The 103,057-nt window shown below is 43.4% G+C and carries 107 protein-coding genes and 1 pseudogene; 48 read left to right on the forward strand and 60 right to left on the reverse strand.

What is annotated here, in order from left to right; genetic code table 11:
- Positions 1 to 54 precede the first annotated feature (54 nt).
- Together WC743_RS09685 and WC743_RS09690 are read left to right on the forward strand one after the other, a co-directional pair.
- The gene (locus WC743_RS09685) at positions 55 to 1,041 is read left to right on the forward strand and encodes a glycoside hydrolase family 43 protein (RefSeq protein WP_373011750.1); all 987 of its coding nucleotides are present in this window, start codon (positions 55 to 57) and stop codon (positions 1,039 to 1,041) included.
- Between the two features lie 59 nt (positions 1,042 to 1,100).
- The gene (locus WC743_RS09690) at positions 1,101 to 3,176 is read left to right on the forward strand and encodes a beta-galactosidase (RefSeq protein ID WP_373011751.1); all 2,076 of its coding nucleotides are present in this window, start codon (positions 1,101 to 1,103) and stop codon (positions 3,174 to 3,176) included.
- A gap of 12 nt (positions 3,177 to 3,188) precedes the next feature.
- On the opposite strand, the gene WC743_RS09695 is transcribed toward WC743_RS09690, so the two are convergent.
- The 8 genes from WC743_RS09695 to WC743_RS09730 all read right to left on the reverse strand — a co-directional run bounded on the left by WC743_RS09695 (position 3,189) and on the right by WC743_RS09730 (position 11,301).
- Positions 3,189 to 3,779 carry a CDP-alcohol phosphatidyltransferase family protein gene (locus WC743_RS09695; protein WP_373011753.1) on the reverse strand — a complete coding sequence of 197 codons (591 nt, stop codon included), beginning with the start codon at positions 3,777 to 3,779 and terminating at the stop codon, positions 3,189 to 3,191.
- On the reverse strand, positions 3,776 to 4,795 hold the full coding sequence (locus WC743_RS09700; protein ID WP_373011754.1) for a metal-dependent hydrolase: 1,020 nt from the start codon (positions 4,793 to 4,795) through the stop codon (positions 3,776 to 3,778). Before WC743_RS09700 ends, WC743_RS09695 begins: the two co-directional genes overlap by 4 nt.
- A gap of 188 nt (positions 4,796 to 4,983) precedes the next feature.
- Positions 4,984 to 5,670, reverse strand: coding sequence for a DUF2182 domain-containing protein (locus WC743_RS09705; protein WP_373011755.1), 687 nt, complete (start codon positions 5,668 to 5,670; stop codon positions 4,984 to 4,986).
- A gap of 149 nt (positions 5,671 to 5,819) precedes the next feature.
- Positions 5,820 to 6,617 (reverse strand): DUF899 domain-containing protein, encoded by a 798-nt coding sequence (locus WC743_RS09710; RefSeq protein ID WP_373011756.1) that lies wholly within the window; start codon positions 6,615 to 6,617, stop codon positions 5,820 to 5,822.
- A gap of 279 nt (positions 6,618 to 6,896) precedes the next feature.
- Positions 6,897 to 7,373 (reverse strand): DUF6644 family protein, encoded by a 477-nt coding sequence (locus WC743_RS09715; RefSeq protein ID WP_373011757.1) that lies wholly within the window; start codon positions 7,371 to 7,373, stop codon positions 6,897 to 6,899.
- An 11-nt stretch (positions 7,374 to 7,384) separates the two neighbouring features.
- Complete coding sequence (locus tag WC743_RS09720) at positions 7,385 to 7,738, reverse strand: DUF6152 family protein (protein WP_373011758.1); 354 nt, start codon at positions 7,736 to 7,738, stop codon at positions 7,385 to 7,387.
- Positions 7,739 to 7,874: 136 nt separating this feature from the next.
- Positions 7,875 to 10,529: a phosphoenolpyruvate synthase gene (ppsA, locus tag WC743_RS09725; RefSeq protein WP_373011759.1), complete on the reverse strand. Its 2,655-nt coding sequence runs from the start codon at positions 10,527 to 10,529 to the stop codon at positions 7,875 to 7,877.
- A gap of 355 nt (positions 10,530 to 10,884) precedes the next feature.
- Positions 10,885 to 11,301, reverse strand: coding sequence for a bleomycin resistance protein (locus tag WC743_RS09730; protein WP_373011760.1), 417 nt, complete (start codon positions 11,299 to 11,301; stop codon positions 10,885 to 10,887).
- A 347-nt stretch (positions 11,302 to 11,648) separates the two neighbouring features.
- Between WC743_RS09730 and WC743_RS09735 the strand changes: the two genes are divergently transcribed.
- From WC743_RS09735 to WC743_RS09770, 8 genes and pseudogenes are all read left to right on the forward strand, one after another.
- Positions 11,649 to 11,960: an ArsR/SmtB family transcription factor gene (locus WC743_RS09735; protein ID WP_373011761.1), complete on the forward strand. Its 312-nt coding sequence runs from the start codon at positions 11,649 to 11,651 to the stop codon at positions 11,958 to 11,960.
- Complete coding sequence (locus WC743_RS09740; RefSeq protein WP_373011762.1) at positions 11,960 to 12,418, forward strand: SRPBCC family protein; 459 nt, start codon at positions 11,960 to 11,962, stop codon at positions 12,416 to 12,418. Before WC743_RS09735 ends, WC743_RS09740 begins: the two co-directional genes overlap by 1 nt.
- On the forward strand, positions 12,415 to 12,810 hold the full coding sequence (locus tag WC743_RS09745; protein WP_373011763.1) for a hypothetical protein: 396 nt from the start codon (positions 12,415 to 12,417) through the stop codon (positions 12,808 to 12,810). Before WC743_RS09740 ends, WC743_RS09745 begins: the two co-directional genes overlap by 4 nt.
- Entirely contained in the window at positions 12,798 to 13,262 is a 465-nt protein-coding gene (locus WC743_RS09750) for a VOC family protein (RefSeq protein ID WP_373011764.1), read from the forward strand. Before WC743_RS09745 ends, WC743_RS09750 begins: the two co-directional genes overlap by 13 nt.
- Positions 13,259 to 14,110 (forward strand): SRPBCC family protein, encoded by an 852-nt coding sequence (locus WC743_RS09755; RefSeq protein WP_373011765.1) that lies wholly within the window; start codon positions 13,259 to 13,261, stop codon positions 14,108 to 14,110. The genes WC743_RS09750 and WC743_RS09755 overlap by 4 nt, the downstream gene beginning before the upstream one ends.
- A gap of 15 nt (positions 14,111 to 14,125) precedes the next feature.
- Positions 14,126 to 14,494 (forward strand): VOC family protein, encoded by a 369-nt coding sequence (locus tag WC743_RS09760; RefSeq protein ID WP_373011766.1) that lies wholly within the window; start codon positions 14,126 to 14,128, stop codon positions 14,492 to 14,494.
- Positions 14,495 to 14,678: 184 nt separating this feature from the next.
- A pseudogene (locus WC743_RS09765) lies at positions 14,679 to 14,807 on the forward strand (helix-turn-helix domain-containing protein); the annotation flags it as partial.
- A gap of 159 nt (positions 14,808 to 14,966) precedes the next feature.
- On the forward strand, positions 14,967 to 15,884 hold the full coding sequence (locus WC743_RS09770; protein WP_373011767.1) for an NADP-dependent oxidoreductase: 918 nt from the start codon (positions 14,967 to 14,969) through the stop codon (positions 15,882 to 15,884).
- Between the two features lie 578 nt (positions 15,885 to 16,462).
- Here the strand turns inward: WC743_RS09770 and WC743_RS09775 are convergent.
- Entirely contained in the window at positions 16,463 to 17,674 is a 1,212-nt protein-coding gene (locus tag WC743_RS09775) for a hypothetical protein (protein WP_373011768.1), read from the reverse strand.
- 157 nt (positions 17,675 to 17,831) lie between these two features.
- Positions 17,832 to 18,263, reverse strand: coding sequence for a hypothetical protein (locus tag WC743_RS09780; RefSeq protein ID WP_373011769.1), 432 nt, complete (start codon positions 18,261 to 18,263; stop codon positions 17,832 to 17,834).
- Positions 18,264 to 18,328: 65 nt separating this feature from the next.
- Here WC743_RS09780 and WC743_RS09785 point away from each other — a divergent pair, with 65 nt between their 5' ends.
- Complete coding sequence (locus tag WC743_RS09785; protein WP_373011770.1) at positions 18,329 to 18,823, forward strand: hypothetical protein; 495 nt, start codon at positions 18,329 to 18,331, stop codon at positions 18,821 to 18,823.
- Between the two features lie 90 nt (positions 18,824 to 18,913).
- On the opposite strand, the gene WC743_RS09790 is transcribed toward WC743_RS09785, so the two are convergent.
- From WC743_RS09790 to WC743_RS09805, 4 genes are all read right to left on the reverse strand, one after another.
- A complete protein-coding gene (locus tag WC743_RS09790) occupies positions 18,914 to 19,066 on the reverse strand; it encodes a hypothetical protein (RefSeq protein WP_373011771.1) in 153 nt (50 codons plus the stop codon).
- Between the two features lie 7 nt (positions 19,067 to 19,073).
- Complete coding sequence (locus tag WC743_RS09795; protein WP_373011772.1) at positions 19,074 to 20,078, reverse strand: DUF932 domain-containing protein; 1,005 nt, start codon at positions 20,076 to 20,078, stop codon at positions 19,074 to 19,076.
- Between the two features lie 4 nt (positions 20,079 to 20,082).
- Positions 20,083 to 20,250: a hypothetical protein gene (locus tag WC743_RS09800; protein ID WP_373011773.1), complete on the reverse strand. Its 168-nt coding sequence runs from the start codon at positions 20,248 to 20,250 to the stop codon at positions 20,083 to 20,085.
- Positions 20,251 to 20,313: 63 nt separating this feature from the next.
- On the reverse strand, positions 20,314 to 20,874 hold the full coding sequence (locus WC743_RS09805) for a hypothetical protein (protein WP_373011774.1): 561 nt from the start codon (positions 20,872 to 20,874) through the stop codon (positions 20,314 to 20,316).
- Positions 20,875 to 21,538: 664 nt separating this feature from the next.
- Between WC743_RS09805 and WC743_RS09810 the strand changes: the two genes are divergently transcribed.
- The 4 genes from WC743_RS09810 to WC743_RS09825 are packed head-to-tail and all read left to right on the forward strand — an operon-like array spanning position 21,539 to position 27,298.
- The gene (locus WC743_RS09810) at positions 21,539 to 24,193 is read left to right on the forward strand and encodes an ATP-binding protein (RefSeq protein WP_373011775.1); all 2,655 of its coding nucleotides are present in this window, start codon (positions 21,539 to 21,541) and stop codon (positions 24,191 to 24,193) included.
- On the forward strand, positions 24,186 to 24,863 hold the full coding sequence (locus WC743_RS09815; RefSeq protein WP_373011777.1) for a hypothetical protein: 678 nt from the start codon (positions 24,186 to 24,188) through the stop codon (positions 24,861 to 24,863). Before WC743_RS09810 ends, WC743_RS09815 begins: the two co-directional genes overlap by 8 nt.
- Positions 24,853 to 25,428: a hypothetical protein gene (locus WC743_RS09820; protein ID WP_373011778.1), complete on the forward strand. Its 576-nt coding sequence runs from the start codon at positions 24,853 to 24,855 to the stop codon at positions 25,426 to 25,428. The genes WC743_RS09815 and WC743_RS09820 overlap by 11 nt, the downstream gene beginning before the upstream one ends.
- A gap of 10 nt (positions 25,429 to 25,438) precedes the next feature.
- Positions 25,439 to 27,298, forward strand: a complete 1,860-nt coding sequence (locus WC743_RS09825) for a class I SAM-dependent DNA methyltransferase (RefSeq protein ID WP_373011779.1) — start codon at positions 25,439 to 25,441, stop codon at positions 27,296 to 27,298.
- Positions 27,299 to 27,302: 4 nt separating this feature from the next.
- On the opposite strand, the gene WC743_RS09830 is transcribed toward WC743_RS09825, so the two are convergent.
- Positions 27,303 to 28,034, reverse strand: a complete 732-nt coding sequence (locus WC743_RS09830) for a phage integrase SAM-like domain and Arm DNA-binding domain-containing protein (RefSeq protein WP_373011780.1) — start codon at positions 28,032 to 28,034, stop codon at positions 27,303 to 27,305.
- A 691-nt stretch (positions 28,035 to 28,725) separates the two neighbouring features.
- On the opposite strand from WC743_RS09830, the gene WC743_RS09835 reads away from it, so the two are divergent.
- Positions 28,726 to 30,105: a toll/interleukin-1 receptor domain-containing protein gene (locus WC743_RS09835; RefSeq protein ID WP_373011782.1), complete on the forward strand. Its 1,380-nt coding sequence runs from the start codon at positions 28,726 to 28,728 to the stop codon at positions 30,103 to 30,105.
- Positions 30,098 to 31,627, forward strand: coding sequence for a hypothetical protein (locus tag WC743_RS09840; RefSeq protein ID WP_373011783.1), 1,530 nt, complete (start codon positions 30,098 to 30,100; stop codon positions 31,625 to 31,627). The genes WC743_RS09835 and WC743_RS09840 overlap by 8 nt, the downstream gene beginning before the upstream one ends.
- 58 nt (positions 31,628 to 31,685) lie before the next feature.
- Here the strand turns inward: WC743_RS09840 and WC743_RS09845 are convergent, their stop codons facing one another.
- Complete coding sequence (locus tag WC743_RS09845) at positions 31,686 to 32,786, reverse strand: DUF4238 domain-containing protein (protein ID WP_373011784.1); 1,101 nt, start codon at positions 32,784 to 32,786, stop codon at positions 31,686 to 31,688.
- 126 nt (positions 32,787 to 32,912) lie between these two features.
- Between WC743_RS09845 and WC743_RS09850 the strand changes: the two genes are divergently transcribed.
- The 5 genes from WC743_RS09850 (at position 32,913) to mobC (ending at position 37,293) form a co-directional block, all read left to right on the forward strand.
- Positions 32,913 to 33,251: a helix-turn-helix domain-containing protein gene (locus tag WC743_RS09850; protein ID WP_373011785.1), complete on the forward strand. Its 339-nt coding sequence runs from the start codon at positions 32,913 to 32,915 to the stop codon at positions 33,249 to 33,251.
- Positions 33,248 to 33,487, forward strand: a complete 240-nt coding sequence (locus tag WC743_RS09855; protein ID WP_373011786.1) for a hypothetical protein — start codon at positions 33,248 to 33,250, stop codon at positions 33,485 to 33,487. Before WC743_RS09850 ends, WC743_RS09855 begins: the two co-directional genes overlap by 4 nt.
- 208 nt (positions 33,488 to 33,695) lie before the next feature.
- A complete protein-coding gene (locus WC743_RS09860; RefSeq protein WP_373011787.1) occupies positions 33,696 to 34,103 on the forward strand; it encodes a mobilization protein in 408 nt (135 codons plus the stop codon).
- Positions 34,088 to 35,350 carry a relaxase/mobilization nuclease domain-containing protein gene (locus WC743_RS09865; RefSeq protein WP_373011788.1) on the forward strand — a complete coding sequence of 421 codons (1,263 nt, stop codon included), beginning with the start codon at positions 34,088 to 34,090 and terminating at the stop codon, positions 35,348 to 35,350. The genes WC743_RS09860 and WC743_RS09865 overlap by 16 nt, the downstream gene beginning before the upstream one ends.
- Positions 35,351 to 35,352: 2 nt before the next feature.
- On the forward strand, positions 35,353 to 37,293 hold the full coding sequence (gene mobC / locus WC743_RS09870; RefSeq protein WP_373011790.1) for a conjugal transfer protein MobC: 1,941 nt from the start codon (positions 35,353 to 35,355) through the stop codon (positions 37,291 to 37,293).
- Between the two features lie 138 nt (positions 37,294 to 37,431).
- Here the strand turns inward: mobC and WC743_RS09875 are convergent, their stop codons facing one another.
- Entirely contained in the window at positions 37,432 to 38,748 is a 1,317-nt protein-coding gene (locus WC743_RS09875; protein WP_373011791.1) for a glycosyltransferase, read from the reverse strand.
- Between the two features lie 100 nt (positions 38,749 to 38,848).
- Between WC743_RS09875 and WC743_RS09880 the strand changes: the two genes are divergently transcribed.
- The 10 genes from WC743_RS09880 (at position 38,849) to WC743_RS09925 (ending at position 51,662) form a co-directional block, all read left to right on the forward strand.
- On the forward strand, positions 38,849 to 39,817 hold the full coding sequence (locus tag WC743_RS09880) for a polyprenyl synthetase family protein (protein ID WP_373011792.1): 969 nt from the start codon (positions 38,849 to 38,851) through the stop codon (positions 39,815 to 39,817).
- Positions 39,814 to 40,374 carry a Crp/Fnr family transcriptional regulator gene (locus WC743_RS09885; protein WP_373011793.1) on the forward strand — a complete coding sequence of 187 codons (561 nt, stop codon included), beginning with the start codon at positions 39,814 to 39,816 and terminating at the stop codon, positions 40,372 to 40,374. Before WC743_RS09880 ends, WC743_RS09885 begins: the two co-directional genes overlap by 4 nt.
- 53 nt (positions 40,375 to 40,427) lie before the next feature.
- Positions 40,428 to 41,141: a sterol desaturase family protein gene (locus tag WC743_RS09890; protein WP_373011794.1), complete on the forward strand. Its 714-nt coding sequence runs from the start codon at positions 40,428 to 40,430 to the stop codon at positions 41,139 to 41,141.
- Positions 41,142 to 41,323: 182 nt separating this feature from the next.
- Entirely contained in the window at positions 41,324 to 41,752 is a 429-nt protein-coding gene (locus tag WC743_RS09895) for a MarR family winged helix-turn-helix transcriptional regulator (RefSeq protein ID WP_373011795.1), read from the forward strand.
- Between the two features lie 12 nt (positions 41,753 to 41,764).
- Positions 41,765 to 43,972 (forward strand): DPP IV N-terminal domain-containing protein, encoded by a 2,208-nt coding sequence (locus WC743_RS09900; protein ID WP_373011797.1) that lies wholly within the window; start codon positions 41,765 to 41,767, stop codon positions 43,970 to 43,972.
- 403 nt (positions 43,973 to 44,375) lie between these two features.
- On the forward strand, positions 44,376 to 46,904 hold the full coding sequence (locus tag WC743_RS09905) for a TonB-dependent receptor domain-containing protein (protein WP_373011798.1): 2,529 nt from the start codon (positions 44,376 to 44,378) through the stop codon (positions 46,902 to 46,904).
- Positions 46,905 to 47,435: an RNA polymerase sigma factor gene (locus WC743_RS09910; protein WP_373011799.1), complete on the forward strand. Its 531-nt coding sequence runs from the start codon at positions 46,905 to 46,907 to the stop codon at positions 47,433 to 47,435.
- 8 nt (positions 47,436 to 47,443) lie between these two features.
- Complete coding sequence (locus tag WC743_RS09915) at positions 47,444 to 48,223, forward strand: HEAT repeat domain-containing protein (protein WP_373011800.1); 780 nt, start codon at positions 47,444 to 47,446, stop codon at positions 48,221 to 48,223.
- A gap of 12 nt (positions 48,224 to 48,235) precedes the next feature.
- The gene (locus WC743_RS09920) at positions 48,236 to 49,003 is read left to right on the forward strand and encodes a DUF4097 family beta strand repeat-containing protein (protein ID WP_373011801.1); all 768 of its coding nucleotides are present in this window, start codon (positions 48,236 to 48,238) and stop codon (positions 49,001 to 49,003) included.
- A 208-nt stretch (positions 49,004 to 49,211) separates the two neighbouring features.
- Complete coding sequence (locus WC743_RS09925; protein ID WP_373011802.1) at positions 49,212 to 51,662, forward strand: outer membrane beta-barrel protein; 2,451 nt, start codon at positions 49,212 to 49,214, stop codon at positions 51,660 to 51,662.
- Positions 51,663 to 51,863: 201 nt separating this feature from the next.
- Here the strand turns inward: WC743_RS09925 and WC743_RS09930 are convergent, their stop codons facing one another.
- The 15 genes from WC743_RS09930 to WC743_RS10000 all read right to left on the reverse strand — a co-directional run bounded on the left by WC743_RS09930 (position 51,864) and on the right by WC743_RS10000 (position 63,216).
- Positions 51,864 to 52,649 (reverse strand): hypothetical protein, encoded by a 786-nt coding sequence (locus WC743_RS09930; RefSeq protein WP_373011803.1) that lies wholly within the window; start codon positions 52,647 to 52,649, stop codon positions 51,864 to 51,866.
- Between the two features lie 18 nt (positions 52,650 to 52,667).
- Positions 52,668 to 53,789: a conjugative transposon protein TraM gene (locus WC743_RS09935; protein WP_373011804.1), complete on the reverse strand. Its 1,122-nt coding sequence runs from the start codon at positions 53,787 to 53,789 to the stop codon at positions 52,668 to 52,670.
- Positions 53,790 to 53,791: 2 nt separating this feature from the next.
- Positions 53,792 to 54,022, reverse strand: a complete 231-nt coding sequence (locus tag WC743_RS09940; RefSeq protein WP_373011805.1) for a hypothetical protein — start codon at positions 54,020 to 54,022, stop codon at positions 53,792 to 53,794.
- The gene (gene traK / locus WC743_RS09945) at positions 54,019 to 54,642 is read right to left on the reverse strand and encodes a conjugative transposon protein TraK (RefSeq protein WP_373011806.1); all 624 of its coding nucleotides are present in this window, start codon (positions 54,640 to 54,642) and stop codon (positions 54,019 to 54,021) included. Before traK ends, WC743_RS09940 begins: the two co-directional genes overlap by 4 nt.
- Before the next feature lie 2 nt (positions 54,643 to 54,644).
- Positions 54,645 to 55,769, reverse strand: a complete 1,125-nt coding sequence (gene traJ / locus WC743_RS09950; protein ID WP_373011807.1) for a conjugative transposon protein TraJ — start codon at positions 55,767 to 55,769, stop codon at positions 54,645 to 54,647.
- A 1-nt stretch (position 55,770) separates the two neighbouring features.
- Positions 55,771 to 56,385 carry a TerB family tellurite resistance protein gene (locus tag WC743_RS09955; RefSeq protein ID WP_373011810.1) on the reverse strand — a complete coding sequence of 205 codons (615 nt, stop codon included), beginning with the start codon at positions 56,383 to 56,385 and terminating at the stop codon, positions 55,771 to 55,773.
- Positions 56,372 to 57,001 carry a hypothetical protein gene (locus WC743_RS09960; protein ID WP_373011811.1) on the reverse strand — a complete coding sequence of 210 codons (630 nt, stop codon included), beginning with the start codon at positions 56,999 to 57,001 and terminating at the stop codon, positions 56,372 to 56,374. The genes WC743_RS09955 and WC743_RS09960 overlap by 14 nt, the downstream gene beginning before the upstream one ends.
- Positions 56,988 to 57,671 carry a conjugal transfer protein TraI gene (locus WC743_RS09965; protein ID WP_373011812.1) on the reverse strand — a complete coding sequence of 228 codons (684 nt, stop codon included), beginning with the start codon at positions 57,669 to 57,671 and terminating at the stop codon, positions 56,988 to 56,990. Before WC743_RS09965 ends, WC743_RS09960 begins: the two co-directional genes overlap by 14 nt.
- Before the next feature lie 10 nt (positions 57,672 to 57,681).
- Entirely contained in the window at positions 57,682 to 58,059 is a 378-nt protein-coding gene (locus tag WC743_RS09970; protein ID WP_373011813.1) for a hypothetical protein, read from the reverse strand.
- Positions 58,056 to 60,497 (reverse strand): TraG family conjugative transposon ATPase, encoded by a 2,442-nt coding sequence (locus WC743_RS09975; RefSeq protein WP_373011814.1) that lies wholly within the window; start codon positions 60,495 to 60,497, stop codon positions 58,056 to 58,058. The genes WC743_RS09970 and WC743_RS09975 overlap by 4 nt, the downstream gene beginning before the upstream one ends.
- Complete coding sequence (locus WC743_RS09980; protein ID WP_373011815.1) at positions 60,494 to 60,817, reverse strand: DUF4133 domain-containing protein; 324 nt, start codon at positions 60,815 to 60,817, stop codon at positions 60,494 to 60,496. Before WC743_RS09980 ends, WC743_RS09975 begins: the two co-directional genes overlap by 4 nt.
- A 48-nt stretch (positions 60,818 to 60,865) precedes the next feature.
- Complete coding sequence (locus WC743_RS09985) at positions 60,866 to 61,360, reverse strand: hypothetical protein (protein WP_373011816.1); 495 nt, start codon at positions 61,358 to 61,360, stop codon at positions 60,866 to 60,868.
- 1 nt (position 61,361) lies between these two features.
- A complete protein-coding gene (locus WC743_RS09990; protein ID WP_373011817.1) occupies positions 61,362 to 61,709 on the reverse strand; it encodes a DUF4134 domain-containing protein in 348 nt (115 codons plus the stop codon).
- A gap of 12 nt (positions 61,710 to 61,721) precedes the next feature.
- Positions 61,722 to 62,270: a hypothetical protein gene (locus tag WC743_RS09995; RefSeq protein ID WP_373011818.1), complete on the reverse strand. Its 549-nt coding sequence runs from the start codon at positions 62,268 to 62,270 to the stop codon at positions 61,722 to 61,724.
- Positions 62,271 to 62,373: 103 nt separating this feature from the next.
- Complete coding sequence (locus WC743_RS10000; RefSeq protein WP_373011819.1) at positions 62,374 to 63,216, reverse strand: RteC domain-containing protein; 843 nt, start codon at positions 63,214 to 63,216, stop codon at positions 62,374 to 62,376.
- 437 nt (positions 63,217 to 63,653) lie between these two features.
- Between WC743_RS10000 and WC743_RS10005 the strand changes: the two genes are divergently transcribed.
- Complete coding sequence (locus WC743_RS10005; RefSeq protein ID WP_373011820.1) at positions 63,654 to 63,881, forward strand: hypothetical protein; 228 nt, start codon at positions 63,654 to 63,656, stop codon at positions 63,879 to 63,881.
- Here WC743_RS10005 and WC743_RS10010 read toward each other — a convergent pair.
- The 9 genes from WC743_RS10010 to WC743_RS10050 all read right to left on the reverse strand — a co-directional run bounded on the left by WC743_RS10010 (position 63,871) and on the right by WC743_RS10050 (position 75,972).
- Entirely contained in the window at positions 63,871 to 65,043 is a 1,173-nt protein-coding gene (locus WC743_RS10010; protein WP_373011821.1) for a hypothetical protein, read from the reverse strand. The two genes, WC743_RS10005 and WC743_RS10010, sit on opposite strands and share 11 nt — an antisense overlap.
- Before the next feature lie 287 nt (positions 65,044 to 65,330).
- Positions 65,331 to 65,765, reverse strand: coding sequence for a GNAT family N-acetyltransferase (locus WC743_RS10015; RefSeq protein WP_373011822.1), 435 nt, complete (start codon positions 65,763 to 65,765; stop codon positions 65,331 to 65,333).
- Between the two features lie 16 nt (positions 65,766 to 65,781).
- On the reverse strand, positions 65,782 to 67,140 hold the full coding sequence (locus WC743_RS10020; RefSeq protein ID WP_373011824.1) for an alkaline phosphatase family protein: 1,359 nt from the start codon (positions 67,138 to 67,140) through the stop codon (positions 65,782 to 65,784).
- 180 nt (positions 67,141 to 67,320) lie between these two features.
- Positions 67,321 to 67,776 (reverse strand): protein-disulfide reductase DsbD domain-containing protein, encoded by a 456-nt coding sequence (locus WC743_RS10025; protein ID WP_373011827.1) that lies wholly within the window; start codon positions 67,774 to 67,776, stop codon positions 67,321 to 67,323.
- A 5-nt stretch (positions 67,777 to 67,781) separates the two neighbouring features.
- Complete coding sequence (locus tag WC743_RS10030) at positions 67,782 to 69,116, reverse strand: TlpA family protein disulfide reductase (RefSeq protein WP_373011828.1); 1,335 nt, start codon at positions 69,114 to 69,116, stop codon at positions 67,782 to 67,784.
- 31 nt (positions 69,117 to 69,147) lie between these two features.
- The gene (locus tag WC743_RS10035; RefSeq protein ID WP_373011829.1) at positions 69,148 to 70,554 is read right to left on the reverse strand and encodes a RagB/SusD family nutrient uptake outer membrane protein; all 1,407 of its coding nucleotides are present in this window, start codon (positions 70,552 to 70,554) and stop codon (positions 69,148 to 69,150) included.
- A 10-nt stretch (positions 70,555 to 70,564) separates the two neighbouring features.
- Positions 70,565 to 73,960 carry a SusC/RagA family TonB-linked outer membrane protein gene (locus tag WC743_RS10040; protein ID WP_373011831.1) on the reverse strand — a complete coding sequence of 1,132 codons (3,396 nt, stop codon included), beginning with the start codon at positions 73,958 to 73,960 and terminating at the stop codon, positions 70,565 to 70,567.
- 210 nt (positions 73,961 to 74,170) lie between these two features.
- Positions 74,171 to 75,322, reverse strand: a complete 1,152-nt coding sequence (locus WC743_RS10045; protein ID WP_373011833.1) for a FecR family protein — start codon at positions 75,320 to 75,322, stop codon at positions 74,171 to 74,173.
- A gap of 68 nt (positions 75,323 to 75,390) precedes the next feature.
- Positions 75,391 to 75,972 (reverse strand): RNA polymerase sigma factor, encoded by a 582-nt coding sequence (locus WC743_RS10050; protein ID WP_373011835.1) that lies wholly within the window; start codon positions 75,970 to 75,972, stop codon positions 75,391 to 75,393.
- 648 nt (positions 75,973 to 76,620) lie between these two features.
- Between WC743_RS10050 and WC743_RS10055 the strand changes: the two genes are divergently transcribed.
- The 7 genes from WC743_RS10055 to WC743_RS10085 all read left to right on the forward strand — a co-directional run bounded on the left by WC743_RS10055 (position 76,621) and on the right by WC743_RS10085 (position 80,434).
- Positions 76,621 to 77,232 (forward strand): hypothetical protein, encoded by a 612-nt coding sequence (locus WC743_RS10055; protein WP_373011836.1) that lies wholly within the window; start codon positions 76,621 to 76,623, stop codon positions 77,230 to 77,232.
- Between the two features lie 8 nt (positions 77,233 to 77,240).
- Positions 77,241 to 77,435 (forward strand): hypothetical protein, encoded by a 195-nt coding sequence (locus WC743_RS10060; protein WP_373011837.1) that lies wholly within the window; start codon positions 77,241 to 77,243, stop codon positions 77,433 to 77,435.
- Positions 77,422 to 77,904, forward strand: a complete 483-nt coding sequence (locus WC743_RS10065) for a J domain-containing protein (protein WP_373011838.1) — start codon at positions 77,422 to 77,424, stop codon at positions 77,902 to 77,904. The genes WC743_RS10060 and WC743_RS10065 overlap by 14 nt, the downstream gene beginning before the upstream one ends.
- Positions 77,905 to 77,944: 40 nt before the next feature.
- Positions 77,945 to 78,391, forward strand: a complete 447-nt coding sequence (locus WC743_RS10070; RefSeq protein WP_373011839.1) for a hypothetical protein — start codon at positions 77,945 to 77,947, stop codon at positions 78,389 to 78,391.
- A 10-nt stretch (positions 78,392 to 78,401) separates the two neighbouring features.
- Entirely contained in the window at positions 78,402 to 78,569 is a 168-nt protein-coding gene (locus WC743_RS10075; RefSeq protein WP_373011840.1) for a hypothetical protein, read from the forward strand.
- A gap of 219 nt (positions 78,570 to 78,788) precedes the next feature.
- A complete protein-coding gene (locus tag WC743_RS10080; protein ID WP_373011841.1) occupies positions 78,789 to 79,841 on the forward strand; it encodes a hypothetical protein in 1,053 nt (350 codons plus the stop codon).
- The gene (locus tag WC743_RS10085) at positions 79,838 to 80,434 is read left to right on the forward strand and encodes a hypothetical protein (protein WP_373011842.1); all 597 of its coding nucleotides are present in this window, start codon (positions 79,838 to 79,840) and stop codon (positions 80,432 to 80,434) included. The genes WC743_RS10080 and WC743_RS10085 overlap by 4 nt, the downstream gene beginning before the upstream one ends.
- 96 nt (positions 80,435 to 80,530) lie before the next feature.
- Here the strand turns inward: WC743_RS10085 and WC743_RS10090 are convergent, their stop codons facing one another.
- The 19 genes from WC743_RS10090 to WC743_RS10180 all read right to left on the reverse strand — a co-directional run bounded on the left by WC743_RS10090 (position 80,531) and on the right by WC743_RS10180 (position 95,154).
- A complete protein-coding gene (locus tag WC743_RS10090; RefSeq protein WP_373011843.1) occupies positions 80,531 to 81,538 on the reverse strand; it encodes a YhcG family protein in 1,008 nt (335 codons plus the stop codon).
- Complete coding sequence (locus tag WC743_RS10095; protein WP_373011844.1) at positions 81,528 to 82,796, reverse strand: site-specific integrase; 1,269 nt, start codon at positions 82,794 to 82,796, stop codon at positions 81,528 to 81,530. Before WC743_RS10095 ends, WC743_RS10090 begins: the two co-directional genes overlap by 11 nt.
- Before the next feature lie 708 nt (positions 82,797 to 83,504).
- Positions 83,505 to 83,738: an MmcQ/YjbR family DNA-binding protein gene (locus tag WC743_RS10100; RefSeq protein WP_373011845.1), complete on the reverse strand. Its 234-nt coding sequence runs from the start codon at positions 83,736 to 83,738 to the stop codon at positions 83,505 to 83,507.
- Between the two features lie 108 nt (positions 83,739 to 83,846).
- Positions 83,847 to 84,842, reverse strand: a complete 996-nt coding sequence (locus tag WC743_RS10105; RefSeq protein ID WP_373011846.1) for an alpha/beta fold hydrolase — start codon at positions 84,840 to 84,842, stop codon at positions 83,847 to 83,849.
- Between the two features lie 87 nt (positions 84,843 to 84,929).
- Positions 84,930 to 85,307, reverse strand: a complete 378-nt coding sequence (locus tag WC743_RS10110) for a thioredoxin family protein (protein WP_373011847.1) — start codon at positions 85,305 to 85,307, stop codon at positions 84,930 to 84,932.
- Positions 85,308 to 85,404: 97 nt separating this feature from the next.
- Entirely contained in the window at positions 85,405 to 86,067 is a 663-nt protein-coding gene (locus WC743_RS10115) for a LysE family translocator (RefSeq protein WP_373011848.1), read from the reverse strand.
- Positions 86,064 to 87,851 carry an NRDE family protein gene (locus WC743_RS10120; RefSeq protein WP_373011849.1) on the reverse strand — a complete coding sequence of 596 codons (1,788 nt, stop codon included), beginning with the start codon at positions 87,849 to 87,851 and terminating at the stop codon, positions 86,064 to 86,066. The genes WC743_RS10115 and WC743_RS10120 overlap by 4 nt, the downstream gene beginning before the upstream one ends.
- On the reverse strand, positions 87,839 to 88,339 hold the full coding sequence (locus tag WC743_RS10125; RefSeq protein WP_373011850.1) for a hypothetical protein: 501 nt from the start codon (positions 88,337 to 88,339) through the stop codon (positions 87,839 to 87,841). Before WC743_RS10125 ends, WC743_RS10120 begins: the two co-directional genes overlap by 13 nt.
- 2 nt (positions 88,340 to 88,341) lie before the next feature.
- The gene (locus WC743_RS10130) at positions 88,342 to 88,752 is read right to left on the reverse strand and encodes a DoxX family protein (protein WP_373011851.1); all 411 of its coding nucleotides are present in this window, start codon (positions 88,750 to 88,752) and stop codon (positions 88,342 to 88,344) included.
- A 20-nt stretch (positions 88,753 to 88,772) separates the two neighbouring features.
- Complete coding sequence (locus WC743_RS10135; protein WP_373011852.1) at positions 88,773 to 89,444, reverse strand: phosphopantothenoylcysteine decarboxylase; 672 nt, start codon at positions 89,442 to 89,444, stop codon at positions 88,773 to 88,775.
- Between the two features lie 53 nt (positions 89,445 to 89,497).
- Positions 89,498 to 89,947 carry a YHS domain-containing (seleno)protein gene (locus WC743_RS10140; RefSeq protein ID WP_373011853.1) on the reverse strand — a complete coding sequence of 150 codons (450 nt, stop codon included), beginning with the start codon at positions 89,945 to 89,947 and terminating at the stop codon, positions 89,498 to 89,500.
- A gap of 52 nt (positions 89,948 to 89,999) precedes the next feature.
- The gene (locus WC743_RS10145) at positions 90,000 to 90,458 is read right to left on the reverse strand and encodes a YHS domain-containing (seleno)protein (RefSeq protein ID WP_373011855.1); all 459 of its coding nucleotides are present in this window, start codon (positions 90,456 to 90,458) and stop codon (positions 90,000 to 90,002) included.
- A 262-nt stretch (positions 90,459 to 90,720) separates the two neighbouring features.
- Entirely contained in the window at positions 90,721 to 91,014 is a 294-nt protein-coding gene (locus WC743_RS10150) for a putative quinol monooxygenase (RefSeq protein ID WP_373011856.1), read from the reverse strand.
- A gap of 236 nt (positions 91,015 to 91,250) precedes the next feature.
- Positions 91,251 to 91,622: a hypothetical protein gene (locus tag WC743_RS10155; RefSeq protein ID WP_373011857.1), complete on the reverse strand. Its 372-nt coding sequence runs from the start codon at positions 91,620 to 91,622 to the stop codon at positions 91,251 to 91,253.
- A gap of 77 nt (positions 91,623 to 91,699) precedes the next feature.
- Positions 91,700 to 91,969: a hypothetical protein gene (locus WC743_RS10160; protein WP_373011858.1), complete on the reverse strand. Its 270-nt coding sequence runs from the start codon at positions 91,967 to 91,969 to the stop codon at positions 91,700 to 91,702.
- Between the two features lie 9 nt (positions 91,970 to 91,978).
- Positions 91,979 to 92,575, reverse strand: a complete 597-nt coding sequence (locus WC743_RS10165; protein ID WP_373011859.1) for a sigma-70 family RNA polymerase sigma factor — start codon at positions 92,573 to 92,575, stop codon at positions 91,979 to 91,981.
- Between the two features lie 290 nt (positions 92,576 to 92,865).
- Positions 92,866 to 93,795, reverse strand: coding sequence for a hypothetical protein (locus tag WC743_RS10170; protein WP_373011860.1), 930 nt, complete (start codon positions 93,793 to 93,795; stop codon positions 92,866 to 92,868).
- 10 nt (positions 93,796 to 93,805) lie between these two features.
- The gene (locus tag WC743_RS10175) at positions 93,806 to 94,249 is read right to left on the reverse strand and encodes a DM13 domain-containing protein (protein WP_373011861.1); all 444 of its coding nucleotides are present in this window, start codon (positions 94,247 to 94,249) and stop codon (positions 93,806 to 93,808) included.
- Between the two features lie 323 nt (positions 94,250 to 94,572).
- Complete coding sequence (locus WC743_RS10180) at positions 94,573 to 95,154, reverse strand: spondin domain-containing protein (RefSeq protein WP_373011862.1); 582 nt, start codon at positions 95,152 to 95,154, stop codon at positions 94,573 to 94,575.
- 127 nt (positions 95,155 to 95,281) lie between these two features.
- Here WC743_RS10180 and WC743_RS10185 point away from each other — a divergent pair, with 127 nt between their 5' ends.
- From WC743_RS10185 to WC743_RS10220, 8 genes are all read left to right on the forward strand, one after another.
- Complete coding sequence (locus tag WC743_RS10185; protein WP_373011864.1) at positions 95,282 to 95,824, forward strand: carboxymuconolactone decarboxylase family protein; 543 nt, start codon at positions 95,282 to 95,284, stop codon at positions 95,822 to 95,824.
- A 301-nt stretch (positions 95,825 to 96,125) separates the two neighbouring features.
- Complete coding sequence (locus WC743_RS10190; protein ID WP_373011865.1) at positions 96,126 to 96,818, forward strand: response regulator transcription factor; 693 nt, start codon at positions 96,126 to 96,128, stop codon at positions 96,816 to 96,818.
- The gene (locus WC743_RS10195; RefSeq protein ID WP_373011867.1) at positions 96,815 to 98,281 is read left to right on the forward strand and encodes a histidine kinase dimerization/phospho-acceptor domain-containing protein; all 1,467 of its coding nucleotides are present in this window, start codon (positions 96,815 to 96,817) and stop codon (positions 98,279 to 98,281) included. Before WC743_RS10190 ends, WC743_RS10195 begins: the two co-directional genes overlap by 4 nt.
- A 184-nt stretch (positions 98,282 to 98,465) precedes the next feature.
- A complete protein-coding gene (locus WC743_RS10200; protein WP_373011868.1) occupies positions 98,466 to 100,166 on the forward strand; it encodes a protein-disulfide reductase DsbD family protein in 1,701 nt (566 codons plus the stop codon).
- Positions 100,167 to 100,172: 6 nt separating this feature from the next.
- Positions 100,173 to 101,297 (forward strand): redoxin domain-containing protein, encoded by a 1,125-nt coding sequence (locus WC743_RS10205; RefSeq protein ID WP_373011869.1) that lies wholly within the window; start codon positions 100,173 to 100,175, stop codon positions 101,295 to 101,297.
- A gap of 24 nt (positions 101,298 to 101,321) precedes the next feature.
- On the forward strand, positions 101,322 to 101,960 hold the full coding sequence (gene msrA, locus WC743_RS10210) for a peptide-methionine (S)-S-oxide reductase MsrA (protein WP_373011870.1): 639 nt from the start codon (positions 101,322 to 101,324) through the stop codon (positions 101,958 to 101,960).
- Between the two features lie 4 nt (positions 101,961 to 101,964).
- On the forward strand, positions 101,965 to 102,477 hold the full coding sequence (gene msrB, locus WC743_RS10215) for a peptide-methionine (R)-S-oxide reductase MsrB (RefSeq protein ID WP_373011871.1): 513 nt from the start codon (positions 101,965 to 101,967) through the stop codon (positions 102,475 to 102,477).
- Positions 102,478 to 102,506: 29 nt separating this feature from the next.
- Positions 102,507 to 102,950 carry a protein-disulfide reductase DsbD domain-containing protein gene (locus WC743_RS10220; RefSeq protein ID WP_373011872.1) on the forward strand — a complete coding sequence of 148 codons (444 nt, stop codon included), beginning with the start codon at positions 102,507 to 102,509 and terminating at the stop codon, positions 102,948 to 102,950.
- Positions 102,951 to 103,057: the final 107 nt, after the last annotated feature.

Consider the following 103,057-nt stretch of genomic DNA (forward strand, 5'->3'; position numbering starts at 1 on the left):
GGGTAACTGGCTGGCCGGAAATACATGTGCGCGACTTAAATACAACAAAATAAAATGCAAAAACTAAAGAAATACTTTGCGGTAGTATGGTTTGGAGCCTGCCTGTTTTCAGCAGTAAAAGTTGAAGCGCAGAGTAAGGATACCGTGTTTCGTTCAAATGGCAACCCTATTATCCGCCATAAATTTACTGCCGACCCCGCTGCTATGGTGTATAAAAATACCGTGTATTTGTACACCGGTGTGGACGAAGCGCCAACCGGCAAAAACAACTATGAGATGCATCATTGGGCCAGTTTCACCTCAACCGATATGTTGAATTGGACAGAGCATCCATCGCCGTTAAATGTAAAAGCTTTTGCCTGGGCTAAAGATGATGCATGGGCCTCTCAGGTAATTGAGCGTGACGGCAAATTTTACTGGTATGTAGCAGTAGAGCACGCAAGTATTGGCGGCAAATCAATAGGAGTGGCTGTAGCAGATAATCCGCTGGGGCCTTTTAAAGATGCAAGGGGCTCAGCACTGGTAACCAACGATATGACCAAAGCCATCAAACACCATTGGGATGATATCGACCCATCGGTTATTATAGATAAGGATGGGCAGGCCTACCTGTTTTGGGGCAACAGCATATGCTATTATGCCAAACTCAAGGCCAATATGACGGAGTTGGATGGCCCCATAAAAACCATCACCCTTCCGCATTTTACTGAAGCGCCATGGGTTCACTACCGCAACGGCTGGTATTACTTATCATATGCTTATGAATTCCCTGAGAAGATAGCCTACGCGATGAGCCGCAACATTAACGGGCCATGGCAGTACAAAGGAATAATAAACGAACTGGCAGGGAATTCAAATACCAATCATCAGGCTATTATTGACTTTAAAGGGAAGAGCTACTTTATTTACCATACCGGCGCATTAGCGGCAGATGCAGGGAGTTTTCACCGGTCGGTATGTGTTGATTACCTGTATTATAATAAAGACGGCAGTATAAAGCGCGTCATAATGACCTCAGAAGGAGTAAAGGCAGCCAGGTAAAAGCGATGGGCTGTATGGTAGATAGCGTGTTTAATTATGTTAAGCTGAAAAACTAAGAAATGAAAACTTTTCTCCCCGTATTTTTAACAACTGTTTTTTTATCAATCATTTTAAAGATTGATTCTGGATTTGCCCAAATTAAAAAAGACCAGCTTCTTTTTGGCGTCGCTTATTATGACGAGTATATGCCCTATGAACGCCTTGATAAGGATATCAGGATGATGAAAGAAGCAGGGATCAATGTTGTCCGAATAGCGGAGTCTACCTGGAGTACGATGGAACCACAGGAAGGAGTATTCAATTTTAGCCATATTGATAAGGTGCTTAATGGAATGCATAAGGCGGGCATCAGCGTTATTATAGGGACACCCACATATGCGGTGCCTACCTGGCTGGTGAAAAAATATCCGGATGTGCTTGCTATTACCTCAAGGGGCCCCAATCAATACGGCGCGCGCCAGAATATGGATATCACCAACGTTCAATACCGTGCTCATGCCGAGAATGCAATTCGTAAAATGCTGGAACATATTAAAGACCATCCGGCAATTATAGGATATCAGGTAGATAATGAGACCAAGCCATATGGCACCAGCGGCCCCAATGTACAGGCGCAATTTGTGGCTTATATGAAATCAAAATATCCCTCGCTGGACAGTTTGAATAAGATATTTGGCCTGGACTACTGGAGCAACCGGATCAATAACTGGGATGATTTTCCATCAGTCAACGGAAGCATTAACGCCAGTCTGAATGCGGAGTTTGCTAAATTCCAACGATCGCTGGTTACGGATTTTCTGGCCTGGCAGGCAAAGATCGTTCGCGAATACAAAAAGCCGGGGCAGTTTATCACACAGAACTTTGACCTTGATTGGAGGGGATATTCTTATGGTATACAGACCGAGGTAGACCATTTTGCAGCTGCAAAAGCGCTCGATATTGCCGGAATAGACATTTATCACCCTTCGCAGGATAAACTTACCGGCGCAGAAATTTCTTTTGGTGGTGACATAGCCCGGTCAATGAAAGGTGGAAAGAATTACCTGGTGATAGAAACAGAAGCCCAGGGGTTCCCGCAATGGGTGCCTTATCCTGGCCAACTGCGTTTGCAGGCCTTCAGCCACTTGGCGTCCGGCGCCAATATGGTATCTTACTGGCACTGGCACTCAATACACAATTCAGCAGAAACATATTGGAAAGGTCTGCTCAGCCATGACTTTGCGCCAAACGAAACTTATAATGAGGCTAAAACCATTGGCGCCGACTTTAAAAAGCTTGCGCCACATTTGGCTAATCTTACTATTAAAAATGATGTAGCCATATTGTTCAGTAACGAAGCGTTAACCGCTTATAACTCTTTTGGGCCGGGTAATTATAACAGTGTGCTAAGGCCTATGTACGATGTTCTGTACAATATGAATGTTGGCGTTGATTTTATTGACCCATCGAGCAAGGATATAGAAAAATACAAACTCATTGTGGTGCCGGCGCTATATGCGGCGCCCGACAGCCTGTTACAACGGTTGAACCGTTTTGTTAAAAACGGCGGACATATTGTTTACACCTTTAAAAGCGGCTTTGCTGATGAGCATAACAAGGTACGGACTGTCTCTCAACCCGGAATTATCAGCGAGGCCTGTGGTATCAGCTATACGGAGTTCACCGACCCTGTAAACGTAGGTTTTAAGGATGATCCATTTAACGCAGGCAGCCAAAACCGTGCAGAAAAATGGATGGAACTGATTACGCCTACTACCGCTAAAGTACTGGCCTGGTATGATCATCCGGCCTGGGGCAGGTATGCGGCAGTTACCCAGAATAATTATGGCAAAGGCCTAGCAACCTATATAGGGTGCGGAACCAATAACGCCGTTACCGAAAAAATTCTTGAAGGCGCTTTAAAGAATGCCGGCCTTTGGGGAAAAGATCAGGCGCTTAAATTTCCATTGATCACAAAATCAGGCATCAATCAGCAAGGTAAAACCATTCACTATTATTTCAACTATTCAGCAGATACTAAGACCCTGGTTTATCCATATCCAAAAGGTAAGGCTTTATCTACAGGAGTAAATGTTGGCGTAAATAGTACGATCGCATTGCCCGCCTGGGGATTTCAGATTATTGAAGAGCTGTAAATAAACGCTTATCTATTGCTCTGATCTTTTGCCTTTAATCAGCCAATACAGGCCTTTTACATTGATGCGGTAATCGGAAAGCAGGAGGATCAACAGTATTTCTTCGATCAGATCTATCCCCGTGAGGATAATGGTGAGATAGAACAACCAATAAACAGGCTGTGGAAAAAAGAAAAAAGTGATCAGGAATATTCCCTGGAATACCGCCGCAATTTTAGCGACATAGGTATGAAAGCTGGTCATCTTGCGATATTTGATGAAAGCCAGAATGTTTTGCGAAAGATAAAGTACAAGTAAAATTATGATTGGTATGATCTCCTTTGCAAAGAACGCGGGGTTTTGGACATACATACCAATTATAGCGGCAACAATATTTAAGTCGTCGGCAATTGAATCGATCCTGGCTCCAAATGCACTTATAGTTTTATACCTTCTGGCGAGATACCCGTCTATCGCATCAGTAAGAAAACTGAGCGCAAGCAACCATTTAAATATGCTGAATTGATGTGTAAACGCCAGATAAATAAGAAATGGTACGGCTATCATCCTATAAAGCGTAATACTATTGATGATATAATAGCTATTCTTGATCTTTACTTTCATGGTTTGTTGCCTGCTATGCGCCTGATATAAGCTTTTAAGGAACTTTTGTCCCACCCAGCCAATCGGCCCTTCTGTAATAATGTCGTTTTGCTGCCACCGGCAGTTAGCGGGTAGCTCAATACAAATGGGGCATTGGGCACCCGCCAGCCCTGTACCTGGCCAAATTTTAACACATTTAAATATAAGGAACTTCCGGTTTGTGAGAGGGTGTAATACTGACTGGCAAAGGTGATTAAATGCTGCAATGTTTTTTTATCCGCGATCTTACCACTCAAGGTATCATTTTTAAGATGCTTTTCATAACGGACCGGTTGTTGCAAATCATCCCATACCGAACTGTAACCCGTATAATAACTACCATCCGCCGCCGCAACAATGTACCACAGCATACAATTAAATGGCGCCGGCGTAGTAAAATAGCCGATAGGGTTTATTTGCTGCGATTTAAAAGAATGATTGATCTTATCGTTGATATAGGCTTTATTAATACCTGCGTAACCTATATAGCAGGCCGAAATGATGAGCATGGCCCCGGCCCACTTTTTCCGGCGCTGATATTGGGTATGTTTAAATATTAAAACCATACTTCCAACCAACAACCCAACCGTAAACAGCGGATCGGCTACATATAACAAATTGATTGAAAAACGCTGATGGCTAAAAGGCTCTAAAAGGCCTGTGCCGTAACTGTTGCAAGTGTCAATCAGGTCATGAAGCGTCAACTGGAAACAAAAGAAAAAGAGCAGTGAGATAAACGATAAACCCGCCTTGCTATAGATTTTCTGCATTGTGAATGCCAGAAGTATTCCTGCAATCAATGCGAACAGGAAAGAATGCGTTAGACCACGATGGATCAGCAGGGATTGATCTGCAGGTAAAAATAAGGCCGGAAGCGTATCTATATCAGGCAACGCCTGTGCCAATGCACCCCAGATCAGGCCCTTTTTGCCCAATTTTTTGGTCAGTAAGATTTCGGCCGTACAAACGCCTAAAGCCAGGTGGGTAATCACATCCATGTTTCATCAAGCTAACTGTTATAAAAAGCGTGATCACATTAAAATGTTTGATATAGCCCGGTATAAGCAGAAAAATATTGGAAATTGCTGCTTATTTTTACGGTTGGTTTTATGCCCGTTTAACCTTTCACACGTAAAAATGTTAGGTCAATACAACGTAGTTATCCAAGTTGATAGCCCACTGTAAGTTAAAAAATTCCGACTGCCTGGGCGGTCAGAAAAATCCCGGCTCCAATACCAATAGCTCCGATGGTACCAGTAATCCATTTACTGGCAGGTGCCAGGCGTTCAAAGGTGATCGCTATGGTTACAATAGCCATTACAAAAAGGTTCATCATCCCTACTATAAGTAGGATAGACATCAAGCCCGCGGTACAACGGCTGCAGCGGATTCCGAGGTGCAGCCCATGTTTCCAGGCCGTGGCGGCATCGTCTGGTCTCGTTTGGCCCCCAAAGGGCAATTCCCGGCAGCAGGCAAGCTGATGCAACTTCCAGTTTGTGAGCTGGAGTAAGCCTACTGCCAGTATAACTATTCCAATGGAAACAGGTACAATTAAAGACAGCTCCTTATGTTGCATTAAAATTGCATTAAGTACAACACCCAGTGGGAAGACGACCAATCCAACAATCGTCCATACAAGAAAATAACCAAGTCCTACTAAGACCGTCAGCCAATTTAAACGCCTTGCACTTGTCTTTTGAACAGCCTTGCGATAGCGCAACAGCATGGGTACCAGGCACGGTAGCATCATAGCCAACATCATAACATCCCACATTGCAAGGAAGGATGCTGTGGCGTCGAACAGCGATTGGCCATACATAGGCATCCACGTCATCGACATACTCCAGCCACCGGGCATCGGCATTTCTTCCATAGCCGACATGGATATGCACCATACAATTGTTACGGCCGAACTGGCAGTAAAGAGCAATGCAACAGTTCCCCAAAACGTTCGAAGCGCGTTTCTATCAGAGGTCATATTTCCAATTTTGATTTATTAAGGAAACTAAAGTTTTGCCCATCTTAATACTCGTCATGCCGGCGCCACCAAAAGCCCGTTTCGTTACGTCCAAGGGGCGCACGGTCAAGCCATTGGTACACGTTCCATAGGCCATCCAATCCACGCGAATAGGCAGAATAGGTATGATAAACCTTGCCATCCTCCAGTACAAAAGCACTCAAACCGGGTCGTTCACGGGTAAACGTTGCAAGGTCGGTTCCGGCCATGCTTGCAACCTGTGCAACAGGGCCCTGGTCATTTTCAGTTTTCCATTCCCGCACTGTTTCTCCCGCAAGCGGCTCACCTGTTCCGGTCTCGCGTGTGTAATTGTATTCGATACCTCCGTTGCGCTGCTGCTCCTCAGTGAACCATACATTGAAGTCGGCGTTGAAATCACTACCGAACGAAGACGCCCATGGAAACGACCAGCCCATTCGCTGCTTGTATTCCTGCAGTTTTGCCAACGGTGCACGTGATACCGCGGCAAGCATCACGTCATGATTCGCCAGATGAACTGCTATTCCATTGAAGCCGTCGGCGATTGCTGAGCAGGCCGGGCATCCCGCCTTGTAATCAGGCCCAAACATAAAGTGATATACCAGGAGTTGTGAGCGGCCTTCAAAAAGATCTGCCAGCGAGATACTTCCCTTTTCGGTTTCAAATTGATACGCTTTGTCTACCTCAACCCAGGGCATTTCCGTCCGGTGACGCGCCAACTCGTCACTGCGCCTGGTTAATTCTTTCTCCTCCTTAAGCAGCTTCAGCCGTGCTTCCAGCCACTCTTCTCTTGTTCCAACTTTGTGTGTTTTTTCGTTTTCCATGCCATTTTATTTATTATAGATGATCCGGTACTTCCATTCCTTTATTTTTGACACTGCCTCTCAATAGCGATATACCTGCCCGCTTATTTATCCTGTAAACGTAAAGTCAATTTTGGTTCTCTTTGATTGCCAGATAAATGCACAAACACAGTGCCATTATCAGATGATAGCCGGGCATATTCATCTGAAATTTGGAAACTTGAAACGGCAGGTAATAATTTATGGCGTATGCAATTGCGGGATTTGAAAATGCTATCCAACTGCAAATACGGAATATGTTTAGTAAGCCAATAAACGGCCACAGGCAATGATTGCGATCCAGACAACGATCGAAACAAAAGCGGATATCCTGGCTACAAAAGGAAGTTCCCCCTGAATTTTCCGGTTAACATGTTGTTTGAAAATAAGCTCGTGGAACACCAGCACGTTAAGTGCCGCGATGACCAATAAAATCATTTTGAGCCAAAAGGTTGGATCGGCACCCAGGGCCTTAGCGTTGGTGATGAATAACAACATCCCCGAGGGAATGACAAGTAGCAAACCCCTTGCCGACCACCGTAGTAAATGACGGGATAAACCCGATAACTGCAGGCTTTTAGAAAAGCCTAACAAGCGCAGATCAAACATAAACGCCGCACCAACAACAACGACTATACCTGTTATATGCACAATTTCTAAAGCCGGGTAAAGCCAAATTGATTGGCGAATACCATCCGCCCAGGATGTATTTTCCAGCCAGTCAAGAAATTGCGACATAAAAGGGACAATTATCGCAATTCATATTTCTTGCCCCCTATAAATATCCGTTCGGCGCGCATTTCGGTTTTTACGGTTTTATGGGGATAGGCAACGATCCTTAAAGAAGTCCCCTTTTTAATCATATCCGCAGATACCCCGCGATTTGTCATGCGGCTCGCGGGTGCCAGATAAACCAGCCACGTTACTCCATTGTATTTTACTTTAGCCAGCGCATGGGGGTTTTCATAAACGGATTCTTCAATAGTGGTTTTGAAATCCAGTACTTTATTCTGGTCATAGTTAGCCCACCCATGATGAAAGTAGGTGAACGATACGCAAAGCAAAAATACTATTGCCAGCGAAACAGTTTTTAAGCAAGACATAACTTATTTATTAAATTATAACGGGACCTGTTTTAGAAACAAAGAATAAACCAATATGTTTTTAGGAACGATACATGATGGATTAAGGGCCTTACTGAATTATTCGGGTACCTTAAAGGAGGCTATGCATCTCAATTTATAGTATTTCTATATATCCGTCCGTTCCATTCACCCGGATCCTCTGTCCGTCTTTGATCAGCCTGGTAGCATTTTCCACTCCGACAACTGCCGGTAAGCCATATTCACGTGCGATAACTGCTCCGTGCGTCATCAGTCCACCAACTTCGGTGACCAGGCCTTTTATGGATACAAACAATGGTGTCCAGCTAGGGTCTGTAAAGGTAGTGACTAATATGTCTCCATGTACGAGGCTGGCATCTTCCATATTTAAAATGACACGCGCCCGCCCCTCTATAACGCCGGAAGAGACAGCCAGTCCTGCAATAGCATCAGCCGGAAGATTTTCCCGGTTGTACTTACCTGTAATGATTTCACCATCAGATGTGAAAACGCGCGACGGCTTTAATTTTTGATATAACTTGTACTCATCTTTTCGTTTGCTGATCACTTGATGATCCAGTTTATTTGTGCTTATCACTTCGCGAAGTTCTTCAAAGCTGAGATAGTAAATATCTTCCTTTTGATGAATAACGCTGGTCTTTGCAAGCCGTTCGGCTTCTTTCAATAAAGCCTGCTTATAAACGAAATAGCGGCTAACGATTGCATATTTCGGATATTCGCGATAACCGCTGAGATTCCGGACGAGGTCGATCATTCTTTTTGTTTCTTTCACTTTTTGTTCACCATCCGGTAATTGCTTCAACCGATCCAATAATTCCTGTTCTTTTTTCAAAGATTCCTGTCGTCCTTGCTCAAATTTTCGCTTGGCAGCACCGGGTTCAAAATTTTGGATATTATTAAGAATGATGGGGACAAGTGTAACAGGTCTTTCGCCCCAACGGGTTCTTGTTATATCGATTTCACCGGCACATCGCATGCCATATTTTTCAAGAAAGGCATTGATGGTGTCCCGGATTTTTTCCCCGCCATTAAACTGAACCAGCTCATCCAAAAAGTCATCATTTTCTGCTTGTTGTAAGTATTCAATCACTTCCGGATAAGGACGGATTACATCTGCAACATTCAATAGTGTGAGGCCCATTTGCGAAGTGATATTATTAGGCACAGATTGAGCAATTGTGTCTGCTGCATTTTTCTCACCTAACCATTCGCTCATTTTTTCATTAATCCATGATGCGGCATTCATACCGGTCATAACCACATTAAAACTTTGTGGATCAGCATTTCTATTCTTTAATTGCTGAATATCTTCAAGGATGAAATCTAACACATCGGAGCCTGATTTCTTTTCGATGTTTTGTTTTAACGTCTCTATTGATGCTTGATTGGCGTTAATCAAATCACGAACGATTGTTGCATCATAATCGTTTAGTGCCTGGTAATTTGGAAGCGATATAGTTTTATCGCTCTTACCGGCACCTGGATCTTTTTTATCATCCGGTAACAGCTTAATAAATTCTGCCCGCTTTAAGATGTTTGTAAGTGCGTCTTTGATGATCGGGTCGGATTTTCCAAGGACATTTACCATAGTTTCTCTGCCGACAGGTGAAGCCAGCATAGGTGTAACATCAACAAATAATCTTCCGCCGGCAGTACGCATGAGTGCCGGTGTTGTTAACAGAAAAAAAGACAATCCCAATGGTTTCATGGCATCGGTCATCATTTGTTGATGACCGACAGATATGTAAACGTGATTCTCCTGGTCATTCGCTTCAGGGATGGGGTATAAAGTAGTAATTGGCCGGCTCTGGACAATATAAAATGTATCACTGGCCAAACACCATTCGATGTCTTGCGGGCAGCCGAAATGTTCTTCGATTTTTCTGCCTATGCGCTCAAGCTGCAAGATCTGCTCATCCGTCAGCGCTTGCATGTTCTGCATCTCAGGATCGATCTCCTGTTCTTTCGTACCGCCATCTTTTAAGGCGTAAATAGCCAGTTTTTTGGTGGATATCTTCTTATCGATAATCTGGCCGTTACACACTTTATAAAGATCGGCATTCACCAGGCCGGAGACCATGGCCTCACCAAGCCCGAAGCTGGCATCAATGGATGACATTTTTCTATTAGAAGTGACCGGATCGGCAGTAAACAAAATTCCCGCCGCCTGGGGGAGGACCATCTTCTGAACAATCACAGACAGGTGGACTTTACGATGATCGAAGCCGTTTTGAAGGCGGTAAATTATTGCCCTCCCGGTAAATAGCGATGCCCAGCATTTGCTGATATGCTTTAAGATTGCCGTTTTTCCGATAATGTTCAAATATGTATCCTGCTGTCCCGCAAAGGATGCCGTCGGCAGGTCCTCTGCAGTAGCACTGGACCGCACAGCAAAGGCATCTTTTTCATCAAAGTTTGCGAGATAACCCTTAATCTCTTCTGCTATATCTTTAGGAATGGGTACTCTTTCAATAGCCATACGGATCTTTGCACTGATCTCGCTGATACTTTCTCTTTCGTCGGCCTTAAAACGCGTTAATTCATCCAGCAAGCTGTTAAGTTCCTGATTGTTTTCGATTATCTTTTTATACGCTTCTGTGGTAACGCAAAAACCCTCCGGCACCCGTATCCCCTTGATCCTGGACAATTCGCCAAGATTAGCGCCTTTGCCTCCTACAATACTAACCTTTGATCTGTCGATCTCCTGAAAAGAAATTACAAATGTATTCATAGCTTTTTTTATGGCATTAAGTTTGTTTTCCCGTATCATAATTATGGCTTTTTAGAGATGTACAAAGTCAAAAATATAAGGTATTGCTTATCAAAACACCGTTTCTCAACTATATTTTTTTGCGCACAATAATGATGGAAATAACGACGTTTTCCATTTAGATAGAGGAGATGCGGATAGTTGTATGTGCCAGCTTCTGGTGCCGGTCGGGGATTGATTTTTGTACTTCATTATAAAAACAAAAAGCCTTGACTATTTTATAGTCAAGGCTTTTTGCCTCGTGGAGATGAAGGGGGCACAATCGAACACCTTATACCAACTTTAACGTTTTTTGAAAATTTAAAAATTGCCAATTAATGATTTTTTATATCTAATAGGTAACATCCCGCTGTAGTTAATTCATTACTTCATAAAAGGTGATAAGGTTTCCGTACAAGTCCAATGTGGCAAGATCACGATCTCCCCAATATTGTTCTTCGATCACCGAATGCTCATGATGGAGTACTCCTTGTGCCTTGTATTCCTGGTAAAGTTCATCAATCCCTTCAACCTCGATCCTGCAGCTGGCCGTTCCTGCTAGAAAACTTTCCGCTCCGCAGGATACCGGGCTTAGGAATAGAAAGATGCTCTTCCATTTCCACCCATTGTAGCAGGCCTGCCAAAGGTGAATTTCAACTGAACCCCTCACCAGGACCGCAAAGCTATCTTCCTGATGTCGTGCATGAAATCCCATTTTTGTTTTATAGAAATCCACCGCCTTTTTAATACTCACGACAGGCAATGCCGGAATGCTTTTTTTAAAATTAACCATTACTATTTGTGAAATTTACTCCCATCGTAGAGGTTGTACTTCCTAAAGTAAGAATAATAGTGGATTTTTTTGTTACTCAACTCTATACTCATGCCTGAAGAATTCGATTGAATAATATTTATTGTGGAGGCGGCGGGAGGTCAATAGAACAAATTGAACTCAATGACGAGTTAAAAGCGATGGAAATGGAGGTGTTTTTAATTCGTTTGAAACACCTGTTAGATCCTATTGACTATTCTTCCATGGTCAGCATATCCCAATTTTAAATAAATTTCTAAATGTATTTGCAGATGTTAAAATAGTTAGTAAGTTTGTACTTACGGTAAGTTTACACTTACTATTTAATTATGAATAGCAACGCAGCTTTTAACGCCCTGGGTGATCCGACCCGCCGGGCGATCTTTGAAAAATTACAATACCGGCCAATGGCTGTGGTTGACGTCGCCGATGGTTTGCCCATCAGCCGCCCCGCCGTGTCCCAGCATTTGAAAGTGCTGAAGGAAGCCAAACTCATTACCCTGAAAACCGTTGGCAATAACAATATTTATGAATTGAACCGCGAGGGCATCTTAGCCATGAGAAACTATTTAGATAAATTCTGGGACGACGCTTTAAATAACTTCAAAGCATTGGCCGAACAAACTGAAAAAAATAAATAATGCAAACCATAAATTTAACCTCGATCAAAAAAGAAGTCACGGTCGCCGCCTCACAGCAGACAGCCTTTGAAGTATTTACCCAAAAAATGGACCTCTGGTGGCCGCGGACGCACCATGTTGGCAGTTCGGATATGACCGAAGTGGTCGTCGAACCCTATGTGAACGGGCGCTGGTATACCAAGCACACCGACGGCAGCGAAGCCAATGTTGGTTATGTCCAAACTTACCGGCCTTATGATCTGTTCGTGCTGGCCTGGCAGATCAACGGCGATTTCAAATGTGACCCGGACCTCGTGACCGAAGTGGTCGTCGAGTTCATTCCCGAAGGTCCAAAGACCACCCGTGTCAAATTCGAACATAAGGATCTGCACAAGCTCGGCAATGGCAAAGCCGTGGAAAGTATGGATGGCGGCTGGGGCACCATGCTGGAATTGTATAAAAAAGCAGTGGAACAATGAAAGCAAAAACCTTACTCCGTATCGCCAGCATCCTGATGTTGTTGCATACCACCGGTCATACCATCGGTGCGCTGACCTGGAAGGATGCCCCGAATGCGCGCGTAGCGGCTGTTGTTGCGGGCATGCAAAACGAACATTTCAGGTTCATGGGAAGATCGCTCACGCTGGCCTCCTTTTTTGAGGGTTACGGGTTCGGTATGATCGGCGTACTGTTATTGGTCAGCATCTTATTATGGCTCTTATCAACTGCATTTAACCGCAGGATGATATGGGTTATGGGTATCTTCTTAATAGGCTTCGGTGTTAACGAGCTGATCTTTTTCTTTCCCTTTGCCGCGGCCTTTTCGCTGCTGGCCGGGATATTAACTTTATCTGCATTATGGCGAAAATAGTTTTTGGCAACCATTCCTCGGTGTTAGTTCCCCGCAAGGACCGGGAAAACATTAACCGATTTTATGTCGAGATACTCGGCGGCAAGCTGATGCAGGCCGATCCTGACCGGGATTTTATCCGCCTCGGTGATGATTTTTTTATCGCCTTCCTTTACGGCGAGGTTGACGATGTTAACCAATTGCACCGCAGCGCCCGCGCCATCTGGCTGGAACTCAAATCAGACGATGTGGCGGCGACCCGCCAAAAGATACTGGATTCCGGCCTGGTACAACAATTGGACGTACCCGACCCACATCTGTATTTCCAGGCACCGGGCGGGCAATGCCTGAGACTCGTCGGTATAGATGAGGACCTTTCCTTTTATGAAGGAACCGGTACCGGGCCGGATATGGAAAAAATTAAAGCAGCGCTTGGAAAACAGAGCCTGAAGCTGAATTTTGAACAAAGATGAATTACACGACCGCAAAATATAGCGTAGCAATTGAGCTTACCAGACCGCTGTCTGATGTTTTTGACCATCTGATTGATCTTTCAAAATGGTGGCCTGAGGAATTCGAAGGCGAAAGCCTCCAACCCGGTTCCGAATTTGTATTGAAGACAGGCGACGGGCACTATTCAAAAAATAAAGTGATCAAATTTGTGCCCAATCAGAAATTGACCTGGCAGACCACGGAGAGCCGGCGCAAATCAGATGGTTTTGACTGGACCGGCACCAAAATGATCTTTGAACTTTCAAAGCGGGGCGATCATACCTTCCTGGAATTTACCTATGACGGCGTTGTGCTGGAAGAGGAAGCTGATAGATTGGTTCAGATCTGTGATATTACGCTAAAGGAGCTGTTTTATAACTTTATCAATAAAAGCTTTACCGTAGCGATAACAGTTCCCAATTCTCCCCAGGAGGTTTTTAACCGCATCACCGATGATGTGGCAAAATGGTGGGGCGGCCCCGATCTGACAGGCAGCACACAAAAATTGAATAACGAATTTATCATTCACCATCCCGGCGCCCATTATTCCAAACAGCAATTAGTTGAAGTTACCCCAAACGAAAAATTGGTTTGGCTGGTGACGGAAAGCACCCTCGACTGGCTTAAAAAAGACAAGCAGGAATGGAAAAACACGAAAATGATTTTTGAGCTGACCACTAAGGACGATAAAACAATGCTGCATTTTACACATGAAGGGCTTGTTCCTGAAAAAGAGTGTTATGCGTTATGCCACGACGGTTGGAACACCGTTATTAAGGATTACCTGTTTCACCTGCTCACCGAGAATAAATCATATTTTTTAATTTAAATAGCAATCAAAACTATGGCACATGCAATCAACTGGTTTGAAATTCCAGCCAAAAATTTAGAGCGGGCGAAAGCCTTTTACGAAGCGGTATTAGGTATCGAAATGATCCTGCCTTTTCCCGACATGAAATACGCCATGTTCCCGGCGGATATGCAAAATGGCGAGATCGGTGGCGGCCTTTCTGAAGAAGAAGGTTTTGAGCCGTCACAGCAAGGCGCATTGATCTATCTGAACGGCGGCGATGACCTGGATGTTCCGTTAGCTAAAGTTGAAGCCGCGGGCGGTAAGATCATTTTGCCAAAAACTTCTATTGGTCCGAACGGCTTTATGGCGCGTTTTATCGACACCGAGGGGAACCGGGTGGCCTTTCATTCTATGCGTTAAAGAACGGCTTTAAGGCGGTGGCGACCTTTACCGGGTCGCCACTGTTATCCGCAGCCAGGTGGCCTGTTTTTAAACGTCACGCGTGCGCTAATACAGCAGCCAACTCATCAAGCGGCCGTTTTAAAAACGCCTGGCTTTGCGAACCGTCCGGTAACAATACTTTTGCTTGTAATTTCCTGGCTTCACCACGAACCTGACCATTAGTGAAGTAGCCTACAAGTTAGGGTTTGAGCATCCGCAGTATTTCAGCAGGCTGTTCAAAATGAAAACAAGAACATCTCCTGTGGAATTGCCTGGACGTTTGACATGCTGAAAACAAGATTGCCAGCGTCCTGTTATGTCGGAGAGGATGTTTTTGGATAGTTCAATGATAAGTATTAACTCTAAAAACTAAAAAAATGAAAACAGTAGTGTACGGCAATATCACTTCATTAAGTGGGTGTTTGCTGATGAGCAAAAAAGGAGGTGTGCTATGAAGGCGATAGTTGTAACAGACCAGGCTGCAGGAACAGCCGGGATGAAACTGGTGGAGCGGCCCGAGCCGCAGGCAGCGATAAATGACGTAGTCGTTCAGGTTTACGCGTCGAGTATCACCGGGGATGAGCTATCGTGGCCGTCGACCTGGACCGATCGCGCCGATCGTGACCGGACGCCGTCGATCCCCGGCCACGAACTGGCCGGAGTGGTGACCGCGCTCGACTATGGCACAACGGGGCTGTCGGTGGGGCAGCGGGTGTTCGGCCTTACAGATTGGTATCGTGACGGCTCCCTGGCGGAGTATGTAGCCGTCGAGGCACGCAACCTCGCGCCGCTCCCGGGCGACGTTTACTTCCCTGACGGCGCGGCCCTCGTGATGCCGGGCCTGACTGCGTGGCAGGGGTTGTTCCAGCACGGCCGCCTTCAGGCAGGGCAGACCGTCCTCGTGCATGGTGCGGCCGGCGTAGTCGGTTCGATGGCAGCCCAGCTCGCACGTGAGGCCGGCGCGTACGTCATCGGCACCGGGCGCGCTGCCCACCGTCAGGCCGCGCTCGACTTCGGCGCACATGAGTTCGTCGACCTCGATAGTGACGTCTTAGAGGATGTTGGCGGGGTCGATCTGGTTTTTGATGTCCTCGGCGGCGACATCGCGAAGCGGTCTGCGGGCCTGGTTCGCACCGGAGGAACGTTTGTGACCGTTGCCGGCCCGATCGAAGCGCAGCCAGCCGGAGTTCTGACTATCGACTTTGTCGTCGAAGCCGATCGCGCCCAATTGATTGAGGTCGTCCAGCGGTTCCGGGAGGGACGTCTGCGGACGAACATCGGCAACATCGCTACCCTCGACGACGCCGTTGCCGCCTTCAATCCGACCAATCGGGTCACAGGCAAGACGATCATCCGCGTTCGCCCGTAAGGACTCGGGGAGGTCGAGCGGTCGTGGCCTCCCCGTTGATTGGTATAACGATAAACCAACCCATATTGCAGAAAATGTAAAAATGCTCCAGGATGTAGGCGTTGTAGGTATCATATAGAAGATGAACTACATTTTGAGGTGATACTTCTACGTTGAATTGAATATAAAAACAAAAGTTATTTTCTAAAAACATTAAGGGTTTTACATCAATCAAGGCTAACCGAGTTGTCTGCTGACGGAAAATTAGTAGAAATCTTACCACCTGGGGCAATATACCTTGAAAAATTAGTTGTAAAAATTCCGGAGTTCTAAAGTGCGCTTCCAAATGATTAAAAAATGCACCCTTTTTACACCCCATTAAATATCAATATATAAAAAATGCCCTTATCTGTTAAATAAGAGCATTTTCACTGATTTTTTTGTGGAGGCGGGGGGATAGAGGTTGAACCATTGCAAGAAGAAACGAGCGAATTTGATGTGTTTTATTTCTACTTGAAAGAGTTGTTGGATGTTGTTGATGAAATGAAAAAATTCCAGCGCACTGACTTGTAGGTTGTACTAAAGTTATAGTGATGTTACTAATCGACACCGATATATTTATGCAGAGTAGCCTTGTTGCGCTCCGGTGTGTAATCGGCTGCGATTTCCTTAAGGTTTCGGGCATCGAGCAATGAGCCACATCCTGCCGCATGAAACAGGGAACTTAATTCCTCATCCTCATGGATTTTGTAGGCTGTAAAGGTGGATAATTTGTCGATACCCAAATACTTTTTATCATGTTTTACCAATCCGGTAAGCTGGCGAAGCTTGCGGCCTTCTGGTGTGTCATCGTTGGTCAGAAACAAAAAAGTAAGGATCACGAGTTTATTATCCTGCAAGGTGGTTACCAGGTACCCCACTTTATATTCATACATATTAAACTCGACCAGGGAACGGCCATTATTCATGACGTAATTCACCGGCTGTTCGTACAGGCTGAAAAATAAATGCGCGTGAACGTTTTCAGCTTTCAAACCGAGCCGCTCATCCAAACGCTGGAGGGCATGCCGCTGAATATAAAGCGGCAAGGCTTCGTCCGTAACGGATTGCAGACCAATAGCCGAAGGGCGGAATTTAACCTGTAAGATCACCCCGCGCGGAACAAATCTATTGACAGCGATAATTTCGCGTTTACTGCCCTCAATAACCACTTTGTCTACGATTGGCTTAAACAAATGAACAAAAATCGAATTCGACGTAACCCCAAGTTTTCCTAGGTTGATTTGCGTGCGGTCGGCGTGTAGAAAACCATCTTTATAATTTCCACTGCGCAGATCCATCAAAAATAACAGCGAAGAAAGCTGATTGGGCAAATAGCCATAATAACCATTAGTAGTAATAAAAAATGGTTGAAAGGCTGTACGCAATTCCTCCGAACCTGGAAAGCTATTTTCCCTCATTGTAGAAACGAAATGGATCAACGTTAATCCCTCGCTCAGCATCGTTTTTAACGGAATGCCATGCTCTGGAACATCGAAAGCCGGAGCGTCCAATAAATCCGATAGCGTTTCTCTATAGGTTTGCCAACGTTTGGCATCAATGACCACACTCGAAGCCATTTTAATAGTGAGCGACAGATAGCGGTTTGCGTATATGTTGTCAATAGCCGCTGCCGATATCACCTCAAACCAGCTAGGGCCAACCAGTTTATCGCAAACCATTTTCAGGCGCGACAAATAATCACGCTTGTGTTTAGCCTGCAAAGCGAGCGGGTTCATATCGACTGTTTTTTTCGTTTTCTTTTTGCTCATTGAATTAGGCTGGTTGAAACAAAAATACACTGTATTAGCCAATAACCGTTATCCTCTTACTGCTATGAAGATATACGCCCAGCTCGCATTTATTCATGTATAACGTAACTCGTGCTCCAATGCTTATTATCGCCAGTTTCCATTGTTCTTTCTCAGTTCAACGATTTGATAATAGAAAATACCCGAAAAACAATAAAACCGCGATCGTTGAGTAAATAGAGAGTAGAGAATATAAATTAGTTCCTGTCTGAATGGAACCGTATCGTTCCCGGTCTCTTTCACCAATCTTAGTTATATTGGCCTGAAGCCGCGCTCTTAACAACATACGATAATCAACAAATAGAAGCAGGACAGAATTAAGCGTCGGAATTACCAAACTCCAACTTGGTACATCTTTTCTGAAAGCGATTAATGCAAAATAGGCAGCAATTAACAAATTGTTCAAACTAAACACTTTATCGTGCATTCTGTCAAAATACTTTTGAGTATCAGCAATTCCGGTTTCCTCCATTCTTTCAAATCGTTGATCCATTTCTTTAAGCTCCTGGTCGGTCATAATGCCGAGTTCCCTGCATTCTTCGTCAGTCATTAAGTTTAGTTTTTATTACTATAATCATTAAATTTCTCCATATAAATCTACGTAAATTTACTTTGATGAAAATTAATGAATATGAGGCGGGGATGCTCGATACGATATTGGAAGCGTTTGGCAAAAGCGACAATTTGAGCCGTAAGCAATTACTGGAAATATTTGACGGCGACGAGCCATTAGCCAATGCAATTGTGACCCTGCTGGTTGAATCAGGGATGGTAAATGCATTGAGTACGGAAGAAACTGACCTGCCGATGCTCATTACCCGTGAGCCGAAAGCAGTTCTTTTAATGAAAAGCGGGGGATTCACCGCTCAATACAGGGCCCATGAAAATGTGAACAAGGCCCAATTGGATTTGGATAAGCTTCAAAAGGAAAACCTGCTATTGCAGAATGAGAAGATGACTTATGAAAAGACCTTGCGGGAAAAGGATGAAATGATCCGTAGCCTGGAGTTGAAAAACAAACGTTTTGAGTTATTGAAAAATATTTTGTGGTTATTAGGTGCGGTTGATGTCGGGCTGGTGATCTGGATAGTTAAATTAATCATAAAATAGCACTTATTAGGCACTTAACGCCCGTCAAAAAACGCCTGCCTATCGCTGTGGATAGCGGCGTTTTAGTTGTTTTTAGCTTGTTTGGGCCTCTTAATTAACCTCGATAATCATTGGATATTGGCAGTCGGCGGCTTCCGCCTCGGCCTCTAAACGGTCGTCTAATACAAGGTTGTTGCCGTCTTGGTCGGTTACAATGGCAGCGTATTCGGGGCCGCCGTGCATTTCTAAAATCAGGTATCCCATGGCCGTATCAATTAAAGTTCAACATTTGGCTACCGAACTGTGCAAAATTGGTCGCAAGGTCAAACGCTGATTGGTTACGCTGTAAATCTGTACCACCCATGATGGACTTAAATTTGGTCTCATCATCTTTAAAGCTGCGCACATTTTGGTGATAACCTGTTACCGCATTGTAAAAACCAAATAACGTGCCTTTGGTCGTGATCTCCTGTTGGGTCTCGCTGGTAAGCGCGTAATCCATGACAGAACTAACTGTGTTGTTAAAATGACTGCTCAATTCGGCCTCTTTACCCGCCTGTAACTTACTCAGGGTTTCCCTGTTGGGCGACATGGCCAGTTGTATCAGTTTCTTTAACTGCGGGTCGCTAATACGCAATTTCGCCCACTGGTTAAAAATGCCGTCCAGTTCCTGGGCAAGCTGATTGGTAAGCCCCAACATTTTGTGCGCCGATTTTAGTTTTTCGGCGGCACTGGCGGTATGGCGTATCTTGATACAATTGGTGCAATTCTGCAATGTGGCGTTCAAAGTGTTGCGGCATATAATCCGTACAGGTGTAAAAGCAATGGTAATACTCCCTGTACCGTCATGACTGGAGGTTAAAAATAAATACTGCTCCACCATATCATTGCGCCCGACACGGATATATTCGGGCAATTTGGCAGTTACATAAACAGTTGAGCCGTAACCGATGCTCCCTGCTGTTTCATAGTGTATCCCGCCATACTCTTTAACAATGCTGTCAAAAAAGCCAAAGCTTTCGATGTTTTGCACGACTTCGTAATCGCTCCCGACCTTATCGCCCAAAATGGCTTCGGTATCGGTGCGAAAAGTATAGTAACTGTTATCCGATATAATGTTTATACCACTCGGCAGAGGGTGAATATTCGGGCGCTTTAAAACAGTAAAGTCTAAACCCGCCTCGGCTATCGCTTCGGCGCTGGTATTACATTTGGTAATGGTCTTGCCTAAGACCTGCCAAACTTTTGGTTTGATATTTTGATTTGCAGTTTCCATAATATTAATGTTTGAGTTTATAGTCCATCAATTCCAGCTTTTCTATCCTCACTTTTTTAGTGTCGCTAACAGTTACTTTAGCCTTATGCTGTAAATCGCTGATAGCTTCGTGTACTGTTTTATGCGTAGTACGGATAGTGGCTTTTACTAATAAAAAAATGGTATCGGTCATGATTTCCTGAATTTGGTAAATAGAATAACCCCTATGCCCGAAAGCATAGGGGTTATGGGTCAATTAAGCGGGTATCGTAATACCTGCCTCGATCTCGGCAAGCTTATCCACGCAAAGACGGTTCACCATCTGTGCAACTGTCCAGATAATGGTCGGGTTCTTGGTGGTAAACTTTTGGCGGTTATCGTCCTCAATGGTCAAAACACAGCCCTGGTATACATTACCGCCTGTCTCGTCCATTTCTTCTTTCAGGTCGAATTCAAAGGCATCTAAATTGTTGATGGTTTCCAACAGCTTGTCCCTTTGTATTTTACGGCGGTGCAATTCTTCCACCAGTTTTAAAGTACCCTCTAAGTTCAGGGCAGGTTTAACAGGTTCGGCTTTCGGTTCTGTCTTAACCTCTGCTTTTGGCGGTTCAGGGGCTTTAGCCGGTTCAACTTTTGGTACCTCTGCATTCGGGGCTTCTTCCTTTGGCTTTTGCGCTTCGGCAGGCTTGGCCGAATCTTTATTGACAGGGTTACCCGCCACGAATTGCGGGTTTTGGTTCTCCTTAGTTACCGGGTTTTCTTTTTTTACACTGGTGCTATCACCTGTTTTTTTGCTTTCAATTACTTTGGTTTCCATGCTTTCTAAATTTTAAATGGATGTTTTTAATGTTAATTCTCCTAAATGTGGGTGCGGAAGCCGGGGCGGCCTTGCCGCCCCGCTTGGGCTGTGTGGTGGGTCTCGTCCGTTTGCTGTGTCCATGATGCTATCTTTTTGAAAGTCACCGTCGGCTGAAGCCTCCGGTGGCTTTTGTTGACAGCCCTCACCTAATGAGTTGGGCAGAACGACAAGGCTTTGCGAAAAAAAAATACTACCCCCGCGAAGCGGGGTGTGGAGATTTTTTTTCAGCAAACCCGCAGGGCCCCGGGCTTGGCGTTCTGCCCAACTCTTGGGAAATTTGTTGACAAAAAGCCTGTGGAGAACGAGTAAAAGCGTAATAGAAATTAAACGGAATTAGTAAGTGGCCGTAAAAAATCCGGGTGGCTTGGGCGATGCGAATGCGATGCCCAAACCACCCAGTGTTTTAAAATGCAGTGAAGCGGCTGAGGAATGAAGCGGCTGGAACTGCTGATTTAACAAGAATTAATATATATTGATGGAAAACTGTAAGAAACGATTGTTAGTGCATGATCAATTATCAATATTCATACATTTGCAGGTATAGTTAACTGTTTAGTAGGTTTTGATATAAAGGCATTTGGTGATAGTTAAATGAAAGTTATATCTTTAAACTATAAAGCCCATGAAATACAATTTATGGGCTCTATGTTTATTAATAATATTAATGGAAGTAATACAACCGGTTAGAAATAAAGTACCATTTAAAGTGTCGGCAAGAACTGCCCGGCTAATCGGTCGTGAAAACATTGCTACTTCTAAAGGTGCCATAATTGAACTGGTAAAAAATGGTTATGATGCAGACAGTAAGGTCAGTATCGTTTATTTTGATAATAGATATTCAAGTATCCCTAACGAAATAACCACTGATTACTTTACTGATCTCCAACTATTCGAAATCCCAAATGATTTATTATTAAAGGTTTATGAAAAGGTAGAGGACGGTTATCGGATAAAAGCGGTCATTGACGAAGGAATTAAAGGAGAGTTAAAAAAACAACTCGCTAAACTTGCAACATTATATATTATTGATTTCGGCGAGGGCATGACCCAAAAAATCATTAGGGACCATTGGATGACCATTGGTACAGATAATAAAGCGAATAATATATTTACAAAAACCGGCCGCGTCAAAGCGGGGGCAAAAGGTATAGGCCGGTTTGCCTTGGACAAGCTTGGTAGTAAATGTGAAATGACAACTATTTTCAATCCTGAAAATCATGAAGTCGATGTGGATGAAGATGGACAACCAACGGGCTTTTCGGGTTATCAATGGTTGGTAAATTGGGAAGATTTTGAAGGCGACTATAAGACAATCGATAGTGTTAACGCTGAATTAATAGGCATAACAGAAAGCTCAATTTTAACAGAACTCCAGGAGCATATACCGGAGATCAATTTTTTAGAAATCAAAAATGTTGATTTTCAATTCGGTACGATTTTGAAAATAACCGATTTACGTGACAATTGGGAAGATTTCTTTGTATCGCAGGTTTATTCTGACCTTGAAGTATTAGTGCCACCGAAAGAAAATGGTGGTTTCGAAATTTATGTTTTTAGTTCCTTAACACCGGATAAGTATGGCGAAGTATTTGGATCTATTTGTGATGATTATGATTATAAGATACATGCAGTTGCTGATGAAAAGCAAAATGTTTCTATTACAATTTATCGTCAGGAATACAATCATGAATTAATTGATCCTGAATTGTTTCAACGAGAAGCAATGAAGATATTTCCTTTTACTAAACAAGATTTTATTAACGGCGAGTGGAAAATGGATACTACTTTTTCTAAACTCATTCCGGGGTATGCCGTGCAAGATGATGAGAATGTTTTTGCAGAAATTGGCGTATTTGATTTTTCTTTTTATTTCTTGAAGCGTACTACTTCTTCACCTGACACTAAGCGCTTTTTTTACAGAAATTTTCACTCCAATCATCGAAGAGAATGGCTTGATAAATTTGGTGGCATAAAGCTTTTTCGTGATAATTTCCGCGTGCGCCCTTACGGTGAAACTAACGATGTGGCGTTTGATTGGCTTGGATTGGGTAACAGAAAATCGGCGAGTCCGGCAGGTATAGGGAAAGAAGAGGGTGGTTATAGAGTAGAGCCTGAAAACGTAGCGGGCGCAGTAAAAATATCTCGCCTAACGAACGTAAATTTTGAAGATAAATCAAGCAGAGAGGGTTTGCAGGAGAATAAAACCTTTCAAATATTCAAAAGGTTATTAGCAGCTATTATCAACGTTTTCGAAAACGATCGCGCATATATAGCACGGGAAATGGCCGATTATGATAATATTAAATTTGGGCCGGAACGTGATAGGAAAGCTGCTGAGGCTGTTGCGAAGCGCATATTAGCTAATAGCCGTGCAAGAAAGGAAAAAGCGGCTAATCAGCAAACAAGTTCAGAACAGGGTGATACAACAGCAGACAATGAGCCGGTTGATGAAGAAAAAGAAATGCTTGCCGGTGAGGTGGAACGAAAAGAGGAAGAAATTGAAAAATTAAAAGAAGAGCAAAAAATATTAAGGGGGTTAGCAAGTAGCGGCATTGTATTGGCTTCATTTAGTCATGATTTGAGTAAACTAAATGATGTTCTTAGTTCCCGTGTGGATAAACTAAAAGGTTTATTGCTTGAAAGGATCAGCGAGGATTCGTACGCTGATGTTGAAGAACGAAAAAATCCATTCTTTCAACTGGAAAAGTTTAAAAAACAGGATGCCAAAATGCAAAATTGGTTAAGCTTTTCCTTGGGTGCGGCAAGAAAAGATAAGAGAAAACGTAAACAACTCTTTCTGAAAAATTACTTTAGCGACCTCAAAAATGATTGGTCTACTGTATTTGAGTACCGGGCGATAGACTTGGACATTAGTGCAGTTGAGGACCTGGAAATGCGTGTGTTTGAAATTGATTTTGACAGCATTTTTAACAATCTGTTTATTAATTCTATAGATGCTTTTACCGTCTCAACGGTTGACCGACCAAGAAAAATATGGGTGAAGACATCCATAACTAATAAAGAAATATTAATCGAATACTATGATAGCGGCCCAGGTCTATCAACAGACATAGAGCGGCCTGAAATCATTTTTGAAGCGATGTACACCACCAAACGCAATCCAAATACCGGTGAAGAAATAGGTACCGGTTTGGGAATGTGGTTGATTAAATCTATTGTAGAAGAAAACGACGGTACGGTGAAATTGCTATTTCCTCAAGAGGGTTTTGGTATAAGAATCTCTTTCCCCGTTAAATATAAAAAGCAAAATGTATAAAGTATTATTTATAGATGAGGAAACTGAGGTCTTTGGGGACTTTAAGGATTATGTCGATGCATCACCATTGAAGGCGGAATTTGAAATAATTACCGAGCTTCCTTTGAACAATATAGAGGAGATGATTGAATTGATCATTAAGGTTAATCCTGATGCGATTGTTACTGATTTTATGCTTAATGATGCAAAGGTCGATATCAAATACAATGTGCCATATAACGGCTCTATATTGGTTAAAACTTTTACTGATATCAGGCACGATTTTCCATGCTTTATCTTAACGTCTTTTGACGATCAGGCCATAACGCAAAGTGAAGATGTCAACATCGTTTATATCAAAAATATACTACATGGTGATGTTGAGACAAAGACCAAGGCTCGTGCAACTTTTTTAGAACGGATTAAAGGCCAAATAAATCACTATAAAACCCGCGTTGATGTTGCCGAAAAAAGATTATTGGAGCTTCTTGAAATAAGAGCAGCCGGTAAGGCAACGATTGATCAAGAAAATGAAATTATTGAACTGGATACTTTTTTAGAATCAAGCATAGATAGGAAAAGCGTAATACCAAAAGAGTTTAAAAGCCTCTCTAATACCGATAGATTAGATCAGATACTTTCAAAAGTAGATGATATTTTAAAGAAAATAGATTCAGAGGATGGCAAATAAATTTCGGGAAAACCAGCCCAAGCGAACTTGTGCCAAAACCTACACAACCTACGGGCCTTTTAAACCACACCTCGCGAAAGATTTTGTGAATAGATGCGGCTATACAGACTGTTCGGACTTTTGGTTTGGTGGGCCAAATAATTTCCATATCGATCATTTTGTGCCATGGAAAAATTATCCGGCGAAACCTCATTTAAAAACTGATTATCAAAACCTGGTCTATTGTTGTTCTTATGTGAACATATTGAAATCGAATGATGAAACGGATTATATTGATCCGTGTAATGTTGATTTTAACGATCACTTTACGCGCGATAACGTTGGCAATATACTTCCTGTTGCAAAATCGAGTTCTGCCGTTTATATGCATAAACGGTTGAAGCTGTATCTAAGGCGATATCAAATTATATGGATGCTTGACAATATTGTCGCTCGAATGAAACAATTGAGTGACGCGATAAAAAACCCGAAAAATCAAAATATCAAAACTAATTTGCAGGTCTTACATAGTGATTTAAGTACGGAATTGACTACCTATCTGGATTACCTGCGCGGTAATCAATAAGGCTGCAATAATGAAAAGTGTATTCAAGTATTTAAGCCAAAGTGGTGTTACTAATTCCCGTGAAGTTGACAGATTGATTGTTTCTGCATTTTTTGCAATCAATAAAATCGAGGTTAATCATAATCTTCATTTAAAAGAACTTTTAATTAAAGAATTACAGGCTGAAGAAAATTCACGATTAAAAGATTTTGTATCTGTAATCGCAAATGAAACAAGCACTTTTGGCCTTGAGCAGTTGATCGAGTTATTTGAATTTGTAATTTCGCCATCAGACAAAATAATAAATGGGGCTGTGTATACTCCCGTTCATATTAGAGAATATATAGTCGAAAATGCATTTAATCTGTACACTGGTCAATTAGAAACAATTATAGGAGCAGATATAGCTTGCGGATGTGGCGGGTTTCTTTTGAGTATGGCCGCAAAACTACGCGAGCGCACAAACAGATCTTTTAGTCAAATTTATGGCGAAAACATCTTTGGAATAGATATCACTAGTTATAGTATTGATCGAACTAAAATCCTTCTTACTATATACGCTCTCATGAATGGAGAAGATGAACAAACCTTTCAATTTAATCTGTTTACTGGCAACTCACTTGAATTTGATTGGGTAGCCAATAGCGAGAGGGTTGAACAAAACGGAGGGTTTGATATTTTGGTCGGAAACCCACCCTATGTTTGTTCGAGAAATATGGATGCCGAAACACTTGCGCTGCTGGAACGCTGGGAGGTTTCCAGGACCGGACATCCTGACCTATACATCCCCTTTTTTCAAATTGGTATTGAAAATCTAAATGATACAGGTGTTTTAGGCTATATTACCGTTAATACATTTATTAAAAGCATCAACGGCAGAGGGGTACGAGAGTATTTTGCTGCTAATGATATTAACTTGAAGCTTTTGAATTTCGGAGGCGAACAGATTTTCCAGGATAGAAACACTTACACTTGTATTTGCTTTTTGACACATGGTAATGGTGGTATAGATTACATTCGTTTAGAAAGTAACGAATTGGACGGCGTCAACCTAGAAAATCTTTTGCATTTTAATTACGACGATTTAAATCATCATGACGGTTGGAATTTAGTTAACGAGATTGAGGTTCTTAACTTTATTAATGTTGTAGAAAACATAGGTATTCCATTTAAAGATCTTTATAATACCAAGAATGGTATAGCCACATTGAAAAACGATGTTTATAAATTTAAGCCCGTTTATGAAGACCGGGAATTTTATTACTTAGAAGATGGTGGACAGCGATTTCAAATCGAGGTAGGCATATGTCGGGATATTATCAATGCTAATAAATTAAAACAGGAAAACGACATTGATCGAATACGCGAAAAAATTATTTTTCCTTATGATGAACGAACTGTTATCATACCTGAAAACATCATGCAGGTTAATTTTCCGCAGGCTTACAATTACTTAACTGTTAAACGACAAATTCTTTCTGGAAGGGATAAGGGAAACAGGGATTATGAAACCTGGTATGCCTATGGTCGCAGGCAATCGATGGATATCCACGCTTATAAATTATTTTTTCCACACATTTGTGATCGGCCAACTTTTGTATTGTGTGAAGAAATGGATTTGCTATTTTATAATGGGATGGCCATCGTTTCCAATAGTTTAGAAGATTTACTGGTGATTAAAAAGATTATGGAATCTGATCTTTTTTTCAAATATATTAGTAATACTACAAAGGATTATTCATCAGGATATATCTCTATGAGCCGTAATTATCTAAAGAATTTTGGTGTTTATCAGTTAGATGCAGAGCAAAGGGCTACTCTGCTGGAACTAAATGATGTTAATGCATTTTTAGAAGAATTATATGGAGTAAATAATTTGCAGTTCATTTGATAGCTTAATAAAGAAAAAATTGGCGGAGCACAAACTTAAATTTGGTATCGAGATCATTGAAAGATTGTTTGTACTTGGCCTTGATCTTCGTTTTATAATTAATGAAGGGGCTACGTACAAGCCAATTATTAGCCACACAGATATGGATGATCTTTTTTAAGTTCTTGATATACTTGACTGCCGAGTTGTTATTACAGTGCCTCACAGTTCTGAGGTAAAATTCAAGCGATGTTACAAACTCATGGTCTAAATCCTGAATATTAATATCAGAGACTTTATACTTCCACTTTAAAAAGTTTTTCACATGTTTAATCGTGGTCTGATAGCGAATGGCTGTAGCAGGTGCATACTCTTTTCCAATCAGCGCCTCAACCTGCCTGTTGTGATCTTCAAAGATTGGGATCAACATACGGCAAACAACTTCCTCTTCAATGCCATTCATGCGGTCTTTAAAGGTTTGCGCGGTAATGGGGATTTTCCGTTCGATCATTTCCCGATAAACTTCATAGGCTTTTTGTTCAACCGTTTTTAAATGGTTGTTGACGGATTTGGCTTCGTCGGTGTTTCCCATTACTTTTTGGGCGATAGTATTCCATTTATCCGGAGGGGCATTTCGCTTAGTTGCGATCTCAACTCGCTCACTATCAATAGTTATCCGTAGATAAATAGGGGCGTTTCCATTGGGTAACGCCTTGGTTCGTTTCATCTGAAACAAAAGGGCAAAAGATTTAGTCATTTTTAGTGCTATTAAAGGTTAAAAAATTAGTCCTTTACACTGCTGATTTTAATGAGTTGGTCTTAAATAACACATTGAAATACAGAAGCTTCCAGCATTTCCAGAGACCTAAGGTAAGAAACCTGTCGAGGTCTCCGAATAGGTCTCCAGAACGTTGAGCATTTTTGACTTCTTTTGAGGTATAATTCATAAAAAAAACGCTATAAAACCGGGTTTTATAGCGTTTTGGCCTGTTTTGAGGCTGTAATCGTGGAGCCGGAGGCTCTATGAAAAGTTAATTTCTTCGCGCAAAATGTGCATTTTTAGCGTTTAAATGAGGTTTTTTGAATTGCCTAAAAAAGTGATAGCCTCGATGGTAGCCTTTTAGATTAATTCAATTCACCGGATTTTATAGAACGATTTGTAATGCAATTTACATCGAATTTTTTATTAAATCAAAGCATATTCTGCAACAAATGTTCAAATTAGATAGACGGGTTATAATGTGAAAAACCATCTAAGTAACTTAGGTATCTTGTTAAAAGCCAGCATGTAGCTGGCTTTGGTATTTATGTTATATTTGTAGTACTTTAACCTTATTCAAAATATTAAACCGCTAATAGGGCTTTAACAAGCAATCCCCCTTATTTCAGTAATATTATTGAATAACCTCCAAGTAAATTCTGATTAAATAATTTCTAAGAGAAAAATAGTGGAAACAGATATTAGGGACATAGTATTTATTGGACATGCTACACCTGAAGATAATGAATTTACGCTTTGGCTTCAATCTAAACTTAAAAACGAAGGCTATAATTGCGAATGTGATTTGTCATTTTTATTAGGTGGCGAATCTGATTATTGGAAAAGCTTACAAGACTTATTAGGGCAGAAAACAATCAAATATATCCTGGTAGTTTCCAATGTAACATTTGATAAAAGCGGGGTATTAGATGAATGGGAACAATGTAAAAGTATTGAAAAGCAACACAGTTTAACAGATTTTATTATTCCTGTTAAAGTTGATAATTCCGCATATAATACCAGAATTGGCCTGAATAGGAAAAATATTATATCATTTGAAAATAATTGGGGTGATGGATTAAAGCGGTTATTAAATAAATTGGCGCATGATGCAGTGCCGAAAGCAATAGCGAGCAATAATTCCATTATGGATTGGTATGACAATGTTTATACCACATATTCAGGTGTTGATTACAAGGATACAGATACCTTCTTTTCCAACTGGATAAAAATCCCTCATCTACCTAAGAAGATCCATTTCTATAAGTTTTATAATGAGCAGCAGGCAAAGGCTATTCTAAGCAATCTGGTTTACCCTGGATTCCGGCATGGTAATATGATAGTTACCTTTCAAAAAACATTGAATTATTATTTGTCAGATGAACAATTGGAGATTAATCCCACGGAGCATTTAATCAAAGACACGTTTGAAGCTTTTGAGTGGTACGAGTCAGATACCTTTCCTAGTTATAATGATTTTAGACGCTTATTAGTCAGGCTGCTTAGAGAATGTTTTGAAAATTATTTGAAAGGATTTAACCTGATACCTTATGAACTTTCCAATAGTAGCTGTTATTATTTTGAACATAAGGGAGAAGATAAATCAAAGGGTAAATTTTATGTCAATGGGAAGTTGAAAAATATAGGGGTAACCGGAAAATACTATGATGCGTTTTGGCATTATGCGATAAGTTTTAGGCCACTTCTCTATCCTGAACTATGTCTGAGTATAAAAAACCATATCATTTTCACAGAGGATGGAGTAAAGGCTTGGGATGATAAAAAGAAAATGCATAGTGCCAGAAGAGATAAGGGCAAGAATATGCGAAATAAGGAATGGCGCGACCAACTTTTAGCTTTTCTTTCCTGCCTTTGCAATACAGAAAGTGACGAGATTTCAATTCCAGTTGCGGAGGATGAAAATATTGTATTATCCACTACGCCAATTACTTTCAATGCTAAATTCAGTTATATTGAGCCTAATGATGAGGAACGATTAAAACCGATAGATGATTTCTTAGAAGAAGAGGAATTTTACGAAGAAGGCGAGGGTAATACAGATGTTTGAATTAAAGCACATCAAAGAGCCTGTTTTACTTTTTAACCATGATCAAAAAGTAACTGACCCCCGCGATGGATTAACATTGTTCGGGCCCTTTAATAAAAATAAGATCAATAATTTCTCTATAGGAATTATTGGAACAGACAAAGGGATCATAAGAATGAAAAAATGGATTGCCCGGTTTTTGAAACCGATGCAACCCCTAAAGAAAGACTACGCCAAACCTTTTTATCCCGGTTTTGAAACAATATTTGGAGTTACTATCAATCTTAATTCTACAATTGAAATAAAGGTCGATGAAAATAAACTTAATGAGTATTATCGTTATTCAGATGCTCATGTAAGGGTTGCCAATATGGTCAATTTGTATGTGGATGCACTCGTAGAATACAAAACTGACGATGACAGGCCTCCGGTAAATTTATGGTTTGTAGTAATCCCGGATTTAGTTTATCAACACGGAAGGATAAAATCTAAAGGTTTTGGCGAAGCTATCAAGATCGGTATTAAAAATAAATATGACCGTGTTAACCCTGGTTTGTTTGATGAAATTGACCCCGAATATGCTAAACTTAAAGAGTGCTACCTATATGACAATCACTTTCATAATCAGTTAAAATTAAAATTGTTGAAGCATGAAGTATTAACACAAATCATTCGAGAATCAACGGTAGCTTATAAAGAAGATGAGTTTTTAAAGAAAAACCGGGAGCCAAAAAGAGATTTATCCAAGATGGAAACGGATATTGCCTGGAATATCGCAACTTCTACCTATTATAAAATTGGGGGATTGCCTTGGAAACTCGGCACCATACGAAAGGATGTATGTTATATTGGTTTAGTATTCAAAATAGATGAAAGGCAAAAGTCGAACAAATATGCTTGTTGTGCAGCTCAAATGTTTTTGGATTCCGGCGATGGGATGGTTTTTAAAGGTGCTGTCGGCCCCTGGTATAATGAAGAAACCAAAGAATATCATTTAACTAAGGACGCGGCTTTAGATCTTCTTTCAAAAGCCATACAGTCGTTTAAAAAATCCAATGATCAGAACATTCCCAAAGAGGTATTTATACATGGCCGTACACAATTCGATAATGATGAATGGGATGGCTTTTGTGAAGCAGTAAAGGATTTAGAAATTGCATTAGTCGGTGTAACCATTAAGGATGAAAAAGTATTTAAACTATACAGAGATAAAAATTTCCCGATTTTAAGGGGGAGTCTTTTTGTCAAAGATGATAATAATGCTTTTTTATGGACTAAAGGTTTTATTCCGCGATTACAACAACCATTGGGAATGGAAACTCCTAATCCTTTAACCATACGGATAACGCGGGGTAAGGGAAATGTGAAAATAGAAACAGTTTGCCAGGACATTTTAGCCCTTACCAAGCTAAATTATAACTCCTGCCGCTTTTGTGATGGATTACCAGTAACGCTAAAATTTGCTAATGTAATAGGTGATGTATTAACTGCTGGTACTTTAGAAGGCTTAAAACCAGCACTTCCATTCAGATATTATATTTAATAAAACTATTAGCAGTGTACTGTCGCGCTGAAGCTAACTATTAGATTTTTGAGTGAAGTTAGTAGCCGAGTTTCTTTATTTCTTCATATTCGGCTTTGAGCTGTAAGTTATTATGATGAAGAGGCTTTTGGAGGAGATCTTCCATCTTTTTTATAGTAGCGGGGTTTCCTAAACCATGTGCCTCCATAAATGTAACCAACTCTTTCATATCTGTGGCTTGTTCTGCTAAATTTTGGACCATTAAAATATTCTCGGGAGTGATTTCATTATATTTGATCTGATCTTTTAAATGTGCGTGTACGGTTCCTGGTTTCCCGAGTATCCAATCTTCTGAATTTTTTTCAACCTGCAAGTTAGCAGTCAATACTGCCCTATAATCTTGCGTAGCACGAAACACCCTGTCAACAAGCGCTTCCTCTGTATTGGGATAAATAATGAGATAATGTTTATTATCCAGATGGACCTGGATGATATTGGTCGGATCAAAAACATTGAACCGTTGGTTAGTTATGCTATGCATATACACCGGATTGTCGGAAGTAATTAAATCAATATCGTCTTGAATAGTCATTACCATTAGGCCGGCATCCATTTTGAATTCGACAAACTCATGAAGGTCTTTGAGATGTTGGCTAAGAAAATTCTGCTTGTTTTTAATGTAAAGGTCATTTCGTACCATTTCTACGTCTTCAGCGAAAAATTCAAGTGGTTGGTCATTAAACTGGATTCGGATTTTCTCAGTTTGTTCTTTGTGATTTGAAACGACAGAATTCAAGATCTTGTCGATCCTTTTTTCATTGAAATTTAAAAACTTGGGGGTTCTGAAGAAAAGGCTCATCGTAGTTAATATGATCTGGCGCCTTTCTTCCGATGTGATATTTGTGTGTTTTTCATCGATGAGCAACCTGTAAATATTGGGGTATATGTTGTCAATCTCAGACGCATAATATCGTTCAATTTCATATTTTTCATTTCCTTCTACATCAGGAATCGTGTAAATATTCTTATCGACACAAATACTTCTTATGCTAATTAACTTTTCCTTTGGTGCATCTTCACTTTTGAGTTTCGCTTCCACGAAATACTTATCATCTTCTGCATATGCGAAGTTTTTAAGATAAGATTTAGGAATGAAGTGCTGACGTCGCGGATTACTCATTTCAATTAGAATTAATGGTTCGTTTAAAGATAAGTAATTTTAATATTTCCACCCTCCGACGTAGCATAACGTAGGATAATCCACTGTTTCAGCCGGGCCAATTTTGCCTCATCAAACATAAACAAGATGAGTGCAACAGAAAACAAACAACGCCTCGGCGGCCATACCCAACTATTTGGTGAGCAACTGGTCACCATTAAAGATCTCAACGATTTTAAAAATGAACTTCTTATTGAAGTCAAAAAATCGCTTAAAGAAAACGCCGGGCAGCCCGCCAAAAAATGGCTCAAGACCAACGAGGTAAGAAAAATCCTCGGCATCTCTATCACCACATTATTGACACTTCGCATTAACGGCGTTTTGCCGTATTCAAAAATCGGCGGCTGTCTTTACTTCGATTACGAGGATATCTTGAAAGTGATGGAAGAACAAAAACGGCGTCACAATCAATGGCCAGCCAAATGAGCAGTCCGAAAATAATAACTGGTTTAGGCAGGCAGGTGCCGCCGCCCTTAAACTATGTGTTGATCTTTTTTGACCAGGCAGGCTTCTCCGAAACCGAGGCACAACACTTTTATAATCACTACGAGATTATGGATTGGCGCGGCCTGAAAGGCGGCCTGATCCGCAACTGGAAGACCAAAGCCCAGGAATGGCTTTGGGAAATTAAACTACGGAATCCGCACTTGCGGATGAAGTAAAACCGGCCACCGCAGGTGGACGAAACAGACAAATTAAAAAGGCCGATTAATATACAACAAACCAGGGATTACCGAGGATAAGGAATTAAAACGCTGCGTTAGCGCGTTTAGCCAGATGTATTTTTGATTACATCAAAAAGGTTGTCTGGCAGCTACCGCTGTTTTGACCTTGCTCCGAAGTCGCCCGGTCTATAAATAAAATGATGTTATGGGCAGAAGAAAAGCCACCCATCCCGATGATAATTTAACCGAAGTGGTGATGTTAAGGTTAACAGAAACTACCCGGCAAAAGCTGGACAGCATCAGGCAGAACAGTGACTGCCAGACCGTACCGGAAGTGGTGCGCCGCATTATCGACAACGAACAAATTATTTATTATCATAAAGATGCTTCGTTGGATGGGCCAATGGAAATATTGACCGGCATACAGCAGGAATTAAAAGCCATCGGCATCAATATCAACCAAACCACCCGCTATTTTAACCGCAGTACATCGGAGGGCCAGCGGGCACACCACTTACAGATCACTTTGCAATATTATAAACAGGTGGATGCCAAGGTTAGCCTGCTATTGTCACTTATTTCCCAATTGGCCAAATCATGGTTGCAAAAATAACCATCGGCAAAAGCGTCCGGGGTATTCTCAACTATAATGAGAATAAGTTAAAGGAAGGCCAGGCGCAGTGTATTGCGGCCAGCCGCTACGGTGTGGAAAGGGAAGACCTGAATTTTTACCAGAAGCTCAACCGGCTGGAGCATTTGCAGGAAAAGAACCCCAGGGTAAAAACCAACGCGGTACATATCTCCCTCAACTTTGACCCGTCTGAAAAATTAAGCAAACAACAGCTTATTGAAATAGCCGGGCGTTATATGGAAAAGATAGGCTTTGGTAATCAACCCTATTTGGTTTACCAGCATACAGATGCCGGTCACCCACATATTCACCTCGTCACTACCAATGTGCAGGAGAATGGCAAAGCCATCCAACTGCATAACCTGGGCCGTGAACGTTCCACACAGGCACGTTTAGAAATTGAAAGGGAATACGGATTGATACCCGCGCAAAGCCGCTCCCAAAAACAGTTGCAGGGCTTAAAGCCATTCCCATTGGAAAAACTACAATACGGTAGGACGGAAACCAAAAGGACGATCACCAATATCGTAAACACCATCGTCCGTGAGTATAATTTTACCTCTTTGGCCGAACTTAATGCCGTACTCCGGCAATATAATGTGGTAGCCGACCGGGGTAATGAAGATTCCATTATGTTCCGGAAAAACGGCCTGGTATATAGCGCCACCGATGATAACGGCAAAAAACTCGGTGTAGCGATCAAGGCAAGCGACCTGTATAATAAACCGACCCTAAAAAACCTCGAAAAACAGTTTCAAAAGAACGGTCAGAGCCGCAAACTGTACAGGGAAATACTGAAAGAAAGAATTGATAAAGCATTATGCGATTATCCAAAACTAAGCCGGAATGACATGGCATACCTGCTCAAAAAGGAAAACATTAAAGCCCTGTTCCGCGAAAATGCGGCTGGGCAGGTCTATGGTATTACTTATATCGATCAGTTTAAAAAGTCGGTGTTCAACGGCAGCGATTTGGGCAAGGAATATGCCGCAAACGCCATCAGCCAGCGATTGGTTGCCAACGACCAGGTGCAGCGACAAAAACAGGATAGACAGCACTTCCAGCGCCAAGAGCTTACGCACTATCAACAGGATAGGGACACAGTTAGTCAATCGCCAAATTTATTGGAGGATCTATTGCAAACCCGCCGTTTGGATGATTACATCCCCGGCCAGCTTATCAAAAAACGCAAACGCAAAAAGAAACAAGGACAAACCCTTAAACGATAATTATGCAAACTGGGGAAAACGAGCACGGGCTGCGCCGTATCATTGATTTTACAAGGCTGTTAAGCCTGGTCATACTGGCCATTCATTTTTATATCGCCTGTTACGGCGCTTTTCAGCAATGGCACCTGACCGCGCCTATTGCCACCCGCGTCATCGGCAATTTTGCCCGAATGCCCGTATTTAAAAATAGGCCAACTACTAAGGCCGCATCATTGTTATTATTAGCGGTGTCCCTGATCGGTACTAGGGGCCGGAAGGAAGAAAAGATCAGGTTAAAAAACGCGCTGTCTTATATTGGCATTGGCTTACTGTTGTTCTTTGGCAGCTATCTTTTATTAGCACTGCAAATTACCCTGATTTTTATAGCATCGGTTTATATGGGCGTAACAGGCTTAGGCTATCTGTTAGTTTTGACAGGTGGGACTATGCTTTCACGCTTATTGAAACTGAAATTTCAGCAGGATGTGTTCAACAAAACCAACGAAACTTTTCCACAGGAAGAGCGGCTTTTAGAAAATGAATACTCCATCAACCTGCCTGCGCAATATAATTTGCAAGGTAAAATCCGTAAAAGCTGGATCAATATTATCAATCCATTCCGCGGGTTACTGGTCGCCGGAACTCCGGGAGCAGGTAAATCGTATTTTGTGATGCGGCATATTATCACGCAGCATATCTGCAAGGGATTTAGTATGTTTATTTATGATTTTAAATACCCCGACTTAACAAAAATCGCTTACAATACCCTGGTCAATAACCTGGCTGTCTACCCGGTAAAGCCGCAATTTTACGTCATTAACTTTGATGATCTATCCCGCTCACACCGCTGCAATCCGCTTGATCCGGCAACGATGGATGACATTACCGATGCGATGGAAGCGGCACGTACCATCCTGTTAGGGCTGAACCGCGAGTGGATTCGTAAGCAGGGTGATTTTTTCGTGGAATCACCGATCACTTATGTTACGGCCATGATCTGGTATCTGCGTAAATACAAGGGTGGTAAATACTGCACCTTGCCCCATGTGGTTGAATTAATACAGGTGGAACACGCCAAACTGTTCGCGGTATTGCAAAAGGAAAGAGAAATTGAGGCATTGATCAATCCATTTATCAATGCATTTAAAAATGATGCGATGGATCAGTTGGAAGGGCAAATTTCAGGTGCTGGTATCGCTATGGCGAGATTATCTTCACCACAGCTTTACTACGTGTTGTCCGGTAATGATTTTACAATGGACTTAAATAATCCAAAAGCGCCAAAAATCATTAGCCTGGGCAATAATCCCCAAAAATCACAAACCTATGGGGCAGTGTTATCGCTGTATATTACCAAGATGATGAAACTGGTCAACAAACCGGGCCAGCTAAAATCAAGTTTAAACTTTGATGAATTTCCGACGATCTATGTCAACAATTTGGACAGTTTAGGGTTAGCCACTGCCAGAGGAAATAAAGTGGCTATCACGCTTGCTGTGCAGGATTTTAGCCAATTAAGGAAAGAATATGGCAAGGAACTGGCGGATGTAATACCCAATATTGTGGGGAACATTATTAGCGGGCAGGTTTCGGGGGAAACGGCTAAAGCCTTATCAGATGGCTTTGGGAAGATCATGCAGAACCGGCAAAGCACTTCGGTAAACAGCAGCGATACCTCTGTTAGTTACTCCGGCCAGTTGGATGCGGCGATTCCTTTATCTACTATAACCTCTTTATCATCAGGTGAGTTTGTAGGCATGGTGGCAGACAATCCCGATCAAAAAATCGCCTTAAAAGCTTTTCACGCCGAGATCATCAACAACCATGAAGCCATCCGTAAAGAAGAAGCTGGGTACCGGCCATTACCAGTCATCAGAACGGTAACGCCCGAATTGATCCGGAATAATTACTTGAGAATAAAAATGGAGATTGAAGAACTGATTATTGAAGAACTGGCCGAATAAACAATTCTTTATTCAATTGATTAAAAATCAGTTTGAACACGTACAGTTTTTGCGACAGGGAATACAATGATGTCCGTTTTATAAAATCCCGACTTCATCTCCCTATAAAAAACGCTCGATACTAATATAGGAACAACCTTAGATTGACTTTTTAAGAAAATAGGTATGAAGTTTATCTATTGTAAGGTTTAAACCATCCTCATTCCGTATTAATTCACCAACTGCTTTTGCATTTACAATCAATTCTGTCGTCTCCGTCAACGCGATTGCACGGATCAGACGATCATAACTCAACTTCTTAAACGGGATATGGACTCCCAATTTTTTGCGTTCAATAATTTTACCCCACCAGGGTTGGTCAGCGATAATAGAAACCACAATTGCCGAGATCTTTGAATGCAAAACAGCCGCAACGGTACCTATTCCCCCATGGATTATGGCAGTTTTGCACTGCGGCAATAGCCAGTCATGATTGACATATTTGGTAATAAATAATTGGGGGCTATCCGGCAAATCTGGGATCAACGACCAGCCAGTGCCCAGTAGTACCCGTAAATTGGTGTTAGCTATTAACTTTTTTATGATCCTGCTAAAATATTCCGGGTCAGGTATTGGAACACTTCCAAAGCCAATATATATGGGTTGTTCACCGGCTTTTAACCACTCGATTAACGCCTCCGGTATCGAGTCCATTTTATTTGTTTCCCTGCTCTTTGCATTCAAGGTCAAAAAGCCCGAAACGATTGTGTTGTTGCCCCAGTCTTGCGGACGCGGGATCAATTGCGGACTATAGGCATAGATCGTAAGAACGTTTTCTTCGATTTCAACCGATTTTGCCTGTTTCTGGGATTCAAGGCCGAGCGTGTTTCTGAAGTGATTAATATCGCGTTTATTGAGTTGCCAGTAGAAATATTTGACCAGCCAATGGCTAAGCAGGTTGTATTGCGGGAAGTTGAAAAAATCAAGGCCGGCAAATGGAAATACCCTGGTCGCCGTGGATGGCGGATTCAATTGAATTATTGCGAACTTCTTCCTATTCTTCTCAGCTATCGCGTTTATCCAATGTGCTGTTAGAACCCCCGTTATTAAAAAGTCAGCTTCCCGGCAACCATTTAACAAATCCTGATTCAGGCGGGGTTGGATTTCGTGGCTGACCTTTTGCATGTATTTTAGCAGTGCAACCGCACTTCCCTTTTTTAATAGGCTAAGCGGCTCCGCCGAATGAAGCATTCCTTCAATATCGCCGTGAAGCGGATAGAAATCTACGCCATAGCCTTGAACAAAGTCCTTAAAATTTTCGGGGGCGAGTAAAATCACAGCTTCGCCCTTTTGCATCAAACCCAGGGCTAATGCAATGAAAGGCTGAACATCTCCCCGGGTACCGTAGGTAATAATAGCGTAGCGCATCGGTAATCCCTTCTTTTTCTTTATGGTCAAATATCCCATTAAAATCATAGATCATACGGTTCAGCTACTGGAAACAGCTTGTTTACAGTATTAATTAACAATTGTTAATCCGGGCAAGGCAGCCGACTTATGATATTTGCAAAACGTTATGGAGTTAGAAAGTATAAAAGAGCCGGTAGCCGCAGAAATGGCAGCCTTCGCCCAAAACCTGCAGGATTCCTTACAAAGCAAGGTGGAGTTAATGAATGTTATCACTGGATACCTGATGCGTGTTGAGGGCAAGCAGATCAGACCTTTATTTGTTTTTCTTTGCGCGGGCGTTTCGGGGGAGATCAATCCGGGAACGAACCGGGCTGCTATCCTCGTGGAACTTTTGCATACTGCCAGTCTTGTTCACGATGATGTCGTGGATGCCTCTTCTTTGCGCCGTGGGCGTTATTCTGTTAATGCCTTATGGAGGAACAAAACCGCCATAAGGGCCGGTGATTTCATATTTGCCAGGAGTATGTTATTAGCGCTTGAAAATGGCGACTTCGGAGTCTTGAAGATTTTGTCCGATACATTGATTGCTATGGCTGAAGGTGAATTGCTCCAGATGGAGAAAGCAAGGAGGCTCCTCGTTGATGAAAATGTTTATTATGAAATCATTAAAAGAAAAACGGCCTCGCTGATTGCCGCATGTTGTTCCGCCGGGGCGCTTTCCGCAGGCGCCGATCCCAAAACGGTAAAAAAGCTGCATACATTTGGCGAACTGGCGGGAATAGCTTTTCAGATACGGGATGACATTTTCGATTATAGTGATGATCAAACCGGCAAACCGCCTGCTATGGATGTCAAAGAAAAAAAGATCACGCTTCCCTTATTATTTGCATTGCAGCACTGTACGAAACGAGAAAGGAAGCGGTGGCTGCAATTATTAAAAAACCATCATGATAACCCCCGGAAAATAGCGGAGATCATTAACTTTGTTAAAGTTTCGGGCGGTTTGGACTACGCGGCGGCAAAGATGCAGGAATATGCAGATAAAGCGTTATTGATTCTAAATCACTTCCCGCAAGGACCTATGCTTACGAGCCTTGAAGCTTTAATACGTTTTACCACTTCCAGAAAAAAATGATACCAAGAAATGCGATCAGCATATTTGAAGGATTGCCCCAGGAACTACAAGCCGACATCCTTAAGCTGCTTAGACCATCAAGTTTAAAAAAAGATGACGTATTCATCCGGGAGGGAATGATGAGCGATAAGATCGGCTTTATCACCAGCGGCGTTATTTATGGTTATCTTTTAAAGGGCGGCGAAGAAAAGACGATTCACATCAGTTCGCTTTACAATAGTGTGGCTGCCTACGATTGCCTTTTGTTAAATCAACCCAGCCGCCTGACTTATAAAGCACTTGTCGATACCGAGATGATGGTCACCAGTTTTAGCGCCATGCAGGAATTATTTAAAGCCAATGAACTTGCCGACCAGACCTCTAAAGAATTTATGCGGCTGCAGCTGGCAGATGCTTATGACCGGACCACCTCATTTATCATTTATACTCCCTTCGAGCGCTACCGGCAAATGCAAAATGAGTATCCGGAACTTATCAATATTATACCCCAAAAAGTGCTCGCTTCCTATTTAGGCATTACGCCGGTATCATTAAGCAGGATCAGGAAAAGAAAGTGAATTAATTAACTTATGTTATTTGAAAGGTGCCTGAAGCTTAGGATTTTTGCTTCATGAACCAGCAGATATTTACTTTTTCCCTGTATATCTTTTTAAAGTATACAGTAATAGCCGGAATTCCGTTCCTTGTTTTTTACCATCTGATCAAAGGGCGCTTTTCGTCGCGTAAAATCCAGCAAGATTTTCCAACCAACAAGGATTACCGCAGGGAAATTGGGTACTCGATACTCTCATCGGCAATTTTGGCTGCAACCGGAATCATCGCATTGGCAAGTCCCATAACAAAGTTTACACAAGTGTATCACAATGTGAGCGAGCATTCCCTGGGCTACGGCATCATAAGCCTTGTGCTAATGGTCATGATCCATGACACTTATTTTTACTGGATGCATCGGGCCATACATCACCCGGCTATTTTCAAACGAGTGCACTTAATCCATCATAAATCGACCAACCCTTCACCATGGGCGGCCCAGTCATGGCATCCGCTGGAGGCTATCTTAGAAGCAGGGGTGATCTGGTTGTTCGTTTTCCTTTTTCCCGTACACCCTTTGTTAGTTTCCCTTTACCTGCTCTTTTCACTTGCGCACAACGTAAACGGCCATTTGGGATATTTTATCATCCCGGAAGGCAAAGTAGACCATTGGATGTTTAGCTGGCTAAATGGCTCGGCCCGGCACAATGCGCACCATCATTATTTTAAGGGTAATTATGGGTTATATTTTACATTTTGGGACCGTTTGATGGGAACGCAACGAACATGCTAACCTAATAAATATAAAATTAATGCACCTTTAAAAAAGACAAGCGGTGTTATTTTCATGAGTTGACACGACGCTTTTTTTAATAGTTCGTGCGGCATGATGTCCTCTTGTATCAGATCATGGCCAATTTTTATTTTGCATTTATGTGATATATCAATTATATTTACATCAATAAAATTGATACGATGGCAAACCCCGAGCAAACGGTCTTTTATAGTATAGAAAAAGCAATTAAATCTTACCGGCAATTCGCTCAAAAGAACCTCCATGGCAGCGGATTTGATATCACCATAGACCAGGGTTTGATCTTAAATATCATAAAGGATAATCCTGGTATCACCCAGCAGCAGATCGCGGTCAAGGCTTTTAAGGACCATGCTTCGGTTACCCGTATCATTGAAAACCTTGTAGGCAGGAAGATCTTGCACCGGGACTTCCATGCAGATGACAGGCGGCGATTTAATTTAAGCATAACTGATTCGGGATTAACCATAATCCGGCAAATGAAGCCGGTTGTTGATGCAAACAGGGAAAAAGCAATAGCGGGTATTTCATCCGGGGAAATCGACATACTGAAAAATTTACTCCAAAGGATAACGGACAATTGCTTTTAAAAATAACAAACGATGACAAATTACCGGTTCTCCATATCTGTTTTACTCACAAGTCTCTTAACGATTATCTCAATAGCCAGCGCTTACGGCCAGGCCAGCGGTAGCATAACGGACGAAAACCGCTATGAAAACTACCTTAAATTCTATACACTTGTCCGGGGCGCTAATGTTCGTCCTCATTGGTATCCAGACGGAAACCATTTCTGGTTTGCGGGAGGCACAGCCGATAGCACAGTTATTTATGAGGTTGATCCTCAGCGTAACACTAAAACTGAATTGTTTAATACCAGGCGGTTACGTGCGGCGCTCAAACAGGTGCTGGGACATGCCCCCCCGAATAAAGGAATCCCGTTTATTGATTTTGATGTTGTCAACGGAACCGATACGGTGCAGTTCAGGGTAGAAAGCAAAGCGTTCCGGTTAAATCTTAAAGACTATACTATAACCCCGGTTAAGGCATCACCGGAGGCGGTTATAAGGGAATCGCAATTGTTTTCCCCAGACAGACAGCAATTTATTTTCGTCCGGGATAATAACTTGTGGTTTGGCAGTACAGCCAAACCAGAAACAGCACCATTAACGGATGACGGCATAAAAGATCATAGCTGGAATACTCCGGGCTCAGCCTGGTCGCCGGATGGTGCTATGTTATTTGTCAAAAAATCAGATGACCGGAAAGTGCATCATCTGCCTGTCATCAACTATTCAAAGCCGGCCGAAGAGGTGGAATGGAATATTTATGCGAAAACCGGCGGGGCGCTGGAGATCACTGAACTTTTTGTCGTTGACGTGAAAACCAAACGCCAGGTAAAAATAGATGCAGGTAAAGATACGGCACAATATATTTTCCCGTTGGGGTGGCGGCCGGATAATTCAGAAGTGCTCTTTATGCGCATGACACGTCAGGGTAATAAGCTGGAGTTGCTGGCTGCTGATCCCCATACCGGGAAAAGCAGGGTTATTGTCACTGAACAGCAAAAGACCTTTGCCTGCGGCCTGGATTTCATTACGGAAAAATGGAAAAGGCAATTCACCTTACTCCGGGGCGGGAATACGTTTATATGGCTATCTGAAAGAGACGGCTGGAAACAACTCTACCTCTATGATATGGGTGGAAAGCTGATCCGGCGTTTAACTACAGGGACTTTCCCGGTTACCGGAGTAATAAAGGCGGATGAAAAAGCGGGCTGGATTTATTTCACCGCCAATGCCGAAACCGATCTTTATGCCACCAATCTTTACCGTGTCAGTTTTGACGGTAAACAATTCAAAAAACTGACAGCAGCAAGCGGTTCGCATGATATACAGCTTTCCCCATCTGGCAAGTATTTCCTGGATACCCATTCCAGCCCAAATCGTCCCCCATCAGTTGAGCTGCGCAGCGCAGACGGACGGCTGCTCCAGGTGCTGAGAAAGGCTGATACCAGCCAGCTAAACCGTATCGGCTTTCATGCGCCGGAAAGTTTTATTGTCAAAGCGGATGACGGCAGCACCGACCTGTATGGTATCCTTTATAAACCATTTGACTTTGACCCGAACAAAAAGTACCCGGTGATCGAGTTTATTTACGGCGGCCCCTTTATGACCATTGTACCTCATGGTTTCATGCCGGGCACTTCCCTGGCTATACAGGCGCAGGCCATGGCGCAATTGGGTTATATCACTTTTTTAGTTGACGGACGGGGAACAACCGAACGCAGCAAGGCTTTCCAGGACGCCGTGTATGGGAACATCGGCAAATACGAGATACCCGATCATGTCGCTGCTCTTAAGCAACTGGCAGCCAAACGCTCCTTTATGGACCTGACCAGGGTCGGCATCTACGGACACTCCTGGGGAGGCTATTTTGCGCTTCGTGCGATGTTAACCGCCCCTGATGTATACCAGGTGGGCATCGCATCGGCGCCAGGGGATTTAACCGAAGGAGCCGAGATCAACGAACCATACATTGGACTGCCACAGGATAACCAGGCGGGCTATAAATTCGGTACAAATACCAATCTTGCGGGAAACCTCAAAGGTAAACTGCTTTTTATTCATGGCACGAGCGATACGAACGCGCCGCTTTCAACAACCATAAGAATGGTTGATGCGCTGATCAAGGCAGGGAAGCTTTATGATCTGTTATTATTACCCGGGCAGACCCATTTTTTTGAAGGGGTGAGCGAAAACTATGCAAACGATGCGATACGGCGTTATTTTGATAAAAATCTAAAATAGGTGAAATGAAGTTTGGCTGATATTCTTCAAGGCATCGCAGGCAGTATGAAGTATCGCCTGGTTTACGGTTAGTTATGAATCTATAAGACAATGCACGAAATTGTCCGTAGAAAATAACATCATTACATCTCTAAAACTCCATGTGTAGCGTCTAAAGCTATAAAAAGGGGTGCACCATGAAGGTCTTCGTCACTTTTGGCAATAAATCACCTAACTGTGTTGAATCACAGCAGGTTTATCCTGCAAATACACAAAACCGGACGTAATAAATAGTTTGGATGCCTGTTTTCATCATAAGTGACGAAGAACCGTCAACTCGTGAAACTCACAACCGGGGAGTTTTTTTTAAAGATAATTTGTAACCTCCTCCGGTCTCAGGTGTACTCATCTCAAAACAAGATCCATGTACAAAATCTCACTCTTGCTATTAGCCCTCGCGTTTACCAGGACCGTTCTTGCACAAAGCAGTGCCGGAAGGATATCCGGCAGCATCTTGGATGAGAACAAACAGCCTTTGCCCGCTGCTACCGTGCTATTGCTAAAAGCCGGTGACTCTACCCTGGTGAAAAGCACCTTGAGTAATTTGGGGGGTAACTTTACTTTTGAGCAGTTAACGGCAGGGCGGTACATCCTTTCGGTTTCCATGATAGGTTATGCGAAACAACTTACCCCTCCGTTGATAATTACCGCCGCAGGCACGCCTTTAGCAGTTCCTGCCATTTCGCTGGCACCGGTCGTTAATGCGTTAAAAACCGTCACCGTCACCGCCCAAAAACCCTTAATAGAAATACAGGCCGATAAGTTAATCATGAACGTGCAAAGCAGCATTACGGCAACAGGCAACACCGTTTTTGAGCTTCTGCAAAAAGCGCCGGGCGTATCTGTTGATCAAAGTGACAATATTATGCTGAATGGCAGATCAGGTATTATGATCTATATGGACGGTAAGCAGACGTATCTATCACCAGGCGATCTTATAAACCTTTTGAAAAATATGCGAAGTGACCAGATATCCAAACTGGAGATTATTTCCAACCCGTCTGCAAAATATGATGCGGCGGGCAGGGCCATACTCAACATTGTAACGATAAAAAACAAAAATTTTGGTACCAATGGCAGCATCAGTGCAGGTACCGGGGTCATGTTTGGCCCTACCGTCGCCGCGACGGAAACGAACGGGGTATTGGGTTATAAAAGTCTGGGCCTGTCGCCCCGTTATAATACGGCGCTTAGCTTAAATAACCGCGAAGGAAAAGTAAATGTATTTGGGAGCCTTAATTACAGTAATACCCAAAGTTCAAATAATGCGACAAGTGCCCGTACAGTGACTAATACCTTATATGATGAATACACCTACCGGTTCAACATGATCCATAATATCAACTATAAAGCAGGCGCAGACTACTTTGTAAATAAAAACACGACAATCGGCATTTTGATCAGCGGCAACGATGGGCATTTTGAAAATCCTTCGCCATCGATGATCAATGATTACGTGAAAACCACCGGCGGAGTTTTACAAAGCAGCCTCAGAACAACTTCAGAGGTAGAGTACGCCTGGGCAAATACGACTTTTAATGCGAACTTTAAACATACATTTGACACCACGGGCCGGGAATTGACCGTAGATGTGGATCATTCTATTTATAATAATCGCGGCCAGGAACATGGTTTGAATACCCATTTCTTTGATGCGAACGGCCAGGAAAATGCCGCGCCGCTACTGATCACCAATGATATCCCGAATATTTATAACATTACCGCCGCTAAACTGGATTATGCCCTGCCGATGAAAAACAAATCGAAACTGGAGATCGGCGCAAAAAGCAGCTGGGTGAACTCGGACAACGACTTTCGGTACTACAAAAACGGGGCAATGGACGCAGGAAGGACCAATCACTTTATTTATACGGAAAATATAAATGCGCTATATGGTACCTTTAGTAAAGAATTCAGTCCGCGATGGAGCCTGCAGGCCGGTTTGCGAATGGAATATACCAATGCTGACGGGAACTCCGTAACACTGGATCAAAACACAAACCACCAATATGTTAACCTTTTCCCAAGCTTTTTCTTAAAACAAGTGATCGATAAAAATAACGAAATTTCGTATTCCTACAGCCGCCGGATCGACCGCCCTGCTTACAGCAGGCTGAATCCCTACATTAATTTTGCCGACCCTTATAGCTATGAGATCGGTAATGAAAACCTGCAACCCCAGTTTACTAATTCATTTGGCGTCAATTACACGTTCAGGCATTCCATTATCCTGTCTTTAGGCTATAGCAGTACCACCAACCTGATGGCACAGGTTTTTAAAAATGCCACCGACGACCCCGCTACTTATGCCAGGGTCGTAGCCTCTACTGTTGGAACCAATGTTGACCCGTCGAAGATCACTTATGTAACTACCGAAAACTTTGCTACGCAGGATATTCTTAACCTTGGTGTTACTTTTCCAATTAACTTTACTAACTGGTGGACAGCGAACAATAATTTTGCGGTCCAATATGTGAAATACCAGGGAAAGGTATCCAACTCCTCACTGGATTATAGTGTGGTGCCTTATAATTTTTATTCCAGCCAGGTGTTTAAATTATCTAACAAAGTCAGCCTGGAAGCTTCCATCAACTATAACTCGAAAAATAGGTATACCCAGATCAGGGTAAAAGAACAATACCAGGTAAATTTGGGGATCAGGAAATCGCTTTGGGACAGTAAAGCAAATTTGAGCTTAACCGTAAATGATATTTTTGCGACCAATGCTTTTTATGGTGTAGTTAACACGACGGGTATCCATAATACTTCGGCCAACAGACCGTCCAACCGCGTAGCCAGTATCAATTTCAGTTATAAATTTGGAAATACAAATGTGAAATCTGCCCGGTCTCATTCGACCGCTGCCGCAGACGAACGCAACAGGGCAAACTAAATGGACGCACTAATCGAAAATAGCCTGATGCTGCAAGTGAAGAACGGCGATCTCCGTAAAATGAGTTTGCTGTACCAGCGGTACCGCCAGCCGTTATTTGCTTACCTTTTTCACCAAACCGGAAAAAGGAACGAAAGTGAAGACTTGGTGCAGACGGTATTTTACCTGATGCTGAAGAACAGGCATACGTTTTCAGCCGATGGTGCTTTTCGGGCCTGGATGTACCAGATCGCCCGGAATACGCTGATCAACTCGATAAAGAAAAACAATCGAATAGTGTACCAGGCTGAGTTTGAAACGCAGCCGCTGGAACATGAACTGGAGCATAACTATGACCACCAGGAGGCGAGGGCCCAGTTAAACCAGGCGATAGCCCGCCTGCCGGATGACCAGCGGGAGGTATTGATATTAAGTAAATACCAGGAACTATCTTATAAGGAAATTGCTACGGTACTCAAAACAACTGAAGGAAATGTGAAAGTTAAAGTGTTCAGGGCCATACAGGTGTTGAAAAAACTACATAAAAAATAAGGAATGACATGGAAGAGATAGATATAGAAATAAAAATCCTGGATTACCTGCAAGGCCGCCTTTCTGGAACGGAAAGAAAGGAAGTTGAACACTTGCAGCAGATCTCACCGGCTTTTGCTGCCAAATTCAGCGAGGTGAAACAAGTTTGGGAAGGCTTGGACCTGCGGGAAGTTCCCGATATCAGCGCGGAACCGACCACTGGTTTTGAGGCCATGCTCAAAACATTTGAGCTGGAACAGGAACATCGTAAAACGCATACCGTTTGGAGGCAATTAGCTGCCCTGTTTGTTTACCGGCCGAAGTATAATTGGGCTTATTCGGTACTGCTGATCAGTATGGGTGCTTTGGGCGCATGGTTATACTTAAAGCCTGCGGACACTCCTGTTCCAAATGACCCACAGCAAACCAGTGTCCTGGCGATGCTCAAAAACGCTGATGCTAACGGCCGGCTGAAGGCCGTCAATTACACGCAGCGATTACGCCAGGTTAATAGCAAAGTGATTGACGCCTTATTCCTGACGCTAAATACCGACCCCAACGAAAATGTCCGGTTGGTTACCCTGGACGCGCTCGTTCAACTGGCGGATGATCCCAAAGTTCGGGCGGGGCTGGTCAACGCTATTATCAAACAGGACTCGGAATTGGTGCAGGCCGCCCTTGCCGACGCGATGTTGCAATTACAGGAAAAAAAATCCGTGAAGTCTTTTAAGAAACTACTTGAAGAACGGAAAAGCCCCATCATTCAAAAAAAGCTGGAGCAGACCGTCCAGCAATTGGAAACCATATAAAAAGATAAAACCATGAAAAGAAATGTTAGCTTGTTAATCATAGCCATAGTGGCATTGCTAAACATTCAAACTGTAAAAAGCCAGAATAAAGAACTGTCCGTAAAATTAACGGACCCGGCAAAAGCGGGGAAATTAAGTATAGAATTGTTTGTTGGTTCAATCAAAATTGTGGCTTACGCCGGGAAAGACGTCATCGTCAGCGGTGACGGGCCGTACCTTCCCGGTAAGGCGGGACAAAATCCGGTCAGGGATTCCACCAAAAAGCTATCCGATTTTATTTCGCAGGATAACAACCTCGTCAGGATCAAGGTAGAAAAGTTCGACATCATGAACCTGGTGATTAAAGTCCCGCGTAATTTTTCGCTCGTTTTGAAAACACAAGCCCAAGGCAATATCGACGTGGAAAATGTAAACGGCGACCAGGAGATTTCGGTAGTCAGCGGAAATATTACACTGTTCAATATCGGTGGCTCAGTATCGGTCAACAACACCACGGGTACCATTAAAGTGGATATGAATGCCGTTAATATGAATGCTCATTTGGTATTAAGCAGCGTCATGGGTACGATCACATTAAAGCTGCCTTCCGACCAAAAAGCCAATGTAAAATTGCAATCGGATTTTGCAGCCATCCATTCAGATTTTGATATTGATGAAGGATCAGCAGATCAAAAGCCAAAAAGCATCATCCACCGCACCATCGGTAAGATCAACGGCGGCGGAACCGAGATATATGTAAAATCGGTCGGTGGCGATATTTATTTAAAGAAAAAGAAGTGAAAGTAAGCAACCCATTTAGAAGTTCGTCGTTTAGTGAAGTCGAAGTACTTGCTTAAGCCGGACTTCAACCGCTATGGCTTAGTCCCGATTTCCACGAATAACATGCTATCCTCCCTTGTAGTGGATTAGATCTGCAAGCTGACTCTTGCGGATCAGGAAAAGGCTAAAAGTCGTGTAACGATTTCATTTAAGTTCTGGTCTTATAGTTATGAAACTGATACCAATCCTTGTATTAAACTTATTCACGCTGTTACTAGTGAACTTTGCTGATGCACAAACCGCGGGCGGTAAAATTTCGGGATCGGTTGTAGACGATGCTAAAAAACCGCTTGATGGGGCAACCGTAATTTTGCTTATCGCCAAGGATTCGACAGTGATAAGTAGCCAGTTGTCTAACCCGGATGGCAGCTTCACCTTTCAAAACTTACCAGATAATACTTACCTCATCAAGGCGACCTATATTGGCTATAAAAATTACTGTAGCGGCGATGTGGTTGTCAGCCAGCAAAAACCGGTTAATTTACCGGCATTTATTTTATCATCATCAGGAAAAACGTTGAATGAAGTGTCTGTAACCGCTCAAAGATCATATATCCAGCAAAAAATTGATCGTACTGTCGTTAATGTAGGCGCGCTGATATCCAATACCGGCGCTAATGCTCTGGAAGTACTGGAAAAGACGCCCGGTGTGCAGGTAGATGCTGATGGCAATATTACCTTTAAGGGAAAAAGCGGCGTATTGGTGATGATTGACGATAAACCTACTTATCTTTCGGCCGCAAACCTGGCCACTTACCTGCGTTCTTTACCATCTTCGTCATTAGATCAGATAGAGCTGATGGATAACCCGCCGGCCAGGTATGACGCTGCGGGAAATGCGGGCGTGATCAATATCAGAACAAAAAAGAGTACCGTCAGGGGATTTCACGCCGTGGTGTCTGCAGATTACGCGCAGGGTTTTTATGGCCGTGGCGATGCGAGCATCAACCTCAATTACCGTGTAAACAAAGTTAACCTCTTTGCAAACCTGGCTTACAATAAACAACACACTTTCAGGAGGCTTGAAATTGACCGGGATTATTTAGACGTGAACGGAGATCTAACCTCGTCGCTAAAGGATATTTCTTATTTCAGGCCGGCAGGAAATAATACCAACATCAAGGCAGGAATGGATTATTTTGTATCGTCTAAAACAACCTGGGGAGTGGTATTTACCGGCAACATATCGCGTGATCATGATAGCAGCCCGGTATATAGCTTGCTATATAATAAAAACGGTGGGTTGGATTCGACTATTAATACCCTCAATACTTCCAAAAACAAGTTTAACAGCGGAGGCATAAACCTGAACTACACCCATAAGTTTGATAGTACCGGCAGGGCGCTAACCTTTGACCTGGATTATATCCGCAACGTATCCGGCAGTAATCAGTTGTTTGTAAACAATACTTTTTTGCCCGACGGTTCTTTAACTAATTCGCGGACCCTCCGTGACAATTTGCCGGGTACCATCAACATTTACTCCGCCAAGGCTGATTATTCCCATCCGCTCAAAGGCAAGGCAAAGCTGGAGGCCGGAGTTAAGAGCAGCTATGTCAATACGGATAACGCAGCTAATTACTTTAACGTCGTCAATAATGTAAGCACCGTTGATGATAACAATACCAACCGGTTTTTATATAAGGAGAATATCAATGCGGCCTATCTTAATTTCAACAAAAACTTCGGCCGGCTCTCCTTACAAACAGGCTTGCGGTTAGAAAACACTAATGGCAACGGGCACCAGCTGGGTAATGCCCAAAAGGCCGATTCAACATTTATTAATCATTATACCAATCTGTTTCCAACGGCTTATTTTTCTTACAAACTGGATACAGCGGGTCATCATTTACTGGTGGTTTCTTACAGCCGCCGGATAGGCAGGGCGAATTATGGAAGTTTAAATCCTTTTACCTTTTTTGTGGATGAGTTTACCTATTTTTCCGGCAACCCCTTCCTGAAACCGCAGTTTACCGATAATTATAAACTGGCCTATAGTTTCAAAAGCTTGTTAACTGTGGCGGTTGCCTATAATTATACCATCGATGTTCAGGGTGAAACCATTCACAAAAGTGGTAACGTATTCATCAGCACCCAGGGTAACATTGGGCAACAGAAAACGTTGAACTTTTCCGTCAATTCCAATTTCCAGCCTGCCAAATGGTGGTCAGTTAATCTGTATGCCGAGGTCTATAATAATACTTACCAGGGGGTATTTTACACCGGTTACCTTAATCAGTCCCAATATACATTTGGGTTCAATGGTAACAATCAGTTCAATTTATCAAATGGCTGGAGCGCCGAATTAAGCGGCTTTTATAATACCGGCGGCACTTACGGCCAGTTTATTACGCTGCCTAAAGGCATGCTAAATGCAGCTATTCAGAAAAAAATACTTAACAATAAGGGTTCAATCAAGTTAAATATGCGGGATATCCTGCGCACCGGCAGCACAAACGGCACTATTACCAATGTTGTTGGCGCAAGCGCCACCTTCCACAACTTCGACGATACGCGGATAGCTACCCTGGCATTTACCTATAGCTTCGGTAAGTCAAGCAATGTGCCGTCGAAACGTAATACCGGAGGTGCCGATAGTGAACAGGGCAGAGCGCATTAAATTATAGCTTGGTTGTTTTTGTTCTAAAATTAATACGTACAATTGAGTGTTGTTCATTGCAACAGATCAGGGACGGAAGGCATCTTCAATAAATACCCCGATTTTTTTAGTAGCCTCATCACAGGTGCCGATCAAAAGCTCCTGAGTATCTCGTTCAATAAAAAAGGCTGCCCCTTTGGAACAGCCTTGATTGACTCTTGATTAATGACTGGTGTTTTTCCGGCTTTGGCCCTGCTTTTTCTGTTGTGTGTTTTTCTGCGTTTGCTTGTTATCCTGTTGCTGCTCTTGCTTTTGCTCCTTTCGCTGGTCTTGTTTCATCAGCAATTCTCGTTTAACTACATTCTTATTGGCATCGTAAATATCCAATGTCCGTTCCGCAGGGTTGGCAGACAGGTAATATTTAACCTTTTGCCCGTCCTGTTCTACGGTGATTTGCTGTGCGTTGCCCTTCTTCAGGGAGCGGATCAGTTCATTTTTTTCATAATCATTTTTAAGTTCAACGGGATATTTATTGATCTCCCTTTCGAGGTTATAGGGGAACATCCGGTACATTTTATAATTGCCATACTGGTTTTTGTTCTCAAAGTCTAGTTTGAGCCAGCGGGTTTGAGCAGTTCCCTCGTCGTTGTACAGTTTTTTTTCGATGGAACGCCCATCCATTAGATTATACGCTTCCTTAGCCGTTACACCATAATTCTTTTTAATGCCGAAACTTTGTTTGATCTCCTGTTCCTGTCCTTCTTTTTTTAAGGTAGCATCTATGCTGTTAAAGAAATACAGGTCGCTTTTATCCGACTTTTTAAGGTTCAGGGTATAGCTCATTATATCACCATTGTAATCGTTGCGGTGGTGTAACTGGATGTCTGTCTGCTTCCGCTCCATTGCCATTTCCAGGTCTTTGTTCAGTTTGTCGCCAAATCCCAGGTTTAAAAAACCGTTTTGCAGGTATTCCACATTAGGCGTGGCGGTTTGATTGGTAGTACTCATAAGAAAAGAATTAAAAGGTTAATGAATTTGATTATTGCGCAGTAATACCGCATCGCCATTTTTCAGGTGGACTTTGATGCGCTTTATTTTCTTGCTGAAAAGCGATTTGGCAGCAGTTATACCACCGGCGGCAGCCTGGGTGGCCAGTGATTGATCCATGCTCAGAAACTGCATACTTTGTATCGCATTATCCGCGCCACTGCCAGCCGCTTCGCCCAATTCAGCTTCGGGAGCAGGCACACCGGGCATACCATCCATTGCATAGATCGTCAGGTTGACCGGGATGATAGCTTCTCCCAATCGGATATTTTTGATGTCTACTAATAGCCGCTGGTTGGTGATATTGGCCGTACCGTAAATAGGTGTTCCTTTGGGAATGACCTGGTCTTTGATGGTGATGCTATCGTTTAAACGCAGTTTGACCGCGCCGCCCTGCCTGACTTTCTGGTTTCCATCAATTACAGCAGGGATCGCTTTAAAGGGATTCTCTGCCCTTGCTGCCGGTTTAATCTCTGTTTTGGTGAGTTCAGGATGCTGTATGGCCTGTATCTGTTCCAGCATTTTGCTCAATTGCTGCATTTGAGGGTCGATTTCCTGGTTGGTATTCAGGGATTTCATCAGCGTTTCCAGTTTATTCACCTGGTCTGTAAAATCTTTGTCAGGTTGGGGTTTATTATTAGCAGGCGTTACCACAGGTAAGACAGGAGGTGTTTGCGGCTGATTGATCTGTTTGTTGATGTCGGCCAGCTTTTGATTGATCTTCACTACGTTAGGGTCAGTGTAAGCCGAAGTAAGCGGTAGATTTTTAGTGTTTGATAACGGTATAACTCCCGGTTTATCCTTGTTAAAGCCAAGCTGCTGTAACATCGGGTTATTGTTACTGGATTGCTGCTTGACGGAATCCTGTTTGGCCTGGTTATAAAAACTCAGCTTGTCTTTGGGTTTTTCGTGTTTGTCGAAAGCCGCACCGGGCAACCGTGTATTCAGGCCCTGGCTGATATTGGCCTGTTTATCTGCTAAACTGCTTTTGCCGCCGCCCAAAGCATAAAAGGCAAGGGCCAAAAACGGTAATAGGATCAACGGAAGCACCAACAGGAGTTTTCGTTGCCTTTGGTATTGAATAGAATGTTGCTTGTTCATAATTATAAGTGATTAAATGATTTAATAATAAAATAAAGGCAAATGGCGCCGAATAACAGCGTGAACAGCAGCAAGGCAACGATTTTTGAAGCCCTGTTCCAATGCTGTGTTTTGCGGTTCAGGTAAGCAGCGATCCGGGTTTGCCGCCCTATAATGCTATCGGCTATCCTTATGGCCAATGCCTCTGCTTTGGGGTTAATTGCCGCAGCTTTTTTTCTTTTAAAAAAGTTCATGGCTTCGTGTTTTGGGTATTAAGATCCTTGTTCTCTAAGGTTTCCCACCGTTCAATGAGGAAGCCATGCGGGTTATTGTCCGAGCGGCTGACGTTGCGCAGGTAACCTTGCGTAATTAAGCTGCGGTTAACGGTGGAGCTGGTACGGATTAGTTTCTCTGTTCCGTAACATTTGAAGTAAAAGGGATATTGGTTCATATCCAGTTGTACACTGTCTATGCTCACCTGCTGGCTGATATTGCCGGCGATCAGGTTGGCGTAAAAACCCGATTCCCGGAGGTTATCATATTGTGTTTTGGCACTGCCATCGGCCAGGTACAGGGCTTTGGTAATGGTGGCCTGCACCTGTTTATCATCCGGGTCAAGGTTAAAAAAGTCCTCGTGGAAGATCCTGATATGATCGCGGGCCTCGACCGGGATATTCTGCTTCCGGTCTGCGGCAAAGGCTTCCAAAGCCTTACCGTTTGCCAGGATATAAATGTGATTCTTAAAGTCCGTAGAACTTTGGTAGCTTTTATAGATGGCATAGCCTGATATGCCAGAACAAGCCAGGATCAGCAGGTAACTGAAGCGTTTAATATGCTGAAATGCTGTGTCGATATTTTTGAGTTGGGTGAACATGGTTATGTCGTTTTTGCGTTACCGGATAATTTGTCTTTCTGATAAGTGCTGCGATCTTTAAAATACCCTTCGTTGAGTGAATTGGCAGCCATGCTTTGGCTTACATTTTCTCGTTGGTTCCCGAATGCATCAGCAGCCATGCCGCCGGACATCGCATTACTCACTGATCTGGAAGAACTGGCGACCAAGCTATTTACTTTATGCACCAGCGTATTGCCGCCACCCGCATGAACGATATAATTGGCGGTGCTTGGTACAGTGAAATAACCGACAATGCCAATGACCAGGAAAATGAGGTAACAAACATCGCTGCTGCTAAAGAAAGTATCGCCTGTGTTTTGTATCTGTGCAATATCGAGGGTAAGCATGTTTTGCTGTACCTTGCCGATGATGCTGCCGAAGATATTGGCGACGGGCAGCCAAAGAAATACGTTGATATACCGCGCCATCCATACGGTGAGCGTATGCTGGAAACCGTCAAAGACCGCGATGCCGAATACCAAAGGGCCCAATATGGCCAATACGATCAATTGAAAGGTGCGAATGGTATTGATACATAAGGCCGCCGCTTCGTAAAGTACCTGTAACACTTCGGACATCCATTCTTTAATGCTGTTGCGGAAATTATAGCTGGCCTTCGCCATCGCGAATTTGACATCATTGCCGATACTGCCGAACATACCCTCATTTGTACCGTTCGGATCATCAGGGTACGTGTATTTATACCACGCATCACGATTCCCCTCGCCATCGGCGCCAACAAACATCTGCCAAGTGGCGGTTTGCTGTTCTGCTTTTTCCTTTTGTTGTAGCAGTGTTGCGATAGCTTGATTGCTATCTTGCACCATATTGTTCGTGGTGCTGACCACCGGCTGCAATACGCCGTTCATAACTGCAATTACTGTTGGAAACAGCATAATCGCCATACCCAAAGCAAACGGCCGGAGCAAAGGATAGAAGTCGATGGGTTCGGCGGCGGCGATCTGCCGCCAAACACGGGAGGCGATATACCATAAGGCGGCAAAGCCTGCAATGCCCTGCGCGGTGCCGATCAATTGTGAACAGAGTGGCAGCATCTGGCTGTACACCTGTTCTAAGGTGGCTTGTAGGCCGGAAATATTATCCATATCAATATAATTTTTGGAGGGTGGATAGATTATTTAATTCATGTTGCCGCTGGATATTCAGGATAGCGGCCTGCCGGTTGAAATGCCGGAGAAAGGTTAATTTATCATCGGTGTCGTTATGGATATGATCGATCGCTTTGAGCCGCTCGTCGTCGCTCATCCTTAATTTACCCGCGGCCAGTATATCCGTTAACTGGCTCAAATTCTGCAAGCTTTGCTGTAATAGCGTCGTATAAACGTTGCCCAGGTAGGCGATCTCACCGGTGCTGAAGCTGCCGCTTTGTTTGAACTGGCTGTATGCCCTGGTATATTCGGTTACGATATAGCCCTGTTCTAAAACAATATCAGCTACCCGGCCATATTTGGCGATCTCGGGATTTACCGCTAACAGGCCGTTCAGGAAAACCGTATGCACATTCAGGTTTCCGCTGGCGATCTGCTTTACTTCGTTATAGCCGCCATTGATGATATCATACCCGGTTTTCATATCGGTCAGGATGCCTTTCAATTGGGTGAGTTTTTCAATATCTAAAATGAGTTGTACCAGGTCGGCGCTTTGCGCTTTGGCTCCCGCTGTAAACAACAGCAAGAGCATCATCATCTTAATTCGTTTCATAAATACTTTTTAAGGTTTGTGTTTCGTAGATACTTTGTCGTCTTTGGGCGGCCAACAACTTCACTGAATTGCAGAAGCTTCGCGTAAACTGGTATTTATCCAGCATTGCGGCATGGATTTTAGCCAGGCGTTTGAGCCGCTCGTCATCGGTCATTTGCAGCGTACCACTTTGCAGGAGGTTTTGCAGATCAGTCAGGTCGGCATTACAGGCTCCGAGCAAATTGGTTTTTACCGCACTTAGATAGCTTTGTTCGTCCGCGGTCAGGCCGCTGAAGGACTGGCTAAAGCTGCCGGTTATTTCCGTTTGCCAGGTTAAAATATCCTGTACCTGTGTGCTGCTTTTGACCGCTGAACAGGGTTGCTTCAGGGATTGATAATAAGCGGTGTGTGCATTTAGTTCTGCGGTGTTAATATCACGGATACCGTTCAACCCATTTTTAACCACATTATAGCCTTGTTTTAATTCCGATTCAAATGCCTGGTAAGCGGCGATCTGTTGCAGGTAATATTGTTTCTGCTTACCGGCCTGCCCGAACAGGTCGCCAAAGCTGAAGCTTTGCGCATTGGCCCCCGCTGCCAACAGCAGCAGGATAGCTGTCATTCTAATGGATGCCATACAGATTTTTAAGGCTATAAACATCCTGCGCGTTGTGCGCCCTGCCGATACTTAGCAGGATGTTTTGGTTATTAAATTGCTTGAGGTCATTGTAGTTTCCGTCGATCTTTCGGGCAATACGGTCGATCAGTTCGATGCGTTGACCGTCACTCATTTGGGTTTTGAAGGAATTGATCACGACCATCAGCTGGTCCAAATTCTTTACGCTTTCCGCTAAGATTCCGGTATAGACTGCCTGGATATGCTGCAATTCCCCGATGGTAAAATGTTCATCCTGTTGGGTCAGCGACCACGCGCTTTGATATTCCCTGACCAAAGCTGCCTGCCGTTCGGCGATATGCTTCACTTGTTCGTAGCCAGTAATCAGGGTCTTGACTTCGTAGAGTTCATTATAATATTTGCTGAACAGGTCGGTTTGCTGCTGGCTGACACCTGCGATCTGCGATAGCTTCAATTGATTCAACTGTGTTTCCACAACTTTCTGCGCATTTTGGAGCCAAATCGTTTGGTTCTGCGCTCGTTGCACGCTTAGGTCTATGGCCCGGATGATTTTACCGACGGTTTGGTTCAATACCTCGGTGATCACAAATTGCGCATGGACTTTTTGTTCGGGCAGGGTAATCAGTATGACGACCATACTGACGGGTAAGACGATTTTATAGAATTTCATAAGCATAAGATTAAAGTTTGCGGTATTCGCTGTTTTCGATCAGCAGCTTGTCTTGATCCGGCTGGAATAGCAGCAATATTCCGTTTTGCGAGATCTGCAAGGTTTGCTTCCCGTCATCCCAAATCCCTGTTAGGGATTTTACTTGATATTCCGGTGGTTGCAGTTTGCCGTCTTTTATGCGTCGGAAACCGGTCCTCCGGGTAATATGATAGCTGTTGAGGTTTTGCTCATCCTGCGTAATGAGCAAGGTATCATTCGCCGCGCTGTACGTGCTTTGCGCGTGGTTGACATAGGTGCCGGGTATAAAATTGGTAACCCGGTGACTGGAATTGGTGCAGGCTGACCATAAACTGATCGGCAGGAGCATGATTCTGATTAATGTTCTCATAATTTATTGGTGTTTAATTGGTTGACTAATGCGACGATGCCTTTTTCCATACTGCCATATTTGGCGGCATATTCCTGTACTTTGACCCGTTCTTTCCCCTCGGTGGTGTAGGCGTAGTATTCCTCGGGGCATAATTGGTTCTTATAGACTTTGAGGATCTGGCCGCCGATGTCGATCAGGATCTCTCTTTCATCTTTATTGACGGAGAGCAGGATGGTTTTGCCTTTTTCGGATAAGCCGAGCGTATCCTGCAACTTGTCGAACTTGTGCAGGAACTTTTTCATATCCATCAGGATCTTGATGTCGGCGTTATTGATAATAGCATCTTTGATGATGGGGGAACTCACCAGGTCGTCGAGTTCCTGCGTGATCACAATGGGCACCCCGTTAAACTTACGGATGGTTTTAAAGGCGTATTTCAGAAATTCGGCCATGCCGGATTTGGCAATCGCCTTCCATGCCTCGTCGATACAAAGCACCTTACGGATACCCTTCAGCTTGCGCATTTTCGAGAGGAAAAGTTCCATCACGATCAGGGTTACGACCGGAAATAAAGTCGGATGGTCAGCAATTTGGTCCAGTTCTATGACTACAAAGCGCTGATTTAATAAGTCCAGGTTCTCCGTAGCATTCAGCAGGTAGTCAAATTCGCCGCCTTTATAATAGGGCCGCAAAACATAGAGGAAGTTATCCACGTCAAAATCACGGTCTTTGACCCGGTGTGTTTTGAGTACTTCCGTATAATGTGTTTCCAAATACTCGTAAAAGGTATTGAAGCAGGGAAAGAGCGAAGTATCGTTATTAAGAAACTGGTAATAACCTTGCAGAGCATTGGAGAGCGCTACATATTCGCTGCGGTTAAAGTTTTCGTTTTCCTGTTTCCAGAGGGCGACCAGTAAGGCCTTCAAACTCTCTTTTTTCTCCGTATCGAGGATTTGACCATCCGGCAGGTAAAAGGGATTAAAACGGATGGGATTATGTTCTGAGTAGGTAAAATAATAACCGCCAACCGTTTCACACAGGCCCAGGTAACTGCCGCCAATATCCACGATCACGCAATGGGCACCCTGGTCATACAGGGTGCGCAGGATGTGGTTAACCGTCATGCTTTTGCCACCTCCTGAAGTGCCGCAAACCAGCATCCCCATATTCGAGGTAATACCTTTTTTGCGCGGCGCGTCAAACAGATCAACATAAACGGGTTTAGCGGATAACCGGTCACAGAAGCGGATACCGCTTTCGGGCGGGTCGCTTTTGTAGTTTGTTTCGAGGTTCAGGAAACAGGCCGCCTGCTCCAAAAAAGTATCGAACGTATCGTTTAGCGGGAAATCAGCGGCGTTACCGGGAATGCCGCTCCACCAGATTTGGGCGGCACCATCGCTTTCCTGCTTGGCAGTCGCGCCGATCTGCGCCATTGCAGAACCGACCAGATTCCGCAAGTCCTGTATTTTGCCGGGATCATCCGTCCAGGCCGTCACATTAAAATGCGCCTTAACGGGTAAGCGTCCCTGGCTGATGGCTTCGTTTAAAAAATCGTTGGTGGCATCTTTGGCAATGGCGTTTTCCCGGCTGTAAGCGGAAAGGGATTGCAGTCGCCGTTTTTTGGCCTCCAGAAGTTTCAGCGTTTTTTGTGCGTCCTCGATAAAAATAAACTGGTTATAATCGTGGTCACAATCCAGTAGTAAATTTAGTCTGGCTGCAAAACCGATGGGGAAACGGGTCTGGTCGGTACTGTATTTATCGTAGTCGATCCGGCTGCCACAGAGCGCGGGCAGATCTTCGGCATCACTCAGGGTAAACAAGGCACCATACTGTTCACCAATTTGCAGCCGGTCTTTTAAATGTACATCTTTAATAACAGGTAGTTCATCAGCGCCTAAACCAAAACAATACTGTTCCAATATGCCCGCTTTTGCATTGGTTCCGGCCAGTTCATCATCATTCAACCTGCGCAATTTGACAAAACCGCTGTCCGACAGGATACGCTCAAATTGGCCCGTCTTTTCCAGAAATTCAGTAAAAAGCCTGGGATCATTGGTCTGTTTGGGCACGATGCTTTTGCGCATCAGCCCGGAATAGGCACTACTGGCAGCCCGGCGGTCTTCCGCTTTCTTGGTAATCAGGATATAGCAGCGGTGATCCAAGTAGGGGCGACCCTTAAAATAACGGGCTGCCGCTGCCGATAGGAAGCTGGCGTTAGCCGTGGCTTCCTGATAATGATTCCGCATAAAAATATCCTTTTTATGCAGGATGCTGTGTTTGGGCAATACCCGGATGGCCCTGATCCAGCTTTGGTGATAGGTTTCATAATCGGCGCCGGATAAGGTAAATATATCCGGCAAAGTTGCTTCGTAAACGATGGTAATGTCACCCAACGCCGAAAGCAGCGCATCATGTTCGACTTTGTAAATAGGAAATATTTTATCTATGGCGATCATAAACCCTCCTTTTTTTGAATGAATAACTTTCTTGATTTGAAGTAGAGGTAGGTAGGCAGGCTGCGTTTCGCGCGCTTTTTCATCAGGCCGTACTGCCCGTATTTGTGACTGAGCCGGAAAATGCAGATCACCAGCGCGGTGCCTGACCCTAAGATCAGGGCCAGGCAGAGATAGGTGTTAACACCTGCGATGTACAGGACGGCAAACAGGATCAACAGAGCCACCAGGCCACCGGCTAAATAGCCAATGTATTGCGCGCGGAGTCCTCTAAATTCTATGGATTTGTTAATCCCTTTATTTATATTATAAATTGAACTCATATCGTGGTTAATTAACCCCGTGGGTGCAATGCCCACAGGGAATAAAGTTTAATTAATAAGCGTATGGTATCGCTCGATGGTAGCTATGGTATCATGAATCGCACCGCCATGACTGAATAAGGCGACCCTCTCCAGTTTAAATCCACGGCCCTGACCCATCACAATAGAATGGTAGCCAAAAGTGATCACCTTACCGCCTGGTGCTAAACAATGCCTGATTTCGTCTTTCAATTGTCGGAAAGGGTTACAGACCATGCCATTGTACAGTTGCATACTTTTGCGGTAAGCATAAGGCGGATCAAGCAGGATAGTACGGAACGAAACACCTTTCCAGTTACGCAGGAAATCCAACGCATCTTCCCGGTAGTCGGCAATGGCGCTTGGATCAAGGTCATTTCTGATTTCATCTACTCCGAGTTTGGTTCGGCCTGCAAACAGGTTTAGTACCCTGCCTTCGCAATGACGTTCCACCCAATCACGGATCAGCCCGACCGAAAATGTGTAGCGGTGCAAGGGGCAGCGGATATGTTCAAAGCTGATCATGTTACAATCCGAAAAATGATTTGATGACCGTAGCGACTACCACCAAAAAGATACAGGAGCCAAACCAGCTTGCCGCTACCTTGCCGGTATCGGGTTCGCCAGCATTCCATTTTTGATAAACTTTAATTGCGCCGACAATGCCGACTACCGCGCCGATGGCATACATCAAGGTACAGCCGGTGTCAAAGTAGCCTTTGACCATTGTGGTTGCCTGGGATATGCCTTGATTCCCATCCTGGGCCAGCGCATACGCTGCGTTAACCAACATTTGGTAAGCGATCAGCGTAACGGATAGCAGCCACCATTTGGCGGCCAATTGTTTTTTATGAGGAATGAATTGGTTTTTCATTGTTTTAATTTGTTATTCTTCGGTGAATAGGGGGTTAATAAATTCCTGTTCGAGTTCAGCCAGCGCCAGTTCAAAGGGCAAGCCGGCAGCATCTTCAATAATGCTTGTTGCAATGGATTCAGCATAGGTAGCAGTTGCCACAACGGGGTGTTTGCTGATCAGGAGCCGGAGCAGCATCAGGAAATTTTCTTTGGTATCGCCTGCTTCTTTGGTGATGCGCAGCAATACTTTCAGTTCCTGCATAAAGTCCGCGACTTCGCCCAAAAGCTGGCTTTTGGTATCAGGCAGGTCAATTTCGTCCGGTTCAGCTTCGGCAAAGTTCAGCTCATCGGCATCCACCAGGTTCATTTCTGAATCATCGAATTGCGCGGCCCCGAATATGCCCTGATCCGGTTTTTGTGCGGCCGTGCCCGGAGTGGCAACCGCAGGCAGATTTTTCCGGCTACTTAGCAGGGCGATAGCCTCCTGCCGGTAATACTTAAATAAAACGATGAGATAATAGAGCAGTCCGGCGCTGAATGCGGCGATCCCGAACTGCTTCCAGGTGATTGCATGAAGCATAAAATTTGGATTTAGGACTTTGCACCATTGCGAAGCCGGGACAAAACTGGTGGGTAAAAAATCCGGGAATATCCGACGGCCTCCGATGTCGCAGGCCGATTTTTTATTCCAGCTTTTTATTCATCCGCTCCAAAACCCTTTTTTTCATTTCATCGAGATAGATCGTCTTACCGGCTCTTTCGCAGATATAATTCCAGTTGTCTGATATGCTGCCGATGTCCACATGAAAAATTCTTTGCATATAAGCCGTGATCCGGGCAATAGAGGTCTTGCCGTGGTTGATGGCTTTGGTTTCCTTCCAGCCATAAATATTTTCTGAAAGGGCCGTATTGGTCTGTGTCCAGACCATCATTTCTTCTTCGATAAAAGTATAGAGATCGGTTTCCTCCCGGCTGTTCAGCCGGAGAATGGCTTTTTCCAGGTAAGCCAGCAGCAGTTCATGGGCAATAATATGCGCCAGTTTGTTATCATGGCTTGTGCAGAATACCGTATCGGCATCCACGACATTTTCATCGGGGTCAAGATGTACATTAAATACGCCCGGCAGATAGTATTGCTCGTCCAGGTAATTATCCTCTGAACGCACGTAGCGGTAAAAGTCCGTATGATCTTCAAAATAATGGGTGAGTACTTTTACTTCATCAAGGTAATACAAGCTAAGGTCTTCTTTTGCCCCGATGGTCCTCCGGCCTTCAATACGGAGTAATGCCTGGTGAAAGATGAGCAGGGCCTTGAACTTGGGTTTGACTTCCTTAAAGAAGCGTATCTTATCTTCCTTGCTGTTGGGTTCGTGTTCCTTATAAAAGTCCCGGAGCCGGGTAAAGAACTTAATACAGACCAGTACCGATTGTTCCAGTCTTTTGAGCAGTCGTTTTTCTTCTAATTTGAGCGCACCAAGCGCGCTGTTCAGGTCTTCATAAAGCCGTTCGCTAAATTTTAAAATCATAGGTCAACATTTAATAGATGCCGCTATGCCTGCCATATCCAAACAGCAGTTTCAACAAAGCAGCGGATGTGTAGTCCTGTTACATAGGCTTTAACTATTGGTTATTAATTCAAAACAAGGAGTTAATCGGCTATTCATCAAGTGGGACTGGCGTGGGAGTTGGTGAAGCGGGATTTGAAAGCGGCAAAAATCAGGTTGATTTTGCTATATTTGGGCGTAAAAATATTATAGCGAACGGCTATTTTACTTGTTTAAGAAAACCGCGAATTTTTAAAAGCACAAGGGAAAATAGGCTGATCGCCTGCGCTACAGCGCGGGTGCGGCTTATCTTGTGCTTTAGGTGCTTCGCGGTACCTCTTAAACGGATATGTCCGTTTCCCGCGCTGTATCGTTTTTAAAGGCGCTGTATCGGGATCGCAGGCCGCAATTTACAACGCATGAGTACGCATTTCGCCGAGCCGGTGTTAAACACACCTATAAATAATCTTGAAATTTCTGAGGAATTTAAAATCAAAACCGGGCAGTTGGGTTTTCACACCCTTGCAAGCCTGCTGGAGTATCAGCCCAGTGACCTGCTTAAACTGCCCGGATTTGGCTACCGTTTGTTAACGGAATACATTGATTTTATAGAGGCGGCGCATTTAGGCAAATACATTAAGCCATAAAAGGCTTTAAGTCGTCCAGCATTTTTTGCAATACCTCCGCGATAGGCTGAATGGTTGTAAGCATCGCAAATACCAATTCATAAACAGGACTGATTACCTTATAGTCTTTGGAATATAATTTGGATGTAATGCTGCCTACAGATAGTTCGTCCCTGTTTTTGGTGGAGGAATTATAGGCAATCTTAATACTGAAACTATCCAGGTTATCTTCAATAAATACTTTATGATCATATTGGAGCTTTTTCCAGAAAGCCAGTTGTTCCAAAGTCATATCGTAAATATATTTATATGGGTTAACTGGTACTTTTTTACCGATACTGGCGAATATCCCCAGGTCATAAACACTTCTGAAATCGGTTTCCTCATCGATCCATTTGATTAAGTCTTTGATAATGGATTGTTTCTTTTGGTAAAATGCCTCAGCGGAAAGCATGGGGTATTGTTTAATGATCTTCTTTGACATACTCAATACCAATAACTGCTCTCTCGGGTCCTCAAACTGGTCGGTACTTTCCCTGATGACCTTGCAGCAATAAGCCATGAAGCGGGAGTGATTAAAATCCAGTCGGATCAGGCACTCATGAATGAGATGTACTGCGGATGGATAAGGTTCGTATTTTGCAAAGTCAATATTGTCCAGTTCATGCAGGTATTGCTTCAGCCAAACATAATGAAACCACGAAAGTTTAAGTTTTAAGGAAGTAAACTCCACAAATGGCAGCCCTGCAATTTCCAACAATTCAGGTGTTGCACCAATACTTGACAAACGTCCCCTTAATTGTTTCCATTCTATTTCCAGGCATTTACCTTGTATGATCCGGAAAGCTTTGGGTAATGCTAAATCACGATCGATTAAAGCAGGCACCGCTTTTTTCACAGCACCTAAAAGATCAAGGATGGCAGCTATGCTATAATGAGTGGTATCCTGTTTGGTTATATCGAATATTTTATCACTTAATTCAACCAATTTCTGCATGTGCACCGTAAAGTAAGTTTGCAAAAGGGTCTGATTTCCCTGTAATAACAGGTTGTGGATGATCGCTTTTTTGGTACGCCAGACTTCTTCCCGGAATAAATAATGCTGTTCATTTAAGGCAGGTAAGGCGGGATCGGTAGTCCATGTATGGACAAGTTCTTCCAGTTTTTCTAATTCATATTTCATAAGATAAGTAGATTTTAGTGCGTGTAGATTTATAGCATAGGCATTCATTTTAAATTAAAAAACGCCCGCCGCTCCATCGACGGGCGCTTAATCATTAATTAACTATAACTGTTTCTCATAATTTTAAAATGAAAAAACTAAAGAACGGGAAGGGTTTATTTTTTATATTATTTGCGGTTGTCGTTTTTAAAATCTTTGATCAACCAAATAACGGTAAGGATGATAAATAAGACGATCACGCTAAGTACGATCCACAATGCTACGTCCATCATTCAGTTTTAACTATCTTATTCCGCATAAATCAATCGCTTGGTATAATACTGGGGATACTCCTGGTAACCCTGTTGTTTATAAAATTTGTGGGTAGGTGCCCGCCATTCTGAACAATGAACCTGTATCCGGTCACACTTTCTTTTAATTGCCTGCGCAGCAACATATTCTTCAAGGGCTGCTCCAATACTCTGATCGCTTACCGTTTCATCTACGGACAAATAAGTAATGATCACCAGTTCTGCGTCAAAACCCAATTGAGGCAAATAGTGTATAGATATAAATCCCAGTACATCCTTATTTAATTCATAAACCAAGACCTGATGGTCATTTTGCCCGAATAACTTTTCAAGCTGGCTAACAAGCAGGATCGTACTTGTTTTATAACCCAAAGCTTCCAGCAGTAATTTTATTGCTGGAGCATCTCTGTATGTAGCGTTTCTTATATTCATGGTGTGTCAGCTATATTTAATTAGGCCTCATTATTCCAGAAATTAATTTACCGTCCGGAGTTTTAAATTCGATACCCAACAAATTTGCTATCAAGGGTGCAATATCAGTTACACATAACTCTTTAATATGTCCGCCTTTATTAATACCTGCGCCATAGGCAATGAAGCCGGTATACATTTCGGGTAAATTAGGATCATAACCATGATGACCGCCGGTTGTCGGAATGAAAACGCCGGCCAACGGATCATTTTGTATTAGCGTTCCTGGCCCTTTATTGGTTGCCTTTGCCGGAGCAGTCGAGCCGCTGAATACAGTACCTGGTACAGCGGCTAAAGCCATGATTGCCGATGAATCAGCACCCATTTTGTTTAGTTCCTTGCGGTAAACTATCCTAAACAATTTTCGTTTGTCTTTTGGTAGGGCATTTAGTTTTTGTGTTGTTGATTTAATGATCTCTGCCACATCTTCTTCCTTGGTATCCGCATAACGATATAAAAAAGCCGAACCGCCAGCAGCAATAAATGTTGCATTTATGTCTTTGATCAGCATATTGGGCCGGAATACCGTATGGATGGTGCTGAAACCATGATCACCCACGATAACGATGACCGTGCTATCCTTTAACCCGCTTCTTTGTACGGCTTCCAAAACGTCCCCGATAGCTCGGTCCACTGCGCCGACGGCCAACCGCACACTATCTCCATCCCTGCCATGTGCATGCTCTGCACCGTCAACTTCCGCGAAATGAACGGCTAACAAAGCCGGATGATACGTTTTGAAAATATAAGCCGCCATACGGGCCGAATTGGCATCCATGCTGAACCTATCTTCACTCATATTGTCACTATCCAGTTTACCGGTGGCATTTTGTTCGATTTCCTCGACCAGACCAGGTGTTGCATATTTCCTTGATTCCGTAATTCGGTCGGGGTAACGGTCTGACCATATCTCCGGGATATTCCAGGTAATATCCTTACCTACGCTTACCGGCCATTCCACGGCGGCAGTAGTCAACCCAGCCTGCTTCATAACTTTCCAAAGCGTCGGCACTTTAACCGCGCTGGCAAACCAGTTCCAATCGCCTTTACTGCTGATGGGCTGGTTGTAATAAATACCTGAACGTGAAGGTAACGCGCCTGTCAGCATAGCAGCATGTGAAGGATAAGTATAACTGGGGAACACGCTGAGCATGTGATCGGCATAAGTACCGTGCTTCATCAATTCCCGAAGATTTGGCGCAGGCCAGCTTTTATCCAGGTACATATCCGGGTGCAGGCCGTCGATGGAGATCAGGATGATATGTTTGTATGTTTGGGCCTGTAGACCTAAACCGAACCCAACGAAAGCCAGGGAGAATAATTTTATTTTTTTCATTTCTTTGATTTTTCAATGCTCATCGGCTTTTTTTCAAACAATTATACTTTGAAGCATCATTAACCATAACTGATCCTTCATTAGCTGGCTTAATATCAACCACTGTTTAGTAAAAGCTTCGATTGGGTTGACAGGCTATGGTGGAGTTTTTAAAGAATAATTAATGATGCGTCGAAGCCATTATCTTAACGGCACTGTGAACGGAACAGTCTCGCTTGGCAGGCACATCTTATCCGTACAGGTTTGAAAAGTGATTGTTCCGGATATAGTTTTGAGATTGTCCTTGACTTTGATCACCTGCACAAAGTCCACCATTCCCTCATATTGATTAGCGCTAACGCCTAAACTACTGTTAAAACTATTTCGCTGTTTCCCTTTTTCCCTGATTTTTCCAATTAAAACCAGGTCTTCATCTTTTTTAAAAATAATTTGAGTAGGCTTAGCTATAGCGCCGGGGGGCTGTGACTGTGCATACAAATGCCAGCCATGCTGGATGTCCGCTTTCAGATGTACCTCGTAACCGGCAGTATCAAGTAGTTTTTTTACCATATAGCTCCATTTTATGGGCTTATATATCTGTCCATTAGCTGACAAAGCTGCGCCGAGTATAAACAGTGCGAATAATATCTTTTTCATGTGTCTCAATTTCCTGTAATTACCAATCGTTTTCTTATCCTGTACCCCTCTTCAAGACCTAGTCCATAGAGTTTTAATGCGCTTTGCAGGGTGGGAACGGTTATTTTTTTAGCGAACTCGGGGTCTTCAAAGCCGGGTACCTCTGCGTCGAATTTTCCTTTATAGCCTGTTTCGTCAACCAATTCTATAAACTTATCGTGGTAGGCGGCGATGCTCTGCAAATGTTCCATCAGGCTGCGTATATGCACTTTTTTGAAAACCCGAACCAATCCATTGGGCGTAACCTTGTTGAGGATACTGTAACTTGCGCTTTTTGATGGTTTTATAGTCCCTTTGGTAGTTTGTTTCAAGATCAAGCATTTAACTTTGACGTATTCGACTTTACTGGTGTAGTGAAAATAACGGTCAAGGTCCTGTCGCATAATTTGACAGGCGTCTAAATTGCCCGTTGCCGGAATTTTCAAGGCGTAGCAATATTGGTGATTTTCCTGCCATTGGTAGGTCTTGAGGTCATCGTCTGTATTTAAAAAGAAATCTGAAGGGTCTTTAACTTTTAACAACACCTTGTAGAGCGGTACAAAATCCTTGAAATGGGCATATTCATAGAGTTCTACTGCAGATTTATTCAGTAGCCTGATCTGGGTGAGTTTTTTGGTTATCGAATCACGTCCGATGGCCAGTTCGGGCACCCAGCCTATTGTTGCTTCGATCCGGTGCATAATGAGCGAGTAAAAGGCCACATGATCCTGTAGTTTATTCTTAGGGTCGAGCCAGGTGAGTGGGTCGGACAGGGAAATATGCGGCGTTTCAACATTATATAATTTGACTTTTTTGCCGTCAAGGAAATCCTGAATATTTGCCGCAATGGTCGTCGTCGGGTGTGTTAGCGCCCGGAAAAGCCGGTCGCCATCGATCCATACATGTTCTCCGAGGGTGGTCGGCCTGAATAAGGTCCTTAAAGTCGTATCGGAAACGATAAAAGGTAACCTGCTGCCCGCCTTCACATATTTTTTGGCGTTTTCAATGGAATGGGCAAGATTTTTCCATAAAATCGCGATGTCCTCTTTGCTGTCCTGCGTAACGAGGATCACTTTTATCCTGTCTTTGAATTTTTCCTGGAGTTCCAGCATGTGCGGCATTTCCTGGATACAGGTGGGGCAATCTACGCCCCAGAAATCAAGCAGGATAAGCTTACCCTTAAAATCACTGAGACGGATATTTTCTTCCTCGTCCCCGATATGCAGGTTATATGTCAGGTCGGGAACCTGCTCGCCGATAGTCAATGGTTTAGTGGCAGGTGTTTGCGCGTAGGCATTAACGGTGAGGACAAGCCCCACCATCAATGCAAATAGATTTGTTAACTTCATAGGATCAGTAGCCGGTATTTTGTTTTAAAAACGGGTTGGTCAGCAGTTCCTGGAAAGGAACCGGATATAATTGCCAGCTATCGCTCCAGGTTCCCCCTTTGGCGGTAGTAATTGCCGGCAGCACAGTTTTTGTCAGACCTGTGCGCTTAAGATCATACCAACGGTTTCCCAATTCACAAAACAGCTCGATCTGCCTTTCATGATAAATAGCGGACAACAAGGCATCTTTAGTTGATGCGGTGGTGTTAGGTAAACCGGCCCTGTTGCGGATCACATTCAGGTCATTTACCCCTTCGGCCAAATTACCGGACTCCGTATTGGCCTCGGCACGTATCAGGTATTGTTCAGCAAGGCGTAGCAGGATATAGTAATTTTTCGGGGGTGTAAGCCCGTCATAGCCAAACTGGTATTTGAAAGGGTAATAATAGGTATCCCCGTTCACTTGGCTGCTGTTCAACCAACGGCTGAAACGCTGGTCACCAGGCTCAAAAGCGTTTAGTAAATAGCTATTGATCGTATAGCTGGGGATAACCGTAGGGTCAGCCGGAACAAAAGTGCTTCCTTCCACGGTTTCCGCGCCGGCTTGCACCGGTATCAGTTGAAAGATGGCCTCCTGGCTCCCGGAAAGGAACACGTTGTTCAGGTCCGGTTCCAGCGCATAGGTAGCTGAGTTGATAATTTGCCCGGCAGCAACTGCTGCTTTTGCCCAATCCTGCCGGTATAGGTAAACTTTTGCCAGCAGTGCTGTGGCGACCGATTGGTTAGGGCGGACCCTGCCAGCCGTTAAATAATTAATATGGAGTGTATTTTGCGCATCGGCCAGGTCGTTAATGATCTGTGTATATACAGAATCAACCGGTGTCCGGTGTACCGACTGGTTGATTCTGTAATCGCTTGTGGTAATTAAAGGGACGGCGCCATAAATATTCACCAGGTTAAAATAAACCAATGACCGCATGAATTTACATTCTCCGGTCAACTGCGCTTTGCAGGAGGCACTGATGCCTTTACTTGCAGAAATACCTTCGATACAGGCATTCGCCTGGTAAATGGTCAAATAGGCTGTTTGCCACCATTGGGCAATGGTGCTGATATTGGAGTTTAGCCCGTTGGTATAAAATGCACTTTCATCCACCGAGCCCGTGTTGGAGATAAGTTCATCCGCGGATAAGCCGGTAGCGATGGTAATGCCGCCATACATAAAAACGCCAGTATTAACGGCAGTAAGATGGGTATAGAGCCCGAGCACAGCAGAGGTCGCAGCCAGGCTATCGCGAAATACTTCTGCTGAAGTAATACTGGTTTTGGGCGAAGGTATCTCTATAAATTTCTTGCAGGAAGATGCCGCTATGATCACCAACATGCTGTATATGGTTAGCCGAGGGATAAATAATATTTTTATTTTATTCATGACATGATATTTAAAAAGTGAATTGTAAACCGGCCGCGATAGTCCTCAGCGGCGGCACATTGTAAATACTCTGCGATTCGGGGTCACCGATATATTTGGTAACGGTGAATAGGTTTTGGGCATTGATAAATAGGCGGCAGCCGGTAACATTCATTTTCTTCAGGAACTCATTGCTGAATGTGTAAGAAAATGAAACGGTTTTGAAACGGAGATAAGAGGCATCGGTATAAGCTGCATCCGAAAAAATAAAACTGTTAGCTGCTTTGCCGGCTGCAGAACCTGCAAGCATCGTAAACTTTTCAAAAATTGCCTGGTCGCCGGGGTGCTGCCATCTTTCGGACATCAACTCCGGTTGGTTTTTCATTGAACCTACTGGACCGTTCTGGTAGATCTGCTGCAGGTAACTTGGCCCGCGTTGTTTTGCGAACTGCAGGAAAATATCCAGTTGGAACTGTTTGTAGGAAAATGTATTGCGGAAGCCGCCATAAAACTTTGGATCAAGGGTCCCAATAGGTTTTGCGTCAGCTACCTGGTCAGGCTGGTAAGTTTTGGCCCCCTTCGACGTCAGGAACTGGAACACACCGGTCGTATCGTTCACGCCGGCAAAGACGGTCCGCTGTAATACGCGGACAGGCTGGCCTACGATATATGTCGTAGCGTAGCTGGATGAGGAAAGGCCAGGAAAGGCAAGCAATTTATTCCTGGGAATAGTCACATTAATCGAGGTGTTCCAGCTAAACTTGTCTGTCTTTAAAATATTGGCGTTCAATTGAAACTCCCATCCGGTATTTTGGACCACCGCCGGAAAGTTCTGAATAACGCCATAGAAACCGGTCTGGGTCGGTAATGAATAGGTGACCAACTGATTTCCACAGCGGTTTCTGTACCAGGAGGCGCTGAACAGTATCCCGTCCTTTAAAAATCCAAGCTCAAGCCCGGCCTCCAGCTTTTTGTTAATTTCCCAGCTATAATCCTGGTTAAAAAGGTTCAAAGGCACGTAACTGGCCTGCCCTTGGTAAGCATACCCGTTAGGTGCCCAATTAGACAGGTATTGGTAATCGCCGATACGGTCGTTACCGGTGGTTCCATAAGTCGCCCTTACCTTACCATAACTGAGTACCGGCAGTGCCTTCTTTATAAGTTGTTCCTCCGAGAATATCCAGCCTCCGCCGATGGAACCAAAGTTGCCGAATTGTTTTCCTGGACCAAAACGGCTGGAACCGTCTCTTCTGCCCGTAACATTGACAATATACTTCCCGTCCCAGATATAGTTTATCCGCCCGAAGATGGCATCGTATTTATAAGCCGAATATCCGTCTGTTGAAACCGTGGTGCCAGCCCCGGAAATTGAACCCAACAGGGCGTCATCAGAGTAGTTGCTGCCATATGTATTTATAGACGTATTGGTATTTTTCTGAAAACTGCCGCCTATCAAAATGTCAAGCTTTCCTTTGCCGATCATCTTTTTATATTCGGCCTGGGGTTCAATGATCCAGTTCATAAAATCATTCCTGGCGAAATTTGCGCTACCCAGAATATTCTTTGAGGGATCATGCGCTATACTCGGGTCTTCGCTGTATTCATTGAAGTTTACCGTATTATAGCCTAAACTGGCACGAATGCTCAAGCCCGGCAGCAATTCGTAGCCAACCTGGAAATGTCCCAGCAAATTATAATTCTGTGCGTTGTATAACTGTTTTAAATAAGCCAGTGGATTGCTGATAGCCACTCCGTTATATTTCCAGACCAGGTTGCCCGAAGCATCCAGAAGATCCGGGGAATCAGGCGGCAGCGTGTACGCTTTTAAAGCGGACGGGGTGCCGGAAGAGTTGTTTTGGTCGTAAGAATAATTTACCGAAAAGTCGATATTGAGCCGTTTGTCTGCGGAACTGTGATGTATACTTGAATTCAGTGAAGCGCGGTTATCGGAAAAATCGCCCGGGAAGATATAGGTCTCCCGGTGATAGCCGCCCCCGATCAAAAACTGCGTGTTGGTTGTGCCACCGGACACAGAAGCATTCGCGTCGGTACTGTAAGCAGTCCCGCCTAAAAAATATTTCTTCCAGTCAGTATATTTAGTGGTGTCATACACCTTCAGGTCAGCGAATGTAGCGGCATATTTTGGCTGATCCAGCAAGGCATTCAGTCCGTCATTGCTGATCGCTTCATGGCGCATTTTCAAATATTCCGAAGTGTTCATCATATTGATGGAGCGGGTTATCCTGCTCTGCCCCGTAAAAATATTTGCACTAAACTTAACCTTACCGGCTTTCCCTTTTTTTGTGGTAATCAGGATCACCCCATTGGCGGCCCTAGACCCATAAATAGCCGTCGCATCAGCGTCTCTTAATATCTCAATACTCTCGATGTCGGCAGGATTGATACTGTTGAAAGGGCTCATGCCGCCATAGGGGTTGCCAGAAACGGAAGAAGTACCCTCGGATGAGATAGAGGTCAACTGATTGATGACAGGATTTTGTGTAGCAAATGGCACACCGTCAATGATAAAAAAAGGGTTATCCAGGGGGCGCGGGTCTGTGATGCCCAGGGCCTGAGAACTCAATGTATTTTGGCCCCTTATCTGTATATTGAAAGAGGCCCCAGGTATCCCGCTGGTCTGGCTCACGACCAGCCCCGGCACACGGCCTTCTAAAGCACTCAGCACATTGGTTACCGGTTGTGAGGAAATATCCGCAGCGGTGACTTTTGAAACCGATCCCACATTATACCGCTGTGTAGTTTCACCATAAGCGATCACCTGTACTTCATCCAGTTTGGAAGTACTGTGCATCAGGTGGATGACGAAATTAGTATTGGCGGCGCTGACGGTGATTTCCTGGGGAATATAACTAATATAAGAAATAGTTAATACGACAGGACTGCCCTCAATTGCGATTTCAAACTCGCCCTTGTCGTTGGTTACCATCCCTGTGTTTTTACCTTTAATTCTAATGGTGGCACCCATTAAGGGTTGACCATTTTCATCAAGAACTTTGCCCTTGATGATTGAGGGAACAGCAATGATTGTTTTGAGTTTGTCAAGGAGGGAAGGTTCTTTTTCCTGTAACAGTATCGTTTTGTCGGCAATTTTATAAGTTAAAGGAATATCCTTAAAACAGGTGGCCAAAGCATCTTCGATAGAAGCATTGGTTACTTTTACATTGACAAGCTGTTTAACATCCTTTGAATCGTAAAAAAATACATATCCGGATTGTTGTTCTATGGAATGCAATACCTTTTCTAAGGGCACATTCCTTTCATTCAGATTGATCTTCTGGCTATACCCTTTGGCACTGACTTGTACCAGGGTTATGACGAGCAGGAGCGTTGTTAGCTTCATAACCAGTAGGAATTTTTTTAGCAGCCATGCGTTGGGCATGACTTTAGTAAAAGCATTTAATTTCATTACTTTTGTAATTGTTGGGTAATACGTGAATACAATGTTCCAATTGTTATTTTCCCGGTTTGCCGGGAGGGTTAGCCCAATATTTCCGTATCCTGATTAGCCGTCAGGATGCGGTTTTTTTGTGCCTGCCTTTGCTGCTTTTTGCTTAGTATGATTTTTCCATTCTTTCCTTTCTTTTTGGGTTAATCTTCGTCTATATCATCAGGTATATTATGGTTCTACGATAATTTTCTTTCCTTCAATTCTGAAGTGTATTTTTTTGTAGCTTAATATATCAGCTATCGTTAAGGCCGTCACATTCCGGTACATTTTACCTGAAAATTGCCTGTCATGGATCTTACCCTCGTAACTGATATCCACATCATACCAGCGGGATAACTGGCGCATAACGGTTTGAATATTGGTGTCATGGAACTGGAACAAGCCTTTGTGCCAGGCAATAGCTTCTTCGGTGTCCGCTTCTTTTACGACTATATTTTTAGCCGGTCCAAATGAAACCAAAGCTTGTTGCCCTGGTATAAGTACTGCCGTTTTTCCATCTTTTATGATTTTTACACTACCTTCCAATAAGGTCGTTTTCATTTCCGGTTCATCGGTATAGGCATTGATATTAAAATGGGTTCCTAATACTTCAACCGTTTGACCATTGGCGCTTACCCTGAACGGCTTTGCCGGATTGTGAGCCACCTCGAAATAGACCTGCCCGGTGATTTTAACCGAACGGTCATTACCTCCAAATACTACAGGGAAAGTGATGGACGAAGCGGCATCCAGCCATACTTTGGTGCCGTCTGATAAGGTCAAAGGATGTTGCCCGCCACGGGGGGTAGTCATCGTATTATAAGCTAATGGTTCAGCCGAACCTGATGATTGCTGCGCTTGCTCATAAACAATGTGGCCGTCACCGGTTTTGTTAACAGTCGTATTCCCCTGGACGGTGATTTTTCCTTTACGGGCTGCGGTCAGGTCAATTTTTTGCCCGTTTGATGTGGTCAGTATCGCTTTATCGCTACCCGGCTGTAAATCTTGTTTGTTGATTTGAGCGGTTTGTTGTTGCGGCTTTTGTTTGTGCAACAGGTAATAACCTCCAAAAGACAGGAATAGCACGATAGATGCAGCGGCGGCAATGCGCGGCCACAATCTTTTTACCCCGGCAGACTTTTGGATACGGTTGAACAAACCATTTTCCATTCGTTCCTCCAGGGCCAGCATTTGTTTTTTCGTTAACAAGCCGGTATCTTCGGGTTCATCGCGGAAAAGCAGGTAATAACGATCCAGTGCTTCCTGCTCTTCAGGGGTGGCAGTACCATTTAGATATTTGTCAACGAGCCTTTGAAATTCTTTCCTTTTTTGGTCGGGCATAGCACAACTGTTTTTTATACAGTGTCCTTTTTTTTAGTAACTCCCGAAAAAATAAAAATATTTTTTAATTATTTATGATGATCCATAAAAAATGGCATCAGCACAAGGAATTTAGCAATGTCCGCGCGTAAGGCGACCATCGTATTGCGCAGGGTATTTTGAACGGTCTTTTGAGGTACAGCCATTTGCTGGCTGATTTCTTCGGTGGTCTGGTCTTCAAAATAACGCCGCCTGAAAATTTCCCGGCGTTTCTCAGGCTGTGCCTCCAGCCATTGATCGATAAAAACGCGCAGTTCCTTTAAAAACAAGGCGGAATCAGCCTCGCTTTCTTCATAAACCATATGTTCCAACGGTTCTTCAAAAAAGGGCAGGGATTGGTTGCGGCGGTATTGGCGGTACACCGCGTATTTGGCAGCGGTGGTCAGGTAAGCTTCGAGATTTTCAATTTCGCGTTCCGCTCTTTTTTCCCAAAGATTGGCTAAAATATCCTGTACCAGTTCTTCATTTTGTGCAGGGTCATTCAGGCGGCGGCAGCACTCATTGTACAATAGCTTCCAGTATTTCCGGTAGATCATACGCAAGGCATGCTCATCACCCTCTTTTAAAAGGGCGACCAATTCAGAATCGGACATTTCATCGTATGCCGCCATGCCAAAAAAACCTTCAGTTAAATTTACGGATAATCAGGCCAATATTAATTAAATTTTTTTAAAGATGCTGGTAACGGCTATGTTAACAGTTTGTTAAGCTACCCAAAGCAGGTGAAGCAGGTTCGTTCATTCGCTCAGTAACTTCGCTCATTCTTTCACCAACTTCCCTGTCCACACAGCAAAAGCCGGCCAGGCATTTGCTTTATTCTAACCCCGCCTTTATTCGTCAAGACCCGGTTTAAAAGGTGAACCACGCCCTCCGGGTGCCGCGAACGGTAACGGTAACCGTTTTGGCAGTTCCCCCTTTAAACCTGAATAAATAATTGAAGACTGGCGAATCGCTAAGACCTGTTTTTTAAGATACCGGGAATAAGACCAGTTTATCAATAAGGAGCTTCATTTGACCTTTGCTTGAGGCAAATATACACCTCTTCGGCGGTCAAGGCCATGTAAATGCCGCCGCAAAATCTTCCTCTCAATTTTTTATAGGCTGCCCTGCGGGCGATGTGTTGGAGAGCGTATTTTCCGCCGCCAGCCTTGCCCCGCCAGCCCCCCGCGCAAGTGATTTGCCTCTATCAAAGGCCAAATGGGACTTTTCCGAAATGGCTTGATAGAACAAAATTTTTAACCATTTAAAATTCAAAAAAAATGAAAACAGCACAAAAAAATGCGACAGGGGTACAAGGTACAACCGCACAGGCAAAAAAAGCAACCGATGTTAAAACTCAAAACCGCCCGAACATTACAGGCAAGGAAGCAAAGGAGGACAAAAAAGATGAACCCGTTAAAGATCAAAAACCTGCCGAGGCTCCGAAAGTTGAGGCAACCCAAGCTGCCGAGGCTCAGGCCGGTAATCCCGCTACAGTGGATAACCAACCCGCTAACGTTGCAGAACATGCCGAAAAACAGGAAATAAGGGCAGACGAACCAAAAACAGAAGTTAAGTACATCAAGCCCGCACCAAATTTGGAATTGACTTTAAAGGCTGTGGACACCCTGCACCGTTGGAGCATATTGCGCCTTAACCTGATTGCCCGCATCAAGCAATTGGAAGCCTTTGAAGTGGCTTTAAGGCAAGAAAACGACGAGTTGGAAGACAACCCTTACCAAGGCTGTAAATTGATTATTAAGGATGATAAGAACAGGGAGTTTGTCACCACAACCCCCGGCTTAATCCGTTTGGTATCACAATTCATTTTTAACGCCTGTGGCGAAAAACTGGCAGAGATAGAAGCCAACATTGTATTCCCAAACGCTTAAATGAAGTTATGCCTCCCGATTTATCGGGAGGCATTTTTAAGGTTTCACCTCCAAATTCCAATGCCATGTACGAATTATTTGTAGAACTGACCGACCAGTTATTTTATGAGGGCTATGCCGAGCAATTAGCTCAATCAGACCCGCAAGCTTTCCAGTTTGAGTTTAACGACTTTCTAAATACTTACAGTTATGAAATGGTTTAACGATTGCCCCACGCTTGAAGCAGTAAAGGCAAGATATAAGCAACTGGCTAAACAGTATCATCCGGACTTAGGCGGTGATACTGCGACCATGCAACAGATAAATACCGAGTATGCCTATGCGACCGCTAAAGCGATTAAAGGGTCAAACATGACGGATGAAGAAGCAGAAAACGAGATATTATCGTCCGAAGCCTACCGTCATGCCATTGAGCAAATTATCCATTTAGACGGCATAGTCATAGAACTTGTTGGCTATTGGATATGGGTAACAAAAAACACCTACCCTGTAAGGGCAGCGCTTAAAATGGCGGGTTTCTTATTTGCCTCAAAAAAACAGGCGTGGTATTTCCGAACTGCCGAATACAAGGTGAATAAAAGCAGCGGTAAATCATTGGACGAGATACGAAATAAGTACGGTAGTGCGGTATTGAACGAGGACAAGCCGAGGCGAAATAATTTTATTCAGTAATCAAAAACGGAGGCGCAACCGCATAAAGGGCGCATTTTTTATGATGAAAACATTAAATCAGCATAGCACCAAAATATTTTGCTTACTGCTTGACCGCATGAATGGCGGTCAGCATTTGAAAATCGAAAATGATCCTTTTATGCCCTTAACCATTGAAAAAGTAGGGGGAAATGTAACGACCTATTGGGGCGAAGCCAGTTTGTACAGCTTATGCCATTATTATGTGCAGAATTTCGACCTGATGCAAGACCCGGAGATGTGTTTCATTGTAGTTGACCAAAGGGGAGAAGATTTAACGGCAGTTGACAAGGTAAAAATTGTGCCGTATATGTATCAGCAAGCCAACTTAGCGATTTACGAGGAAAGTATCACTTTCGAGGGTAACGAAATGGACAAATACGACCGCACCCTGCAATTGCACCATGTCATATTTGCAAACCAATGGCTGCAAAACATACAGGAACAAGGATTTTTAAAACGCATTTAAAAATAAGATCATGGAAAACGAAAAATGCCTGTATGATAAGTGGATGGACGAAGAGGAAAGAAACCTCAACAACTTTACCGTCACCCTCTTTAAATTATTCCAGTACGCCGATGGCAGTAATAAAGCCAAAATATTGAACGCCTGGGGCGAATATTTTACAGGTTCGGCATACGTCTAACGCCTGTTAAGCCAATTTAAAAGCCCTGTGTTTTTACAGACACAGGGCTTTGCCTGTTAAAATTGCCCGGCGGCCCCCGATATACATCGGGGGCCCAAAACGCCGACTGTTTTTAAGTGATTTTGTTTTTTATGGCAAAAACAGTCGGCGCTTTACTTTTAAGACTTATAATAACCTATTATGCTTATCTTTAATTTCAATTTTACCTTATCAACCTAAATGCGGGAAATCTACTATAACTCCGATATTACACCCAAAGCAGCTAATGAAATTAAATTGCTTGCCCTTTACTATGACAAGATAAACATTGTTAATGACGCGGTTTACACTCCCAAATTTGAGACAACAAATGGTAAATTTGAATTTGCCGGGGTTGAAGACATACAGTTTATTCCAAGGAAATTTCGAGAAGACTATAAGCTGCTGATCGATGAGGGGTTAATGTCGATTACTAAAAGGGATGAAAAAGCTGATGACCCTTATGAGAAGCAATTTGCAAGTAAGATTAGTGAAATAGTCAATGCAAGTAATAGTTATATCTACCCATTACATCCCGAGAAGCCGGATACTAAGATTATAACGGAAGAGGTGTTTGATATAATGACTAATATCTTCGACTTTGAGCCGGGGAAACCAGTAGGAGTGAATTTAGTATGGTGGTATTATGCGTTTAAATTAAAATGGTTTGTTAAGCTGCTCATGGAAGGCCAGACTTGCATCACCAGTAGTAATAATCTTAATCATCTTTTTACCGCTTTAATAAAGGAATCAGAGCAACTAAATTTTAAATCCGGCGTAGAGGGCTATTCAAAATCTTTGGCTTTTGATGCTTTAAAAATCGGATTACCAAATCCTGATAATTTAAGTTTGGAAGATATTCTGGAATTGAAATTAAAACTCAAAGATGAATTAGGGTTATTCTACCAAACCATTAATGCCATTGAGGTCAAAAATAAACAGCTATTTGACACGAATATAAATCATAAGGAGTATGAAGCGGTATTCTACTCAGAAATACAAAAACCGCTTAGGGAATTGGAAACAAAAATGAAAAATCTGAAAAGTAAAACGTTTAGACTTTTTGTAGATAAGATGAAGGATTATAAAACTTATGTTCCTTTGGTCGGGACTGTTGTGGCAAGCATACCAATACAATATGCGATTTTAACGTCTTTAAGTATGACTGCCGGTCAATCATACCTGGAGTTTAAAGAAGAAAAAAGAGAAATTAAAAACAATGGCTTGTACTTCTTATTAAAATTTAAAAAATGAACAATTATATTCCTCTTGCTATTTCTTTATTAGCGTTGCTGATTTCCGCATTGACATTTTATTACTCCCGGTTAAAAAAAGGAATGGTTAAAATGACAAGGCCAACCACTATATTTTTTGGTCCCGACGGTGTGAATTTGGAAAATCAAAAAGAGCAAAAAGTATTTATCAGAACGCTGTTGTATAGCACATCCGATAGAGGGCAATATATTCAGAATATGTATTTGCGTTTACAAAGAGGTGAAACAATTCAGAATTTTAATGTGTGGGTATATGGTGATAGCGGATTAGCTCGCGGTAGTGGCTTATTCGTAAATAAAGAGGGCATTTCGAGCAATCACCATTTTCTTTTATCAAGAAATACAGACTATGAATTTTTGCCGGGTGAATACCATTTGGAAGTCTTTGTAGAAACTGTAAACAATAAATCCTATAAAATTTTTGACCAGCATCTAAATATAACTATACCTCAATATGAAGAGGTAATAGATAAAAAAAGCGGAATCTTTTATGATTGGGCTCCTAATTTACAAAATTATGATGCCTATGTCGACGCGCGAAAAAGAAACAGGGCACTACGGGAAACAATATAAGTCCAGGTAACAGCTGCGAAATGTTTTAAGGAGCCAATTTGGCACCTTGAAGAGTATTAATTGGAGACCACAAATTGTGGCCTCCAATTTCATTGTCTAAGGATGGTTGCCTTCTCTTTTTTCAATTTCCTTTTGCACTTCATCGATCAACTGCTGTTCTGAGGGTAGGTATAATTTGTATGCACTGGCAACAATGGTTTTATTATTCGCCGGCAGAGAGAATTTTACAACTGCATTGTTTTTATCTGCACAAAGTAAAATGCCGATGGTCGGTTTTTCAAAGTCTTTCTTTTCTACCCGGTCATAATAATTTACATACATCTGTAATTGCCCGATGTCTTGGTGAGTAAGCCGGGTAGTTTTTATCTCGATAATGACAAATGCCTGTAAAAGACGATTATATAGCACAAGATCAATGAAAAAATCATCGCCTTCAATATGTAGCCGTTTTTGCCTTGCTATAAACGCGAACCCATTGCCTAATTCTAAAAGAAAGTCCTGTAAATGGGTGATAATCGCTTGTTCTAAATCTTTTTCATAATACGACGCTTCACGGTGCAATCCTAAAAATTCGAGGTACATCGGGTCTTTTATAATGTCCTTAGCATCAGCAGGCTGCTGCTCATTCCGGGCAACGGCCAATATGTCGTTACTGTCGTTACTCATTAGTAAGCGTTCCCACAAACTACTATGAATTTGGCGCTCCAGTTGGCGGGATGACCAATTGTTTTTTACAGCTTCCGCAATATAAAAATCTCTTTTGTCCTGGTTATCAATGCTTATGAGCATTTTATAATGTGTCCAACCCAATTGCGTCCGCACTGCGGACGCAATTGGGAAAGTGCGATAAAACTGTCGATAGCGCTCCAATTGTCTTATAGATAAACCGCTGCCAAATTCGGGCTCCAATTGTGTCGAAATAGTTTTTAGCAGCTGTGCACCATAATCGGCGCGGTCTTTTTCTTGTTGCTCTTCTACAAAAATACGCTGTCCGATACGCCAGTACATCTGTACACGTTCGGTATCTACGGCACGGATCGCACTATCCCTGGAATTAAGGATAATGGTTTTAATATCTGTTATGACGGATGGATTAATTTTCATGGCTTTGTAAGGTTAAGATGGGTAATTTAATGGCAAGCTTTTGTTTTAATGCGCTCATATCCTCGCTGATCTTTTGGGCGACAATCTTCGCATAGATTTGCGTTGTTTTTATCGACTTATGGCCGAGCAATGCACTGACTGTTTCTATCGGCACACCATTGGCCAAGGTGACCGTAGTAGCAAACGTATGCCTGGCTGTATGCGTAGTTAAAATTTTGTTGATGCCACAGATGTCCACAACTTCCTTTAGATAAGCGTTGTACTTCTGATTACTCAAAACAGGCAATAGCAACCCCTTGCTTTTGCGGACAGGATGGTTGTTATATTTCTCGATGATTTCTTTAGCGATAGGTAATAGCGGTACACTTTCCCGGCAAATAGTGCTTGTTACTTTATGCCGGTTTTTGACCACCCATTGTTGACCATCAAAAAAGTTAATGATGTGATCGGTAGTCAGTAAGCTGGTATCTTTATAAGCAAAACCGGTAAAACACATAAACAGGTAAGCATCTTTGATTTCCTCTAATCGCTTAATCTCAAAATGTTTGTGATAAAGGATCATGATTTCCTGCTCAGTCAAAATGTCTCGTTCAGGATCGATATACCCACATTTATAGGTTTGTATTGGATTGGTGGGTATCCAGTTCCGCTCAACCCCAGTTTTTATAGCGTGTTTAACATGCTTTAAATATTTCTTCGCTGTATTACCATTAATGTCTTCGTCTAACATCAGGTAGTCCACAAAGTCCTCTGCAAATGCAAACCTGATTTTATCCAGTCGTATATCTTTCGCTTTATACTGATGCTGAATAAAGCTTACTGTTTTTACGCGGATCGTTCTTAGTTTTTTGAGCGAAGCAATCGAACGATGTTGTTTCTCCACCTTTTTTTCAAAACGCTCAATAACGAAATCAATCGCATTGAGCAAGGTTTTAGGCTGCTCTGTTTTGCCCTGGTAAGCCTCTCGGAGCATTTCTACCGTAACTTCTTCGCCTTGTGCTTCTAGGGTACTGAACAGTTGCCGAAGCTTTACTTTGGCATTTTCAATGGTATTGTTGACAAGTCTGGCTTCTTGTGTGCTTCCCTTCATTCTGCCAGCCTCCTGGTCCCATAAATTCTCCGGGACTTTTTGGCCTAAAGAAATGACGGCCCTTTTAAGATTGACGGTAATACGGATGTCCAGCGATAAGCTGCCGTCTTTGGACTTCCTGGCGCTTTTTGGCAATACCAGGATGGAAAGTTTTTCATTTACTTTCATGGAAATTGGATTTTAAGTGAACGATTTGTTTTCGTTCGCTCTCAAAACCCGACTTCATTGAATCATCGAAATAGGTAAGATCACCAATTTCAGCATCAAAATGGCCATTTCAAAGGCCGTCAAACGCACTTTAAACAGATTGATTGAATCTGATATGGATTTTTTCAACCTTGCTTAAAATAATGACGATCAGTGGTTTACCTCATAAAAAGGCTACCACTTTTTAAAATGTGGATGGTAGCCTTTATGATAGCCTTTTATACTTAAAGAAACTGGTCAAATTTGATAGACTTTTATTTTCAAAAACCCTCTAAAAACGCTGGAAACGCGCTTTTACAAAAAAAGACCTTCTGGCGAAGGTCTTTTCAGTGGAGATGATGGGGGTCAGGTCGAACACTTAATTCCTCTTTTATTACTAATTAGTGAATTAAAAATCAATTAGTTACATAGATTTAAATATTGTTTTTTCGCCGACTAACTTCATCTTTGAGGGACAAAATCTAACAAATTCAAAACTTTATTTGAAAAATTTCTCGGCAAAAATGTTCGACTGTCGAACATAGCTTGATTTACAGCAACAACCGTGTAAGCTTTTTATGTGCGAATTCCCCAATAACAATCTCATTTATAAAATAAAATTGATCAAAATTCTTTGAAAAGGTTCGGGATCCTTCATCTGGTTTTTTGGGCTGTTTTTGAATGCTAAATCTACCTCTGGAAGTGTGAGCTGATATCCTTATGTTCTCTTAGTTCGTCAATAATTTCAGGATCACATTTTAAAGTGCAGTAATCGAATTTATCCAGGTCAAAAAGACAAAACATTTTCTCGCCCATATAAAATACAAGGATTGAAAGTGAATTCCTGAAAAAGCCCTCAAAAGGCATCCCTTCATGGGTATTAGGCAATGACAAACAGAACACTCTGAACTCTTCTACATTCATATAATATATTAGTCGATCTTGTGATGAAGTTTGTCAGCTTCAAATTTGGATTTCGTCAAAGGTAATTGGCGCCAACTACCTTGCTCCTTAATCGGGCAGTCCATCAAATTAAAGCCTGTCGAAAAAGGCACGGATATACCGGTCTATCTCAGCTGTGTTATCGTCAAGCGCAAAGTGTCCCGCATCGAGGATATGAATTTCACAGCCCGGTATTTCCTTTTTGTAAGCTTCCGCGCCAGCGGTTGTAAAGGACGGATCATATTTACCCCAAACAACCAGCATAGGCGGTTGATACTTCCGCAGATAGGTTTGGTACTTGGGGTAAGATGCCACATTGTTCTGGTAATCGTAAAACAGGTCTAGTTGAATTTCTAATTCACCGGGTTTATTGATCCAGGTCAGCTCGTCATTCCAGGTATCAGGGTCGATCAGTTCCGGATGCGGGTTAGTGCCGATATGTCTTTGCTTGGTAGCCTCAGGAGAGGTAAGACTTTTCATTAGGGCCGGCTCGTTAGCCGCTCTGTCTTTCCAATAAGCCCGTCGTTTCTCCCATAATGGCGACAAGCCTTCCTCATGAGAAACAGCATTTTGTATAATGATCGAGGTTACTCGTTCCGGATGCGCAATGGCCAGGCGCATACCGATGGGGCCGCCGTAATCCTGAAGAAACAGCGAATATTTTTGTAGGCCGATTGCCATGGTGAACTGGTCTACAATTTCGGCAATATGATCAAAAGTATACTTGAATTTACTGGCCGGAGGCGTATCGCTGTTTCCAAATCCCGGGTAATCCGGGGCAATAAGATGGAATCTGTCAGCTAAAGATGTTATCAGGGTATTGTACATCCTGGACGAGGATGGAAATCCGTGCAACAGCAAGATGGTCGGCGCATCCGGCGATCCTGCTTCACGATAGAAGATCTTGATGCCGTTGATCACAACGGTTTTATGCCTGGTCTTTACTGGGTTTTCAGTATTGGATTTACTGCCTGTTGTTTTCAATGCCGGAGGATTAGCGACATTTTGTGCGCGTATTTCCAACGGATAGGTACCTAATAGCCCAATGCCAATGATAAATGTGCTTAACTTTTTCAAATTCGTCATGTTGCTGTTTAAAAATTAATTGTTTCTTTTCGGTTGTACGGTTGGCTGTTAAAGAGATGCCGGCAACCTCACGCATAGCTCGAATAGCTACTTTTTAAATGAAGCTGCCACGGCTAACAACTCGTCAGACGATGCAGAACCTTCAACTTTCTTTTTCAGGCTGCCATCAGCATTAAAAAAAAGCAAAGTTGGTGTCGCCCGGATCGGGTAGGATTGCTGAAGTTGTTTTCCCGCAGGCGAATCGATATCAATAGCTACGTTCAATAAGTCTTCATTAAAGGAGTCGCCTAATTCTTTCTTCACGAGGACCTCTTTCTCCATTTGCTTACATGTAGGACACCACGATGCATGTGCGAATACAAACAATGGCTTATTTTCCTTTTTCGCAGTTTCCAGGGCCTCGTGAAGCGTTAATCCCTTAAAGTTTATCCCTTCCTTGGAACTTAGCAACGGCTTATATTTCATTTTGCAAGCGGTCATGAATATGACGGCCGTAATTGCCACTAAGGCTAGGATGGATCTGATCGATCTTGTTTTCATATCTGTTATCTATTTGTTGTAATCAGGGAGAAACGACTCCTTTTAAGTTCAATTTCTTTGTTATTAATTTAAACGCGATGACCATGCCGGTCAATAAAAATGTTCCGCCCAGGATCCAGTTGATCAAATGGTGCTTTGCTTTTAACGTTTCCATCAAAAAGTTACCCGCGATCGCGTAAATAGAAAAGGCTACTGCTGTTCCTGAACCTATTGCCCCTATATAAATATTATAGGATGTGTTGTTAGCTTGCAGTAATCCCCGGCCTCTCAGCACCGCCGACCAGCTCATCCAGAAGGGAAGGTGAAGCGGGTTGAGCAGGCTCAACACCAATCCGGAATAAAAAGCATGCATCCCTGCAAAAGGCAAAACATCTACAAAGTCCGTCATATGGTAGGCTGCGCTCAGCGTCAGGTAGGCAAGAAAAAATATTCCGGCGCACATTAAAATACTCAGCGCGAGGAACAACTTTTGTAAGTGTGCCAGTTTTTCAATTAAGGTAAGCGCCAACCGAACGACAATTACTTCCACAAGTATGGCTGCTATACCGAACTCAAAACCGTCGAGAAATCTTCCTTGGAGCGTATAGCTGGCTACGGTAGTGTTTAGTGTACCGATCGACAGGGCGCCAAGGAAGCTAATACTCCAGCCCACAAGAAAAAGGCGTAGGTTCCTGCGGTGACTCATGATACGATCTTAAAATATTCACTGTTTTTCTTCAGCATCGTCCAACCTTCACGAAAGGTAAGGTAGGGGATACCTCTTTGCTTGTGATTTTTCGCCGCAATTTCATAAAGTATCTTCCAATGACGAATAATTTCCGACCATCCAAAAAGCAGGCTATGTGAGGGGTCATAAATATGCGTTGGCTCGCTGCCAGCTCCATTGAGTTCGACGATCTGGAACTTTTTACCACTTTCCAGGTCGTCCCAGTTATCGTACATCACATCCAGACGGCCAAAATAGAAATCCGGTATTTGGCGGCAAAAAGCGTCGAAGGATATATTAAATTTCTCGGTGATCAAATGACTGAGATCTATGAATTTGGCCCCACGCGCATGATTTCCGTAGGGTACAAGTGTCCGGTTTTCGCCGTCGGGAAGAACGTCATCCAGCTTCGATCCCAACATTTTCTCCAATACCCTGTATTGTAACACAAAACGGGGTTCCGCTAATAAAAGGTCTCCAATGGTTGATCGGCCGTCTCCTTTGATCTGCAAAAATTCTTTGCCTACGATCCCGGTGATACGGCCGTGTTTTTCACCCGGAAGGCGACAATAAAATATGCCAACTTCGTTTTTGTAAGGTATCAGTTCCTGAACAAGGTAATCAACAGGCGTTTCGCTGGCATATTCCTGCAATTCGCTGGCCGAATGAACAAGTTTTACCCGGATACCTCTGCCGCCAATATCAGGCTTGGCGATCAATGGGTAGCTTAACCGTTCACCGGCTAATACAGCTGCCAGTTCCGCCCAATTTGTATCACTGCTGAACCGTAAAGTCTTTGGAACGTACTGTTTTGGTATAAGAGGGTAGATCGCCGCTTTACTTTCCATTGTAAACCCACTATTTTCAATCAGCGGATTTGCTGTACTAAAGAAGAAGAAAGAACGCGCTTTAAGGCTTAACCAAAACCAGTAAAATATAATCGGGCCATATAAAGCATTAAATGACCAGAACTCCCAATGAAATAATCGGATGAGCGCTGTTCGGATGGCTAATTTTAACTTTGTTGGCCGTTGAAAATGATGCCGGACATGCGGTAGTATAGGCATTTCATCTACAGTTTCATTACCTGAACGTAAGTCAAGATGTGTCATTGATAACTTATCGGAGCTACGGAAAAGGCTGGTGATGCTTACAGTTCCTATTTTTCCCGCTCTGTCGATAATTAAACTATGGTTTTGGTTACCATCCCCGCCGGATTTATGAAAGGAAAGAATTTCTTCCGTTGTGATGGGATTACCGCGTCCGCACCAATCATTAAACCATTCTTCCCGTAATCGGCGGGAGTCTTTATTATAAAGAGTGGCTGAAGACCAGATATAGGTATTCCTTTCATCCAGCACACGTATATGTTTCGTTAACCCATCCCACCGGGATTCTACGAATTGACTTCCGGTATGCAGAATACAGGTAAAGGGCTCGATGCCGTCAAGGTTCATTGTCCTAAAAAATTGATCAGGAAACGCTGAACGAATAATTTCGATCAATATCAAACCTCTGCTTTTAAAGTAAGGTGGGGTCGCGTCATGTTTCTCAAAGGCGCCGTTGAGCAGAACGATCACATTGCCATTGCTTTTTCCAACGATCCAGCTCCCGTTCTTATCTGCGTCTTTGGGATAAAGCAAAGAGAATTCCGCGTCACTATATACTTTTGGCGGCAAAGCCGTACTTCTCCGTGAGCTTTCGTCGCGGTTAGAGGTAAGAAAAAAACCATTACTTCCCGGCACATAGGTTACCGTGCACATGTCTGCCTGTATTTCAATGTGGATGTTGCTACGCCAAATTCCGCAGGAATATTGATCATAGTCGTGGCTTCGACGCCAATTCTGATCAAGGCCATATGATGGACCATGTGCTCCATATTATAAACCAGTTCGCGGCTATAGTTTGTAGGTACCGAAACTGCAGAAGTAGATGAGTTTCCGTATTCTGCACGTAAATTGATCTCCCGCTCTGGTTTTTCAACCAAACCGCCGATCTGCTGCATCATTTCAACAGCGAAGAATTTATCCGATTCAATGCGATGGTCGCGTTCCCGCCGGTCATAATCGACGGTACCGTTTTCGTAGCCCTTATTAAGCTCAATAAAGAATTCCAGGATATGACGCGTATGTTGGCCGATCGTAGCATTTGCTAATATTTTTACAGGAGATGTGTATGCTTTATTATTGAGCAGCTCAATCACAAATTGTAATTGCTCTAATAAATTCAGCACTGGTGCTTTCAGTTGCATAGTTATTTGGTATTAATCATTTTTAAAAAAGGGATAAAGCCGAAAAGCTGTCGTCTGAAGATCACCAGCAAAATTGCTGCTGTGACAAAAACGATCAGCGCCAGCAGGAACAACATCCCGCCGTCGTTCTGAACGACGATACCTAATTTGGTCAGATGAAAGAAGATGGCTCCGGCCATTACGCCAACGGCCAATAATGCGCCTAAAGAGGTCGTTTTTGGCACCAGGATAAGTATGGCAGCAATAAGCTCCAACGAGCCAATCCCAAGCCTTCCCCAGGGCTCAAGACCAAGTTTTGAAAATATATAGACCGACTCAGGGGCAGCCATGAATTTAAAATACAGGGTCTGCAGCATGATAACTGCTGCTGCAAGGCGTAACACCCAGATCGTTACGTTTAGTGAAGTCGTCATATTGTTATGAGGTTAATGTTTTATGTAGTTTCAAGTTTTTGTCGCAAGACATCAAGCGCTGCAACGGCGATCTCTACACCGACAGCTTTTTTGGTTTTCAGCGGCAGCCTGTTATATCTCAATAATTGATCGATGATCGTGATCTTGTTCGTGTCAAAGCCGAATGTTGCGCCGGTGTCACGGGTAGAATTAAGAATAACCAGGTCTAAATTCTTTCTTTGAAGTTTGGAAACGGCATTCTGATCTTCCTCATTCGTTTCCAGCGCGAAGCCAACTGCTACCTGTGTTTCCTTTTTTTGCCGGCCAAATTCATAAGCGATATCGACATTCTTGACCATGAGCAGGTTAAATTCCTCGTCGGACTTTTTTAACTTCTCCTGATGCACGATCGCGGGCTTGTAATCTGCGACCGCAGCCGCAAAGACCGCTACCGCAACCTGGTCGAAATGACCGGAACAGGCGGCATGCATCTCATCTGCTGTATTGATCTGTACAACAGTTAGATCAGGGTGTTCGAGTGCGATATTTACCGGCCCGGAAACAAGGACTACCGGATAACCCAGATCCAAAAAAGCTTCGGCGATCGCGTAACCCATTTTTCCTGACGAGTGATTGGTTATATACCGTATAGGATCTATGGCTTCCCTTGTTGGACCCGCCGTGATCAATACTGCTCGTTTTTCTTTATCCATTTACATTAAGGAGTATATAGGGGCCGACGGTATTTTGCCGGCCCTCTAAAAAATTAGTTTTTGTCTTTTAGCGTAGGCCAGTTCGTGTCCGCCTTCTTGATGAAATTTTCCTGATCTTTCACCCACAGTTCTTTCACTTTGGGATTGTAATTGAAATAGAGTTTTTCATTTACAACTGTCCAGGTCTCGGTTTGGGTCGGGGCTTTATGACCTGAACCATCAGAAGCACCATAGGCACAATAGCCGCCGTATTGAGGCGCGTATTTATCCGGATTCGCCTTGAAAGCTTCCATATCAGCGCTGTTAGCGAAAAGCCAGGTGGCATTTTTCCATTGGTAACTCAGGCTGTCCGAGCCTTTAACAGCTTTAGATTCTTTAAAGAAGGCCACAGGGTCATAACCTTTGATCGCCTTTCCGCCCGGAGCGAAGATCTCTTGTTTTTGCGCATACGCCTGGATTACGGTGAAGATTGCCAGGACTGTGATGATTAGGGTACGTTTCATTGTTGTGTTGATTTATCGTGAGTAGTTGATGAGCTGTACAAGGCACAGCGATTTATTTATTGGTCTTGATCCAGTTAGCATCGGCTTTAGCTTTTAGGTTAGCCTCGTCCTTATTCCATGATTTTTTGGTGTTGTTGAAAAACTGGTTATAAAACAGGTAAAGTTTCCCGTCTACCAGCTTGAAAGTTTCAGGGTCAATACTTACTTTTTCGCCTGTGGCGCCCATAGCGTAGGCGCACCAACCGCCGTATTGTGGCAGGTATTTTTCCGGATCAGCCTTAAAGAGCTCCCTGTCTTTAGCCGATGCAAAGCGATAGGTCACGCCATTGTTCACCAGCGTGATCTCTTTTTTGCCTTCCATGGCCTTATTGGCTGTAAAATAGGCGACCGGATCATATCCCTCGATCGCCAGACCGTTTTTATCAAGATTAAAGTTGCTGGTCGTTACTTTTTGGGCAAGGCAAACCGTTATACTAAAACTTAATACTGCTAAAGCAAATAATTTTTTCATTTCCTTAAGAATTCGTTATGTTTTCCTGCTTTGTCGTAATCAGTTCTAATTCCTTACATCCTTGTTAATGTTTTTTTTGCCATCGTGGAATCAGCTTAAATTTGGGGTTGACAAGAAGGCTATGAAGGCGGTAAAGTTGTGATCGGGCGATGCAGGCTAAAAACAAAACCGCGACCCATTGATTGATCAAGGGATCGCGGTTTCAAATCGCGGCATATCAATTTAGTCTATGTCAACGATAAATTTTCTGAAGGGGGGGGACTTATTTGGAAGCGAGAATATCAACCTGTTCAATCACCGGGTCTGAGGCCAGTAGTTCTGGAGCCTGCGCCATCAGTGCCTTGGCTATCTCGCCCCCTAAATGTGCTTTTCTGCCATCTTCCGTTTCAAAAGTATCAAAGATACCAAAGGTTGACGGACCTATACGCAAAGCAAACCAGCTTACCGTTTCGGTTTCCTGTTGTGCAAGCGGTAAAGCTCCCTTGATGAAATTTTCCACTTCTTGTTCTTTTCCTGATTTAGCCTCAAGCCTTGCCAGTAACGCAAACTTTACCATAGTTAGATTTTTTGGTTTTAATGGTTATTAAATATTGATGACTCGACATAAAGAACCTTCAGGTTATTTATGATCTGAGACGTAATGAACTAATTCTGAATGTGCAAGCCAGCCGGGATCCACCTGCGGCGCTGTCTATATTGCGGTCTACCTTCAGGGTAATGTTTATTTACTTTGGGAGCTCAAAAAAAAACGGAGAAGCATATTAGCTCCTCCGTCGAACAATCAAACAACACTTACATCTTCGTAGTATCTTTTTTCATTTTCCCGTTATCCATTTTTTTACCTGACATCTTTTTGTCTGCCATCTTTCCGTCAGACATTTTTTTATCAGACATCATTTTGTCAGCCATCTTTCCGTCAGACATTTTTTTATCGGACATCATTTTATCAGCCATCTTTTTGTCAGCCATTTTTCCGTCAGACATTTTGCTTCCGGCCATTTTATCGTGCGCCATCTTTGATTTCGGATGGCTCATTTTTGATTTGGCCATTTTGGATGTGTCTGACCCCATCTTGCTTTGCAATGGAGCTGCAACTACTGTACCACTGAAAAGGATCACCGCTGCTGCAGCGGCTAATACTGATTTTAAACTTTTTGTTTTCATTCGTTTTTCTGTCTTAGTCGCCCGATGCTGGTTAACCTTACAGATTTATCGAAGTTTTTCTGCGAACGCAGATATGCTTAATGCTCATTCATCTTTTTATCAATGATCTCCTGTAAATGCTTTTTATAATCTTCATCCAAATGTTTTTCATCAGCTCCGCCCATCAGGTTTTTCACCATTTGATTGATCATGAGGCTTTGCTTTTCAAATGTCCGGCAAATACTGCAGCCGGCCAGATGTATTTTAAGTTCCAGCTTTTCCCGGATATTGATCTCGCCGGTCTGTTTTTTTTCGATAAGAAATGTCGCCTTTTTGCAATTGTAGGCGATCTTAGTTAACTCATTCATAATCATTAATTAAATCCAATTTTTTTGAAGACAAGCCCTCAGATTCACCTTGGTACGGTGCATGATCACCCAATAATTGGAAGCCGATACCGACAAGGAGCTACAGATCACCTCCGTAGATTCATCATCCACATGCTTCATGGAGAAAACGGCCAGCCATAATGATGGTAATTTTCCCATACATGTTTTCAGGATACCGCTCAGCTCCTTATTTATAAGTGGATCAACATGGTCGGTCATAAAATCGACCGGCCGGTGATCGTCACGCCAATGCCCGTTTGAAGCCTCAAAAAAATCCTCGTGAGCCTTTGCTTCTTCATCTTCAGATCTCCGTACCTCAAGTCCGGAGGATTTTTTCCGGTAAGCATCAACGATTTTGTTTTTTAAAATAGCGGTCAGCCATGTTCTTTCCGAGCTTTTTCCCTGGAACGCCTCGAGCTTCTCTAATCCGGCAAGAAATGTTTCCTGTACCAGGTCCCGGGCCAGTTCCTCATCATTCAATCGTGCTATGGCGAAACTATACAGGTAATCCGCATAGCGACTAACCCACAGTTTCGCATTTAGGCTTTGCGTTTCCACGCCGCCTTCATTATATCCATTTGACATATACTTAAGTGATTGTTCATGATCTTAGTCGTATGTTCTGCTTATTCCTTACGGTTTTCCTGAAAATTTATTACTTTAACGATAACCGTATTTTGCCGACAGATTGTTAAGAGATATATGAATAATTTGTCGCATATCGCGATTGGAATAGCATTAATAAAAAGGCTGCCTCAATGGAGACAGCCTCTTCCCGCTACCGGTGATGAATCATTTAATATAAAATTTCAATCTCAACACATCTTTCTTAATATTCGAGGATCATCACAGAGTATTAGATTTATCCTGCCGACTTAAAAGGCGATGGTGTACTGAAAGTTGATAACAGCACTCCGTGTCAGTCCGTCAGGCCTCTCTTTGCGTACAATAAACGGTGTTCCTACAAAAACTTCGATCTGGTTACCATTCTTCAATTGTTTGGTGGCTACGATACTGCCGTTCAAAGTAAGCCCCCGTGATCCCGCGATGCCGGTTCTTTGCCCAAACCTGTTCTCGTATGAATCGTTGCCGACATGGTAAATGCCAGATAAACTCGGTTTTAAAATAATGGAGGATTGCTGCAGGAAAATATAATACCCTACCCGGGCAAGCACATCGCTTTTACGCTTGAATTGATTGGTCGGAGCAAACTCCAATGCTCTCGGGTCGCTAAATTCATCCGGGAAATAGGTGCTTTTGTTTACCTGTATAACCGGGACCTGGATCGCTGCGTTGAACTCCCACCGGCGATCAATAATGTAATTTATTCCGCCAATGGCGTCATAGGTACCAATGCTGGCCTGGTAATCAAGTGGTAAGGGCTTTCCCTCACTGTTTTTTGAATTGCCATAGCTGACCGGGACTTTTATACCTCCGACCAGGCTTAGGCTGTTGGCATCACTTACCTTAGGCGAATAATTAAAGGTGGCATAAACATCCCCTACATTAAACGCACTTCCTAGAAACCCGGTCGCATAGGTGCCGGTGATCTTGGACTGGAATGCGAGGGTGTTGTTAAGCTTTACGGCGTATTCGGCATAACCATTTATCGTGCTGGTGTTCTGCTCACCACGCCCATAGTTGATACCAAGGCTGAACCGCCGTTTTTTTGCCCCCGATAATGAATCGTTTTCAATGTGATTTTTTAAGGAACCCAGACTGCAAAAGCCGGCATCACTGCAACCCTGTCCAAATCCTTTAATACTGATAGCCATAGTTACCAGACATGCTAAAAAATATTTCATCGTTTAAAGTTTAATAGGTGAGTTTTGCATAACCGAATAAATGACTGAACTGTTGACAATAGATCAGGGCGTAGGTATAATCTTTCACATCTGCACCGGCAGGTATGTCGTATAGCTGATCTCCGCTGGTGGACTTTAATGAACCCAGGTTTACAAAACCTACCGGGTTCTGTTCTTTACTGAGGTATACCTTTAGATCGGGCCCGTTACTGCTATTGAAATTTTCGAGTGCGAGCTGGTATTTACCATTGGTCAGATATATCCGGGCAGTGCCGGTAACCGCGCCATAAGGGCCGTTAGCGAAACCGCTGCTATTGCTTTGGGGCGCGGATACGGCAGGGTCTACTTTTTCATTTAAGGCACTGGTTGGCGTGCTCTCTTTTTTGCAACCAGCCGCGACAGCGGCGGTCAGCAGAAATAGCAAGCAGGGTACAAAGAGTTTTTTCATTTTCATACAGTCTTGATTTTAAGGTTTTCCTCATTGGTCGGAGCTTTACGACAAACCTTACAGTTGCGGTAACAATAATATTACTGTTGTATAGTGAAACAAGCAGGAATAATGAAATAGCTCATCGGTTTTCATAATGTATTTATCTGGTGATCAGTAGTTAAGATGGTCATCATATGGCTAAATGCGTTGCCAGCATACGCTATTATGTTTACGCATTGGCCAGCTTCAACGGGATTTTGCAGTTGCGTTGATAGTGCTTAATAACCCCTTAAACCAAAAAAGACCGCCTCATTTTTGAGGCAGTCTTTTCGTTTGATGCATTACACTTACTTGATCGTTACTTTAATGATCTTAGCTATTTCCGGCAATGTGGTAAACGAATTTGGATTCGGAACAACCGCGATCGGCTTGCTTTCTTTTAAAGGAGTCCCCGCCAGATTAAATTGTGTTATACCTGCACCGGGAAATTGATTGACCGCTGTGCCGTTGTCAAATAGCTGGATCGTATTAGATACGTCTCCTTTTTGAGTGGCGTCAATGCCGTTATCGGTTGATGCAAAGAACCAATCGTTCGAGAAGCCATACATGGTTGCGATCGCCAGACGATCACCTTTAGCAGCCGAAAATTCGGTTGAGACCACACCACCTTGCTGACCTCCGATCACTGGTAGCAATACCCTTGTGGTAGGAGCAGGCAATACATATACCTGTTTTACACCGGGAAATGTCTTGAGATAGGCAGCAAGCGTATCAGCATTGCCTTGCTGAGCCAGTGGTTTCAAACCTTCGCCCCGGTCATTTTCGCCAATTTTATAGATAGGATTATCTATACCATTATATATGACAACTAAGATAGGCGAAAGCGGTGTAAAAATGCCGGTAATGCCTTTAACATAAGATGAAAGCACAGCGTTATCGCCCGCTTCCGCGATATTCGTTAAGCCATTGGCTGTAGGCTTACCAGCCTGATAAATAATGAAATGCTGTAAGGTATTTGATCGGTCTCCGACTAAAGCGGAAACAAATAAAAATACTATGGAACCATTTAAAGTCCTTCCACGTGAGGAGGTATCTATTAAAAACCAGGGATTATACGATAATCTAAGGGCTGGCTTAGGCGTTGTGCCAAATCTCTACACCGTTCTGGCGCACTCCGAAAACGCGTTGGAAGCTTACATAAATCTGGAAAATGCCCCAACCTCTCTAAGCACCAAAGAAGTCGAGGTCGTAAATCTGGTTGTTAGTCAATCTAATGATTGTATTTACTGCCTCAGCGCGCATAGTGTCATCGCCAAAAATGCCGGTTTCTCAGGCGACGAAATCATCGGATTCCGTAAGGGGCACAGCAAAACAGACGTGAAACTGGATAATCTTGCCCGCTTTACCAAAAGTTTGACAGAACGCAATGGGCATGTTCCCAGGTCGCTATTGGAAGCGTTTTTTGATGCCGGTTACTCGAAAGAAAATCTGGTCGATGTCATCATGCTGATAGGTGACCGAACCATCAGCAATATTTTACACGCAGTAACAAAAGTGCCCGTAGATTTTCCGTTAGCTGCTGAGCTCACCGCAGACTAATACCTAAGGCGTACAAAGCTGTTTCCTATTGCAGCAGCTTTGTATTTTACCGTGTTAGACAATAATAGAGTTATAACTGCCCGTTTATGCCAGGAGTGGCTTGGAAACGTAAAAAATTCAAGTTTAGCTTCTTTTTGAAAGTCATTAAAGATAAGTAATTGAAGTGCTTGTCTGTGCGGCTCCGATAAAGCTGCGGGCAAAATGGATTTATGGTTCATAAGCGGGGAGCTGGCATTCAGGGAATGCGTGCTTTGGCTTGGATCCCTAGGACAATTTATTACCGTCGATCTTATTTTAACAAATGAAGCATATTTTATTAGTTGAGGACGATCCTGAGATCACCCGGCTATTACAGTTACATTATAAGGAACCAAATTATGCGCTTACGGCTACCGCCAGTGGTGCCGATGGCCTGGAGAAAGCGTTGACCGGTAATTACGACCTGGTTATACTGGACCTGACCCTGCCGGATCTGGAAGGTATGGAGGTTTGCAAAGGTATCAGGGATCATAAGGTTGCCGGCGCTATCCTTATACTTACTTCAAAATCAGAAGAGATCGATAAGGTGCTCGCCCTGGAACTCGGCGCAGATGATTATGTGACCAAGCCTTTCGGTGTCCGGGAGCTGATGGCCCGTACAAAAGCGCTTATCAGGCGGTCCGAACAAGCGCCCCAACAGATGGCTGAGCCCCAAAAAGAGATCGTGGTCAAAGATCTAGCCGTTGACCTCAATTTAAGAAAGGCTTCCTTAAAGGGCGACCGCCTGGAACTAACACCAAAAGAATTCGACCTGCTTGTTTTATTGGCCTCCAATCCCGGCAAGGCCTTTACGCGGCAGGAATTGCTCGAACAGGTTTGGGGATATACATTTTCCGGGTATGAACATACGGTGACAGCACACATCAACCGGCTCAGGATCAAAATAGAGACTAATTTGGATCAACCGGAATATATATTGACCAGCTGGGGCATCGGCTATAGATTTATCGGATGAGAAAGAGATTCACAGGTATTTTTTCGCGGCTTGGGCTCTTGATCTTTATCGTCATCACGACGTTGGGTGTGCTATTTGTTGTCGTCACCTATAATGCGACCAGCGACTATTATCAGGCTAGTACGCAATTGCTGAATAAGGACATCGCCGGACATATCGCTAAACTTTCCGAACCTTATTCCAAAGAAGGTATTGACCATAACAAGGCAGATTCAGTTTTTAACAGCACGATGATTATCAGCCCGAACACGGAGGTCTATTTTCTGGATACGATGGGCAACGTCAAATATTATTACGCGCCGGACTCGCTGATCAAAGAACGGAAGGTGCCGGTGGATAAGATCGAAACCTATCTAAGCGATAACCTGCACCTGATCAAGAATGCCGATCCAAGAGATCCCGGTACGCCAAAGATCTTCTCAGCGGCCCCGGTAAACTTTCATGACCAGAAGGTCGGTTATATTTATGTGATCCTCGCCGGCATGGAATATCGCAGTGTAGCAGAATTCGTATTTAAGTCCCAGATCGGCGGCTGGGCGACAAAAATGTTTTTTATTATCATTCTGGCAACCGTCGTCTTTAGCTTTTTTTATACGTCGCGTCTGCAAAAGCGGTACAACCACGTGATTCATATACTCGACCAGTTCCGGGATGGCAACCTGAATGTCAGGTTTACCATCGGCGAGAAGGACGAGTTTTTTCCTATTGCCGATGCTTTTAATAAAATGGTGGCGATGCTGGACGATAATTTTACCAAACTAAAGCTGCTGGAAGGCGAGCGCAGAATCTTTCTGGCCAATATCTCGCATGACCTGCGCACGCCTTTGGCGGTCGCAAGGGGCTATACCGAAACCTTGTTGATCGACGGCAGCATCAGCAGGCCGGAACAGGAAAGCCATCTTGAAATGGCACTGAACAAAATGATGCAGGTAGAAAAGTTAGTGTTGCAGCTTTTTGAGCTCTCCAGGATGGAATCCGTTGACTTTACGCCGCAAAAAGAACCCTTTGTGTTTTCAGAAGTATTGCAGGAGATCATCCGCGGAACTGAATTACAGGCAAGATCCAAAACTATCCGGATCGATTGTGAAAACTGTGAAGACAGCACACTGATCGACGCTGATATCAGCATGATGGAAAGGGTTCTTCAAAACTTGCTAGAGAACGCATTGAAGTACACCGATGAGAACGGCTATATCAGGATCGCTTTATCCCGTGAAACCGGGCATCTTATCATGCGAATAGAAAATAGCGGCGCCCTGCTGTCGCTACAACTCTCAGACTGGATCAATGATGATACCGGGGAAGATACCATTAAAAGGCCCAGAGAGGCCGGATTGGGACTCGCCCTCGTCAAACGGATGCTGCGTTTGCACAATTTCAGCTTTGCCTACTTCGAGGCGGAGAAAAAAAACGCTAACTGCTTTACGGTTATTATGGATAGTTACATAAGATCAATATCCTGAGGCAGCTGATTCCTGGAATACGAAATGGGGCATTCGAATGGCTGATTGCCTCGATTTTGTGCGATATTTTATATAACAAATAACTAAAAAAAGTACCATAAACGGAGGATACGTTATACTTCTGTGATAACTTGTAAGGCCTTAATGAGCGAGTTTTGGAGACATAAAGTTTTCAGCTACGCTCATGAAAAAAATCAGTATAATTCTCCTCAAAAAACTACCGGTATTACTGGTATTGTTTTGCCTGCTATCCGTTAAGGTTGTTGCAAGCCCTTCCGTTCAGGCTGATTCCGTTAGTACATCCGACTTACAATTCACGCCAATTACTACGGATGACGCCGATACCCAGGCGACGGCTACGGTACGATCAAACGCTTCGAAGAATGCATCGCCGAAAGTTCAAGTGCCCGCAGCTTCTGCAAACGCGCCACTCAGTTTATGGACCATATTCATAGCGGGGTTTGTTGGCGGGCTGGCGGCTTTATTGCTTCCTTGTATCTTCCCGATGTTGCCGCTTACTGTCGGCTTTTTTACCAAGCGGCACAGCGATCCCAGAAAGGGGATCCTGGATGCGGTCGTTTATGGTCTTTCCATCATCCTGATCTATGTAGGCCTGGGCATGCTGATCACCGTGATCTTTGGGGCGGATGCTTTAAATGCCCTTTCGACGAACGGGATATTCAACTTTGTTTTCTTCCTGTTGTTAGTGGTGTTCGCTGCGTCCTTTTTTGGTGCATTTGAAATAACCCTGCCGAATAAATGGGCGAATAAAGCCGAAGAAAACACCGAAAAGAAGGGATTTGCCGGCATATTTTTCATGGCAGCCGCGCTTGCTTTGGTTTCTTTTAGTTGTACCGGGCCGATCATCGGCACACTATTGGTGCAGGCAGCAACCTCAGGGGCTCGGCTGGGCCCGGCAGTTGGGATGCTAGGCTTTTCTATCGCCCTGGCATTTCCATTTGTATTATTCGCATTGTTCCCTTCCTGGTTGAACAACCTCCCAAAATCGGGCGGCTGGTTGAACAGCGTTAAGGTTTTCCTGGGCTTTCTGGAACTGGCGCTTTCTTTAAAGTTCCTGAGCAATGTGGACTTAACTTACCATTGGCATCTGTTTGACCGCGAAGTTTTCCTGGTACTGTGGATCGTGATCGCTGCATTGACGGGTTTCTACCTGTTGGGTAAACTAAAATTCAGTCATGACAGCGACGTTGCCTATATCTCTGTACCAAGGCTTTTCCTCGCTATTATAGTTTTGTCTTTTTCCGTCTATATGGTGCCGGGCTTGTGGGGGGCGCCATTGAAATCAATCGCCGCTTTTTTACCGCCACAATCCGGCCAGGACTTTGATCTGTACACGCCGACTTTATCAGGCGGCAACAGTAATGTCACCGGTGCAGTGCCTGAAGACCAGACCCCGCATAAGTATGCGAACCTATTTGACAAACCTTTGAACCTAAACCCCTTCTTCGACTACAAAGAGGGTATTGCTTATGCGCAAAAAGTGAACAAACCGGTTATCATTGATTTTACCGGACATGCTTGTGTGAACTGCCGTAAAATGGAAGCGACCGTATGGCCGGATAAAAAGATACTGCCATTGCTGAAAGACAGCTATGTGCTGATCCAGCTTTATGTGGACGATAAAACCAAGCTTCCTGCAAACGAACAATACGTCAGCAGTTTCAGTCACAGGAAGGTGACCAGTATCGGAGCGCTCAACAGTGACATCCAGGCCACCAAATTCAACACCAACTCACAGCCTTATTATGTATTGCTGAACCCCGCAACTGAAACGCCGCTGGTCACACCGGAAGGCGCCGATTATGACCCGGACGCTTATTACAACTACCTGCGATCCGGCTTAGATCATTTTAATAACCAATAATGGATCATGAAAAATAAACTAATCATACCCGGCCTGATGATAAGCGCTTTTCTGTTTTCGTGCAAGGATAACACCACGTTCACGATCAACGGAACGATCCTACATCCGGCTAAGAGAGGCTTCATTTTCCTTTTGCAGGCCGACAGCACCGCTCAATTTAAAGTGGTTGATTCAGTCCGCTTAATGGGTGACGGCAGTTTCGAACTTAAAAGAAGTTCGGCCTACACAGACCTGTATAAGCTAAAGACCGATAGCAACCAATTTGACCTCATCGCCGGTAATGGCGATGACATTGAATTCCATACTGATCTTAATGACAGACATCACGCTTATACCGTCAGCGGCTCAGACGCCTCCCAACAGGTCAAGGCATTTAATGAATTTAGCAAGGCTTACACAGACAGGAACAATAAGGTGGTTGCCGAGTTTCAGCAAAGATCACAAGTAAGCGGCCAGCGACCCGATTCGCTTTTGAAGATCTATATGCCTGTCTTCCAAAAAAATCTGTCTAATTACAGTAATGCCGTATTGAAATTTATCGAAGATAATAAAGGATCCCTTGCTGCCTTTTATGCCGCAACAGCGCTGGATCCGGTAAAATATGAACAGCAGCTCATCGCGTATGCGGATGACGTTCGGGACAACGGCGCATTAAACAAGAACCCTGTGGTGCATAGCTTTGTTGCAGCGATGGCCAAGGCGAAACCCTTGTCTGTGGGCCACCCGGCACCTGATTTTACCATCAGCAGCATCGACAATAAACGGATAAGGTTATCCGATTATAAAGGCAAATATGTGATGATCGATTTTTGGGCCTCCTGGTGCGTACCCTGCCGGCAGGAAAATCCCAATGTTTTAACCCAGTATCAAAGGTTTCACGGAAAAGGGCTCGATATACTCGGTGTTTCTCTGGATATGGATAAGGCCGCCTGGCAAAAGGCCGTCAACGACGACCATCTGGGATGGGCCCAGGCTTCAGACCTGAAGAGTTTTGAAGGAACGGCAGAACAACTTTACCAGATCCGGGCCATTCCTTCCAATTTTATTATCGATCCGCAGGGAAAGATCATTGCCAAAAATGTGCGGGGAACAGACCTTGCAGATTTTCTGAATAAAACTATCCAACAATAATAATTAAACTCCATACATAAAAAGATGAAAAAGATCATATGTTATATCCTGTTATCTGTAACAACCGCCTGTTCTGCTTTCGCGTCACCGCCTCGAGAAAAGGGAAATGCTAAAGCTGCAAGGCTGGACACCGCTACCCTGGCGACAGGCTGCTTCTGGTGTACAGAAGCCAAATTCAAAGAACTGCGCGGTGTGGTAAAAGTCACATCCGGCTTTATCGGGGGACATACCGCCAATCCAACCTATGAGCAGGTTTGTACCGGTACGACCGGTCACGCCGAAGCCTGTAATATCGTATATGACCCAACCCAGATCAGCTTTGATGAGCTATTACAGGTGTTCTTTACCGTTCACGATCCTACCCAGTTAAACCGCCAGGGAAATGATGTAGGCACACAATACCGTTCCGCCGTTTTTTACCATAATGCCGTTCAAAAGCAAAAATCGGAGTATTATATTAAAAAGATCAACGAGGAAAAAGCTTATCCAAAACCGGTAGTGACCCAGGTCGCACCCTTTAGCGTTTTCTACAAGGCAGAAGGATATCACCAGGATTATTTTAGCAGAAACGGTGATGCACCTTATTGCAAGTATGTCATACAGCCCGAGCTGGAAAAATTCAGAAAAGCATTCGCCAATAAATTAAAAATTGCTAAAAAATAAGAGCATGAGATCAGTTATCATCATAGCGGTTTTGTTATTCGCCATCACCGGCGGCGCATTTGCGCAAAACCTGAAGTCATCAAGCGGGCATGGGAATAATCCCTACTATTCCAATACGGATACTAAAAAACTGAATGTGTCCAACACCGAATGGAAAAGGATCCTTCCTTCGGGGCTGTATGCGACCGCCCGGGAACAAGCAACTGAAAAGCCCTTTACCGGGAAATTCTGGAATGCCAACGCCAAAGGCACTTATTACTGTGCAGTTTGTGGCAATCAGCTTTTCCGGTCAGATGCTAAATTCTCCAGCACCTGCGGTTGGCCCAGTTTTTTTGAACCAACCCGTAAGAACAGTGTAATTTATCATGAGGACCAGTCGCATGGTTTGGACAGGACAGAGGTGAACTGCGCCCGCTGCAGTTCGCACCTGGGCCACATTTTTGACGACGGCCCGCCACCCACTTACAAAAGGTATTGCATGAACTCGGTATCGCTGGAATTTCAGCCGGATAAATAAATAACGAACCTATTTTAAAATTACAACAAATGAAAAAAATTCTATTAATGATAGCCGCCGTCCTGATCGGATCGCAGGCCTTCAGCCAGATCGAGAAGCCCGTTAAATGGTCGTTTGCCATAAAAAAGGAAAGTAACACCGAAGCGACCGTCTTTTTAAAGGCTGATATACAGAACAGCTGGCATATTTATTCACTGGATCAGAAAGAAGGCGGCCCGATAAAAACCTCCTTCACTTTTCTGCCCGGCGCGGACTATGCGCTGATCGGGAAAACCAGTCAGCCGCAGCCACATACCAAGTTCGAGAGTGCCTTCAATATGAAGGTGTCTTACTTTGAGCGCTCTGTTATCTTTCAGCAAAAGATCCGCTTGAAGTCGGGGACAGGGGTCTTGCATGGTAAACTGGAATTCATGACCTGTAATGACAAAAAATGCCTGCCGCCAGAGAACCTGGATTTTTCGATCAAGCTATAAACTTCATAATAAAATGTCATCAGCAACTGAACACGTTAAATGCCTGATCATCGGATCAGGCCCGGCAGGCTATACCGCCGCAATATATGCGGCTCGGGCAGACCTGC

The organism is Mucilaginibacter sp., assembly GCF_041660805.1.
Lineage (GTDB): Bacteria > Bacteroidota > Bacteroidia > Sphingobacteriales > Sphingobacteriaceae > Mucilaginibacter.

Bases quoted from the DNA above. Each gene is read 5' to 3' on its own strand.
- WC743_RS09685 (WP_373011750.1), top strand. From the start codon at position 55: ATGCAAAAACTAAAGAAATACTTTGCGGTAGTATGGTTTGGAGCCTGC.
- WC743_RS09690 (WP_373011751.1), top strand. From the start codon at position 1,101: ATGAAAACTTTTCTCCCCGTATTTTTAACAACTGTTTTTTTATCAATC.
- WC743_RS09695 (WP_373011753.1), bottom strand. From the start codon at position 3,779: ATGAAAGTAAAGATCAAGAATAGCTATTATATCATCAATAGTATTACG.
- WC743_RS09700 (WP_373011754.1), bottom strand. From the start codon at position 4,795: ATGGATGTGATTACCCACCTGGCTTTAGGCGTTTGTACGGCCGAAATC.
- WC743_RS09705 (WP_373011755.1), bottom strand. From the start codon at position 5,670: ATGGAAGAAATGCCGATGCCCGGTGGCTGGAGTATGTCGATGACGTGG.
- WC743_RS09710 (WP_373011756.1), bottom strand. From the start codon at position 6,617: ATGGAAAACGAAAAAACACACAAAGTTGGAACAAGAGAAGAGTGGCTG.
- WC743_RS09715 (WP_373011757.1), bottom strand. From the start codon at position 7,373: ATGTCGCAATTTCTTGACTGGCTGGAAAATACATCCTGGGCGGATGGT.
- WC743_RS09720 (WP_373011758.1), bottom strand. From the start codon at position 7,738: ATGTCTTGCTTAAAAACTGTTTCGCTGGCAATAGTATTTTTGCTTTGC.
- ppsA (WP_373011759.1), bottom strand. From the start codon at position 10,529: ATGATACGGGAAAACAAACTTAATGCCATAAAAAAAGCTATGAATACA.
- WC743_RS09730 (WP_373011760.1), bottom strand. From the start codon at position 11,301: ATGGTTAATTTTAAAAAAAGCATTCCGGCATTGCCTGTCGTGAGTATT.
- WC743_RS09735 (WP_373011761.1), top strand. From the start codon at position 11,649: ATGAATAGCAACGCAGCTTTTAACGCCCTGGGTGATCCGACCCGCCGG.
- WC743_RS09740 (WP_373011762.1), top strand. From the start codon at position 11,960: ATGCAAACCATAAATTTAACCTCGATCAAAAAAGAAGTCACGGTCGCC.
- WC743_RS09745 (WP_373011763.1), top strand. From the start codon at position 12,415: ATGAAAGCAAAAACCTTACTCCGTATCGCCAGCATCCTGATGTTGTTG.
- WC743_RS09750 (WP_373011764.1), top strand. From the start codon at position 12,798: ATGGCGAAAATAGTTTTTGGCAACCATTCCTCGGTGTTAGTTCCCCGC.
- WC743_RS09755 (WP_373011765.1), top strand. From the start codon at position 13,259: ATGAATTACACGACCGCAAAATATAGCGTAGCAATTGAGCTTACCAGA.
- WC743_RS09760 (WP_373011766.1), top strand. From the start codon at position 14,126: ATGGCACATGCAATCAACTGGTTTGAAATTCCAGCCAAAAATTTAGAG.
- WC743_RS09770 (WP_373011767.1), top strand. From the start codon at position 14,967: ATGAAGGCGATAGTTGTAACAGACCAGGCTGCAGGAACAGCCGGGATG.
- WC743_RS09775 (WP_373011768.1), bottom strand. From the start codon at position 17,674: ATGAGCAAAAAGAAAACGAAAAAAACAGTCGATATGAACCCGCTCGCT.
- WC743_RS09780 (WP_373011769.1), bottom strand. From the start codon at position 18,263: ATGACTGACGAAGAATGCAGGGAACTCGGCATTATGACCGACCAGGAG.
- WC743_RS09785 (WP_373011770.1), top strand. From the start codon at position 18,329: ATGAAAATTAATGAATATGAGGCGGGGATGCTCGATACGATATTGGAA.
- WC743_RS09790 (WP_373011771.1), bottom strand. From the start codon at position 19,066: ATGGGATACCTGATTTTAGAAATGCACGGCGGCCCCGAATACGCTGCC.
- WC743_RS09795 (WP_373011772.1), bottom strand. From the start codon at position 20,078: ATGGAAACTGCAAATCAAAATATCAAACCAAAAGTTTGGCAGGTCTTA.
- WC743_RS09800 (WP_373011773.1), bottom strand. From the start codon at position 20,250: ATGACCGATACCATTTTTTTATTAGTAAAAGCCACTATCCGTACTACG.
- WC743_RS09805 (WP_373011774.1), bottom strand. From the start codon at position 20,874: ATGGAAACCAAAGTAATTGAAAGCAAAAAAACAGGTGATAGCACCAGT.
- WC743_RS09810 (WP_373011775.1), top strand. From the start codon at position 21,539: ATGAAATACAATTTATGGGCTCTATGTTTATTAATAATATTAATGGAA.
- WC743_RS09815 (WP_373011777.1), top strand. From the start codon at position 24,186: ATGTATAAAGTATTATTTATAGATGAGGAAACTGAGGTCTTTGGGGAC.
- WC743_RS09820 (WP_373011778.1), top strand. From the start codon at position 24,853: ATGGCAAATAAATTTCGGGAAAACCAGCCCAAGCGAACTTGTGCCAAA.
- WC743_RS09825 (WP_373011779.1), top strand. From the start codon at position 25,439: ATGAAAAGTGTATTCAAGTATTTAAGCCAAAGTGGTGTTACTAATTCC.
- WC743_RS09830 (WP_373011780.1), bottom strand. From the start codon at position 28,034: ATGACTAAATCTTTTGCCCTTTTGTTTCAGATGAAACGAACCAAGGCG.
- WC743_RS09840 (WP_373011783.1), top strand. From the start codon at position 30,098: ATGTTTGAATTAAAGCACATCAAAGAGCCTGTTTTACTTTTTAACCAT.
- WC743_RS09845 (WP_373011784.1), bottom strand. From the start codon at position 32,786: ATGAGTAATCCGCGACGTCAGCACTTCATTCCTAAATCTTATCTTAAA.
- WC743_RS09850 (WP_373011785.1), top strand. From the start codon at position 32,913: ATGAGTGCAACAGAAAACAAACAACGCCTCGGCGGCCATACCCAACTA.
- WC743_RS09855 (WP_373011786.1), top strand. From the start codon at position 33,248: ATGAGCAGTCCGAAAATAATAACTGGTTTAGGCAGGCAGGTGCCGCCG.
- WC743_RS09860 (WP_373011787.1), top strand. From the start codon at position 33,696: ATGGGCAGAAGAAAAGCCACCCATCCCGATGATAATTTAACCGAAGTG.
- WC743_RS09865 (WP_373011788.1), top strand. From the start codon at position 34,088: ATGGTTGCAAAAATAACCATCGGCAAAAGCGTCCGGGGTATTCTCAAC.
- mobC (WP_373011790.1), top strand. From the start codon at position 35,353: ATGCAAACTGGGGAAAACGAGCACGGGCTGCGCCGTATCATTGATTTT.
- WC743_RS09875 (WP_373011791.1), bottom strand. From the start codon at position 38,748: ATGATTTTAATGGGATATTTGACCATAAAGAAAAAGAAGGGATTACCG.
- WC743_RS09880 (WP_373011792.1), top strand. From the start codon at position 38,849: ATGGAGTTAGAAAGTATAAAAGAGCCGGTAGCCGCAGAAATGGCAGCC.
- WC743_RS09885 (WP_373011793.1), top strand. From the start codon at position 39,814: ATGATACCAAGAAATGCGATCAGCATATTTGAAGGATTGCCCCAGGAA.
- WC743_RS09890 (WP_373011794.1), top strand. From the start codon at position 40,428: ATGAACCAGCAGATATTTACTTTTTCCCTGTATATCTTTTTAAAGTAT.
- WC743_RS09895 (WP_373011795.1), top strand. From the start codon at position 41,324: ATGGCAAACCCCGAGCAAACGGTCTTTTATAGTATAGAAAAAGCAATT.
- WC743_RS09900 (WP_373011797.1), top strand. From the start codon at position 41,765: ATGACAAATTACCGGTTCTCCATATCTGTTTTACTCACAAGTCTCTTA.
- WC743_RS09905 (WP_373011798.1), top strand. From the start codon at position 44,376: ATGTACAAAATCTCACTCTTGCTATTAGCCCTCGCGTTTACCAGGACC.
- WC743_RS09910 (WP_373011799.1), top strand. From the start codon at position 46,905: ATGGACGCACTAATCGAAAATAGCCTGATGCTGCAAGTGAAGAACGGC.
- WC743_RS09915 (WP_373011800.1), top strand. From the start codon at position 47,444: ATGGAAGAGATAGATATAGAAATAAAAATCCTGGATTACCTGCAAGGC.
- WC743_RS09920 (WP_373011801.1), top strand. From the start codon at position 48,236: ATGAAAAGAAATGTTAGCTTGTTAATCATAGCCATAGTGGCATTGCTA.
- WC743_RS09925 (WP_373011802.1), top strand. From the start codon at position 49,212: ATGAAACTGATACCAATCCTTGTATTAAACTTATTCACGCTGTTACTA.
- WC743_RS09930 (WP_373011803.1), bottom strand. From the start codon at position 52,649: ATGAGTACTACCAATCAAACCGCCACGCCTAATGTGGAATACCTGCAA.
- WC743_RS09935 (WP_373011804.1), bottom strand. From the start codon at position 53,789: ATGAACAAGCAACATTCTATTCAATACCAAAGGCAACGAAAACTCCTG.
- WC743_RS09940 (WP_373011805.1), bottom strand. From the start codon at position 54,022: ATGAACTTTTTTAAAAGAAAAAAAGCTGCGGCAATTAACCCCAAAGCA.
- traK (WP_373011806.1), bottom strand. From the start codon at position 54,642: ATGTTCACCCAACTCAAAAATATCGACACAGCATTTCAGCATATTAAA.
- traJ (WP_373011807.1), bottom strand. From the start codon at position 55,769: ATGGATAATATTTCCGGCCTACAAGCCACCTTAGAACAGGTGTACAGC.
- WC743_RS09955 (WP_373011810.1), bottom strand. From the start codon at position 56,385: ATGAAACGAATTAAGATGATGATGCTCTTGCTGTTGTTTACAGCGGGA.
- WC743_RS09960 (WP_373011811.1), bottom strand. From the start codon at position 57,001: ATGGCATCCATTAGAATGACAGCTATCCTGCTGCTGTTGGCAGCGGGG.
- WC743_RS09965 (WP_373011812.1), bottom strand. From the start codon at position 57,671: ATGAAATTCTATAAAATCGTCTTACCCGTCAGTATGGTCGTCATACTG.
- WC743_RS09970 (WP_373011813.1), bottom strand. From the start codon at position 58,059: ATGAGAACATTAATCAGAATCATGCTCCTGCCGATCAGTTTATGGTCA.
- WC743_RS09975 (WP_373011814.1), bottom strand. From the start codon at position 60,497: ATGATCGCCATAGATAAAATATTTCCTATTTACAAAGTCGAACATGAT.
- WC743_RS09980 (WP_373011815.1), bottom strand. From the start codon at position 60,817: ATGAGTTCAATTTATAATATAAATAAAGGGATTAACAAATCCATAGAA.
- WC743_RS09985 (WP_373011816.1), bottom strand. From the start codon at position 61,360: ATGATCAGCTTTGAACATATCCGCTGCCCCTTGCACCGCTACACATTT.
- WC743_RS09990 (WP_373011817.1), bottom strand. From the start codon at position 61,709: ATGAAAAACCAATTCATTCCTCATAAAAAACAATTGGCCGCCAAATGG.
- WC743_RS09995 (WP_373011818.1), bottom strand. From the start codon at position 62,270: ATGCTTCATGCAATCACCTGGAAGCAGTTCGGGATCGCCGCATTCAGC.
- WC743_RS10000 (WP_373011819.1), bottom strand. From the start codon at position 63,216: ATGATTTTAAAATTTAGCGAACGGCTTTATGAAGACCTGAACAGCGCG.
- WC743_RS10005 (WP_373011820.1), top strand. From the start codon at position 63,654: ATGAGTACGCATTTCGCCGAGCCGGTGTTAAACACACCTATAAATAAT.
- WC743_RS10010 (WP_373011821.1), bottom strand. From the start codon at position 65,043: ATGAAATATGAATTAGAAAAACTGGAAGAACTTGTCCATACATGGACT.
- WC743_RS10015 (WP_373011822.1), bottom strand. From the start codon at position 65,765: ATGAATATAAGAAACGCTACATACAGAGATGCTCCAGCAATAAAATTA.
- WC743_RS10020 (WP_373011824.1), bottom strand. From the start codon at position 67,140: ATGAAAAAAATAAAATTATTCTCCCTGGCTTTCGTTGGGTTCGGTTTA.
- WC743_RS10025 (WP_373011827.1), bottom strand. From the start codon at position 67,776: ATGAAAAAGATATTATTCGCACTGTTTATACTCGGCGCAGCTTTGTCA.
- WC743_RS10030 (WP_373011828.1), bottom strand. From the start codon at position 69,116: ATGGTGGGGCTTGTCCTCACCGTTAATGCCTACGCGCAAACACCTGCC.
- WC743_RS10035 (WP_373011829.1), bottom strand. From the start codon at position 70,554: ATGAATAAAATAAAAATATTATTTATCCCTCGGCTAACCATATACAGC.
- WC743_RS10040 (WP_373011831.1), bottom strand. From the start codon at position 73,960: ATGAAATTAAATGCTTTTACTAAAGTCATGCCCAACGCATGGCTGCTA.
- WC743_RS10045 (WP_373011833.1), bottom strand. From the start codon at position 75,322: ATGCCCGACCAAAAAAGGAAAGAATTTCAAAGGCTCGTTGACAAATAT.
- WC743_RS10050 (WP_373011835.1), bottom strand. From the start codon at position 75,972: ATGGCGGCATACGATGAAATGTCCGATTCTGAATTGGTCGCCCTTTTA.
- WC743_RS10055 (WP_373011836.1), top strand. From the start codon at position 76,621: ATGAAAACAGCACAAAAAAATGCGACAGGGGTACAAGGTACAACCGCA.
- WC743_RS10060 (WP_373011837.1), top strand. From the start codon at position 77,241: ATGCCTCCCGATTTATCGGGAGGCATTTTTAAGGTTTCACCTCCAAAT.
- WC743_RS10065 (WP_373011838.1), top strand. From the start codon at position 77,422: ATGAAATGGTTTAACGATTGCCCCACGCTTGAAGCAGTAAAGGCAAGA.
- WC743_RS10070 (WP_373011839.1), top strand. From the start codon at position 77,945: ATGATGAAAACATTAAATCAGCATAGCACCAAAATATTTTGCTTACTG.
- WC743_RS10075 (WP_373011840.1), top strand. From the start codon at position 78,402: ATGGAAAACGAAAAATGCCTGTATGATAAGTGGATGGACGAAGAGGAA.
- WC743_RS10080 (WP_373011841.1), top strand. From the start codon at position 78,789: ATGCGGGAAATCTACTATAACTCCGATATTACACCCAAAGCAGCTAAT.
- WC743_RS10085 (WP_373011842.1), top strand. From the start codon at position 79,838: ATGAACAATTATATTCCTCTTGCTATTTCTTTATTAGCGTTGCTGATT.
- WC743_RS10090 (WP_373011843.1), bottom strand. From the start codon at position 81,538: ATGAAAATTAATCCATCCGTCATAACAGATATTAAAACCATTATCCTT.
- WC743_RS10095 (WP_373011844.1), bottom strand. From the start codon at position 82,796: ATGAAAGTAAATGAAAAACTTTCCATCCTGGTATTGCCAAAAAGCGCC.
- WC743_RS10100 (WP_373011845.1), bottom strand. From the start codon at position 83,738: ATGAATGTAGAAGAGTTCAGAGTGTTCTGTTTGTCATTGCCTAATACC.
- WC743_RS10105 (WP_373011846.1), bottom strand. From the start codon at position 84,842: ATGACGAATTTGAAAAAGTTAAGCACATTTATCATTGGCATTGGGCTA.
- WC743_RS10110 (WP_373011847.1), bottom strand. From the start codon at position 85,307: ATGAAATATAAGCCGTTGCTAAGTTCCAAGGAAGGGATAAACTTTAAG.
- WC743_RS10115 (WP_373011848.1), bottom strand. From the start codon at position 86,067: ATGAGTCACCGCAGGAACCTACGCCTTTTTCTTGTGGGCTGGAGTATT.
- WC743_RS10120 (WP_373011849.1), bottom strand. From the start codon at position 87,851: ATGTGCACGGTAACCTATGTGCCGGGAAGTAATGGTTTTTTTCTTACC.
- WC743_RS10125 (WP_373011850.1), bottom strand. From the start codon at position 88,339: ATGCAACTGAAAGCACCAGTGCTGAATTTATTAGAGCAATTACAATTT.
- WC743_RS10130 (WP_373011851.1), bottom strand. From the start codon at position 88,752: ATGACGACTTCACTAAACGTAACGATCTGGGTGTTACGCCTTGCAGCA.
- WC743_RS10135 (WP_373011852.1), bottom strand. From the start codon at position 89,444: ATGGATAAAGAAAAACGAGCAGTATTGATCACGGCGGGTCCAACAAGG.
- WC743_RS10140 (WP_373011853.1), bottom strand. From the start codon at position 89,947: ATGAAACGTACCCTAATCATCACAGTCCTGGCAATCTTCACCGTAATC.
- WC743_RS10145 (WP_373011855.1), bottom strand. From the start codon at position 90,458: ATGAAAAAATTATTTGCTTTAGCAGTATTAAGTTTTAGTATAACGGTT.
- WC743_RS10150 (WP_373011856.1), bottom strand. From the start codon at position 91,014: ATGGTAAAGTTTGCGTTACTGGCAAGGCTTGAGGCTAAATCAGGAAAA.
- WC743_RS10155 (WP_373011857.1), bottom strand. From the start codon at position 91,622: ATGAAAACAAAAAGTTTAAAATCAGTATTAGCCGCTGCAGCAGCGGTG.
- WC743_RS10160 (WP_373011858.1), bottom strand. From the start codon at position 91,969: ATGAATGAGTTAACTAAGATCGCCTACAATTGCAAAAAGGCGACATTT.
- WC743_RS10165 (WP_373011859.1), bottom strand. From the start codon at position 92,575: ATGTCAAATGGATATAATGAAGGCGGCGTGGAAACGCAAAGCCTAAAT.
- WC743_RS10170 (WP_373011860.1), bottom strand. From the start codon at position 93,795: ATGAAATATTTTTTAGCATGTCTGGTAACTATGGCTATCAGTATTAAA.
- WC743_RS10175 (WP_373011861.1), bottom strand. From the start codon at position 94,249: ATGAAAATGAAAAAACTCTTTGTACCCTGCTTGCTATTTCTGCTGACC.
- WC743_RS10185 (WP_373011864.1), top strand. From the start codon at position 95,282: ATGGAACCATTTAAAGTCCTTCCACGTGAGGAGGTATCTATTAAAAAC.
- WC743_RS10190 (WP_373011865.1), top strand. From the start codon at position 96,126: ATGAAGCATATTTTATTAGTTGAGGACGATCCTGAGATCACCCGGCTA.
- WC743_RS10195 (WP_373011867.1), top strand. From the start codon at position 96,815: ATGAGAAAGAGATTCACAGGTATTTTTTCGCGGCTTGGGCTCTTGATC.
- WC743_RS10200 (WP_373011868.1), top strand. From the start codon at position 98,466: ATGAAAAAAATCAGTATAATTCTCCTCAAAAAACTACCGGTATTACTG.
- WC743_RS10205 (WP_373011869.1), top strand. From the start codon at position 100,173: ATGAAAAATAAACTAATCATACCCGGCCTGATGATAAGCGCTTTTCTG.
- msrA (WP_373011870.1), top strand. From the start codon at position 101,322: ATGAAAAAGATCATATGTTATATCCTGTTATCTGTAACAACCGCCTGT.
- msrB (WP_373011871.1), top strand. From the start codon at position 101,965: ATGAGATCAGTTATCATCATAGCGGTTTTGTTATTCGCCATCACCGGC.
- WC743_RS10220 (WP_373011872.1), top strand. From the start codon at position 102,507: ATGAAAAAAATTCTATTAATGATAGCCGCCGTCCTGATCGGATCGCAG.